General features: G+C 61.9%; 107 protein-coding genes, 1 tRNA gene, 1 other RNA gene and 2 pseudogenes (2 of these 111 cut by a window edge). 52 read left to right on the top strand and 59 right to left on the bottom strand.

Annotated elements, in window-relative coordinates; all coding sequences use genetic code 11:
* From ATY76_RS28580 to ATY76_RS28560, 5 genes are all read left to right on the top strand, one after another.
* Window positions 1-633: the 3' portion of a branched-chain amino acid ABC transporter permease gene (locus ATY76_RS28580; RefSeq protein WP_088678010.1), read on the top strand. It extends 231 nt beyond the left edge of the window; only the last 633 of its 864 coding nucleotides appear in the window; its start codon lies beyond the left edge, outside the window; its stop codon occupies window positions 631-633.
* 1 nt (window position 634) lies between these two features.
* Window positions 635-1636 carry a branched-chain amino acid ABC transporter permease gene (locus ATY76_RS28575; protein WP_088678009.1) on the top strand — a complete coding sequence of 334 codons (1002 nt, stop codon included), beginning with the start codon at window positions 635-637 and terminating at the stop codon, window positions 1634-1636.
* Window positions 1633-2397 (top strand): ABC transporter ATP-binding protein, encoded by a 765-nt coding sequence (locus ATY76_RS28570; RefSeq protein ID WP_088678008.1) that lies wholly within the window; start codon window positions 1633-1635, stop codon window positions 2395-2397. Before ATY76_RS28575 ends, ATY76_RS28570 begins: the two co-directional genes overlap by 4 nt.
* On the top strand, window positions 2378-3094 hold the full coding sequence (locus ATY76_RS28565) for an ABC transporter ATP-binding protein (protein ID WP_088678007.1): 717 nt from the start codon (window positions 2378-2380) through the stop codon (window positions 3092-3094). The genes ATY76_RS28570 and ATY76_RS28565 overlap by 20 nt, the downstream gene beginning before the upstream one ends.
* A gap of 389 nt (window positions 3095-3483) precedes the next feature.
* Window positions 3484-4311: a VCBS domain-containing protein gene (locus ATY76_RS28560; protein ID WP_088678006.1), complete on the top strand. Its 828-nt coding sequence runs from the start codon at window positions 3484-3486 to the stop codon at window positions 4309-4311.
* A gap of 74 nt (window positions 4312-4385) precedes the next feature.
* Here ATY76_RS28560 and ATY76_RS28555 read toward each other — a convergent pair whose 3' ends face one another.
* The 8 genes from ATY76_RS28555 to ATY76_RS28520 form a co-directional block, all read right to left on the bottom strand.
* Window positions 4386-4700: a potassium channel family protein gene (locus tag ATY76_RS28555; RefSeq protein ID WP_088678057.1), complete on the bottom strand. Its 315-nt coding sequence runs from the start codon at window positions 4698-4700 to the stop codon at window positions 4386-4388.
* A gap of 53 nt (window positions 4701-4753) precedes the next feature.
* Entirely contained in the window at window positions 4754-5848 is a 1095-nt protein-coding gene (gene cax, locus ATY76_RS28550) for a calcium/proton exchanger (RefSeq protein WP_088678005.1), read from the bottom strand.
* Window positions 5849-5915: 67 nt separating this feature from the next.
* Window positions 5916-6839 carry an amino acid ABC transporter substrate-binding protein gene (locus ATY76_RS28545; RefSeq protein WP_088678004.1) on the bottom strand — a complete coding sequence of 308 codons (924 nt, stop codon included), beginning with the start codon at window positions 6837-6839 and terminating at the stop codon, window positions 5916-5918.
* A gap of 17 nt (window positions 6840-6856) precedes the next feature.
* The gene (potE, locus tag ATY76_RS28540; RefSeq protein ID WP_088678003.1) at window positions 6857-8212 is read right to left on the bottom strand and encodes a putrescine-ornithine antiporter; all 1356 of its coding nucleotides are present in this window, start codon (window positions 8210-8212) and stop codon (window positions 6857-6859) included.
* Between the two features lie 19 nt (window positions 8213-8231).
* The gene (speC, locus tag ATY76_RS28535) at window positions 8232-10595 is read right to left on the bottom strand and encodes an ornithine decarboxylase (protein WP_088678002.1); all 2364 of its coding nucleotides are present in this window, start codon (window positions 10593-10595) and stop codon (window positions 8232-8234) included.
* The gene (locus tag ATY76_RS28530) at window positions 10592-12853 is read right to left on the bottom strand and encodes an arginine/lysine/ornithine decarboxylase (RefSeq protein WP_088678001.1); all 2262 of its coding nucleotides are present in this window, start codon (window positions 12851-12853) and stop codon (window positions 10592-10594) included. Before ATY76_RS28530 ends, speC begins: the two co-directional genes overlap by 4 nt.
* A gap of 145 nt (window positions 12854-12998) precedes the next feature.
* The gene (locus ATY76_RS28525) at window positions 12999-13925 is read right to left on the bottom strand and encodes a cation transporter (RefSeq protein WP_088678000.1); all 927 of its coding nucleotides are present in this window, start codon (window positions 13923-13925) and stop codon (window positions 12999-13001) included.
* 200 nt (window positions 13926-14125) lie between these two features.
* Complete coding sequence (locus ATY76_RS28520; RefSeq protein WP_245310101.1) at window positions 14126-14485, bottom strand: hypothetical protein; 360 nt, start codon at window positions 14483-14485, stop codon at window positions 14126-14128.
* 220 nt (window positions 14486-14705) lie between these two features.
* On the opposite strand from ATY76_RS28520, the gene ATY76_RS28515 reads away from it, so the two are divergent.
* Window positions 14706-16064 (top strand): amino acid permease, encoded by a 1359-nt coding sequence (locus ATY76_RS28515; protein ID WP_088678055.1) that lies wholly within the window; start codon window positions 14706-14708, stop codon window positions 16062-16064.
* 25 nt (window positions 16065-16089) lie between these two features.
* Here ATY76_RS28515 and arcC read toward each other — a convergent pair whose 3' ends face one another.
* From arcC to ATY76_RS28495, 4 genes are all read right to left on the bottom strand, one after another.
* On the bottom strand, window positions 16090-17028 hold the full coding sequence (arcC, locus tag ATY76_RS28510; RefSeq protein ID WP_088677999.1) for a carbamate kinase: 939 nt from the start codon (window positions 17026-17028) through the stop codon (window positions 16090-16092).
* Window position 17029: 1 nt separating this feature from the next.
* Complete coding sequence (locus ATY76_RS28505; protein WP_088677998.1) at window positions 17030-18034, bottom strand: ornithine carbamoyltransferase; 1005 nt, start codon at window positions 18032-18034, stop codon at window positions 17030-17032.
* A gap of 38 nt (window positions 18035-18072) precedes the next feature.
* On the bottom strand, window positions 18073-19302 hold the full coding sequence (gene arcA / locus ATY76_RS28500) for an arginine deiminase (protein ID WP_088677997.1): 1230 nt from the start codon (window positions 19300-19302) through the stop codon (window positions 18073-18075).
* 139 nt (window positions 19303-19441) lie between these two features.
* Window positions 19442-19648, bottom strand: a complete 207-nt coding sequence (locus tag ATY76_RS28495; RefSeq protein ID WP_088677996.1) for a hypothetical protein — start codon at window positions 19646-19648, stop codon at window positions 19442-19444.
* Between the two features lie 438 nt (window positions 19649-20086).
* On the opposite strand from ATY76_RS28495, the gene ATY76_RS28490 reads away from it, so the two are divergent.
* Complete coding sequence (locus tag ATY76_RS28490) at window positions 20087-21334, top strand: ATP-binding protein (protein ID WP_088677995.1); 1248 nt, start codon at window positions 20087-20089, stop codon at window positions 21332-21334.
* Window positions 21300-21932 carry a response regulator FixJ gene (gene fixJ / locus ATY76_RS28485; protein WP_088677994.1) on the top strand — a complete coding sequence of 211 codons (633 nt, stop codon included), beginning with the start codon at window positions 21300-21302 and terminating at the stop codon, window positions 21930-21932. Before ATY76_RS28490 ends, fixJ begins: the two co-directional genes overlap by 35 nt.
* Window positions 21933-21938: 6 nt before the next feature.
* Here fixJ and ATY76_RS28480 read toward each other — a convergent pair whose 3' ends face one another.
* Window positions 21939-22898, bottom strand: coding sequence for a hypothetical protein (locus ATY76_RS28480; RefSeq protein WP_088677993.1), 960 nt, complete (start codon window positions 22896-22898; stop codon window positions 21939-21941).
* Between the two features lie 145 nt (window positions 22899-23043).
* Between ATY76_RS28480 and ATY76_RS28475 the strand changes: the two genes are divergently transcribed.
* On the top strand, window positions 23044-23700 hold the full coding sequence (locus ATY76_RS28475; RefSeq protein ID WP_088677992.1) for a helix-turn-helix domain-containing protein: 657 nt from the start codon (window positions 23044-23046) through the stop codon (window positions 23698-23700).
* Between the two features lie 64 nt (window positions 23701-23764).
* Window positions 23765-24112, top strand: a complete 348-nt coding sequence (locus ATY76_RS28470; RefSeq protein WP_088677991.1) for a hypothetical protein — start codon at window positions 23765-23767, stop codon at window positions 24110-24112.
* Window positions 24113-24187: 75 nt separating this feature from the next.
* On the opposite strand, the gene ATY76_RS28465 is transcribed toward ATY76_RS28470, so the two are convergent.
* Complete coding sequence (locus ATY76_RS28465) at window positions 24188-25132, bottom strand: EamA family transporter (RefSeq protein WP_088677990.1); 945 nt, start codon at window positions 25130-25132, stop codon at window positions 24188-24190.
* 76 nt (window positions 25133-25208) lie between these two features.
* Between ATY76_RS28465 and ATY76_RS28460 the strand changes: the two genes are divergently transcribed.
* On the top strand, window positions 25209-25820 hold the full coding sequence (locus ATY76_RS28460; RefSeq protein WP_088677989.1) for a CGNR zinc finger domain-containing protein: 612 nt from the start codon (window positions 25209-25211) through the stop codon (window positions 25818-25820).
* Window positions 25821-25952: 132 nt separating this feature from the next.
* On the opposite strand, the gene ATY76_RS28455 is transcribed toward ATY76_RS28460, so the two are convergent.
* The 3 genes from ATY76_RS28455 to mnmA all read right to left on the bottom strand — a co-directional run bounded on the left by ATY76_RS28455 (window position 25953) and on the right by mnmA (window position 29730).
* Window positions 25953-27788 (bottom strand): HAMP domain-containing methyl-accepting chemotaxis protein, encoded by a 1836-nt coding sequence (locus tag ATY76_RS28455; protein ID WP_088677988.1) that lies wholly within the window; start codon window positions 27786-27788, stop codon window positions 25953-25955.
* Window positions 27789-28317: 529 nt separating this feature from the next.
* A tRNA-Met gene (locus ATY76_RS28450) sits at window positions 28318-28394 on the bottom strand.
* 136 nt (window positions 28395-28530) lie between these two features.
* Entirely contained in the window at window positions 28531-29730 is a 1200-nt protein-coding gene (mnmA, locus tag ATY76_RS28445; protein ID WP_088677987.1) for a tRNA 2-thiouridine(34) synthase MnmA, read from the bottom strand.
* Between the two features lie 262 nt (window positions 29731-29992).
* Here mnmA and ATY76_RS28440 point away from each other — a divergent pair, with 262 nt between their 5' ends.
* Complete coding sequence (locus ATY76_RS28440) at window positions 29993-30949, top strand: DMT family transporter (RefSeq protein WP_088677986.1); 957 nt, start codon at window positions 29993-29995, stop codon at window positions 30947-30949.
* Window positions 30950-31089: 140 nt separating this feature from the next.
* Window positions 31090-31356: a hypothetical protein gene (locus tag ATY76_RS28435; RefSeq protein ID WP_088677985.1), complete on the top strand. Its 267-nt coding sequence runs from the start codon at window positions 31090-31092 to the stop codon at window positions 31354-31356.
* Window positions 31357-31433: 77 nt separating this feature from the next.
* Here ATY76_RS28435 and serA read toward each other — a convergent pair whose 3' ends face one another.
* From serA to ybgC, 14 genes are all read right to left on the bottom strand, one after another.
* On the bottom strand, window positions 31434-33029 hold the full coding sequence (gene serA, locus ATY76_RS28430; RefSeq protein ID WP_088677984.1) for a phosphoglycerate dehydrogenase: 1596 nt from the start codon (window positions 33027-33029) through the stop codon (window positions 31434-31436).
* A 77-nt stretch (window positions 33030-33106) separates the two neighbouring features.
* Window positions 33107-34285: a phosphoserine transaminase gene (locus ATY76_RS28425; RefSeq protein WP_088677983.1), complete on the bottom strand. Its 1179-nt coding sequence runs from the start codon at window positions 34283-34285 to the stop codon at window positions 33107-33109.
* Between the two features lie 188 nt (window positions 34286-34473).
* Entirely contained in the window at window positions 34474-35310 is an 837-nt protein-coding gene (locus ATY76_RS28420) for an outer membrane protein (RefSeq protein ID WP_088677982.1), read from the bottom strand.
* Window positions 35311-35576: 266 nt separating this feature from the next.
* Window positions 35577-36929 (bottom strand): phosphoglucosamine mutase, encoded by a 1353-nt coding sequence (glmM, locus tag ATY76_RS28415; protein ID WP_088678054.1) that lies wholly within the window; start codon window positions 36927-36929, stop codon window positions 35577-35579.
* 243 nt (window positions 36930-37172) lie between these two features.
* Entirely contained in the window at window positions 37173-39104 is a 1932-nt protein-coding gene (gene ftsH / locus ATY76_RS28410; RefSeq protein ID WP_088677981.1) for an ATP-dependent zinc metalloprotease FtsH, read from the bottom strand.
* A 97-nt stretch (window positions 39105-39201) separates the two neighbouring features.
* A complete protein-coding gene (tilS, locus tag ATY76_RS28405) occupies window positions 39202-40668 on the bottom strand; it encodes a tRNA lysidine(34) synthetase TilS (protein ID WP_088677980.1) in 1467 nt (488 codons plus the stop codon).
* A gap of 11 nt (window positions 40669-40679) precedes the next feature.
* Complete coding sequence (gene ybgF / locus ATY76_RS28400; protein ID WP_088677979.1) at window positions 40680-41669, bottom strand: tol-pal system protein YbgF; 990 nt, start codon at window positions 41667-41669, stop codon at window positions 40680-40682.
* A gap of 159 nt (window positions 41670-41828) precedes the next feature.
* Window positions 41829-42365, bottom strand: a complete 537-nt coding sequence (pal, locus tag ATY76_RS28395) for a peptidoglycan-associated lipoprotein Pal (protein ID WP_088677978.1) — start codon at window positions 42363-42365, stop codon at window positions 41829-41831.
* A gap of 151 nt (window positions 42366-42516) precedes the next feature.
* Entirely contained in the window at window positions 42517-43827 is a 1311-nt protein-coding gene (gene tolB, locus ATY76_RS28390) for a Tol-Pal system beta propeller repeat protein TolB (RefSeq protein ID WP_088677977.1), read from the bottom strand.
* A 22-nt stretch (window positions 43828-43849) separates the two neighbouring features.
* The gene (locus tag ATY76_RS28385) at window positions 43850-44287 is read right to left on the bottom strand and encodes a hypothetical protein (protein WP_088677976.1); all 438 of its coding nucleotides are present in this window, start codon (window positions 44285-44287) and stop codon (window positions 43850-43852) included.
* The gene (locus ATY76_RS28380; RefSeq protein WP_088677975.1) at window positions 44288-45430 is read right to left on the bottom strand and encodes a hypothetical protein; all 1143 of its coding nucleotides are present in this window, start codon (window positions 45428-45430) and stop codon (window positions 44288-44290) included.
* Window positions 45431-45438: 8 nt separating this feature from the next.
* Window positions 45439-45894 (bottom strand): protein TolR, encoded by a 456-nt coding sequence (gene tolR / locus ATY76_RS28375; protein WP_003566333.1) that lies wholly within the window; start codon window positions 45892-45894, stop codon window positions 45439-45441.
* Between the two features lie 18 nt (window positions 45895-45912).
* Complete coding sequence (gene tolQ / locus ATY76_RS28370) at window positions 45913-46632, bottom strand: protein TolQ (protein ID WP_088677974.1); 720 nt, start codon at window positions 46630-46632, stop codon at window positions 45913-45915.
* 374 nt (window positions 46633-47006) lie between these two features.
* The gene (gene ybgC, locus ATY76_RS28365; protein ID WP_088677973.1) at window positions 47007-47462 is read right to left on the bottom strand and encodes a tol-pal system-associated acyl-CoA thioesterase; all 456 of its coding nucleotides are present in this window, start codon (window positions 47460-47462) and stop codon (window positions 47007-47009) included.
* Between the two features lie 163 nt (window positions 47463-47625).
* On the opposite strand from ybgC, the gene ATY76_RS28360 reads away from it, so the two are divergent.
* The 7 genes from ATY76_RS28360 to ATY76_RS28330 all read left to right on the top strand — a co-directional run bounded on the left by ATY76_RS28360 (window position 47626) and on the right by ATY76_RS28330 (window position 54010).
* Window positions 47626-48846: an NAD-dependent epimerase/dehydratase family protein gene (locus ATY76_RS28360; RefSeq protein WP_088677972.1), complete on the top strand. Its 1221-nt coding sequence runs from the start codon at window positions 47626-47628 to the stop codon at window positions 48844-48846.
* Window positions 48847-49036: 190 nt separating this feature from the next.
* Entirely contained in the window at window positions 49037-49876 is an 840-nt protein-coding gene (locus tag ATY76_RS28355) for a glycosyltransferase (protein ID WP_088677971.1), read from the top strand.
* Window positions 49873-50766, top strand: coding sequence for an NAD(P)-dependent oxidoreductase (locus tag ATY76_RS28350; RefSeq protein WP_088677970.1), 894 nt, complete (start codon window positions 49873-49875; stop codon window positions 50764-50766). Before ATY76_RS28355 ends, ATY76_RS28350 begins: the two co-directional genes overlap by 4 nt.
* An 81-nt stretch (window positions 50767-50847) precedes the next feature.
* On the top strand, window positions 50848-51540 hold the full coding sequence (locus ATY76_RS28345) for a hypothetical protein (RefSeq protein WP_088677969.1): 693 nt from the start codon (window positions 50848-50850) through the stop codon (window positions 51538-51540).
* A 106-nt stretch (window positions 51541-51646) separates the two neighbouring features.
* Window positions 51647-52234 (top strand): 5-formyltetrahydrofolate cyclo-ligase, encoded by a 588-nt coding sequence (locus ATY76_RS28340; RefSeq protein WP_088677968.1) that lies wholly within the window; start codon window positions 51647-51649, stop codon window positions 52232-52234.
* Window positions 52235-52237: 3 nt separating this feature from the next.
* A complete protein-coding gene (locus ATY76_RS28335; protein WP_088677967.1) occupies window positions 52238-53062 on the top strand; it encodes a TIGR00282 family metallophosphoesterase in 825 nt (274 codons plus the stop codon).
* Window positions 53063-53164: 102 nt separating this feature from the next.
* On the top strand, window positions 53165-54010 hold the full coding sequence (locus tag ATY76_RS28330; protein WP_088677966.1) for an MBL fold metallo-hydrolase: 846 nt from the start codon (window positions 53165-53167) through the stop codon (window positions 54008-54010).
* A gap of 32 nt (window positions 54011-54042) precedes the next feature.
* On the opposite strand, the gene ATY76_RS28325 is transcribed toward ATY76_RS28330, so the two are convergent.
* The gene (locus ATY76_RS28325; protein ID WP_088677965.1) at window positions 54043-54546 is read right to left on the bottom strand and encodes a pyridoxamine 5'-phosphate oxidase family protein; all 504 of its coding nucleotides are present in this window, start codon (window positions 54544-54546) and stop codon (window positions 54043-54045) included.
* A gap of 141 nt (window positions 54547-54687) precedes the next feature.
* Here ATY76_RS28325 and ATY76_RS28320 point away from each other — a divergent pair, with 141 nt between their 5' ends.
* Window positions 54688-55434 carry a YebC/PmpR family DNA-binding transcriptional regulator gene (locus ATY76_RS28320; protein WP_088677964.1) on the top strand — a complete coding sequence of 249 codons (747 nt, stop codon included), beginning with the start codon at window positions 54688-54690 and terminating at the stop codon, window positions 55432-55434.
* Between the two features lie 67 nt (window positions 55435-55501).
* Here the strand turns inward: ATY76_RS28320 and ATY76_RS28315 are convergent, their stop codons facing one another.
* Complete coding sequence (locus tag ATY76_RS28315) at window positions 55502-56503, bottom strand: LLM class flavin-dependent oxidoreductase (RefSeq protein WP_088677963.1); 1002 nt, start codon at window positions 56501-56503, stop codon at window positions 55502-55504.
* Window positions 56504-56628: 125 nt separating this feature from the next.
* Entirely contained in the window at window positions 56629-58944 is a 2316-nt protein-coding gene (locus ATY76_RS28310) for a methyl-accepting chemotaxis protein (protein WP_088677962.1), read from the bottom strand.
* A gap of 221 nt (window positions 58945-59165) precedes the next feature.
* Between ATY76_RS28310 and ruvC the strand changes: the two genes are divergently transcribed.
* From ruvC to ATY76_RS28270, 8 genes are all read left to right on the top strand, one after another.
* A complete protein-coding gene (ruvC, locus tag ATY76_RS28305) occupies window positions 59166-59675 on the top strand; it encodes a crossover junction endodeoxyribonuclease RuvC (RefSeq protein ID WP_088677961.1) in 510 nt (169 codons plus the stop codon).
* A 54-nt stretch (window positions 59676-59729) separates the two neighbouring features.
* Window positions 59730-59993 carry an AbrB/MazE/SpoVT family DNA-binding domain-containing protein gene (locus ATY76_RS28300; protein WP_088677960.1) on the top strand — a complete coding sequence of 88 codons (264 nt, stop codon included), beginning with the start codon at window positions 59730-59732 and terminating at the stop codon, window positions 59991-59993.
* Window positions 59974-60390 carry a type II toxin-antitoxin system VapC family toxin gene (locus ATY76_RS28295; RefSeq protein WP_088677959.1) on the top strand — a complete coding sequence of 139 codons (417 nt, stop codon included), beginning with the start codon at window positions 59974-59976 and terminating at the stop codon, window positions 60388-60390. The genes ATY76_RS28300 and ATY76_RS28295 overlap by 20 nt, the downstream gene beginning before the upstream one ends.
* 12 nt (window positions 60391-60402) lie before the next feature.
* A complete protein-coding gene (gene ruvA, locus ATY76_RS28290) occupies window positions 60403-61017 on the top strand; it encodes a Holliday junction branch migration protein RuvA (protein WP_088677958.1) in 615 nt (204 codons plus the stop codon).
* 82 nt (window positions 61018-61099) lie between these two features.
* Window positions 61100-62140: a Holliday junction branch migration DNA helicase RuvB gene (ruvB, locus tag ATY76_RS28285; RefSeq protein ID WP_088677957.1), complete on the top strand. Its 1041-nt coding sequence runs from the start codon at window positions 61100-61102 to the stop codon at window positions 62138-62140.
* A complete protein-coding gene (locus tag ATY76_RS28280) occupies window positions 62141-63043 on the top strand; it encodes a metallophosphoesterase (protein ID WP_088677956.1) in 903 nt (300 codons plus the stop codon).
* Window positions 63044-63049: 6 nt separating this feature from the next.
* On the top strand, window positions 63050-63556 hold the full coding sequence (locus tag ATY76_RS28275; RefSeq protein WP_088677955.1) for an NUDIX hydrolase: 507 nt from the start codon (window positions 63050-63052) through the stop codon (window positions 63554-63556).
* A 39-nt stretch (window positions 63557-63595) separates the two neighbouring features.
* Window positions 63596-64159, top strand: coding sequence for a DinB family protein (locus ATY76_RS28270; RefSeq protein ID WP_088677954.1), 564 nt, complete (start codon window positions 63596-63598; stop codon window positions 64157-64159).
* On the opposite strand, the gene ATY76_RS28265 is transcribed toward ATY76_RS28270, so the two are convergent.
* Both ATY76_RS28265 and mprF read right to left on the bottom strand, forming a co-directional pair.
* Window positions 64156-65538 (bottom strand): AcvB/VirJ family lysyl-phosphatidylglycerol hydrolase, encoded by a 1383-nt coding sequence (locus ATY76_RS28265; RefSeq protein ID WP_088677953.1) that lies wholly within the window; start codon window positions 65536-65538, stop codon window positions 64156-64158. The genes ATY76_RS28270 and ATY76_RS28265 overlap by 4 nt on opposite strands.
* The gene (gene mprF / locus ATY76_RS28260) at window positions 65535-68138 is read right to left on the bottom strand and encodes a bifunctional lysylphosphatidylglycerol flippase/synthetase MprF (protein WP_088677952.1); all 2604 of its coding nucleotides are present in this window, start codon (window positions 68136-68138) and stop codon (window positions 65535-65537) included. Before mprF ends, ATY76_RS28265 begins: the two co-directional genes overlap by 4 nt.
* A gap of 238 nt (window positions 68139-68376) precedes the next feature.
* On the opposite strand from mprF, the pseudogene ATY76_RS28255 reads away from it, so the two are divergent.
* Window positions 68377-68753: pseudogene (locus tag ATY76_RS28255) on the top strand (DoxX family membrane protein).
* Between the two features lie 6 nt (window positions 68754-68759).
* Here the strand turns inward: ATY76_RS28255 and ATY76_RS28250 are convergent.
* The 3 genes from ATY76_RS28250 to ATY76_RS28240 all read right to left on the bottom strand — a co-directional run bounded on the left by ATY76_RS28250 (window position 68760) and on the right by ATY76_RS28240 (window position 72702).
* Complete coding sequence (locus ATY76_RS28250; RefSeq protein WP_088677951.1) at window positions 68760-70874, bottom strand: mechanosensitive ion channel family protein; 2115 nt, start codon at window positions 70872-70874, stop codon at window positions 68760-68762.
* Window positions 70875-71083: 209 nt separating this feature from the next.
* Window positions 71084-72115, bottom strand: coding sequence for a phosphogluconate dehydrogenase (NAD(+)-dependent, decarboxylating) (gnd, locus tag ATY76_RS28245; RefSeq protein ID WP_088677950.1), 1032 nt, complete (start codon window positions 72113-72115; stop codon window positions 71084-71086).
* A 104-nt stretch (window positions 72116-72219) separates the two neighbouring features.
* Complete coding sequence (locus tag ATY76_RS28240) at window positions 72220-72702, bottom strand: SRPBCC domain-containing protein (RefSeq protein ID WP_088677949.1); 483 nt, start codon at window positions 72700-72702, stop codon at window positions 72220-72222.
* A gap of 55 nt (window positions 72703-72757) precedes the next feature.
* Between ATY76_RS28240 and ATY76_RS28235 the strand changes: the two genes are divergently transcribed.
* The 3 genes from ATY76_RS28235 (at window position 72758) to ATY76_RS28225 (ending at window position 74769) form a co-directional block, all read left to right on the top strand.
* On the top strand, window positions 72758-73090 hold the full coding sequence (locus ATY76_RS28235) for a metalloregulator ArsR/SmtB family transcription factor (protein WP_088677948.1): 333 nt from the start codon (window positions 72758-72760) through the stop codon (window positions 73088-73090).
* Window positions 73091-73150: 60 nt separating this feature from the next.
* Complete coding sequence (locus ATY76_RS28230; RefSeq protein ID WP_088677947.1) at window positions 73151-73687, top strand: helix-turn-helix transcriptional regulator; 537 nt, start codon at window positions 73151-73153, stop codon at window positions 73685-73687.
* Between the two features lie 98 nt (window positions 73688-73785).
* On the top strand, window positions 73786-74769 hold the full coding sequence (locus tag ATY76_RS28225) for an NAD(P)-dependent oxidoreductase (RefSeq protein WP_088677946.1): 984 nt from the start codon (window positions 73786-73788) through the stop codon (window positions 74767-74769).
* 80 nt (window positions 74770-74849) lie between these two features.
* Here ATY76_RS28225 and ssrS read toward each other — a convergent pair.
* The 3 genes from ssrS to ATY76_RS28210 all read right to left on the bottom strand — a co-directional run bounded on the left by ssrS (window position 74850) and on the right by ATY76_RS28210 (window position 75851).
* Window positions 74850-75008: non-coding RNA, 6S RNA (gene ssrS / locus ATY76_RS28220), on the bottom strand.
* Between the two features lie 64 nt (window positions 75009-75072).
* The gene (locus tag ATY76_RS28215) at window positions 75073-75450 is read right to left on the bottom strand and encodes a cell division protein ZapA (protein ID WP_088677945.1); all 378 of its coding nucleotides are present in this window, start codon (window positions 75448-75450) and stop codon (window positions 75073-75075) included.
* A 125-nt stretch (window positions 75451-75575) separates the two neighbouring features.
* Window positions 75576-75851, bottom strand: coding sequence for a DUF4164 domain-containing protein (locus tag ATY76_RS28210; protein WP_088677944.1), 276 nt, complete (start codon window positions 75849-75851; stop codon window positions 75576-75578).
* Between the two features lie 331 nt (window positions 75852-76182).
* Here ATY76_RS28210 and tkt point away from each other — a divergent pair, with 331 nt between their 5' ends.
* From tkt to ATY76_RS28180, 7 genes are all read left to right on the top strand, one after another.
* On the top strand, window positions 76183-78156 hold the full coding sequence (tkt, locus tag ATY76_RS28205) for a transketolase (protein WP_088677943.1): 1974 nt from the start codon (window positions 76183-76185) through the stop codon (window positions 78154-78156).
* Between the two features lie 80 nt (window positions 78157-78236).
* Window positions 78237-79247: a type I glyceraldehyde-3-phosphate dehydrogenase gene (gap, locus tag ATY76_RS28200; RefSeq protein WP_088678053.1), complete on the top strand. Its 1011-nt coding sequence runs from the start codon at window positions 78237-78239 to the stop codon at window positions 79245-79247.
* Window positions 79248-79388: 141 nt separating this feature from the next.
* Window positions 79389-79703, top strand: coding sequence for a hypothetical protein (locus ATY76_RS28195; RefSeq protein ID WP_088677942.1), 315 nt, complete (start codon window positions 79389-79391; stop codon window positions 79701-79703).
* Between the two features lie 131 nt (window positions 79704-79834).
* Window positions 79835-80011, top strand: a complete 177-nt coding sequence (locus ATY76_RS33865; protein WP_190233747.1) for a hypothetical protein — start codon at window positions 79835-79837, stop codon at window positions 80009-80011.
* A 378-nt stretch (window positions 80012-80389) separates the two neighbouring features.
* A complete protein-coding gene (locus tag ATY76_RS28190; protein ID WP_088677941.1) occupies window positions 80390-82264 on the top strand; it encodes a potassium/proton antiporter in 1875 nt (624 codons plus the stop codon).
* A 70-nt stretch (window positions 82265-82334) separates the two neighbouring features.
* The gene (locus ATY76_RS28185; protein WP_190233746.1) at window positions 82335-83537 is read left to right on the top strand and encodes a phosphoglycerate kinase; all 1203 of its coding nucleotides are present in this window, start codon (window positions 82335-82337) and stop codon (window positions 83535-83537) included.
* Between the two features lie 222 nt (window positions 83538-83759).
* Complete coding sequence (locus ATY76_RS28180) at window positions 83760-84782, top strand: class I fructose-bisphosphate aldolase (protein WP_088677939.1); 1023 nt, start codon at window positions 83760-83762, stop codon at window positions 84780-84782.
* A 56-nt stretch (window positions 84783-84838) separates the two neighbouring features.
* On the opposite strand, the pseudogene ATY76_RS34325 reads toward ATY76_RS28180, so the two are convergent.
* Window positions 84839-84990, bottom strand: a pseudogene (locus ATY76_RS34325) (tRNA lysidine(34) synthetase TilS); the annotation flags it as partial.
* A 165-nt stretch (window positions 84991-85155) separates the two neighbouring features.
* On the opposite strand from ATY76_RS34325, the gene ATY76_RS28170 reads away from it, so the two are divergent.
* Window positions 85156-86079, top strand: coding sequence for a PhzF family phenazine biosynthesis protein (locus ATY76_RS28170; RefSeq protein ID WP_088677938.1), 924 nt, complete (start codon window positions 85156-85158; stop codon window positions 86077-86079).
* A 22-nt stretch (window positions 86080-86101) separates the two neighbouring features.
* Here ATY76_RS28170 and ATY76_RS33860 read toward each other — a convergent pair whose 3' ends face one another.
* Window positions 86102-86266: a hypothetical protein gene (locus ATY76_RS33860; RefSeq protein WP_088677937.1), complete on the bottom strand. Its 165-nt coding sequence runs from the start codon at window positions 86264-86266 to the stop codon at window positions 86102-86104.
* Between the two features lie 173 nt (window positions 86267-86439).
* Here ATY76_RS33860 and ATY76_RS28160 point away from each other — a divergent pair, with 173 nt between their 5' ends.
* From ATY76_RS28160 to ATY76_RS28150, 3 genes are all read left to right on the top strand, one after another.
* Window positions 86440-87723, top strand: coding sequence for an MFS transporter (locus tag ATY76_RS28160; RefSeq protein WP_088677936.1), 1284 nt, complete (start codon window positions 86440-86442; stop codon window positions 87721-87723).
* Between the two features lie 82 nt (window positions 87724-87805).
* Window positions 87806-87997 carry a DUF1192 domain-containing protein gene (locus ATY76_RS28155; RefSeq protein WP_088677935.1) on the top strand — a complete coding sequence of 64 codons (192 nt, stop codon included), beginning with the start codon at window positions 87806-87808 and terminating at the stop codon, window positions 87995-87997.
* Window positions 87998-88495: 498 nt separating this feature from the next.
* Window positions 88496-89011 carry a DUF1465 family protein gene (locus ATY76_RS28150; RefSeq protein ID WP_088677934.1) on the top strand — a complete coding sequence of 172 codons (516 nt, stop codon included), beginning with the start codon at window positions 88496-88498 and terminating at the stop codon, window positions 89009-89011.
* 142 nt (window positions 89012-89153) lie between these two features.
* On the opposite strand, the gene rpmE is transcribed toward ATY76_RS28150, so the two are convergent.
* On the bottom strand, window positions 89154-89375 hold the full coding sequence (gene rpmE, locus ATY76_RS28145) for a 50S ribosomal protein L31 (RefSeq protein ID WP_008533100.1): 222 nt from the start codon (window positions 89373-89375) through the stop codon (window positions 89154-89156).
* 192 nt (window positions 89376-89567) lie between these two features.
* On the opposite strand from rpmE, the gene ATY76_RS28140 reads away from it, so the two are divergent.
* The 5 genes from ATY76_RS28140 (at window position 89568) to ATY76_RS28120 (ending at window position 94684) form a co-directional block, all read left to right on the top strand.
* Entirely contained in the window at window positions 89568-91370 is a 1803-nt protein-coding gene (locus ATY76_RS28140; protein ID WP_088677933.1) for an ABC transporter transmembrane domain-containing protein, read from the top strand.
* 140 nt (window positions 91371-91510) lie between these two features.
* Entirely contained in the window at window positions 91511-92503 is a 993-nt protein-coding gene (locus ATY76_RS28135; RefSeq protein ID WP_088677932.1) for a tripartite tricarboxylate transporter substrate binding protein, read from the top strand.
* 154 nt (window positions 92504-92657) lie between these two features.
* Window positions 92658-92846 carry a YegP family protein gene (locus ATY76_RS28130; protein WP_088677931.1) on the top strand — a complete coding sequence of 63 codons (189 nt, stop codon included), beginning with the start codon at window positions 92658-92660 and terminating at the stop codon, window positions 92844-92846.
* A 241-nt stretch (window positions 92847-93087) separates the two neighbouring features.
* Window positions 93088-93426 carry a YciI family protein gene (locus ATY76_RS28125; RefSeq protein ID WP_088677930.1) on the top strand — a complete coding sequence of 113 codons (339 nt, stop codon included), beginning with the start codon at window positions 93088-93090 and terminating at the stop codon, window positions 93424-93426.
* A gap of 7 nt (window positions 93427-93433) precedes the next feature.
* Complete coding sequence (locus ATY76_RS28120) at window positions 93434-94684, top strand: DUF6596 domain-containing protein (protein ID WP_088677929.1); 1251 nt, start codon at window positions 93434-93436, stop codon at window positions 94682-94684.
* Here the strand turns inward: ATY76_RS28120 and ATY76_RS28115 are convergent, their stop codons facing one another.
* The 3 genes from ATY76_RS28115 to ATY76_RS28105 form a co-directional block, all read right to left on the bottom strand.
* Window positions 94685-95716 (bottom strand): peptidoglycan -binding protein, encoded by a 1032-nt coding sequence (locus ATY76_RS28115; protein WP_088677928.1) that lies wholly within the window; start codon window positions 95714-95716, stop codon window positions 94685-94687.
* Between the two features lie 3 nt (window positions 95717-95719).
* Window positions 95720-96823 carry a MotA/TolQ/ExbB proton channel family protein gene (locus ATY76_RS28110; protein ID WP_088677927.1) on the bottom strand — a complete coding sequence of 368 codons (1104 nt, stop codon included), beginning with the start codon at window positions 96821-96823 and terminating at the stop codon, window positions 95720-95722.
* Window positions 96824-96934: 111 nt separating this feature from the next.
* Complete coding sequence (locus tag ATY76_RS28105; protein ID WP_088677926.1) at window positions 96935-97735, bottom strand: inositol monophosphatase family protein; 801 nt, start codon at window positions 97733-97735, stop codon at window positions 96935-96937.
* A 214-nt stretch (window positions 97736-97949) separates the two neighbouring features.
* On the opposite strand from ATY76_RS28105, the gene ATY76_RS28100 reads away from it, so the two are divergent.
* A complete protein-coding gene (locus ATY76_RS28100; RefSeq protein ID WP_088677925.1) occupies window positions 97950-98528 on the top strand; it encodes a TetR/AcrR family transcriptional regulator in 579 nt (192 codons plus the stop codon).
* Between the two features lie 73 nt (window positions 98529-98601).
* The gene (locus ATY76_RS28095) at window positions 98602-99342 is read left to right on the top strand and encodes a 3-oxoacyl-ACP reductase family protein (protein ID WP_088677924.1); all 741 of its coding nucleotides are present in this window, start codon (window positions 98602-98604) and stop codon (window positions 99340-99342) included.
* 76 nt (window positions 99343-99418) lie between these two features.
* Here ATY76_RS28095 and ATY76_RS28090 read toward each other — a convergent pair whose 3' ends face one another.
* From ATY76_RS28090 to ATY76_RS28045, 10 genes are all read right to left on the bottom strand, one after another.
* On the bottom strand, window positions 99419-100516 hold the full coding sequence (locus tag ATY76_RS28090) for a chemotaxis response regulator protein-glutamate methylesterase (RefSeq protein ID WP_088677923.1): 1098 nt from the start codon (window positions 100514-100516) through the stop codon (window positions 99419-99421).
* A gap of 8 nt (window positions 100517-100524) precedes the next feature.
* A complete protein-coding gene (locus tag ATY76_RS28085; protein WP_088677922.1) occupies window positions 100525-101382 on the bottom strand; it encodes a CheR family methyltransferase in 858 nt (285 codons plus the stop codon).
* A gap of 27 nt (window positions 101383-101409) precedes the next feature.
* The gene (locus ATY76_RS28080; RefSeq protein ID WP_088677921.1) at window positions 101410-101886 is read right to left on the bottom strand and encodes a chemotaxis protein CheW; all 477 of its coding nucleotides are present in this window, start codon (window positions 101884-101886) and stop codon (window positions 101410-101412) included.
* A gap of 2 nt (window positions 101887-101888) precedes the next feature.
* Entirely contained in the window at window positions 101889-103697 is a 1809-nt protein-coding gene (locus ATY76_RS28075) for a methyl-accepting chemotaxis protein (protein ID WP_088677920.1), read from the bottom strand.
* Window positions 103698-103913: 216 nt separating this feature from the next.
* The gene (locus ATY76_RS28070) at window positions 103914-105836 is read right to left on the bottom strand and encodes a methyl-accepting chemotaxis protein (protein ID WP_088677919.1); all 1923 of its coding nucleotides are present in this window, start codon (window positions 105834-105836) and stop codon (window positions 103914-103916) included.
* Window positions 105837-106084: 248 nt separating this feature from the next.
* Window positions 106085-107791: a methyl-accepting chemotaxis protein gene (locus ATY76_RS28065; protein WP_088677918.1), complete on the bottom strand. Its 1707-nt coding sequence runs from the start codon at window positions 107789-107791 to the stop codon at window positions 106085-106087.
* Window positions 107792-107822: 31 nt separating this feature from the next.
* Window positions 107823-108332, bottom strand: coding sequence for a chemotaxis protein CheW (locus ATY76_RS28060; protein ID WP_088677917.1), 510 nt, complete (start codon window positions 108330-108332; stop codon window positions 107823-107825).
* On the bottom strand, window positions 108329-110365 hold the full coding sequence (locus ATY76_RS28055) for a chemotaxis protein CheA (protein ID WP_088677916.1): 2037 nt from the start codon (window positions 110363-110365) through the stop codon (window positions 108329-108331). The genes ATY76_RS28060 and ATY76_RS28055 overlap by 4 nt, the downstream gene beginning before the upstream one ends.
* Complete coding sequence (locus ATY76_RS28050; protein WP_008533128.1) at window positions 110362-110730, bottom strand: response regulator; 369 nt, start codon at window positions 110728-110730, stop codon at window positions 110362-110364. Before ATY76_RS28050 ends, ATY76_RS28055 begins: the two co-directional genes overlap by 4 nt.
* Window positions 110727-111056: an STAS domain-containing protein gene (locus tag ATY76_RS28045; RefSeq protein ID WP_088677915.1), complete on the bottom strand. Its 330-nt coding sequence runs from the start codon at window positions 111054-111056 to the stop codon at window positions 110727-110729. The genes ATY76_RS28050 and ATY76_RS28045 overlap by 4 nt, the downstream gene beginning before the upstream one ends.
* Before the next feature lie 341 nt (window positions 111057-111397).
* Between ATY76_RS28045 and ATY76_RS28040 the strand changes: the two genes are divergently transcribed.
* A complete protein-coding gene (locus ATY76_RS28040; protein ID WP_088677914.1) occupies window positions 111398-113140 on the top strand; it encodes a chemotaxis protein in 1743 nt (580 codons plus the stop codon).
* Window positions 113141-113203: 63 nt separating this feature from the next.
* Here the strand turns inward: ATY76_RS28040 and ATY76_RS28035 are convergent, their stop codons facing one another.
* A protein-coding gene (locus tag ATY76_RS28035; RefSeq protein WP_088677913.1) for a tetratricopeptide repeat protein crosses the window boundary here: on the bottom strand, window positions 113204-113319 show its 3' end. Its footprint extends 967 nt past the window's final position; only the last 116 of its 1083 coding nucleotides appear in the window; its start codon lies beyond the right edge, outside the window — the gene reads right to left on this strand; it ends in the stop codon at window positions 113204-113206.

Below are 113319 nucleotides of genomic sequence, written 5' to 3'. Positions count from 1 at the left end.
CCGCTCGAACGCTTTCTCTACCGCCGGATCTATGGTGCGCCTGAACTGACCCAGGTGCTGATGACCATCGGCATCACCTTCTGCGTCATCGGCATTGCAAACTATGCAATGGGGCCGACACTGAAGACCATACCGCTTGCCGGCGCCCTGCAGGGCTCGGCCGATCTCGGCTTCCGCACCATTCCCGTGCACCGGCTTTTCGTCATCCTTTGCGGCCTGGTGGTCGCAGTCGCGCTCTGGTTCGCGATCGACCGGACCAGTTTCGGCGTCAAGCTGCGCGCCTCCGTCGACGATGCGGCGATGGCGGCGGCACTCGGCGTGCGCACCGAGATCATCTATGCGGTGAGCTTTGCCGTCGCCGTCGGGCTTGCTGCCTTTGGCGGGGTGGTCGGCGCCGAGCTCCTGCCGGTCGAACCCTATTACGCGCTGCGATACATGGTCACCTTCCTGGTCGTCGTCTCGGTCGGCGGCGCGGGCTCCATTCCGGGCGCGCTGATCGCCTGCCTGCTGCTCGGAGCAATCGACACGACGGGACGCTATCTGATGCCGGAATTCGGCGAATTCTTCTTCTATCTCGCCGTGATCGCCATCATCTGCGTCTTCCCGCGCGGCCTTGCCGGAAGGGTGAAATGACATGGCGCTTGTCATGAACAGTGAAAACGAACGTTCCCAGCATCGGCGCGGCTTCAGCGGCGATCTCGCCGGATTGGCGGTCATTATCGCCCTCGGCACGATCGGCTATTTCGCCTTCCCGGATAATCTCGCGCTGCTGACGCGGATGATCACCATCGCCCTGCTCGTCCTATCGCTCGATCTGGTGACCGGTTATTGCGGCGTCGCGACACTCGGCCATGCCGCGCTTTTCGGCTCCGGCGCCTATGCCGCCGGCATCCTGTCGGCGCATTACGGCATCAACGATCCGCTGCTGATGATGCTTGCCGGCATTGCCGCCGGCGCGATCGCCGGGCTGCTGTCGGGCGCGATCATCCTGCGTGCGCATGGATTGCCGCAGCTCGTGCTGTCGATTGCCCTCATCCACCTCTTCCATGAATTCGCCAACAAGGCCTCGTCCTGGACGGGAGGCAGCGATGGGCTGTCCGGTATTGCGCCGGACCCGATCTTCGGCCTTTTCGAATTCGATCTCTATGGCCAAACCGCCTTCTTTTTCGGAATGGCGCTGCTGCTTGTCGTCTTCGTGCTGCTGCGCTTTCTGGTCCGCTCGCCCTTCGGCATGCTCTGCCGCGGCGTGAGGCAGGATCCGCTGCGCATCCGCGCCATGGGCGGCTCGCCAAAGGCGGCGCTCATCAGGATGTACGTCATATCAGGCGCCGTTGCCGGTGTCGGCGGCGCGCTGAATGCGATCTCGACCCAGGTCGTCGGCCTCGACAGCCTGTCCTTCACCCAATCGGCCGAAGCGCTTGTCATGCTCGTGCTCGGCGGCACCGGTTCCCTCTTCGGGGCGCTCTCCGGCACCGTCATCTTCATGCTCTTCGAGGATTACGTCTCCGCCGCCAATCCCTTCCATTGGCTGACCATCGTCGGCGCACTGTTGATCGCCGTCGTGCTCTTTGCGCCGAAAGGCCTCTTCGGCACGGCCGCCGCCTTCGTCAGCCGCCGGAAAGAGGCGCGCGCATGAGCCCGGTCTTCGAAGTCTCCAATCTCCGGAAAGCCTTCGGGGGCCTGGCGGTCACCAATGATGTCTCGCTGGCGATGGCGCCGGGCGATCGCATCGCGCTGATCGGTCCGAACGGCGCCGGCAAGACCACCTTCGTCAACCTCGTCACCGGCAATCTCTCACCCGATTCCGGCGAGGTTCACCTCGGCGGCGAGGCGGTGACGAGGGTCGATGCGATCGGCAGGGTCAAGCGCGGCCTGGTGCGATCCTTTCAGGTGACGCGGCTTTTCCAGGACATGACGCCCGCCGAACATGTGGCGCTTGCCGTCCTTCAGCGCGACGGAAAGACGAAGCGGATGTTCGGAAACTTCCTGTCGATGCCCGACGTCATGGCGGAGGTCGACGAACTCCTGGGGAAACTCGGGCTGGCGTCACTGATGCACCGGAGGGTGAGCGAGATCGCCTATGGCCAGCAGCGGCTGCTCGAAATCGCTGTGGCGCTGGCGCTGAAGCCGAAGGTGCTGCTGCTGGACGAGCCGGCCGCCGGCGTGCCGCAGAGCGATACCGGCCGCATCGAGCAAGCGCTTGCCGATCTGCCCGGCGATCTCGCCGTGCTGATGATCGAACACGACATGGACCTCGTCTTCCGCTTCGCCAAGCGCGTCATCGTGCTTGCGGCCGGCGCGATCATCTTCGATGGCCTGCCGGCCGATGTCACCAAGGATGCCCGCGTGCGCGAGGCCTATCTCGGGAGCTATGCCAATGCCAGCCATATCGCTTGAGGTCGACAATCTCTCGGCCGGATATGGGCCGACGCGGGTGCTGGAAGGCATTTCCTTCTCGGTGCCGGCAGGCGCACGGCTTGCCGTGCTCGGCCGCAACGGCATGGGCAAGACGACGCTGCTCGCAACGCTTGCCGGACAGACCAGGCGCTATGACGGCCACATCCGCCTCGGCGATCTGGATGTCACCGCAGCACCGAGCGCGGCGCGGGCGCATAAGGGCCTGGGTTATGTGCCGCAGACGCGCTGCGTCTTCCCGACGCTGACTGTCGAAGAGAACCTCTTCATCGGCCTGAAGGCGCGGCCGAAAACGGCGCTGGAGGAAGCCTATGCCATGTTCCCGCGCCTGAAGGAGCGCCGCCGCAACCTCGGCAGCCAGCTCTCCGGCGGCGAGCAGCAGATGCTTTCCACCGCCCGCACCATTCTCGGCCGTCCGTCCGTGCTGCTGCTCGACGAACCGCTCGAAGGCCTGGCGCCCGTCATTTGCGAGGAGCTCATGGCCGCCTTCGCCGAACTCGCCAAGTCGGGCGACATGACGATCCTCCTCGTCGAACAGCGCATCCAAAGCGCGCTCGATTTCGCCGATCAGGTCATCATTCTCGAACGCGGCAGACTGGCCTGGGCGGGAACGCCGGCAGACCTGTCCAGCGATCACGAAGCCGTCGAAAGCCTGCTCGGAGTGGGCGGCTTGCACTGAGGCGGCGGGGTTGCGCCGCCCCCGGACTGGCAAGGCTTGCATCCTCGAAGTTGACTTGGCGCCGGCACAGACGCGTGCAGTATATCGTCATAACCATGTCATGCTTGGCCGGCCATTATTATCCTGCCTGAGGGATTATCGCGACAAATCAGTAAATCGCCTCAGCAGCATGATCGATGAAGCGATATTATCGTAAAACAAGCTGTAAAATCTTCAGCATAGGCTGGGTCGATATCAATGGCGATTTGTCTGGGCCAGAGATCTGAGCTGCGGACAATCCGAATCTATTGGATTTGACAGGTAGATTACTCTGCTGCTCCGTCAATTTTCATTGTCAAACACCCGATAGGGTTGCATAGTCAAAACGACAGATCAAACGGGAGGTAGAAATGGCAAATCACAAGCCGCATGCGGGCAACGTATACATGCCTGTTTTTGACATCGATGATCCGATCAGCGGCGAAATCCTCGAAAGTTCCTACGATACCGACGGAGATGCGGTGCGCCTGAATTTCGTCAATGGACAGCGCATCAAGCAGCCGGCCAACCCGGAGGGCGATCCGGTCAAGACGATCATCGAGGGAGAATACGGTACGCTCACCGTTTACTCCAACGGCACCTACACTTACGAGCTCGATCATTCCAAGCCGGAAGTCGCCGCACTCGGCCCGGGAGATGAACTCGTCGAAAAATTCACCTTCAAGATATCCGACGGCAAAGGCGCCACCGATTTCGGATCGTTCAGCATCGCAATAGACTTGCCCGAACGCGGCGACGTCTTCGTCAATTTCGAGGATGTCGGCCAAAGCGACTTTCCGACCGGCTACAAAGGCTTCGATTGGGGTGCATGGCGAGACGGCGACGACGCTAGCGTGCGCGAGAACAGCGACGGCAACCACTATCTGGGTGGCGGCGTGTTCTGGACCCCCATCTATTCAGCCGATGGCGGACCTTTTGAGATCAAACAATTCGAAGTCGCGAACGGAACGTCGAACTATGACAACGTCCTGACGATCGAAGGCCAGTTGAACGGCAACATCGTCTTCTCCACCACCGTGACCATCACCGCCGACAGCATCGAAGATCCCCAACTGATCGATCTCAGCGCCTACGGCCCGATCGACTATCTCCTGCTCGACAGCGAACCGATCATCACGGAAGACAGCGGCCCTGATTATTTCGGCGCGCAATACGACAATTTTCATTTCCTCGTTTGACCGATGCACGGGCGGCGCGGGGTTTCCCCGCGCCGGAAAGCCGGGACCGAGACGATGGCGCACGTGCCGAAAGCTCACAGCCAGGGACGTTCCTCGTCCGAGGCGTTCAAGGCCTTTACGGTGATGGCGGCGATGACGCCGGTCAGCACGATTCCGGCAAAACCGATGACCAAAGCCAGTATTCGCGCAGAAACATGTTTGGGCGTGAAGTCGCCATAGCCGATGGTAAGCCCGGTCACGAAGGTGAAATAAAGCGCTTCGTCAATCCGCCAATCCTCGATGCGCCAAATAGCAAGGCCGGATGCCAGCATGATCGACACGATGCCGGAGAGGATCGGCCAGATGACGCGAAGCTGCTTTGCGAGTGCGATGAAGAACAGCCGTCTCATCTGCCGGGTGTGCGGCGCACCGTCTGGTCGCTGCTGTTTGCGGACGCGGAGCCTCATCGCACTGCCGGCGGCAAGACGTAGAGCGTTATGGCGAAAATCGCATAGACCATCAGCACCAACACGCCGACGAACCATGCCGATCGACCGCTGTTGGTCACGAACATAGCAGTGACGGCGGCAAGGAACATCATCGTCACGGCGCCCGGCCAGAATTGCAGATCCATCGGTGACGGGCCGATCACATAGCTCATCAGGACCAGAACCGGCGCGACGAACAAGGCGATCTGCGACGCGCTTCCGAGTGCGATGCCGACGCTCAGATCGAGCCGGTTCTTGCGTGCGCCGGAAAACGCCGAAGCCATTTCGGCGGCGGCGCCGACCAATGCGACGACGATGAAGCCGACGAAGGCCGGGGTCATTCCGAAGGCGACGGCCGCCTCCTGCACGGATTCGACGAAAATCTCGCTCACCAACGCCACGAGGACGGTGACGCCCGCAAGCGTGCCGAGGGCGAGCCCGATCGGCCAAGGCGCCTCACCGGCCTCGCCATGATCCGCGGACGAGAAAAACTCCCGGTGCGTCCCAAGCGTGAACAACAGCCCCAGCCCGTATCCGATGATCAGCAGAACGGCCAAGCTGAGGCTGAGCTCTTGGGTGACCGGCACCGCCGATGCCGCCTCCAATCCGCCAAGCGTCGACGGCATCAGAAGCGCGATTGTGGCTAGGAAAAGCAGGCCGGCTTGAATGCGCGCACTCGCCCGGTTGAATTCCTGAATGTGGTATTTGAGCCCGCCAAGCAGAAACGAAGCGCCGAGCATGAACAGTGTGTTGGTGACGATCGCGCCGGCGACGGATGCCTTGACCAGCGTATATTCGCCGGCGCGCAGGGCAGTCAGCGCGATGACCAGTTCGGTCAGATTTCCAAGCGTCGCGTTCAGCAGTCCGCCGGCCGCGTCACCCGTCTTGGCGGCAACGGATTCGGTCGCATGGCTGAGCAGCGCGGCCAGCGGCACAATGGCCAGTACCGAGAGGACGAAAAGTGCCGTATGGGCTTCGGGGACAAGGGCTGCAGCTGAGAACACCACCGGCACGGCGACGAGCAGCCACAATATCGGACTATGGCGAATCTCTTTGAAAAGGAGGCTCAATCTTCACTCCCCGTAACCACTCGGAGGGACGAACCTCCGTCCGCCATTGCAATGTCGGCGCGCAGCATCACTCCGGAAGAGCCGTCTGCCGGAAGAAGGTCACGACGGCATCGTCAGGCGGGCCGAACCATGTTGTAAAGAACGCCCGGAACGCAGGCGCCGCATAGGCTTGGCTCAGGGCGCGATCGACTGCCAGGCGAAAATCCTCGTCCCCGCGCGCCAGCTCGAGACCGAGCGGCTCGTAGGTGAAATGGCGATCGAGGACGATGAGATTGCCGGAGCTGTCGCTGCGGGCGGCAGCATCCATCAGCAGCGGCATGTCGCCGAAGAGCACCGCCGAACTGCCGTCCAGAACACGCTCGATCCCCTGCTGATAGTCGCTGACGGGCGTCGCCGTCGCCGCGAGCTGGAAGGTCTTGATCCTGTCGGACAGCCAGCCTTCGCTCGTCGTGCCCGCGATCGAGGAGAATGTCTTGTGTTCGAGGATCGTGCGGGCCGGCGCCCCGCGCCAGATGGGCCGGCTCGATGGCTCGCCATATTGCAGAACTTCGCGCAATGCCAGCGGCGCGCTCGTGCTGAGCAGCGCCCCGGTGCCGCTCGGGAAGATCGGAAGCGAGAATGAAACTTGCTGCCGGCGATTGAGCGTCACCGGCTCGGCGGCGCAGACAAGGTCCGCCGTGCCATCCTGAATGGCACGCACCTTCGCCTCACCCGACAGGGAGATCCATTCGACATCGAGTTTCGGCAGGTCCAGCTGCGCCCTCAGGCTGTCGGCGATCCCATTGCAAAGGGCAACCGCATAGCCGTCGGGCTTTCCCTGGGCATCGAACGAAAAGGGCCTTGCGTCCGGATCGTAGCCGAGTTTCAGCACGCTGGTCGTCCTGACGCGATCCAGCGTCTGCGCCCGTGCGGGCGGCGCGATGACGCAGACAGCCGCTGCGGCGAGGACAGAGGCGGCGATAGCCGCCCAGCGACCATTTCTCTCTGACATATCTGGTCCTCCCTGTGTTACTCGGCCGGCGCCCGATTCACGCTGGCGAACCGCGGGGCGATGAGCCCGTAAATGATGAAACCGATCCCTGTGACGATCATGCCGCCAAGCACCGCATCCTTGCCGGAGGCGTAGATGGCGAAAACGCTGTAGGCCATGCCGACCATGGCAATGGTAGCGTTCAGCCGGTATTTCGCCCGGGGCACACGGGCAACCCTCATCATCACGAACAAAGAAGAGAGCGCGATGATATAGGGCAGCACGTTCGTCACCACGGCGAGATTGACGAGAGCGGAAAACTGCTCGCTCAAGGTCGGCGAGATCGTCATCAGGGCAAGCCCCGTCTGAACGATGCCGAGGATGATCATGCCGCTGACCGGCGCTCCCATCTCATTCACCCGGGAAAATATCGACGGAAACATCTTCTCTTCCGCTGCAGTCTTCGCCGTTTGGGCGATCGTGAACTGCCAGCCGAGCAAGGAGCCGAGGCAGGCAAGCACCGCCAGCGCCATGACGATCGAACCGATAGTCGGATTGAACATCGTGGCATAGGCCAGCGCGAACGGCCCCGTCGAGGTGGCAAGATCCGCATTCGGGACGATACCCTGAATGACCGTCGTCGACAGGATGTAAATGACGGCGGCACCCAGCGTGCCGAACATGCAGGCAAGCGGCACATCGCGTTTGGGATTTTCGACGGCATCCGAATTCTGGGCCGCCGACTCCATGCCGAGGAAAGCCCAAAGCGTCAGCGAAATGCTCGATCCCATGCCCTGCGCCAGCGACAGCCCCTTCGGATTCCAGGCAGCCCCGAACGTGCTGGAACTGAACCAGAGCCAGCCGATGATGGATAGCAGCCCGACAGGAAGGATGACGCCCCAGACCGTGACTGAACCGATGCGCCCGGTGATGCGCGGGCCGCCGAAATTGGCACCCGTGGTCAACCACAGGAGCACGATCAGCGCCAGGCAGGTCATGATAGGCGTGGAGGTCAGCACTGGAAAAAATCCCGCGAGATAGCCGACGGCCGAAATGCCGATCGCGACATTGCCGACGGCAAGCGATAGGAAATACAGAAAAAACACCATGAAGTAGCCGTCTTTCCCATAGGCGTCTTCCGCATAGGCCGACATGCCCCCGGGGCGCTGATTGAACAGCCCGGCCTGGGCAAAGCCATAAGCGATGGCCATCGAGCCGATGGCGGTCACGAGCCAGGACAGCAGCGAAATCGCGCCGACCTGGGCCATATTGGCCGGCAGCATAATAATACCCGACCCCATCATGTTGACGGCGACGATGAAGGTGAGCTGCACCAGGTTCATCTTTTTCTTGGTCGTGGCCTCTGCCGCAAGATGCATCGCGTTGTCGGTCATGACGAAACCCTCCCTGCGTCTACTCGCGCACGACATATGTGTGGAATGTGATCCGCCCTTCGATCCGTTCCTGGAACACGCCCTGGACCTCGTAGTTGAAGCCGGGGAACCGGTTGAAGGATTCCTCGAAGGCCAGGAAGTAATCCCGCATCGGCCTCGCCCGCTCGTCCCAGCGCTCTCCCGGCACGATGACGCCGATACCAGGCGGATAGATCAGTGCCAGCGTCGCCGAGATGCGGCCGGCGGCCTCCGTCAGCGGTACGTAATCGACATTGTTGGCGACCAGCGCCTCATAGGCTTGCTTCGGCGCCATTGCCGGCTCCGGAAAACTCTCGGAACGGAAGCACAGGCGCTGCAACTCCTTGACGCCCGCCTCGCGATAGAAGGAATGCATCTCCCGGCAGACCTGGCGGACGGTATAGCCGGCATAGCGCTCGCGATTGGCCGCATAGACGGTGGGCAGCACTTCCTGCAGGGGCGCATCGCGGTCCCAGAGGTTCTTGAACTTGACCAGCTTGGCGACGAGCGTGTTGAGCTTGCTCTCATCCTCGGCCGGCGTCAGCAGGAAGAGCAGGCTGTTCAAGTCGCATTTCTCCGCGACCACGCGCTGCTCACGCAGATAGTTGGCAACCACGGTCGCCGGAATGCCGAATTCGCGATATTCGCCGGTCTTCCTGTCGATGCCGGGTGTCAGGATTGCAAGTTTGTTCGGATCGACCATGGTGTAGCCGGACGCATAGCCTGAATAACCATGCCATTTCGCCTCAGGATCGAAGCGCCAGCATTGCTGCTCGCGCTTCAGCACATCGGTCGGTACGTCCTCCCATCTGGTATCGGCAAGATCGCCGCTATGCTTCGAACCGGAAACCGAAACCTTGTCGGGTACGAAGGGATCGAAGAACCATTGCTCTTCCGGGCTCGCGGCTTTCGACTCGTAATGCGCAACGAAACCGCGCAGCTTCTTGCGCACCTCGATCCCGAGCTCGATGCAGCGGTCCCAAAGCATTTCGCCTGCCTTGCCCTCATGCACCTTGGCGTTGACATCGAGCGAAGCGAAAAGCGGATAGAAAGGCGAAGTCGAGACATGCATCAGCAGCGATTCATTGAAGCGCTTGTGTTCGACGAACCGGCGCTGGCCGCTGATATGTTCGTCCCGCTTGTGGATCTGCGACGCCTGGGAGAATCCGGCCCCCTGCTTGTGAACCGACTGGGTAGAGAACAGCCCCGGCATGTCGGCCCGCAGGTCTTTCAGCCGCATCGGGCTGTGGCCCTCGAAGAGCGGGTGGAAGGCATTGTAGCCGATCCAGGCCTCGTCCCAGAGCACGTAGTCGCAGAGATGACCGAGCTTCTCCATGACCTGGCCGACATTGTAGATCGTGCCGTCATAGGTCGCGAGCTGGATGCAGGCGAGGCGGAAGGGCCTGTCTGCTCTCGCACGACTTTTGTCGGCGACGAGCGGATGCTCCTCGATCTTGCGCCGCAGCCAGCTCTCGTCCCAGGCCTCCCAATCGACCGCCCCGATCATGCCGAAGGAGTTGCGGGCCGTCGGCAGATAGATCGGAATAGCGCCGGCCTGGACGAGAGCACCCTGATGCAGGGATTTATGGTTGTTGCGGTCGAAGAGCACGAGATCGCCGCTGCGCAGCACCGCGTTGGCGACGACCTTGTTGGAGGTGCTCGTTCCGTTCAGGATGAAATAGGTGCGGTCGGCGCCGAAAATGCGCGCCGCCTGTTTCTGGGCCTCGACGGCAGGGCCTTCATGGATCAGCAGATCGCCGAGATCGACATCCGCATTGCAGAGGTCGTTGCGGAAGATGCTCTCGCCGAAATATTTGAAGAAAAGCTGCCCGGCCGGCGACTTTCGATAGAACTGGCCGCCCTGGTGCCCCGGGCAATCGAAGGCGATATTGGCCTCGCCGTCATAGGCCATCATGCCGCCGAAGAAGGGCGGCAGCAAAGATTTGCCGTAATTGACCGCACTGGAGACGATCTGCTTGGCGTAGAAGGTCGGCGTCTGCTGGCCGAGGTAAACGAAACCGTCGACCTCGCCGGCCATTTCGACGACATCCATATCCGCAATCGTCAGCGTGTCGGCCATTGCCCAGATCGGCGTGGGGAAGCCAATATCCCTGACGGAACGCAGGAAGCCGCGAGCCGCCTGCAGCTTGCCACCCTCGACCGAGCCGACATAGGCGCCGACATCCGCATCCTCAGACACATCGGCCGAATAGTCGTCGCGCAGTTCCACCGCGAAGCCTTGCGCATTGATCTGTGCGATCAATTCCTGCGCCTGAGAATTGTCGCGATCGACGACGGCCACGATCTTCAGCATCTTATGGAACGGTATGGCGACCGTCGGAGACTTCACATCGCGCGGGATCATTCCTGTCCCTCCTCTGCAATGCAATCGACGAGATAGCGGCGGCCGCCGTCGCCGGGAGCGAAGCGAAGGCCATGGATATCGGTTTCGAAACCGGGAAACTTGCGGTCGAAATCGCGGGCGTAGAGCAGATAATCCTGAATGGACTTCGTCGACTGCGTGATCCGTTCGCCCGGCATGATCAGCGGAATTCCCGGCGGATAGGGAACGATCATCACGGCAAGGATGCGGTTCATGAGATCGTCGATTTCAACACTCTCGATCTGGCTCTTGACCAGCCGGTCATAGGCATCGGCGGGACGCAGCGCCATTTCGGGCAACACCGTGTACATTTCGCGCTGCGCCTTCGGCACATCGTCCTTACGGTAGACCGCGTGGATCTCTCCGCAGAGGTCCTTCAATCCCATGCCGGCATAGGCCTCGGGATGGGCCGCGGCCAGCGCCGGCAGAGCCCGCGTCAATGGCGCATTGGCATCGTAGAGATCCTTGAAATTGATGAGTTCGGTGACGAGCGTGCTCCACTTGCCGCGGGTAATGCCCATCGAGAAGAGAACCAGGAAGGAATAGAGCCCGGTCTTTTCGATCTCGATCCGTCGCGACGAGAGGAACTTGGTGATGACGGCGGCCGGTATCCCGTGCTCGTCCATAACGCCGCTTGCCGACAGGCCCGGCGAAAGGATGGTGACTTTTATCGGATCGACCATCACATGATTTTCGGCAAGGCCTGCAAAACCATGCCAGGCATCGCCCGGCTTCAGCACCCAGTCCGCATGGCTATCGCTCGGCGTCTGTTCGGCGACCGTCGGCTCCCACACATCGAACCACCAGCTGCCTTCGGTCTGTTTCCTGACGCCATTCATCGCCCGGCGGAAGCTGATCGCCTCATCGATCGTCTCCTGCACCAATGCGCGACCGGCCGGCTGCTCCATCATCGCGGCGGCGACATCGCAGGAGGCGATGATGCCGTATTGCGGCGACGTCGAGGTGTGCATCATGAAGGCTTCGTTGAAGCGCGTGACGTCGAGACGCTTGTTCTCGGCGTGCTGGATATGGATCATCGATGCTTGGGAAAGTGCGGCCAGCAGCTTGTGGGTCGAGTGCGTCGCAAAGGTGATGGCGTTTTTCGATCGCGCCGGCTGGTTCGACGAGATGCCGTGGAAGCCATCGTAAAATTCGTGGAAATTGGCATAGGCATACCAGGCTTCGTCGAAGTGCAGCACCTCGACCGCATCGCCAAGCGAAGCCTTGATCGCATCGACATTGTAGCAGAGGCCGTCATAGGTCGAGTTGGTGATGACCATCAGCCGCACCTTGCCGCTCGTCTGCCCGGCAAAAGGACTTGCCGCAATCTTGCCGGCGATCGATTCTGGTGTGAACTGGTCCTTCGAGATCGGCCCGATGATGCCGAGCCCGTTGCGCGAAGGGATCAGATAGATCGGCGTTGCACCGGTCATGATCAGCGAATGCAGGATGGATTTGTGGCAGTTGCGGTCGCACAGCACGAGATCGCCGCGCCCGACCATGCCATGCCAGACGATCTTGTTGGCGGTCGATGTGCCGCCGACGACGAACAGGGTCTCGTCCGTGCCGAAAATGCGCGCGGCATTGCGCTCGCCCTCGGCGATTGGCCCGACATGATCCAGCAGCGAACCGACGCTGCCGACCGAGACGGAGATGTCGGAGCGCAGTGTGTTTTCACCGAAGAACGTATAGAAGAGCTGGCCGACGGGGCTCTTGCGGAACGCGACGCCGCCCCCGTGGCCGGGCGTGTGCCAGGAATAGGCGCCCTCGAGCGTATAATCCATCAGCGCCTTGAACATCGGCGGCGGCAACCGGTCGAGATAGTTGCGGGCCGCCTGCGCTATGGCGCGCGCCATGAATTCCGCGGTATCCTCGAACAGCCGGAAGAAAGCGTTGGCGTGGCGCAGCACCGTGGCCGGGACATCTTCCGCGGTCGTATCGTCGCCGAAGAGAAAGATCGGCAGGCGGTCGTTCCTCTGCCGCTTCGCGGCCAGAACCTCTCCGAGCACCTGCCAGCGCGTGGCCTTGTCCTCAGCCCCATCGACGGAAACCAGCCAGCAGGATTCGGTGTTGAAGATATGCACGAGGCGCCGCGCATCCTCATAGGAAACGCCGGACACGATCCGGAAGCCTTCCTTCTCGATTGCCGCAGCCAGATCGCGCATGCCGCGGCCGGCAGCGCTCCTGCCATCAAAATCCTCGTCGATAACGGCTATGGGAAATGCCTTCTGGAATTCCATGCCTTCCTCCAGAAACCGAGCGTCAAAGGCCGTGGCCGCTCTGCAGCGATGCGCATCTCAGTTGGACGGATGGTACATGACGGGTGGTGCACCGTCGTTGATTGCAATCAGCGTGAGGCAAAGCATTTCAATATCAATAGGGGGCCTATTCCGCCCATTCCGCATCGGCCGTGAAGGCGATCGTCAGCCAGCGATTGGCGCTCTCATCTCCAATTGCTTCGCCGATCTCGTCCCTGAGCGCGTCCCATTCCTCCACGCTCTTCGGAGGAAGCCCTTCGGGGACGATGAAGTAGAGCTCGATCTGCATTGCCCGGCCGACCCGGGCAACATAGGCGCGATGCGAGAGGAAGCCGAGACGGCGAACGGTTTCCATGGCAACGCGGTCGACATGCTCCTGGAGGTCGACGGGAGCAATCAGCAGAATTTCGGTCAGTGCCTTCCAGACGGTGCCGATCGGAAGCGGGATCATGACCAGGCAGACCAGCGCCAGAACCGCGGGGTCCATATAGCTGGCGACCCACGCGACCGGCGTCGCCTGCACGGCCATGCCGATCAGAAATGCAATCAGCAGGGCCAGTGCGATGGCGCCTGACATGATCCAGGCCTTGATGTCGAGCGAGACGAAATCGGATTTGATGCGGGCGTTCAGCCTGATGCCGAGAAAAGCCATGATGGCGCAGACAAGCAGGGTCGCCGCGGAATAGGCGACCGCCATGCCGAACTGCAGCTCATGACCGCCGTTCAGGATGCTGATGATGGCGCTGATCAGCGCATAGACGGCGACCGTCATCAGCAGACAGCCATTGAGCATCAGTACGATAGGCTCCAGATGCCAGAAGCCCATGGTAAAACGGTTTCGGATTCTGCCGGATTTCGCGTCGCTCTGCGTCGATTTGACGATGAGGCTGGAAACCCCGAGCGCAAGACCGGTCATGGCCGCATCGGCCAGCGAGTAAACGCCGTCGAAGGCGATCGAAAACGAGCCGGAAAGGATGCCGAACACAACGCCGAGCGTTGCGACCACGACCGTCGCTGCGATCGAGATCCTGAGAAACCCCTGCTCGCCCAACATCCTCGCCCCGCCTCCGACATCAGACACTCTCATCGTTTTATGCTGATCGTGAAGGTGAAACGAGATCTGAATGGGGTGAGCCCGCTTTTATTTCTTGCCCACCGCAGTCGTCCTGCGGCAGCAGGGCGACCATCCTGTCGGTTATCGGGAGCAGCCGCCCGGCCTGCCTCAGCCTGAAATCTGCCTGGCGCAGATCCTGGTCATTTCGTGTAGAAGGTCATATTGCCGTTGCGTGCCCGCGAAACCCATTCGATGTCGTTCGCGGTAAGCTTCTTGGTCTTGAGCTGAGCCGTAAGCCATTTGTTCGCCCGAACCGCATCTCTGATGGCTTTGACATGCTCTTCGCTTCCCGGTTGGGGGTGTGAGCCGGTCTCCGAAAAACCTGCCATACGATAGCTGACGATCGTGAATCGTCTGTCGTGATAAGTCCGCACCGCCTCAGGCAGATTCTCGCTCCAGTTCATTCTGCGATATTCGCGTCTGCTCTGCTGGGCCTCGACTGGCGCAGTTCCGGTGACGGCAGTCAACACGGCAAGTCCAATGATCATGGCCATCTTCATCGCTCTAACTCCCGAGAACAAAATGATATTCGGCCGTGGAGGATAGCTCATGCGTCGGCGTCAGGCATTGAGCACGATCAATGCCGTTCAAACAATAGCGGCGTCCCCACTACGCATTGAACCGGATTGCGGCGTCTATTCTTTGGGAGGAAGATTGCGTCCGGCAGCCGATCGCCGAGGCGATATCAGCATCGGAAAAGGCGCCTTTCGGGAGGGGGCCATGACAACGTCGCCAAATGGCAAGAGTTTGGGACTTGCCGCCTGCACCGCCATCGTGGTCGGAAACATGGTTGGGTCGGGCTTTTATCTGTCGCCGGCCGCGGTCGCGCCCTACGGCAACCTCGCGATCATCGTCTGGATCCTCATGGGCGCGGGCGCGATCTGCCTCGGCCTCACCTTTGCGCGCCTGGCAAGCCTCGTGCCTGCCGTCGGTGGTCCCTACGCCTATACGAGGCTCGCCTACGGCGATTTCGCCGGCTTTCTGATTGCCTGGGGCTACTGGATTTCCATCTGGACCTCGCTGCCGGTCATCGCCATTGCCTTTGCCGGCGTGATGGTCGATCTCTTCCCCGCGCTCGGCAATCGCTTCGCCGCGACCATGCTGACGCTTGGGGTGATCTGGGCGATTGTGCTCGTCAATCTCCGCGGCGTTCATGCGGCGGGTCTCTTTGCGCAGGTTACCACCTACGCCAAGCTTCTCCCCTTCGGCGCCGTCGCCATCATCGGCCTCTTCTTCATCGACACGTCCCATTTCTCCGAATTCAATCCAAGCGGCCAGCCGCTGCTGCAGTCGATCGCGACGCTGGCGCCGCTGACGATGTTTGCCTATCTCGGGCTGGAATCGGCAACCGTGCCTGCAGGCGATGTCGAAAACGCGGAGCGGACCATCCCGCGCTCGACCGTCCTTGGAATCTCGATCGCCGCAGCGCTTTACGTGCTCGGCACGATCGTGGTGATGGGCCTCGTGCCGCGCGAGCAGCTTATTCGCTCGGTCGCGCCCTTCTCCGAAGCAGCCGGCATGATGTGGGGGCGCGGCGGCGAGCTGGCGATCTCGATCGCCGTCCTGGTCTCCTCGATCGGCGCCTTGAACGGCTGGACCCTGCTGATGGGGCAAGTGCCGATGGCCGCTGCCCGGGATGGGCTGTTTCCTCCGCTTTTCGCGCGGCTCTCTTCCCGTGGGGTACCGGCTCTGGGCATGATCGTCTCGGCTTTGTTCGCGACCCTGCTGGTTCTCGCTCAGGCTGTCGGGGCCGAAGGATTCGCTGCAGCCTATCGGCTGATGGTCGGGCTGAGCACGATGGCCGCCGTCGTTCCCTACGCCTTCTGCTCACTGGCCGGCACTCTTGTGGCCGGCGTGACGCTCGGGCGGATGCCGCGCGTCAGCGCCATCGAACTGATCGCCTTCGTTTTTGCGATCTTCACGCTCTATGGCTCAGGCGCGGAGCCGGTGCTCTACGGGCTGGTGCTGCTGATGCTCGGGATCCCCGTCTACGTCTGGCAAAGGCGTAACGCAGCGCCCGCAATCGAACGTCAGAAGACGTCAGGGGCCGCGACAACGCACCCGGCCGTGTCGGGATAGGTCGGCTCGAAGGGCCGGACGGGGTTCAGGCGTGCCAGCTCAGGCCGGAAAAGCTCTCGCTGATGATTGTTCCGCGTTCGCCGCGCACCATTCCCGCAATGTCGGCAAGGCCTCCGATCGCAGCGGTCCTGCCGCCCATGCGCGCAAAATGGCAAGCGGCATCGACCTTTGGGCCCATTGATCCGGCCGGGAAGGAAAACTGCTTGAAATCGTCGGGACGGGCCCGATGGATCGCCTTCTGGGACGGCTTGCCCCAGTCGGTGCAGACGGCCTCGGCATCCGTCGCCATGATCAGGAGATCGGCGTAAAGCTCGCGCGCCAGAAGCTCCGAGCAGAGATCCTTGTCGATCACGGCTTCGACGCCGATCAGCTTCCGGTCGGCACCCTTTTCGTACCTCGTGGGAATGCCGCCGCCGCCCGCACAGATGACGATCGTACGCTGCTCCAGCAGCCAGCGGACCGGACGGATCTCGAAGATGCGCTTCGGCGCCGGCGATGCGACGACGCGCCGCCATTTTTCACCGTCCTGCTTGAAGACCCAGCCCTTTTCCGTGCGGATCCGATCCGCCTCCGCCTGGTCGTAGACCGGACCGACGAACTTGGTGGGGTTCTGGAAGCCGGGATCGGCGGCATCGACTTCCACCATGGTCAGCAGCGTCGCCAAAGGCTGCTCGAACGGCAGGAGATTGCCGAGCTCCTGCTCCAGCATGTAGCCGATCATGCCTTCGGTCTCGGCGCCGAGAACGTCGAGCGGGTAGGCTTCCTCGGGTTTGTAGGCTGCCCCCTGGAGCGCGAGCAGTCCGACCTGCGGGCCGTTGCCGTGGGTGACGACGATCTCATGTTCGGCAGCCAAGGGCGCGATCGCCTGAGCCGCGATGCGCGCATTCCGTCTCTGGGTATCGGCCGTCATGGCTTCCCCGCGCCGGAGAAGCGCATTGCCGCCGAGCGCTATGACCACACGCATGTTAATCTCCCAAGGTAGCGACGAGCAGGGCCTTGATCGTATGCAAGCGATTTTCCGCCTGCTCGAAAGCGACATTGGCCTCGGATTCGAAGACGTCGTTGGTCACTTCGAGACCGTTCTCCATGCCGTAATCTTCGGCGATCTGCTTGCCGAGCGTGGTTTCGGTATCGTGGAACGCCGGCAGGCAATGCATGAACTTGGTCTGCCGGTTGCCGGTCGCCCTCATCAGGTCCTGGTTGACTTGATAGGGAGTGAGCAATTTGATGCGTTCGCGCCAGACATCCTTCGGCTCGCCCATCGAAACCCAGACGTCGGTGTGGATGAAATCGACGTCCTTGACCGCCTCTCTGGGATCTTCGGTCACCAGCAGCCGCGCGCCGGAAGCCTGCTGCAAATCCTTGGCGATCTTCATGTATTCTTCCGAAGGCCACAGCGATCTCGGCCCGCAGATACGCACATCCATTCCGAGCAGGCAGCCGACGATCAGCAGCGAATGGCCCATGTTGGAGCGGGTGTCGCCGACATAGGCATATTTGATTTCAGCGATCGGCTTGTCGCTATGTTCGCGCATCGTCATGACGTCGGCGATCATCTGCGTCGGATGATATTCATCCGTCAGGCCGTTATAGACGGGCACCCCGGCGTATTTTGCCAGCGTCTCCACGCCTTTCTGCGCGGAGCCGCGATACTCGATCGCATCATACATGCGCCCCAGCACCCGCGCCGTATCCTTGAAGGATTCCTTGTGCCCGATCTGCGAGCCGGACGGATCGAGATAGGTCACGTTGGCGCCCTGGTCCGAGCAGGCGACTTCGAAAGCGCATCTCGTCCGCGTCGAGGTTTTCTCGAAGATCAGGCAGATTTCCTTGCCTTTCAGGTGCTCCTGCTCGGTGCGAGCATATTTCGCCCGCTTTAAGTCGCGGGCGAGGTCGAGGAGATAGCGGAATTCCCGCGGGGTATAATCCTGCACGGTCAGAAGCGAGCGATTGCGCAGATTGAAGCTCATGGTCTTGCTCCGTCGGTCCGGTTCGTGAGTGTGAAACGTCAGTAAGCGGGCTCGCGCCAGATGGGGCATGTCATGCAATGCCCGCCACCACGGCCGCGGCCGAGTTCGGAGCCGCGAATGGTGATGACCTCAATCCCCGCCTTGCGCAGAAGCGTATTCGTGTAGGTGTTGCGGTCGTAGGCGACGACGACGCCGGGCTCGAGTGCCACGACATTGTTGCCGTCGTCCCATTGTTCGCGCTCGGCCTGGTAGGAATTGCCGCCGGTTTCGACGGTGCGCAATTGCGCCAGGTCGAGCGCCTCGGCGACGACATCGAGCATCGGCCGATTTTCGGGGTGAATCTCGAAGGTGCCGTCGTCGTCCTTCGGATACATGCTGTAGCAGCGGACCTGATCGACGACCTCGGCAAACAGCGTGACGACATCGCGATCGCAGAAGCTGAAAACCGTGTCGAGGTGCATGGCCGCACGGCTCTTCGGGATGAGGCAACCGATCACCCTCTTTGCGGCCTTGCCTCTGAACAGGGCCTGCGCCACCTGGCCGACCGCCTGATAGGTGGTGCGCTCGCCCATGCCGATCAGGACGGTGCCATTGCCGATCGGCATGACGTCGCCTCCCTCCATCGAGGCATTGGCGAACGGATGGTCCGAATCTCCCCACCAGATCTGGAAATCGCCGCCGAGGAAGGTCGGATGAAACTTGTAGATCGCACGCTGGATCAGCGTCTCCGCGCGTCTTGCCGGCCAGAACATCGGGTTGCAGGTCACGCCGCCGTAAATCCAGCAGGAGGGGTCGCGCTGGAACAGCGTGTTCGGGATCGGCGGGATGACGAAATCGGTCTCCGGCAAAGCGCTGAGCATCAGCGATTTTGCCTTGACTTCGGGCAGGTCGGAGATCGCGATGCCGCCGATCATGAAAGCGGCGAGCTGTGCCGGCGGCATTTCGTCAAGCCAAGGCCGTATCGCCTCGGCGATCTGCGAGCCGAGCACATTCGGCGTGATGCGCCGATCCAATACGAAATCGCGCGCCTGCTTGTTGGAGAGGGTTTGCCCCAGCAGGTCGTGGAGCTCGAGAACCTCGATCCCTCTTTCCTGCATCTTCAGCACAAAATCATAGTGATCCTTCTGGGCCTCATGCACCCAGAGGACGTCGTCGAAAAGCAAATCGTGGCAATTGGCAGGCGTCAGGCGCTGATGAGCCAGAGATGGACGGCAAACCATAACGGTTCTCAGCTTTCCAACCTCAGAATGAACACCGAAACCACGCATGCCGTCCTCCCTCCGAGCCTTCGGCGGCGGCCGCGCCGCCGGCTCTTTGAACACGCTCGCCTGCCTGGCAGACTATTTGCGCCGACCGTCACATGTCATTGATTGCAGACAAGGTGCGCTGCAGCATTTGCAGTTCTGCTCAACGAAGATCGGGCGCATCGCCTCGAACCCTCTGCCAAGCGCGCCAATGGGTCGGGTGGACGTCCAGGATCTCGCCGGTCAGGGCGTTGACCCATCCGCCAGGCATACGCCGGCAGGGAAAGACGAGGGCATGGACGCCTTCGTCGTCGATGACGGCGATCTCTATGTCCTCCTCGAACGGAGCTTCGACGACCAACAGCCACATCACCGAACCTTCCCGACGATGCACGAGCGTCGACCGGCGGGAGGCCACTATTTCCTCGGCCGGCGTAGTTTTCCTGCCAGCGCTTCCACGGACGTCGCAGTGACTTCCGTAGTGCCCTGCCTTCGTTTCAAACGACGGCGCCACGCTCCCCAACAGCGGTCGCGCCATTTTATAGGCCGTGGAGAACCTGTGGATCTCCATTGCGTCCCAGATTAGCTGAACAACGGACGAACGGCATTGAGCCGGATCAATGGCGACGGGGCGGAGCAAATCGCTGTCTTGTCTGGCCTTCGGCAGCTCGGGCCGGGCTGAAAGACCGATAGAGTCTACGCGATACTACTCCGATCACCCATCCAAAGATGGTAAAATCGCGCCACTGTTGAGACGGAAAGGCAGTCGAGACACTGAACGATATCTCAAGGGGCGGAGGAGACCATCATGTCCATCAAGATGGAGGCGCCGCATGTTGCTGGTTATAGTTCCATTGTTTCAAGCCTAGCGGGTCGAGCCTCGTTCACCGGGCAGCGGACGGCGAGCCGGAAACGCCTGTGCGTTTTGCCCGAGGGAGAGAACGTGCCTGGAATGGACAGTATCCGGCAACTTTATGAGCACCTGCCGGACGCGGTGTTCTTCATGGCCGCCGACAATAGGGTTTCGGCCTGCAACAGAGCTGCGGTGGCCTTGTTCGGTTATGAAGAAGGCGAATTGCTCGGCCGCAAGATCGACCTCGTCTGGTCTCCGACGCCGGATGTTCAGCTTAAGGGACGCTGGGCAGACCAGGGCGTACTGTGTGCCGGTATCGCGATGACCAAGAGCGGCGCCCGCTTTCCGGTTGCCCTGACCGTCATCCGGGAACCAGGCGAGAAAGAAACCTTCACTGCAGCGGTCTTCGAGGACTTCCGGACCGAGCGCGAAACATTGCAGCAGGTGCAGGAGCTTCGCAGCGAGCTGGCCCGGCTCGCACGAATAGCCGCGCTTGGAGAAATGACTTCGACCTTGGCGCACGAACTTTCCCAGCCGCTGACTTCGATCGGCGCATATGCGGAGGGCTGCGGGCGTCTTATGGAGAACGATCGCAAAGGGTGCCACGCGGAGCTTCGCGAAGCCCTGTCGAAAATTACCCAGCACGTTTTGTGGGCAGGAGCGATCGTCCAGAACATCCGCGAATTCGCAAAGCGCGGCGCCGACGAGAAAAGACCGGAAGCGATGCATGCGCTGATCCATGAGGCGACGCCCCTCGCCCTGGCGGGCTCCCGAGGCCAGGGGCTTCATACCGATTTCCAGTTCGACGCGGAGCGGGACATCGTGTCGGTCGACCGTATCCAGATCCTCCAGGTGCTGACAAATCTTCTTCGCAATGCAGTTGAGGCAACCGACGGCACGAAATTCCCCCATATTTCGATCCGCACCAGAATCGACGATTTCTCCCATCTTGTCGTCGACGTGTCCGACAATGGCTGCGGGATCGCCGCGGAGATCGAAGAGGCGCTGTTTCGTCCTTTCGTGACCACGAAACCTCACGGCCTCGGCATGGGTCTGGCATTGTCCAAGCGCATCGTCGAAGCGCATGGAGGCCGGATAAGCGCCCGCAGGGGACCGCAGCACGGTGCAACCCTCACATTTTCTCTTCCGCTGGTGGAGACCACAGCCAATGGCGAACGATCTTACGATCCATCTCGTCGATGACGAGGAACCACTCAGGCGCGCATTGACGTTCCTGCTGGTGTCGGCAGGCTTTGCCGTTCGTGCACACAGCTGCGCAAGAGCGTTTCTGGACCTTCTGCCTCTTTCGGGACGCAACTGCCTCGTGACGGACCTGCGGATGCCCGATATCGACGGCATCGAATTGCTCCGGCAGATGCACCGCTTCAACATGGAGATCCCGGCAATCGTCATCACCGGCCAGGGCGATGTCGCCGCGGCCGTTCAGGCAATGAAGGCCGGGGCCTTCGACTTCCTGGAAAAGCCGCTGAGGGATGACGCGCTGATTGCCGCCATCAACGGGGCGGTGGGGCAGAGGCGGGCCGGCGGAGCCATTGCCGGCTCCGAGAAGGTTGCAGCGCGACTTCAGCAGCTCACCGAGCGCGAACATCAGGTTCTGGCGGGCGTGCTCGATGGTTTACAGAACAAGATGATCGCCTATCATCTCGGCATCAGCGTGCGCACGGTGGAAGTCCATCGCGCCAATGTGATGGCCAAGATGGACGCGCGCAATCTGGCGGAACTCATGCGAATGGCCATTACTCTCGACGCCGCAGTACAATCCTTGGAAATACAGCTATGACGGCGACTATGGGACGGTAGCTGCGCCGCTCGGCTTGCGGCCATTCCCGATCTCCTTGACGATTTGTTCGGCAATTTCGTTTTCAACGTCGAGAATAGCCTGATTGCGCAGCTCGCGCTCGTAGCGGTTTGCCCAGACGACGGTTCCGTCGGCGCCGTTTATCAGGCGCACGTGCAGATGGAGGACCGTACCCTCGACAAGCGCGCTCCCCTGCAGGCTCAACAGCGAGCCGCTCGTCTCTGGGCCGGACCGGCCAGGCGCAAACACGACGAAATCGTCTACCTTCATGAGCTTTGCAATGAGCTGATCGGCAAGACCGCTGGCGAATTTCATTCCCTGGGCGTTGTCGCCGAGGACCGTAAAAGGTTCCACCATAATCCCGGTCTTGCTTCTCAGCGTCGACGGAACAGCAGCCGGTGAGGTTTCGGGCGGCGAAAGATAGGCCTCGAGAGGACGGATGAGCGCCAGTATCGCCATCGTGCCGAAGAGCGCGGGCACGCCGATCGGCAGCAGAAGATCGCGATAGCCCACCAATTGATCGGAATTGCTCCGCTTATTTCCGCCACTTGGCGGAGCGGCCGTTTCGTCGGCATCCGAAACGCCTTCGGCGCTCGAAAAATGCGGTGAATACCCACCTTTGGGAACGGTGATCCGGATCGGGTCGCGGCTACCGCAGACGAGATAGTAGCGTTCGAGGGCGCGGCGGATACGCCCCGCCTCGATGCGCACGACGGGATCGTTCTGCGCGTCGAAAGAAGCATCCCGCCCAAAAACCGCTTGCGCTATCGTATAGGCCTTGAGCTGCTCGCTGCGTCCTTCCAATGTCTCTTCAACGATATATTCCAGAAAATGCCGCCCGCGCTCGGGAACATGGAATTCCGCACTGGCGAGGATGCGATCAAGTTGCGCGCGCACGCCCGCACGGTCTTGAGATGCCAGGCTATGCCCCTTTTCTTCCAATGTCATCGGGAACCTCCCGCGATACCTCCGTATCGTTCTCAACAAGGGGTGTAGCTTTATACACCCGCTGGCGGCCCTGGGCTTCCGTAGCAATACTTAAGGGATATCTCGAATAACGGGACGGAGTGAAATTGCTTATGCTGCAATGCGGATGGGGGCGACGCATATGCTTTACGACCACACAATCCAACAGCACCCGGCAGCTGCGGGCCACCGCTATGGGGCGGCAGCGACGGCCAGGGATCACTCGATCAGGCTCAAGGCGGATGAGACAATCTATAGCGAAGGCGAAAACGCGCTTGCGATCTACCAGGTCGAAGCAGGCGCGGTGCGGATCTACCGCCTGACCGCCAGCGGGCAGCGGTATATCCTGTCCTTTTGCGGCAAGGGCGAATGGTTCGGGCTGGAAACGGGCAATGTGCGAACCGACTTTGCGGAAGCCGTCTGCGAGACTTGCATAAGGCCCTTTCGCGCCAATCGGGACGCGATCGTCCCCATCGATCTGCTTCACATCGCCCTGACGAACCTTGCGAAGGCGCAGCATAAACAGCTCGTCATCACCGAGCAAAGCGCCCTGAAGCGGGTGGCGGCCTTCGTATTCGAGATGGCCGATCGCCACCCGGAGGATCGCGAATTCGACATGATGATGTCGCGCACCGATATCGCCGACTATCTCGGCCTGACGGTGGAGACCGTCGCCCGCTGCTTCACCAAGCTCCGCGAAAAACGCATTCTTTGCCTGAACGGCAAGCTGCAACGCATCGTCCGCCTGCTCGATCGTGATGCGCTCATTGCACTGACGAGCTAATGCTTGCCGCGCAAACTGTGCGGCAGTTTCGGAAGACCGCTCTTGCCGCAGAAGGGGACTGAACATGACGCACGCATCCCGCACAGGATCGAAAGCATTGGCCAGGGCGCTCCTTGCAGGTCTGCTGCCGCTGACCGCCTTTCCGCTCGCCGGCGCTCAGGCGCAGGACAATCCGTTCGACCAGTTTCCCGTGATCATCCAGTGCAAATACAACGAAACCTACCACGCCTTTTACATATCGCGCGTCTCGCAGGACGGCATCGCGACCTATGTGGCGTCAGAGCGGATCGCCGGCACGATCACGCTCGACGGCAAGGCGAAGGCAATCGGCGGCGAAGGCGGCGGCAGCTGCGTCGGCAAAACGCTGACGGAGCTCCGCGCTTCCGGGCAAGCTTACGATATCAAGCGTTAGGTGTTTGAACAATGCGCGGATGCCAGCTCGGCGTGAGCGAACTGTCAACCAATGTCCGAGCAAACCCGGCCGCAATCATCTATGACGGCCAAGGCCGGTTGCACCTCCTTTTGATAAACGCGGCAAGCGGTCGGCGGATAAACAGATTGCGGCGGCAATAATCATCAGTGCCATGCCGATAAATCTCTGCGGTTCAGCGGGTTCGTTGGCGAAGACCACGCCGACGGAAACCGCAATGGCAGGAGACACAAAGGCGAAGCTGCCTGCCCTTGCGGGGCCGATGTCCCGCAAGAGCTGCATATAGATGCTATAGCCGAGCAGCGAACCGAAGATGACGAGAAAGAGCCAGCCCGCAACCGCTTGCCATTCCCATGGGGTGATCAGGCTTTCGGCCGAGCGAGGCTCAATTGCCAGCGAGGCAATCAGCAACACGCTCCCGCCAATCAGCGTGGTCAAGCCGGAAAGGCGCGCGCTGCCATAATTCGATATCAGCGGTTTTGCCAGCACGGATCCCCAGGCCGAGGAAATTGCCGCCCAGGCGATGGCGATGAGCCCGATCATTGGCAACCCCTTCTCCAGCCCAGTCAAATCTATGGACGGCGCGAACAGAAGGCCAAGGCCACCGACCCCAAGCAGCATCGCGAAAGCGCGAAGGCCATTCCACTGCTCCTCCCCCAGAACAATGCCGAAGGCGAGCAGCGCAAGTGGCGTCAAGGACATCTCCAGAACCGCCGCGGTTCCTGAAGGAACGAACTGCATGCCCCAGAACAGCGGGCCGTAAGAGAGCGCAATCATCAGCAGGCTGACGATGAGGAGACGTGTCTTATCCTCCTGACTGAAGGCTTTTCTTTGCCCTCTCGCCCAAGCCAAAGCGATGAAGACGGCACCTGCCACCATGAATCGCGTTGCGGCAAACATCATCGGGGGCACTGTTTCAACGCCGATCTTGACGGCGATCCAGGTCAGCCCCCACACGAAGCACAAAACGACGAATTTCAGGAGATTGCGGGTAGACGACATTGGCCCGGCCTTGCATTGTAACGGTTAAAGACCATTTATACCGTTACAACTTTATTCCTCTGGAGTTGTTCCAGACATGGCCACCTCGACAGCTGACATGCGCCTCAGCGGCGGTCATCCGGCCCTCGACCTCGCCAATACGGTCGACAGCCGGCGTGACCGTTGGGGGCCGGACCTCCTGCGGTCATTTGAAGACCTGCTGATCCTAACCGAACGGCTCGACCTCATCGATCAGCAAGCGGCGTCGCGACTTCGCGGGCAGGCGGAAAATGATCCGCGGAAGGCCGCTGCAGTGCTGGCAGACGGTTTAGCACTGCGTGAATCGATATACCGGCTCTTTCTTTCCGAGGACGCCGGAGAGTCCTACCCGGTCGCAGATTTGTCCCTGGTGGAAGATCGTGCACGACGCGGCCGGGCTCATCAGATCCTCGCAGCAGCCGGAGCCGGCTACTCGTGGACATTGCCTTTCGACGACCTTTCCCAACTGACTCAGTTCTTTGCGATCGAAGCGGTCGAACTGTTGATCGAGCGCGATCGGCGGCGGTCAGTGCGCGAGTGCAAGGGTGACAACTGCGGATGGCTGTTTATCGATCATTCCAAGAGCGGACGACGAATGTGGTGTTCAGACGCGAGCTGCGGCAGCCACGCTCGAATCAAACGCTTCCGATCCCGGATGAAAGGAGCTTAGGTGCTGGGGCCGAGGCGCTTCTCGCGAAGAAATTCCATGGAGTCGGCTCGCAATCACCGGTCTCAAAAAACTGGTCGGCACTGCAGGGGCCGCTCTCTCCGCCGCGTCGGGGCATCCGCCTCTAGGCCTCTCTCATGCCGCTATGGTGCGGACGTCACGGCCAAGCTCAACGACTTGAGCAGCCTCGCCACCGAGAGTGAACTGATTGACCAGATCACGCAGCTTGCTCGCCTCACCCGACAATGACGCTGCCGCGGCCGTGGATTGCTCGACCATCGCTGCATTCTGCTGAGTGGACTGATCCATTTGATTGACGGCTGTGTTGATTTCAGCAAGTCCGGTGGACTGCTCGCGCGCAGACGTCGCAATTGCTTCCATCAATTGATTAATTTGAGAAACTTGCTCGCTGATCTTGTTGAGCGACTGGCCGGTCTCAAGAACCAATTTCACGCCGGTGCCGACTTCGGTGGAGGACTTTTCGATCAACCCCTTGATTTCTTTCGCCGCCGTCGCTGCCCGCTGCGCAAGCTCGCGAACCTCTTGAGCGACAACCGCAAAACCCTTGCCGGCTTCTCCGGCCCGCGCCGCCTCGACACCGGCATTCAGCGCGAGGAGGTTGGTTTGAAAAGCAATATCGTCGATGACACCGATAATGCTCGATATCCGCTCGGAACTTTCCTCGATCCGCCTTATCGCCTGTTCGGCATGAGACACGACGGAAGCGGAACGTCCCGCGCTTATATTGGCCTCGTGTGCGACATTGCGAGCCTCATCTGTTCGCTTGGAGGCGGTCGCCACGTTCGCAGTGATTTGGTCAAGAGCTGCAGCCGTCTCCTCCAGCGAGGCGGCCTGCTGCTCGGTACGCTTGGAAAGATCTTGTGCACCAGAGGCGATTTCGCCTGTTCCATTGTCGATGCTGTGAACCGTCTGCAATACAGCGCCGATGGTCGTTGCGAGCTGTTTGAGGGAAGCATTGAAATCGCCGCGCAGTCGCTCGTACTCCGGAGCGAACGGCTCCGCCAGCCGGAAAGACACGTCACCCCCGGCCAGGCGTCTCAATCCATCACCCAGCGTCGTTGTTGCAAAACGCAACTGCTGTGCCTCCCGCTCCGCGCGCTCCTGTGCTGCAGCGCGAGCCGTCTCGGACTGGTTCCGCGATATCTCTGCTTCCTGCTCTAAGCGGAGTACGTTCATGGCGTTCTGTCGAAACACTTCCACTGCTGCCGCCATCGCGCCGATCTCGTCGGCCCGCCCAGCGTAAGGGACCTCGCTTTGTAGATCGCCATCGGAGAGAATCTTCATGGCGGCGGCAATCCGGCGGATGGGATTGGCGATTCCGAAAACGGCAAACATTGCTCCGGCCAAGGTGACCATGATCGAGAGAGCGGCGATCAATGCGGTAATGGTGAAAGCGAAATTCGCCGTGGCGTCACTGGTGGTGACATATGTTTCCGTCTGCCCGAGAATAAAGGCCACAAGGTCCGCAACCTCCTGGCTCACCAGATCAGATTGCGGCTCCATGTTTTCCCGAAAGAAACTGATCGCCTCGGCGCTCTTCCCGTCATCCTGCAGTCGAACCATTTGCTCGGTAAGCTCAGCGTATTTTGCTAGCTCCGACTTGACCTGATTGATCAACTCGCGGCCTTTCTCCGTGCGCACACCTTTCACATATTCTTCGATCGCTTTGTCGACTGCGTCTCTCGTGTCGCCGATCAGCTTCGCTCCCATGGCTCGCTTTTCCGGCGACGCCTCCAGAAGGTACCGCGCAGAGGCCAACTTTAAATCGGAGAAGCCGCCCTTGATATCTCGGGCGGTTACCATCCGCTTCATCCAGAAGCCACCGATCTGCTGGGCATTGTCGTTCAGCGTCGAAATCGTGCTGAGAGAGTTGTAGGACAAGGCAATCAGAAAGGCACAAATGACAGCTAAGATGGCGATGAGGGTTTGCTTTACGGTCGGACGCTTCATTTGATTCTCCGATCTTCTGGCGCAAGTGCGGCTGAGATATCTGCGAGAATTCGCCTCGTTTGCTAAATTAGATTTAACTTTAATTGCCAAAGCCGTCGCTATCCGAAATATTTATGTCGCTTACAAACCACTCCTAGAAGTACTCCATTGTCCTGCTATCAGGGGTATCGCATCTGGAGAACTCATCGCGATCGAGATGGCGCCACGAAAGCAAGCCGCCACATATGCGAGTCAGAGTCGATGCGCGATTCGCCCTTGCTTTCTTCCAACGCGCGGGCTCGGCCGGATCTGGAGCGGGCCCGTGGCCCGAACCACCGAGAAGTGGGAAGCGGCTCGAAGGTCCGAACCAGTCTCGGGAAATGCCAGCCCCCAATGGGACCCACCGGTTGCCGGGAAAGACCGCCTAGACGCGCGGATAGCAGACGGAAAATGGAACGCATGAATCTGGGAAAAGGCAGATAGACGGACGCCCGTCGAAATAGCGTCACTATCCCGAGACCGCATTCGTGAGACTAATTTAGGAAAAAAATGGTAGCGGAGGAGGGATTTGAACCCCCGACACAAGGATTATGATTCCTCTGCTCTGACCTACTGAGCTACTCCGCCACTGGTCAAACGATACCTGCTCGCGAAGCGCTGCGGGCTCGTGGGATGAGCGGCTTATAAGGTGCGCTTCGGCTTTGTGTCAAGCGCATGATGGAGAAAAACGGCAGGCTTTGCTGCCCGCCCTCTCCTATCGGTTTCAAGCGGCGACGGGGCCGGCGAGCAGCGCCTTGAGCGACGCCTCGGCTGAGGGTTCGCGCTCGGAGCGTTCGATGAAACCACCGCCGAAAACGCGGGCATCGTCGCCAGGTGCGGAATAGAGCGCGCAGGCCTGGCCGGGTGCGATGCCGGCCTCGCCGACCGTCAGATCGACATAGGTGCCGGTGGCATCGACATGCAGCACGGCCGGCGCCGGCGCCCTGGTCGAGCGGACCTTGGCGTAGCAGGTGAAGCCTTCGCCGGACGCTGCTTCGCCAAGCGTTTCGTCACCCAGCCAGTTGACGTCGCGCAGATAGACGCGGTGCGTCTCCAGCGCCTCCTTCGGTCCGACGATGACGCGGCGCGAGCGGGCGTCGAGGTAGACCACGTAGAGCGGCTCGCCGGTGGCGATGCCGATGCCGCGGCGCTGGCCGATGGTGAAGTGCAGGATGCCTTCATGCGTTCCCAGCACGCGGCCGTCGAGATGGACGATCTCGCCTGCAAGCGCCGCGTTCGGCTTCAGCTTGGTGATGATGTCTGAATATTTGCCCTGCGGCACGAAGCAGATGTCCTGGCTGTCGGCCTTCTTGGCGACGACGAGGCCCATCTCTTCGGCGAGCCGGCGGGTCTCGGCCTTCGGCAGGCCGCCCAAGGGAAAGCGCAGATAGTCGATCTGCTCCTGCGTCGTGGCGAAGAGAAAATAGCTCTGGTCGCGGTCGGCATCAGCCGGCCGGAACAGCGCGCGGCGGCCGGGATTATCGGGCGAAGGGTTCGGCCTCGAGCGGATATAGTGGCCGGTCGCCAGCGCATCGGCGCCGAGTTCCTTGGCGGTCGCCAAGAGATCGGCGAACTTGACCGTCTGGTTGCAGGAAACGCAGGGGATCGGCGTTTCGCCGGCCACATAGCTTTCGGCGAAGGGATTGATCACCGTCTCGCGAAAACGCTTTTCGTAATCGAGCACATAGTGCGGGATGCCCAGCGTTTCGCAGACGCGGCGCGCATCGTCGATATCCTGGCCGGCGCAGCAGGATCCGGCGCGGTGAACGGCCGCCCCATGGTCGTAAAGCTGCAGCGTGATGCCGAGCACATCGTAACCCTGCTGTTTGAGAAGGCCGGCGACAACGGAGGAATCGACGCCGCCCGACATGGCGACGACGACACGGGTCTCTTCCGGCTTCTTGTCAAAATCCAGTGTGTTCAACGACGGTGCCAATTCTGCGCTGTTTCGATCCGCCGTTCTGACTTCGGAATGTGGCGGATTTCCTGCATTTCCGGCGGGATCGGCCGCCAGCTGTCATGGGCGACGGATATAGAAACTATTGCGCCCGCGCGCAAGTACCGGCTTTTCAGCCGGCTTGCGGCACCCATATGCGCATGCGCATTGCAGCTATTCGCAATCGGCCTTTGCCCGCCCGCCTTTCATCGCGTAGATGAAAATGACCCACCTTAGAAGATTCGGATATATGACAGCCGCCTCAACCACGCTTCGCGGCGTCCTTGTCGCATTCGCCGGCTATGCCGTCTTTGCTTTCAGCGATGCATCGATCAAAGCCTTGCACGGCACTATTCCCGCCTTTCAGGTCGCCTTCATCGGCGCGGTGCTCAGCATGTCCGCCCTTCCCTTCATCAAGGGGCGGGGCGATTCATGGCTCGACATCTTCACAACGACCAACCGGCCGCTCTGGATGGCGCGCTTTGCCGCCGGCGCGGCCGGCTCGATCGCCTCCATCATCGCCTTCACAAAGCTGCCGATGGCCGAGGCCTTCTGTCTGTTGTTCCTGCTGCCGTCCGTCGTCACCATCCTCTCGGTGATTTTTCTCAAGGAGGATGTGCGCTGGCAGCGCTGGGCGGCCGTCATCGTCGGCTTCCTCGGTGTGCTGGTCGTCCTGCGGCCCGGCTTCCGCGAACTGTCCGCCGGACATCTGGCCGCAACCATCGGCGCCGTCGCCGCCGGTGTCGCCATCGTCATCCTGCGCGCGCTCGGCCCGGCCGAGAAACGGCTGTCGCTCTATGGCGCCTCCCTGCTCGGCACGCTCATCGTCAGCGGCGTTCTGATGCTCTCGAAGATCATCGTACCCTCTCCGCAGCAATGGGTCTTTCTCGCAGGTTACGGATTGCTGGGTGCAGCGGGAAACGTGATGCTGATGACGGCCGCACGCCTCGCCCCGGCAACACTCGTTGCGACACCGCAATACAGCCAGATGATCTGGGCCATCGCCTTCGGCTATCTCTTCTTCAACGATCGGGTCGACCTGCCGATGGCCTTCGGCATCGTGCTCATCGTCTGCTCCGGCCTGCTGACGCTGATCCGCGAGCGCAAGCGCCACGTGCCTCTGCCCGCAGCCGTTGCCTCCGGCGACGCGCAATCGCCACTGGCCACGACACCGGCCGAAGGCGATGCGCAGGCGCCTGGGCGATAGAGCCTCGCAATCTCGCGATCAGCAAGTGTCCCAATTTGGGATTAATCCGAACCTACTAAAATAATACTCCTTCCGTGGAACGATTCCCCATGTCGCGCGTTGCACGGGCATGTCGCAATCGAATTGCTGAGGAGGGTTTCATGGGCAGGTTCGGCACGACGACGGATTACGACAGGATCAGACACTGGATCGAAGAACGTGGCGGCCATCCCGCCCGCATCAAGAACGCGACCGACAGCGAAACCGTCCGTGTCGATTTTTCCTCGGAAACGCAGGAAGATATTTCCTGGGACGAATTCTTCCGGGGACTCGATGGCAGCAGGCGCGCTTTCCTTCATCGCACCAAGGCTGAGGACGACAGAGCCCGTTTCGGCAAGATGGTCCGCCGCAAGCGTTTGCCTCACTGAAATTGCGCATTCCTGACGCAGAAAACCCGGCGCCGTTTCCTGCGCCGGGTTTTCCATATTCCTTGGGAGGAGGAAAATCAGTCGATGTTGAACGTCAGCAGCTTTGCCTGGCGGATCGCCTGGTGGGCCGTCAGCTGCGCGAGCACGCCGTCGTCCACCTCGCCATCGACATAGAGCAGCGCGATGGCGTCACCGCCCTGCTTGTCGCGGCCGAGCTGGAAGTTGGCGATGTTGACGTTGGCGCCGCCGAGCGTGGTGCCGATGAAGCCGATCATGCCGGGGACGTCGGTGTTGGTGATGTAGATCATGTGCGAACCGACATCGGCATCGAGGTTGATGCCCTTGATCTGGATGAAGCGCGGCTTGCCGTCCGAGAACACCGTCCCGGCGACCGAGCGCGTCATGCTTTCGGTCGTCACCGTCAGCTTGATATAACCGTCGAACACGCCCGTCTTGTCGCGCTTGACCTCGGAAAGCACCACACCCTTTTCCTTGACCATGATCGGCGCCGAAACCATGTTGACGTCGGCGACCTGTGGGCGGATGAGGCCGGCAAGCACCGCACTGGTCAGCGCCCGTGTGTTCATGTTGGCGGTGATGCCGTCGTAGAGGATCTCGATCTCCTTGATCGGCTCTTCGGTGACCTGGCCGACGAAGGCGCCGAGAACGTCGGCAAGACGGATGAAGGGCTTCAGGATCGGCGCTTCTTCCGCGGTGATCGACGGCATGTTGATGGCGTTGGAGACCGCACCCTTGACGAGGTAGTCCGCCATCTGTTCGGCCACCTGCAGGGCGACGTTTTCCTGCGCTTCGGTCGTCGAAGCGCCGAGATGCGGCGTGCAAACGACGTTCGGCAGGCCGAAGAGCGGGCTTTCCTTGGCGGGCTCGACCTCGAACACGTCGAAGGCGGCACCGGCAACATGGCCCGACTTGATGGCTTCGGCAAGAGCCGCTTCATCGACCAGGCCGCCGCGGGCGCAGTTGATGATGCGCACGCAGGGCTTGGTCTTCGCCAGCGCTTCCTTGTTGAGAATGCCGCGCGTCTTGTCGGTCATCGGCACGTGCAGGGTGATGAAATCGGCGCGGGCGAAAAGCTCGTCCAGCTCGACCTTCGTGACGCCCATCTCCTCGGCGCGCTCCTTGGAGAGGAACGGGTCATAGGCGACGACATGCATTTTGAGGCCGATGGCGCGGGCGCAGACGATCGAGCCGATATTGCCGGCGCCGATGACGCCGAGCGTCTTGCCGGTGATCTCGACACCCATGAACTTCGACTTTTCCCACTTGCCGGCCTGCGTCGAGGTATCGGCTGCCGGAAGCTGGCGGGCGACGGCGAACATCAGCGCGATTGCATGTTCGGCCGTCGTGATCGAGTTGCCGAACGGCGTGTTCATCACGATGATGCCGCGCCGCGAGGCGGCCGGAATATCGACATTGTCGACGCCGATGCCGGCGCGGCCGACGACCTTGAGGTTCGTCGCCCCCTGAATGATCTTTTCGGTCACCTTGGTGGCGGAGCGGATGGCGAGACCATCATACTTGCCGATGACTTCGAGCAGACGATCCTTGTCCTTGCCGAGCTGCGGTTCGAAATCGACTTCGACGCCGCGGTCGCGGAAGATCTGGACGGCGGTTTCCGACAATTCGTCGGATACGAGAACGCGAGGTGCCATGAGGGACTCCTTCAAAAATGTTCAGCGATGGATGAAATCAAGGGCTCCGCCCTGTGGCGGAGCCGGATGCTGTCACGTCAGGCAGCCGCCTGGGAGAGCTGCGCCTTCTGCGTTTCGAAGGCCCAGGAAAGCCAGGGCATCAGCTTCTGCATGTCGGACGCCTCGATCGTGGCCCCAGCCCAGATGCGCAAACCCGACGGCGCGTCGCGGTAATGGCCGATGTCATAGGCGACGCCTTCCTTCTCCAGGAGGCCGACCAGACCCTTGGCGAAGTTCGCCTGGCCGTCATCGTCGAGCGCCGCGATGTCCTTGTCGACGATCTTCAGGCAGACGGAGGTGTTGGAGGCTGTTTCCACCTTGACGGCGAGATTGGCGATCCAGTCGTTTGCCGCGACGAAATCGTGGATGACCTTGGCATTGGCATCGGCGCGGGCGATCAGCGCCTTCAGGCCGCCGAGCTCCTTGGCCCAGAGCAGCGCATCGATATAATCCTCGACGCAGAGCATCGACGGCGTGTTGATCGTCTCGCCCTGGAAAATGCCTTCCGTCAGCTTGCCGCCCGAGGTCATGCGGAAGATCTTCGGCAGCGGCCAAGCCGGCGTATAGGTCACGAGGCGCTCGACGGCGCGCGGCGAAAGGATGATGACGCCATGCGCGCCCTCGCCGCCCAAAACCTTCTGCCAGGAGAAGGTGACGACATCGAGCTTGGCGAAATCGAGTTCCTGGGCGAAGGCCGCCGACGTGGCGTCGCAGATCGTAAGGCCCTTGCGGTCGGCAGGGATGAAATCGCCGTTCGGCACGCGCACGCCAGACGTGGTGCCGTTCCAGGTGAAGACAACGTCGCGGTCAAAATCGACGGCCGAGAGATCGGGAAGCTCGCCGTAACCGGCTTCGAGCTTGCGCACATCCTTGAGCTTCAGCTGCTTGACGACATCGGTGACCCAGCCGGCGCCGAAGCTTTCCCAGGCGAGCATGTCGACACCGCGTTCGCCGAGCAGCGACCAGAGCGCCATTTCGACGGCGCCGGTGTCGGAGGCCGGAACGATGCCGATGCGGTAATCCGCCGGCACTTCGAGAATTTCACGGGTAAGGTCGATGGCCTGCTTCAGCTTGGCCTTGCCGACCTTCGCGCGGTGCGAACGGCCGAGAGCCGCGTCGGAAAGGGCTTCGAGCGACCAACCGGGGCGCTTCGAGCAGGGGCCAGAAGAAAAATGGGTATTGTGCGGACGGATGTCCGGCTTTGCGGTCTTCGCCATGATGCTATCCTCTCAGATAGAAAGCCCTTCGTTGGGGAAGGGTGTCCCGCCGCCGTGTCTATGGATCGGCGGCCTCATAGTCAAGACCGAAGTGTCGCAGAGGGAAGATATTTTGACGCAGGCGGGGTGGCGGCCATGAAAAAAGCCGCCCGGTTGAGGGGCGGCTTTTTCATGCGAAGGGTTCGGATTTACTTGTAGACCGCCGGCTGCAGCGGAATTTCCGGCGGCGGTTCATAGCTCGCCTGGGCGCATCCGCCGAAGAGATAGCGGCCACCGACGCGGACTTCATGGGCGCTGAGGCCCTTGTCGCGGCCCGGACCGCCATTTTCGGCATAGCCGAACATGTTGCCGCCATCGATATGCAGGTAGCGGTAGCCGACATCGGCCTTAAAGTTGCAGGTCACGTCGACCGAGGCGCCGGCCATGAGGGCGTAAGTAAAGCGCCAGTTGCCCTTGCCGCCATGGGTGACCTGATCGTCGCAGAAGCTGCCGTCATCGGCGCAGGCGACGTTGCGCAGGTTCTTCCACTTGACGTAGGAGCCACCGATACCGGCGCCGACATAAGGCGTAACGTAGCCATAGGTGCCGAGATCGACATAGGCGTTGGCAAGCAGCGTATAAGCCGTCAGCGAAGAGCGGTCGCTCGACGTGCAATCCACCAGCGGGAAGCCGCATTGCCCGACCGTCGAGCCCTTGAAATCCGCCTGTGTCAGATAATCGAACGTCAGATCGGTGCGCAGATAGCTGTTGATCTGATAACCGACACCGCCGCCGATCGTCCATGCGTCATCAAGGTCGGCGTCGTCGAAATCGACTTCGGTGGCGTTGCTGCCCTGGAAATAGCGCGCGCCGCGCAGATCGGTGAAGGCATAGCCGACATCGCCGCGCAGGTACCAGCCGGTGGCTTCGGTAACCGTCACTTCGGGCGGCTGCTCCGGGATCGGCTCGGCAGGAGCCAAGTCCGCGGAATAGGCGTTTGTCGCGATCAATAATGCGGCGAGGACGCCGGACAAGCTTCTCTTCATGGATCTCACTCCAAAATCCCGTTGCGCCGGCAGGCTCAGTCGCTGCCAATCTGGTACGCTTCGCATGGATAATGAATTGGAAACGTTAAAAGCTGCTTAACCACGATTATTTACTGAAGATCTTGAAGCTTCCGGTAGTGGAAACTTGGATTGACGTGGCAAGTCTTTGAAGCTGCCATCTGACGACGCGATTTCGCTGGCATATGGCGTCAACAAAAAAGCCGGCGCATGCGCACCGGCTCTTCGCGTAATCTATATTCGAAGAATTAAGCAGCCGTCCGGACGTTCGAGATCGTTCCGATCAATTCGTTGACGATGCGCTCGATCTGGGCGCGGTCGTCGCCCTCAGCCATGACTCGGATCAGCGGCTCGGTGCCGGAGGGGCGGATGACGAGGCGGCCGTTCTTGGCGAGTTCGGCTTCGGCATCGGCGATCGCCTTCTGCACCTGGATATCTTCCAGCGGCTTGCCGCCGCTGATGCGAACATTGCGCAGCAGTTGCGGCACAGGCTCGAAGCGGCGGCAGACCTCGCTGACCGTCCGGCCGGTGCGCTTGACGGCGGCAAGGATCTGCAGCGCGGCAACCAGGCCGTCGCCCGTTGTGCCGTAATCCGAGAGCACGATATGGCCGGACTGCTCGCCGCCGACATTGTAATTGTGCTGGCGCATATGCTCGACGACGTAGCGGTCGCCGACCTTCGTGCGGGCGAGCGCCATGCCGCGTTCGTCGAGGAAGCGCTCGAGGCCGAGGTTGGACATCACAGTGGCGACGATGCCGTTGCCGCGCAACTGCTGGTTCTCGGCCCAGCTTTCGGCGATGACGGCCATCAGCTGGTCGCCGTCGACGATCGAACCATTCTCGTCGATGATGATGACGCGGTCCGCATCGCCGTCGAGAGCGATGCCGATATCGGCGCGTACTTCATCAACCTTCTTCTGCAATGCAACCGGGCTGGTGGAGCCGCAATTGAGATTGATGTTGGTGCCGTTCGGCTCGTTGCCGATGGTCACGACGTCGGCGCCGAGCTCCCAGAGCACGGCAGGCGCCACCTTGTAGGCGGCGCCATTGGCGCAGTCGATAGCGATCCGCAGGCCCTGCAGCGTCACGTCACGCGGCAAGGTGCGCTTGGCATGTTCGATATAGCGGTCATGCACGCCGTCAACGCGCTTGGCACGGCCGATATCGTCGGATTTGGCGAGCTGCGCGTTCAGGTCCTTTTCGAGCAGATCCTCGATCTCGGCCTCGATATCGTCGGAGAGCTTGTAGCCATCGGGGCCGAAAAGCTTGATGCCGTTATCCTCGTAAGGATTGTGCGAGGCGGAGATCATCACGCCGATATCGCAGCGCAGGGAGCGCGTCAGCATGGCGACGGCAGGCGTCGGGATCGGGCCGAGAATGAAGGCATCGAGGCCGGCGGCCGTGAAACCCGCGACCATGGCATTTTCGAGCATATAGCCGGAAAGACGCGTATCCTTGCCGATGACGACGCGATGGCGATGGTTGCCGCGGCGGAAGATCGTGCCGGCGGCGATACCGACCCGCATCGCGAGATCCGGCGTCATCGGGAAGACATTGGATTGGCCGCGAATGCCGTCGGTCCCGAAATAGCGTCTTTTCATCTGCACTCCTGCGCTTTCCGCGCGCCATTCAAGGCTGCGCAACATTTCAAGCGAATATGGCTTTCTTGGATCCGTCGTCAGTCCGGGACCCATGAATCAGATCTGCCTCGATTCATCGGGATGCCACAAAACATGGGCATCGGCACGTAAATTACCGAGAAAAATGATTATATCCCGTTACCAATGAAAAAGGCCGGCTTTCCCATGTGGGAAAACCGGCCTTGTCTTGTGGGGTGCCGCCGTTCAATGCGGCTGCGGTTCGAGGCCGCCTTCGGGCTCGTCGCCCTTGGTGGCAGGCCGCGCACCCGCCTTCGGAACGGCTGAGCCGCGGCTCGGCGGAGAGTCGTCACCGAGATCGCGCGAAGGCTTCTCGCCGCGGATCAGCGCCTTGATCTCCTCACCGGTCAGCGTCTCATATTCGAGCAGGCCTTCGGCCAGGGCGACGAATTCATCGTGCTTTTCCGTCAGGATCGTCCGGGCCTGCGTATAGGCTTCGTCGATCAGGCGGCGCACTTCGTTGTCGATCTTCTGCGCGGTGGCTTCCGAAACGTTCTTCGACTGAGAAACCGAGTGACCGAGGAAGACTTCCTGCTGGTTCTCGCCGTAAGCGACCTGACCGAGCTGATCGGAGAAGCCCCATTGCGTGACCATGGCGCGGGCAAGCTTGGTGGCCTGCTCGATGTCCGAGGATGCGCCCGAGGTGATGTTCTCCTTGCCGAAGGTGAGTTCTTCGGCAACGCGGCCGCCCATCATGATGCAGAGGCGCGACACCATCCACTTGTAGCTCATCGAGTAGCGGTCGCCCTCGGGAAGTTGCATGACCATACCGAGCGCACGGCCGCGCGGAATGATCGTTGCCTTGTGCAGAGGATCGGCAACGGCGACGTTGAGCGCGGTGATGGCGTGACCGGCTTCGTGATAGGCGGTGAGCTTCTTTTCCGCCTCGGTCATCGCCGAGGAACGGCGCTCGGCGCCCATCATGATCTTGTCCTTGGCGTCTTCGAACTCCTGCATGGTGACGACGCGCTTGTTGCGGCGGGCGGCCATCAGGGCGGCTTCGTTGACGAGGTTCATCAAATCGGCGCCGGAGAAACCGGGCGTGCCGCGGGCGAGAACCTTGAGATCGACATTCGGCGCCAGCGGAACGTTGCGGGCATGCACCTTCAGGATGCGCTCGCGGCCGACAATGTCCGGGTTCGGCACCACGACCTGCCGGTCGAAACGGCCGGGACGCAGCAGCGCCGGATCGAGAACGTCGGGGCGGTTGGTGGCGGCGATCAGGATCACGCCTTCATTCGCCTCGAAGCCGTCCATTTCGACCAGCAACTGGTTCAGCGTCTGCTCTCGTTCATCATTACCGCCGCCGAGACCGGCGCCGCGATGGCGGCCGACGGCATCGATTTCGTCGATGAAGATGATGCAGGGCGCATTCTTCTTCGCTTGCTCGAACATATCGCGCACGCGGCTTGCGCCGACGCCGACGAACATTTCGACGAAGTCGGAACCCGAGATCGTAAAGAAGGGCACGTTGGCTTCGCCGGCGACCGAGCGGGCGAGAAGCGTCTTGCCGGTGCCCGGAGGGCCGACCAGCAGCACGCCGCGCGGGATCTTGCCGCCGAGACGCTGGAACTTCTGCGGGTCACGCAGGAATTCCACGATTTCCTCGAGATCCTGCTTGGCCTCGTCGACGCCGGCGACGTCTTCAAAGGTCACGCGGCCATGCGCTTCGGTCAGAAGCTTGGCCTTGGACTTGCCGAAGCCCATCGCTCCGCGCGAGCCGCCTTGCATCTGCCGCATGAAGAACAGCCAGACGCCAAGGATAAGCAGCATCGGCAGCAGCGTTCCGAGATAGCTCAGAAAGCCGGAGGACCCATCGGTCTCCGGACGTGCAGTGACAGCAACGTTTTTGGTCTGCAGGCGGTCGAGCAAGCTGTCGTCGATGACGGGCGAATAGGTCTGGAAGTTGTTGTTGTTCTCCAGATAAGTACCGCTCAGCCGGTTGCCCGTGACCACGACTTCCTTCACGCGGCCCGCATCGACCTCACGCAGAAACTGCGAATAAGGGATTTCGCGGGAGCCCGTCTGTGCCGGCGCCGTTTGAAACATACTGAAAAGAGCGATCAGCAGAAGCGCTATGATCGCCCACAAGGCAAAATTACGTAAGTTAGGGTTCATCGAACTCCCCAGCACTGGAACAGCCGCCTCATGGCGACCGTCTTATTCGTTTCTAACATAGGGTTGCGCCAGGCTGTTGCCAAGGCAATCCCCCAAGTCAGATGGTTTTTCCGTCAATACTTCTTAAAGGCAGCCCTGCATAGGGAACCATCGCGAAATCCGCCGAAAGCCTATCTGCAAAGATGAAGTCAAATCGTGTCAAAAAGCGGTCGAAGGGTGCGAAATAGGGCGTTAGGTGGATCGCTGCCGCGGATTCCGGAGATACAGGGACCCCTTGCGCCGATATGGCCGGCGCTGAGGCGATGGCGCGCTTGCATGCGGCTTTGGGCAGGCGCCCGAAATGATGCTCCCTCATTCCTGTGCTTGTCACAGGAATCCAGCCACCGCGCGTCCGCGCGGTGAATGAATCCATACGCAGCGGAAGAGCGCCTTCCGCGCCCAAGGACTTGGGCGCGCTGGATTCCTGTGACAAGCACAGGAATGAGGGGGAGTGTGTAGCTGCGGCTTCGATTGCGATCGGGGCCGCCGACCCATTGCACACATAAAACCTTCCATCCCAGACCCCCGCCTCTCCCGGCCGCAAAGTCATCGGCAATATCCCCCGGCTCTCGCGCGTGAGATAAAGTCCGTCCCGCCTGAGATCGAACACCACTCGGCCGACAGTCATCCGCCCTGGCTCCCCGCCGGTGACGAATGAGAGAAGTCGCTCCATGTGCGCCCTCCCCGGCGCAAACGGCTGCCCACCGAAAACAGCCGTCAGACGGCCGAGCACGTAGTCGAGAACCGCGCGATCCTGCCGCAACCCGTCAGGCATCACCCGCCCGAGCAGGCCGCCGTGAAGCTTGAAATGATGATCCAGCCATTCCGCTCCCTTGGCCGAAAGAGCCAGTCTCTCTTCCCAGACAGCGCTAATATTCCTCTCCGCATCCGCATCTGCCGACAGCTGCCGGCGGATTCGCACACGCTCGTACTTCACATCTTCATTGCTCGGATCGTCGATCCACCCCACGCCCCGCTCTTTGAGGAAAGCACGGATATCGGCCCGGCTGGAAAAGAGAAGCGGACGCAAGATCCAGAAACGCCGGTCGAAGAGCACCCCATCGCCAATACCTGATGAAACCTGTTCCGTTCGCACGCCGCGCATGGCAAGTGTTTCGCGCTGGTCGTCGTATGTGTGTCCGGTGACGATGAGATCGGCGCCAAACGCTTCCGCCGCTTCGGCGAGCAAGCCGTAACGCGCCTCGCGGGCCGCGGCCATGATGCCGGTTTTCGGCTTTTCGCCCTGCCAGGTCATGATGGTGTGGGCAATGCCAAGCGACGTGCAGAGGGCTGCGACTTCTCGCGCCTCGTCTGCGGAGCCGGCGCGCAACGCATGGTCGACGGTCGCAGCGCATAGGGAGATGTTGAGATGCGGTTCGGCCTTCACGGCTTCATCGAGGAGGAGAAACAGACCGGTGGAATCGCTGCCGCCCGAAATCGCGACGAGAATACGCGCGGGGCTTTGGAGCGAGTGGAGAAACTGGCGGATCGCCAGCCGAGGCGATGAGGTGCCCTCCGCGGACATGGCCGAAGGCCTTAACAGGCGAGGCGCTTCTGTTCGCTCGCAACCTTGCTTATGACGGCGCGGGAGGCTTTCGGATAACGCTTGGAGACCTCGCGCAGCGTCGCGCAGGCCGTTTCCTTATTATCGAGGGCGGCAAGCGACATGCCGAGCTTCAGCAGCATCTCCGGCGCCTTCTCCGAGCTGCCGTATTTCTGATGTGCGTTGAGGAAGGTCTTGGCCGCCTCATTATATTTGCCCTGCGAGTAGAGCGCTTCGCCGAGCCAGAAATTGGCGTCCGCTGCGCGCGCGCTGCTCGGGTAACGGGCGATATATTGGTTGAATTCCTGCTCGGCGGTGCCGTAATCGCCCGACAGCACATGGCCATAGGCCGCCTTGTACTGGTCGGCCTCGCTGCCGAGCGAGGCGGTCTGCTGCGGCGTTCCGCCATTGGCATCGGGAATTGGGCCGGAGCCGATGGTGGCATTCTCGTCGACGCTTCCGCCGACCGGATTGCCGTTCTGATCGAACTCGATCGAGCCGAGCTGCTTCGGCGGCTGACCGAGTCCGGTATTCTCAGGCACGCCGTTGGAGGGAGCCGTTTCGGCTCCCTGCGGTGCTTGGATGACCCTGGCAACATCGTCCCCGCCGGACGCTGCCGGAGCCGCATCGGTCTCGCTCTTCTTGACGGGAGCCTTGGCGCCACCGCCGCCGGAACCCGTCTTTTCGAGCTGCTGGAAGCGGAATTCATTGTCTTCCTGCTGCTTGCGGATCGTCTCCTGCATCTGCAGCAGTTGGAAGCTCATCTCCTCGATCCGGCCGTTCAGCTGCCGCAACTGCTCTTCGAGCTGTTGCACGCGAACCTCGGCATCGCCGCTCTGCACCTTGACGACAGGCGGCGCCGCCTGGTTTTCCGCGGACCGGCCGCCGAGATGCAGCCCGAAGAACGAGGCCGAATAGGCCGCCCGCTCGCTCCCGGTCATAGCCGCGAGGCACAGCATGCCTGCCACGACAAGTTTCTTCATATGTATCGTCCTGTCCCAGTGATTCTTCGCGCTTTAGGCGCGAACAGGAGATTTTTCCAATTGCTGTCAAAAAGCAACGGAGTCTGGCCAAAGTGTGGTCAAAAAGAAAAGGCGGCCCCTGACGGGACCGCCTTTCCGAAAACGAATTATAACCGGTGATTACATACCGGCGCCGCCGAGCACGGTAACCGCGCGGCGGTTCTGCGACCAGCAGGAAATATCGTCGCAGACGGCGACCGGACGTTCCTTGCCGTAGGAGATCGTCTTCATGCGCTGCGCCGGAACGCCGCGCGAAGCGAGGTAATCCTTGGCAGCTGCGGCACGGCGGGCGCCGAGAGCAAGGTTGTATTCGCGCGTGCCGCGTTCGTCGGCATGGCCTTCGACGGTGATCTGGTAGTTCGGGTAACGGCCGAGCCACTGAGCCTGACGATCGAGCGTCTGCGAAGCATCGGCGCGGATCGACGAGGAGTCGGTATCGAAGAAGATGCGGTCGCCGACATTGACCGTGAAGTCCTGGGCCGAGCCCGGCGTTGCTGCACCGGCGCCGAGACCCATGTCGCCGGCACTGTTCGGCATGCCGCCATTCTTCTTGTTGGCGCAGCTTGCAAGCGCGAGACCGGCGAGAAGCGCGATCATGACGGGGTTGCGGGCGAAATTCTGCATGCGGCTCATTGCCGGGGTGTGAATTCGGCTCATGGCCGGGTCTCCTTGCGATTTCAGGGTTTCCGGACAGTAACCGCACTCGGTTAACCGCCCCTCAAAGATTATGGTTAACAATTTACTGATTTGTCCCGTAGTCGCCCGGTTTCCATGATTCTAGGGCGACAAAAAGGCATTGCCGCGCCTCTTACTCCAGGAGCGGCGACCAGGCCGGGTCGGAACCGTAGGTCGGCGTCTTCACGAGTTGTTCATTATAGCCGGTCAGGTCGATCGAATAGAGCTGCGGACCGCCCGAGCCCGCCGCCTGGCGGAAGAACATCAGCACGCGGCCGTTCGGCGCCCAGGTCGGGCCCTCATTGTGGAAGCCCGTCGTCAGGATACGTTCGCCCGAACCGTCCGGCTTCATCACACCGATCGAGAACTTGCCGCCGGCCTGCTTGGTGAAGGCGATGAGATCGCCGCGCGGCGACCAGACCGGCGTCGAATAGGAGCCGTCGCCGAAGGAAATGCGGGTCTGGCCGGAACCGTCGGCGTTCATCACATAGATTTGCGGCTTGCCGCCACGGTCGCTCTCGAAGCTGACGCGCGCGCCATCAGGCGAATAGGAGGGCGAGGTATCGATCGCAGCCGTCGAGGTCAGTCGAGTCGTCGTGCGCGAGCGCAGATCCATCGTATAGATGTTGGAATTGCCTTCCTGCTGCAGGCTCATGATCACCTTCTGGCCATCAGGCGAAAAGCGCGGCGAGAACGTCATGCCCGGGAAGTTGCCGACGACTTCGCGCTGCCCGGTTTCGAGCTGCAGCAGATAGACGCGCGGCTGCTGGTTGGCGAAGGACATGTAGGTGACCTCCTGCCGGCTCGGCGAGAAGCGCGGCGTCAGCACAAGGTCGCTGCCATCGGTCAGCATGCGCACATTGAAGCCGTCCTGGTCCATAATCGCAAGCTGGCGCTTGCGCTGCTGCTTGGTGCCGGATTCGGAGACGAAGACGACGCGGGTATCGAAATAACCTTCCTCGCCCGTGATCTGCTTATAGATCGCATCAGCGATGATGTGAGCGACACGCCGCCAGTTCTCCGGCTGCGTATAGAACTGCTGACCGGTCATCTGCTGGCCGGCAAATGTATCCCAGAGGCGGAACTCGGCGCGCAGGCGGCCGTCCGCCTCCTGTGTGACACGACCGGTTACCAGCGCCTGGGCATTGATGACCTTCCAGTCCTCGAAGCGCGGCGAAGCGTCCGGATTGGAGATCTTCTCGATGAAGGCTGTCTTGTTGATCGGCGCAAACAGACCGGACCGTTGCAGGTCGGCAGCGATCACCTGGGACACCTGCGCGCCCATGTTGCCCTGAAGGAAATCCGTCACCGCGATCGGCAGCGGCTGGATATTGCCCTTGTTGATATTGAGCTCGACAAGAGCGTTCGCCGGAGTCGTAAAGGCTGCGGCACCGAGCAGGCCGGCGACGACCATCAGGGCGCGGATGAGGGAACACTTGACCATGTCAAACAAGCCTTTCAGCACTTTATAGGTTCAGTTGGCTGGCGTCGAAGTTCAAAATGACTTCCTTCCAGGCATCGTATTTGTCTTTTGGAAACATCGTGTAAGGAGCTGCGCGGGTGATTGCGCGACGAGCGGCGTCGGTAATGATTTTCCGTGTGCGCTCGCTACCGCCACTGACCTCCGCTTCAGGAGAGCCTATAACGCGACCGTCCTTATCAAGACGCACATGGAAGCTTAGATGAACGCTGCCCGCATCCTTTAAGTCGCCGGGCAGGAAAAAGCGATTTTGAATGGCATTTCGCATCGCATCGATAGCTGCCTCGGTCAAAATCGGTGCTTTTTGATCGCTTTCTTCACGGCTTTTCCTCTCCGCATAGACGCTGAGCGGAAACGCAAAAGTGGCCATGAATATCGTCAGGATTCCGACGGCCTTCGGCAGATGGCATAAGCTTCTCAGCATCTAGATTCCAAAATCGCTTGCGTCGAAGGTAAGACGCATTTCGTTCCAGCCGTTCTCGCCTTCATACTTATCTGCTGGCAAATTCTTGAGAGGAGATGATTTCATGACAGCGCGATAAACGCTGCTCTTAAGAGCTTGACGTGTCGCATCCGGCCCACCTGTCGCAATGACCTCTGGATCGCCAACGACATTCCCAGCTTGATCGAGTTGAAAACGAACCTGAAGCTGCACTTCGCTAGCACCTGCTAGCCCTGAAACAACACTCCAGTTGCTGGAAATCTGGCTGCGTACAGCATCCTCCTCGCTCTGGCTGAGTTTGGCTCCGCTGTTGCTCTTCTTGTTCCCCAGCGAGGCTTCCTGCGTCGAGCGCTTGGCGCCGCCGGCGGAAGGATCGGTCTTGTTCAGCAGAGCCGAAATCTCGTCGGCGTTGAAATCGCTCTTCATCGTCGAAGCCGATTTCGCCACTTCCTGCTTCTTGTCGGCCTTCTTCTTGTCCGTCGGTTTTTCGGCGGCCTTTGGCTCATCCGCCGGCTTTTCAGGCGGCTTCTCGGCAGCTTTTTGGGGTTCCGGGGGCTTTACCTGCGGCTTAACGACGGGCGTCGGCACCTTGTCCGGCAATGCTTCCGCATCGGGCTTCGGCGGCTCCTCAGGCTTTGCCTGTTCTTCCGGCGGCTTTTCCTCCGGCTTCGGCGGCGTCACTTCGACGGGTTTTGGCGGCGGAATGGAGGCGACCTCCTTCGGCTGCTCGACCTCGGTCTCTTCCTTGTTGACTTCCTTGACGTCGTTCGGCTTCGGATCGGTTGTCGGCAGCGGTTTTTCGCTCGAATTCGCTGCCGCAGCCTCGGTATTGCTCGGCTTTGCGTTCGGAACCGGCGGCGTCTTCAGGTCGATATTGTTGTCGCCGGCGTTCTCCGCCGGCTGCGGGATCGGCGGGCGTGTCGTCGGCACGGGCGCGGACGTTTCCTTCTTCGGAGCCGTCTTTTCGCCCTGCTGCATCTGGGTAATGGATTCCACCGGCACCAGATCGACCGGCATCGCCTCGAAATCCTCCACCTTGAAGGATTCCGGGGCGCCGAGCGATACCATCGCCCAGGTCAGCACCAGGCAATGCAGAACAGCAGATGTGACGACGCTGGCCTTCATTTTGAGCGTTACTGGTCCTTCTTCTGCTGCGTCACGAGGCCGATATTCTTGAAACCGGCCCCCTGGATGCGCGCCATAACGTCGGCGATGACGCCGTAGGGCGCCGTTGCATCGCCGCGCACGAAGATGCGTTCGTTATAGCCGGTGGTCGCGATCGCCTCGAGCTTGGCGGCGATCTCGGCCGCCGGGATCGGCGTTTCCTGCAGGAACACCTCGCCGTCGTTCTTGACGGAGATGGTGATCGGCTGCGTCTCGGAATTCAGCGCCTTGGCCTGCGTTTCCGGCAGGTCGATCGGCACGCCGACGGTCATCATCGGTGCTGCGACCATGAAGATGATCAGAAGCACGAGCATGACGTCGACGAGCGGCGTCACGTTGATTTCGGAGATGACGGCCTTGTTCCGACCGCCGCGACGGCGGCGTCCGCCGCCCCCGCCGCCATTGCCTCCAACAGCCATACCCATGTCAGAATACTCCGTTGGTTACTGCGCAGCAGCACGCGGCTGCAGCTTCTCGTCGATCTGGCGCGAAAGTATGGCGGAGAATTCATCCGCGAAACCTTCCATGCGCGCCGAGAGCTTGCCGGCGTCGGCGGAGAACTTGTTGTAGGCGATAACCGCCGGGATAGCGGCGACGAGGCCGATCGCGGTGGCGAGCAGCGCTTCGGCGATACCGGGCGCGACGACCGCAAGATTGGTCGACTTCGAGCCGGCGATCGCCTGGAACGAGGTCATGATACCGACGACCGTGCCGAAGAGGCCGATGAACGGACCGGCAGAGCCGATGGTCGCAAGCGATCCGAGACGGGCGCCGAGATATTCGGTTTCGCGGGCGAGCGTCACGTCCATCGCGCGGTCGATACGCATCTGCAGGCCGATCGGCGAGCGGGCGCCGCGTTCGAAGGATTTCTTCCATTCGCGCATGGCCGCAACGAAGATCGCCGCCAGGCCGGTATTGTTGCGCTCCGACAGCGAGCGGTAGAGTTCTTCCAGCGACTGGCCCGACCAGAAAACCTGCTCGAACTTATCGAACTGCCGCCGGGCGCGGCCATAGGCCAGGTATTTGTCGATGACGATCGCCCAGGTCCACACAGAGGCTGCGATGAGCCCGAGCATGACGAGCTTGACGACGACGCCGGCCTGCATGAAAAGCGACCAGAGGCTGACGTCCGTCGTGGCTGCTGCCAATCCTACTTGTTCCATTGATCCAAAATCCTCGAATCCAAACGCCCGGCACAGGACCGGGCGGCACAAAGTGATCTCGCAAGAAGTGTCTGGCGGCCGCTGCCCAAAGCCCTGGTCAAGCTTCCAAGCTCATCTTCCGCCTTCTTGCCGTCAAATTTGGTCAAAGGAAGGCGTCTACCGCCCAAACTCCGACTTTCCGAGTAAGACACTATTATGGTTAATAGATCGTTAGTGCGGGACTGTGACAGTAAGCCTATTTTCGGGAGATTTTGTTCCATGGATTACTTGACCGGAACCAAGTCCGGCTGCCGAAAGAGCGCTCATCCTGCGGCGCGGGAATTCCTTCACATAAAGTTCAAGTTTTGACAAGCCCGCATTTCCAGCGATTCGGGCTATAGCGGCTGGCTGCCTTCCAGGAATTTTGCCGCCAGCGTTTCCGGCAGCCGCCTCGGCCGCCCCTTGGCGTTGATGACGGCGATGATCACCTTGGCTGATATCAGCAGCGTCTCGCCCGAGCGGATCTGCTGATTGAGGACCATCTTGGCGCCGCCGGCCTTTTCCGTGTGCGTCAGGATCGTCAGCACGTCGTCCATGCGCGCCGGGCTCTTGAAGTCGATTTCCATCCGGTGCACGACGAAGACGAGGCCCTCCTCGTCGGCGCTGACGAGCTCGCGCTGCTCAACGCCGAGGCAGCGCAGATAGTCCGTGCGGCCGCGCTCGAGGAAATGCAGATAGCGGGCGTGATAAACCAGGCCGGAGAAATCCGTATCTTCATAATAGACCCGCTGGAGGAGGCGGTGTCCGGCCTCCGTCAGCTCTCCCGAAATGGAAAAAGGGCGTTCCGTCATAATTTTCTCCAAACTCCGGTGCCCTCTTTGGCGCAACGCTTTCCGACAGGCAAGCATTGAATGCCCGGCATGCAGGCATTGAATGCGCCGCCGGCAGGCATTGAATGATTGTCACAATTCCTAACTATTCCCGATAACGAGCGACCGATCAGGAGACGATGCGATGAAGATTGCGGTGATGGGCGGAGACGGTTTCATTGGTTGGCCCACCTCTCTCCACCTTTCGGATGCCGGTCACGACATCCATATCCTCGACAATCTCTCGCGCCGCTGGATCGACACCGAACTCGGTGTTCAATCGCTGACGCCGATGGATTCGATCCAGGAGCGTACCCGCATCTGGCATGCGGAAACGGGACGTCGCATCCATTTCAACCTGATCGATCTCGCCAAGGATTACGAGCTGCTGAAAAAGTGGCTTTCGGAGCATCGGCCCGATGCCATCATCCATTTCGCCGAACAACGCGCCGCGCCCTATTCGATGAAGAGCGACCGCCACAAGAACTACACTGTCAACAACAACGTCAGCGCCACGCACAACCTGCTGAACGCGCTGACGGAGCTGAACCTCGACGCTCACCTGATCCATCTCGGCACCATGGGCGTCTACGGCTATTCGACGGTCGGCGCCGCGATCCCCGAGGGTTACCTGCCCGTCGGCATCGAAACGGCGGCCGGCGAGACCGTCAGCCAGGAAATCCTCTATCCCTCCAATCCGGGCTCGATCTACCACATGACCAAGTGCCTGGATCAGCTTCTCTTCCAGTTCTACGCCAAGAACGACGGCCTGAGGATCACCGACCTGCACCAGGGCATCGTCTGGGGCACGCATACCGAGCAGACGCGCCGCCACGCGCAGCTGATCAACCGTTTTGATTATGACGGCGATTACGGCACCGTGCTGAACCGCTTCCTCATCCAGGCTGCGATCGGCTATCCCCTGACGGTCCACGGCACCGGCGGCCAGACCCGCGCCTTCATTCATATCCAGGATTCCGTGCGCTGCATCGAGCTGGCGCTCAAGAATCCTCCGGCTCGCGGCGCCCGCGTCGAAATCTTCAACCAGATGACGGAAACCCATCGGGTGCGCGACCTTGCCCAGATAATCGCGGGGATCAGCGGCGCCAAGGTCGCCTGGCTGCCCAATCCGCGCAAGGAAGCCCCGGAAAACGAGCTGATCGTCAGGAACGAGAAGTTCCTCGACCTCGGTCTCGATCCGATCACCCTGGAAACCGGCCTGCTCGGAGAGATCGTCGACGTGGCGAAAAAATTCGCCTATCGCGTCGACCGCGCGCGTGTGCCTGCTGTCTCCGCCTGGACCAGAGATATCGCCGCGACGATCGACCACGATCCGGAAGGCAAGCGGCTGAAGTCCGTCTCGTGAGCACGAAAGCACTTGTATTGGGAGGTGGAGCAACCAGAAACTCCCTCATTCCTGTGCTCGTCACAGGAATCCAGCCACGGCGCGTCCGCGCCGTGAATGAATCATTACATCAAGGAAAAAAGTCTTTCGCGCCCAAAGACTTGGGCGCACTGGATTCCTGTGACGAGCACAGGAATGAGGGAGGGCGGTGATGGCCCACGTTACCACACAGCCACGCCAGCGTTTCGCCTACGTCACCCTCGTCACCAATGCCGACTACGCCATGGGCGCGACCGCGCTCGCCCGTTCCTTGCGCCGAACCTGCACCAGCGCCGACATTGTCATCCTCCATACCGGCGGGGTCGATCAGACCGCCCTTGCCCCGCTTGAGACACTCGGCTGCCAACTGATCGAAGTCGAGCACCTGCCACTCTCTGATGCCTTCAACGAACGCCACGCCCGCGGCCGGCTCCATTCCGCGGCCCCCTTCACCAAGGGCTGCAAGCCGGTTTTCCATTCGCCGCTCGACAATTTCTGCAAGCTCAGGCTCTGGCAGCTCGTCGAATATGAGCGCTGCGTCTTCATCGATGCGGACGCTCTCGCGCTGAAGAACGTCGACAAGCTCTTTCTCTATCCGGAATTCTCAGCCGCTCCCAATGTCTACGAAAGCCTCGCCGACTTCCACCGGATGAACTCGGGCGTCTTCGTCGCCAAGCCCTCGCATGACACATTCCGGCACATGCTCGAGCGGCTCGACAGGCCGGACGCCTTCTGGAGGCGGACGGACCAGACGTTTCTGGAGACTTTCTTCCCGGATTGGCACGGCCTGCCGGTCTATTTCAACATGCTGCAATATGTATGGTTCACCATGCCCGGCCTTTGGGACTGGAAGAGCATTTCGATCTTGCATTACCAGTATGAAAAACCGTGGGAAAAGGATCATCCCAAGGCGGCGCGGCTACAACCTTTGATCGATTTGTGGCACCGTTTCCATGAGAATGGCGACGTACCTGAGATTGCGGCGCTGGCCAATCCGGAAGGGACGGCATGAAGGTACTGGTATCGGGCGGAACGGGCCTCGTCGGCCGTTATGTCGTCGAGGAACTGCTGGCCGCCGGATATCAGGTGATCGTCGGCGGGCGCCGTGCGCCCCATCCCCGCCTCTTCTCCCGCCCGGTCGAATTCGCAGCGCTGTCCCTCGATCCCGACAAGGATCAGATCGACGTCTTCGATGATGCCTATTTCTTCGTCCACGCCGCCTTCAGCCATGTTCCCGGCAAATATCGCGGCGGCGAGGGCGACGATCCGAAAAGCTTTCAGAAACTGAACCTCGACGGCACCGTCCGGCTTTTCGAAGCCGCCAAACGCGCCGGTACGCGCCGCTGCGTCTTCCTCTCCAGCCGCGCCGCCTATGGCGACCATCCCCCGGGAACCGAGCTTGCCGAAGCGATGCTGACGGAGCCCGAGACGCTCTACGGCCGGGTGAAGCTCGATGCCGAACGGGCGCTCGCTCATCTCGCAGCCCCCGGTTTTGCCGGCGTCAGCCTGAGGGCGACCGGCGTCTATGGCGATCTCCTTCCAAACAAATGGGACGGTCTCATCGCCGATTACCTCGCCGGCCGGCCGGTCGCCGTCCGTGCAGGAACCGAAGTTCACGGCCGCGACCTCGGGCGTGCGGTGCGGCTGATGCTGGAAATGGAAAGCAACCGCATCTCCGGCGAGGTCTTCAACGTCTCGGATATATCGGTCGATACCAACGATATCCTCTCGCCCATCCGCCGCGAGACGGACTGTCGGCACGCCCTGCCTGCCCCTGGCGACAGGGCGATGCTGAACCCCATGAGCACGGCAAAAATCCGCGCGCTCGGCTGGGCGCCCGGCGGAACCGCTCTGTTCGAAGAGACGATGCAGCGGCTTGCCGCCGGTCTGCCGGAATCCTAAAGGCAGGTCCACGCAAGTCTGACATTGCAGGATGCGCCCGAATCGTCATCGGGGCCCGAACTGCCATTCGGGGGATTGTCCATGCAGGTCGCAACCACATCAGCTTCCGTCATCTTGGGCGGCACGGCTTCGGCAGCGGCAACATCCGCCACTGAAACCGAAGCCGATCAGGGCGTGTTGAAGTTGCAGCGCGCCGCTGTGGCACTGCAGCAGATGCGCCAGACCCTGGCGAACTCGGAGGACGAAGCCAAGGCGAAGGCACAGCGCAAGCTCGACGAGGCAAAACAGCAGCTGGAAATGCTGAAGAGCTCCAACATGCCTCCCGAGATCGTCGCTCGCCTCGCCGCCGAACTGGCGCGCAAGGTTGGCACCGCTGCCTCCGAATTCGCGGCGGCGGTCGCAACCGGCAGCCCGGCCACGGCTGTTCCGGCGGATGCAGCCACAGATCCCGCGGCTGCGGCAACGAGCGGCGCCGAAGCTGCCTTGACGGACACCACGGCGGAAACCGCCGCGCCGGAACCGACCGACGCCGCCGAGGCTCGCAAAGCCTATGAGAGCACCGTGGAGGAAAGCCCGAAATTTTCAGGCATTTCGGCCGACGATCGCGAGTCGATGGAAGAATTCAAGGAAATTGTCCACGAACTCAAGCAGCTCCTCGATAAGGCCATGCGCGAACTGCGCCAGCAGGACCGGCAGGCAGGCGCCTATACCTCTGCCGACATAGCAGCCTTCTCCACCGGCGCTGCGGCGATACCGACGAGCATCGTCGTCTGACCGCAGCAGACGAGACGGAAAACCGGCGCGCTCCCGTCGCAGCCGGCATTGCATCACTCACCCAGCCGTTTATGCTCGGCGAACTTTCCCATATTCGGCAGATCCGATGACCGCTAGAGAATTGAAAGCGCAATTGCGTAACGAACGGCTGGCCGCGCGCGACGCCATCCCCGCCGAGGAACGCACCTCCAAAAGCTTTGCCATGGCCGATCACGCCGGCGAGTCAGTCGCCTTCGCAGCGGGCACGATCATCTCCGGCTTCCTGCCGATCCGGTCGGAGGCCGATCTCAGGCCGCTGATGGCCCGCTTTGCGGCGCGCGGTGCGCGGCTCTGCGTACCGGCGATCCTCGACAAGCAGACCATCGCCTTTCGCGAACTGGCGGAAGATGTGCCGCTTATCTCCACGGGCTTCGGCACGGTCGGCCCCGCCGCCGACGCCGCCGTTCTCGACCCGGAGATCATGCTGGTGCCGCTTTCGGCCTTCGATACACGCGGCCATCGTATCGGCTATGGCGCGGGCTATTACGACCGCGCCATCAGCCGGCTGAGAGAGAAAGGCCTGCATCCGAAGCTGATCGGCATTGCATTTGACTGCCAGGAAGTGGCACATGTGCCCGACGAGCCGCATGACATAAGCCTGGATGCCATCCTGACAGAAAGCGGCCTTCGCTTTTTTGCCTCTTGGATTGGATAGGGAATGCGGCTGCTTTTTCTGGGTGACATGGTCGGCAAGACGGGACGCACCGCGGTCTGGGACCGCCTCCCCGGCCTGATCTCCGACCTCAGGCTCGATTTCGTCGTCGTCAACGGCGAGAATGCCGCCGGCGGCTTCGGCATCACCGAGGACATCTTTCTGGAAACGATCAATGCCGGCGCCGACGTGGTGACGACGGGCAATCACGTCTGGGACCAGAAGGAAGCCGTCGCCTTTGCCGGGCGGCACGATCAGTTTCTGCGCCCGGCCAATTATCCGCAAGGCACGCCGGGGCGCGGCTCCGGGCTTTTCTATGCCAGGAACGGCGCACGCGTGCTCGTCGCCAATGTCATGGGCCGGGTCTTCATGCATCCGGAACTCGACGATCCCTTCAAGTCGGCAGAGGTGATCCTCGATGCCTGCCCGTTGAAGGAGCAGGCCGATGCGATCATCTTCGATTTCCATGCGGAAGCGACCAGCGAAAAGCAGTGCTTCGGCCATTTCGTCGACGGCCGAGCCAGCTTCGTCGTCGGCACCCACACACATGTGCCGACGGCCGATGCGCAGATCCTCAACGGCGGCACCGCCTATATGTCGGATGCCGGCATGTGCGGCGATTACGACTCCTCCCTCGGCATGGACAAGGAGGAGCCGCTGAACCGCTTCATCTCCAAGATGCCGAAGGGCCGCATGGAAGCGGCGAGCGGCCCGGCGACGATCTGCGGCGTCGGCGTGGAGATTTCCGATGCCACGGGATTGGCCGAAAAGATCGCGCCGCTCCGGCTCGGCCCGCGGCTGGCCGAAACGGTGCCGGAATTCTGGCGGTAGGCACCTGCGCCAACACGCAATTGTGAGCATTCCCAGTCTGGACCGCTGCGACCTCATGCCGCATCCTCCGGCCGCTAAATGAAAGCGCCGGAGGGGGGTGGCATGAAGCCGCAATATCTTATCCTCGCTATCGCATGCCTTGCGGCCCTCGCCGCCGCAAGCCCTTCAAGTGCGCAGGAGCAGCGCAAACCTGTCAGCCACTGCCAGGCGATCGCGCAGAACATTCCCAAGGTGACCTTCGCAAGCTTCTCCGCCGCCCCACCCGCAACGCCGGCCGTCTCCGAGGGCGAGGACGTCAAACTCGCCTTTCTCGGCCACTCCACCTTCGAGATCGAGACGCCAGCAGGCATCATCATCGCCACGGATTACAATGGCTGGTACAGGCCGGTGACGACGCCTGATGTCGTGACCATGAACAAGGCCCACACGACCCACTTCACGCTGACGCCTGATCCTGGGATCAAACATGTGCTGCATGGCTGGAGCGACGTTCCGGATGGGAAGGCCGATATCAGCCTCGTCGTCGGCGACGCCTATATCCGCAATGTCACGACCGATATCCGCTTCAGCTACGGCCTCGGCGGTTCGCAGCAGGACGGCAATTCCATTTTCATTTTCGAGGTTGCCGGCCTCTGCATCGGCCATCTCGGCCATTTGCATTACGAACTGACGGACACGCATTATACGGAAATCGGGCGTCTCGATGTCGTCATGGTGCCGGTGGACGGCGGCCTCACCATGGGGGCTGACAGCATGAGCCGCGTCATCAAGCGGTTGCGTTCCTCGCTGATCCTGCCGATGCATCGCCGCGGTCCGCCGGTCAATGCCTTCGTCTCCATGTTCGGCAAGGATTTTGATATCGCCTATGCCCCGGACGACAGCATCACCGTTTCCATGCGCACGCTGCCGAAAAAGCCGCTGATTTATGTGATGAAGGGCGTGCAATAAAAAGCCCGGCAGCTTGCGTGCCGGGCATTGTGTCAGGCAAATTGCAGGTGGCGCTTGACGCCAACGTCGGGCATCTTGTCGTCATCGAGATTGGCCTTGGCGATTTCCCAGCCGAATTTGAGCGTGCTGCCGGTGGAAACCCAGATCTCGGCATCGTCGACATGCAGGGAAAGCATGGTGAGCTTCGGGTCCTTCTTGCCGCCATCATACCAGGCGGCCACGACAGAACTCCAGTATTCCTCGATTTTCGCAGGGTCGGGGCGCACTTCGATCATGCCGGCCAGGCAGGCGTGATAATCGTGATCCTTGCCGATGAGGCAGAAATGCGCGCGGCTGCCGGGCTTGATGGCGCGGACGATATCGGCGTCGGTCTTGGTGAAGAACCAGATCGTATTGGTGGTCGGATCGGCATGCGGCGCCATCGGCTGCATGTGCATATCAAGCCCTGATATGCCGAGCATGCCGGCATGGACACCGTTGACCTGATCCCAAAGCTGACGTGCCGGTTGTTCCCGCGCCTCGCTGAGACTTGCCATGACCGTTCCTTTCCATCGAATGAAGTTCGGTTGAAACGTCATCCCATGGCCTTTGTTCCGAACTGCTTTTTCCTTGAACGCCTGCCGTTTCGCTCTTATAAGGCGGCCCATTCCGAACAATGAGACGTGAACAGGGGTGCCATGGCTGGCCATTCACAGTTTAAAAACATCATGCACCGCAAAGGCCGTCAGGATGCCGTGCGGTCGAAAATGTTCTCCAAGCTTGCGCGCGAAATCACCGTTGCCGCCAAGGCCGGCCTGCCCGACCCGACGATGAATGCCCGTCTCCGCCTGGCGATCCAGAACGCCAAGGCCCAGTCGATGCCGAAGGACAATATCGACCGCGCCATCAAGAAGGCAGCCGGCGCCGATGGCGAAAACTACGATGAAGTCCGTTACGAGGGTTACGGCCCCGGCGGCACGGCGATCATCGTCGAAGCCCTGACCGACAACCGCAACCGCACCGCCTCCAACGTCCGCTCGATCTTCACCAAGGCCGGCGGCGCCCTCGGCGAAACCGGTTCCGTGTCCTTCTCCTTCGACCATGTCGGCGAAATCACCTACAAGCTTTCCGCCGGCGACGCCGACAAGATGATGGAAGCCGCGATCGAAGCCGGCGCGGACGACGTCGAAACCGACGAGGACGGCCACTACATCACCTGCGCCTTCGAAGCTCTCGGCGAAGTGTCGAAAGCCCTGGAAGCAAGCCTCGGCGAAGCCGAAACCGTCAAGGCCGTCTGGCGCGCCCAAAACAACGTGCCGGTGGACGAGGAAAAGGCCCAGTCGCTGATGAAGCTGATCGACAGCCTGGAAGACGATGACGACGTGCAGAACGTCTATTCCAACTTCGAGGTTTCGGAAGAGGTTCTGGCCAAGCTTTCGGCCTGAGTTTCTCGGACCACCGTCAATGGAAAAACCCGGCGCTGACGCCGGGTTTTCTGTTTCCGGGAAGATGTTAAGCGGCAGCCCGCAGGAAGTTTCCCAGCCCCGCGAACAGCTCCACCGATCTCAGCCGCGCCTCGATGTCATGGATCGGCATCGAGATGATCACCTCGTCGGCCTGGGTTTCGCGTAGAAACTCCGTCAGCTTCGCCTCCGCCGTCTTCGGCGCGCCCACCACGGCATAGCGCAGCGTGTGCTCGACATTCATCTTCTCCATCGGCGACCAGAAGCCCTCCATATCGGCGACGGGGCGCGGGAACGGACCGCGGACATTGCGGCGCAGATTGACGAACTGCTGCTCGGCGGAGGTGAAATGATACCGCGCCTCCTCGTCCGTTTCCGCCACCGCCCCCATGACTCCGACCATCACATAGGGCTTGTCGAGCGTCGCCGAAGGCTGGAAACGGTCGCGGTAGATCGCGATGGCGTCGAGCAGCATATCGGGCGCGAAATGCGAGGCGAAGGCATAGGGAAGCCCGAGCATGGCGGCAAGCTGGGCGCTGTAGAGGCTGGAGCCGAGCAGCCAGATCGGGATATGCGAGCCGTTGCCGGGAACCGCCAGGATCGCCTGGTTCTCGACCGGCGTGCCGAGCAGCTGCTGCAGTTCGACCACGTCGTTCGGGAAACTGTTGGCGCCTGCCTCGAGATTGCGCCGCAGCGCCTGGGCCGTGCGCATATCCGTCCCCGGCGCGCGGCCAAGGCCGAGATCGATGCGGCCAGGGAAGAGCGCTTCCAGCGTGCCGAACTGCTCGGCAATGACGAGCGGTGAATGATTGGGCAGCATGATGCCGCCGGAACCGATGCGGATGTGCTTTGTCGCCGCCCCGACATGGCCGATGACGACAGCGGTGGCGGCACTGGCAATCCCCGGCATGCCGTGATGTTCGGCGAGCCAGAAGCGTTTGTAACCGAATTCCTCGGCCTTGCGCGCCATCCGCGCCGAGCTCTCGAGCGACTGGCTGACGGTGCTGCCTTCGGCAACGGGGGAAAGGTCGAGTATGGAGAAGGGAACCATGGGAAACCTGCCGGGCAGTTGAACGGTGCCGTCTATGTAGGTTGGCGCCGCCGCCATTCCAAACCGTGCAGGCAAACAAAAAGGGCCGCGCGAAGGCGGCCCTTGTCGAATATCGGAACGGCAACTTACCGGTGGCGCCGCAGCACATGCACCTCGGCGCTCGGCTTGTGGTGGCCGGGCGGCAGCGTGAAGTTGCCGAGCTGGCGGTCCATTTCGAGAGCCTCCGACGCCAGCCGGTGGATCGCCGCTGTCGTCTCCTCGACCATCGAGGCGTTCTGCTGCGTCATTGCGTCGAGCTCGGCAACGGCACTGTTGATCTCGCGGAGCGTATTCGCTTCTTCACGGGTCGATTCCATGATCTCGTTGATCTTGCCGTTGATCGCCTCGACATGGCCGCCAATGCCCGTCAGCGCAGCGCCCGCTTTTTCCACAAGCGACACGCCGCTTTCCACTTCATGCGTCGATTTCTGCAGCAGGCTGGAGATTTCCTTGGCCGCGCTCGACGAACGCTGGGCGAGCTCGCGCACTTCCATGGCGACGACGGCGAAGCCTTTGCCGGATTCACCGGCGCGCGCCGCCTCGACGCCTGCGTTCAGCGCCAGAAGATTGGTCTGGAAGGCGATATCGTCGATGACGGAGATGATTGTGTTGATCTGGCGCGACGAGGCCTGGATCGCCTCCATCGCCGCGATCGTCTCGCGCATGATCTGGCCGGAGCCTGTCGTCTCCTTCTTGGCGTCGCGGGCGATGCGTTCGGCCTGTTCGGCCCGCTCGATCTGCCGGCGGACGGACTGGGTGATGGCGCTGATCGCATTCGCCGTCTCGGTGATCGAGCCGGCCTGGCGCTCGGTGCGCCCGGCAAGCTCGTCGGCGCCGGTGCGCATCTCCTCGGAGCCGGCGCGTACCGCCATCGAGTTGCCGCCGATCGCCGTCATGGTTTCGCTGAGCGTCGCGAGCGCCTCGTTGAAATTGACGCGCAGGCTTTCGAGCTCGTTCGGGAAGCGGGTATCGATCTGGTAGGCGAGATCGCCATTCGCCAGATGATGCAGGCCCTCGTCGAGCGCCTCGACCACCTGCTGCAGCGACTTCGCCTCGGCCTCGCGCTCGGCAAGGTTCTGCTGGCGGTCCTGCTCGGCCTGCAGGCGCGTCTCTTCGCTCGCCGCCTCGAGTTCGCGGCCTTCGATCAGCGACTGGCGGAAGCGGGCGAGCGCTTTCGCCATCGTGCCGATCTCGTCCTTGCGGTTCAGGCTGCCGATCTCGCTGTCGAGCTTGCCGCCGGCAACATCGCGGGTGATGCCGGCCAGCCGGGCGAGCGGCGAAAACAGGAAGTTGGTGACGAGCCCCGTCGCAACCGCCATGACGACGAGCACGCCGACGCCGATCATCGTCAGCAAGGCGGCGATCTCGATCGAGCCGGCATTGAGCTCGCTCAATAGCACGCTCTCGACCACGAGGAAGCGGTCGCCGCGATAGTCGATGCCGCGGACATAGGCGCGGGCCGCGCCATCCGCCCGGTCGAAATCAGCCACCGTCATCGCCGAACTGGCAAGTGCGTCCTTGATGAAGGTGAAAGGTGCCGCATCGAGCGTCGCAAGCCTGCCGCTCGCATCGAGGCCGACAGCGGATCCATCGGCGGAGACGATCGCCGCCCGCGCCGTGCTGCCCTGGATGATGCCCTTGGCAAGAATGCTGGTGACGATGTCCTCGCGCACCTTGAACAGGATGATGCCTTTGGCCGCTCCGAGCTTGACGATCGGCACGGCATAGAAGATCGCCGATGTGCCGCTGGCGGCATCGACGCGCAGGCCCGAAAACCCTGTCGGCGCAGCATCATCGGTCGCCTTGGCGGTATTTTCGATCGCCTTGGCGAAGGCGATGCCGGCGCCGGTCGTCTTCCAGGCGTCCGATTTCAGGTTTTCCGCGAAGTCGTCTTCCTTCTTGTAGGAATAGAGGACGGAACCGTCGAGATCGGCGATCAGGAGATCGCTGAAGGCAGTATCCTCGAGGTCGCGGGCGACTTCGCTCTGCGTCTTCTCATGGTTCGAATAATAGAAGCCGCTCGGCCCTTCCGGCTTCATCAGCTTCTCGCGCTGGTCGGCCGGGTTGGGATTGTCGGTGATGAAAACCTTCTTCAGCTCGGCGCGGGCATTGCCCGAGGTCTTCTCGATCGTCTTCCAGCCGCTCTTCAGGCTGGTGATCGACATCTGCAGCGCCTCGATGCGCGCGATGGAATTGGCCTGGTTCTCAAGCTGCGCCAACTGGTCCTGCAACATGTCGCCGCGGAAGATCAGCACGCTTTCCTTGGCCTTCAGCGCCTGCTCGTCGGAGATGCGGCTGCTGGCGAAATAGGCGAGCACATCGATCACCGCGATCGACAGCACGGTCATCAGGATGAATGTGGCAATGACCTTGAAGGACAGGGATTGAAATCTCTGAGCCATATACAACGAACCCTTCCGAACGGCGCCGCCCCTGCCGGCTGGCCTATCAACAGAACATCGGGAGCTTAATCTTTGCGGGATGAAGCTCCTCTCACATTCGATGAACTAGAATTCAGGCATCTCTTTTAATTCGCGGTAAATGGCGCGCCCTAAAACCATGGGTGTTTTTGTTTTGTTCACTTATCGATGGCACTTATTTCGCAATCGCTATAGGTTGAACCATGCAAAATACGATTCGCATCATCGGCATCGATCCCGGCCTTCGCCGCACCGGCTGGGGAATCATAGATACATTGGGTAATTCACTGAAGTTCGTGGCGTCAGGCACGGTGACCTCAGATGGCGAGATGGACCTTGCCTCCCGCCTCTGCCAGTTGCATGACGGGCTTGCCGAGATCGTCCACGCTTACAAGCCGGATGAAGCTGCCGTCGAACAGACCTTCGTCAACAAGGACGCGGTGGCGACCCTTAAGCTCGGCCAGGCCCGCGGCATCGCCATGCTGGTGCCGGCGCGCGCCGGATTGCCGGTCTCCGAATATGCCCCGAACGCGGTGAAGAAGGCGGTCATCGGCGTCGGCCATGGCGAAAAACAGCAGATTCACATGATGCTGAAGATCCTGATGCCGAAGGTCGAATTCAAGGGCGATGACGCCGCCGACGCCTTGGCGATCGCCATTTGCCATGCCCACAATCGCGGCGGCACCAGAATGCGCCAGGCACTGGCCAGCTAATTTGTTCTTGACTTGTTCCAATTCAATGATAAGTAATACCTAAGAGGTATTACCATGCGTGTGACCGAAAAAGGTCAAGTGACCATTCCCAAGGACATCAGGGACCGTTTGAAGATCGGGCCAGGATCCGAAGTGGATTTCATTGCCGACGAAAGAGGTGCCCGTCTCGTCGTTCTATCCAGCCGCACGAAACCGTCGCAGGACGATTTTGAATCCTGGCTCGGCAGCATGAGCGGGACCCTCGACACCAGCGGCATGACCTCCGATGAATTCATGGAATGGTTGAGGGGACCACGCGATGACCTCGGTCCTCGTTGATACGAATGTCTTCATCGATATCTTCGGTCCGGATAATCCCTTCAGGGAATGGTCCACACGCGCCTTGAGCGCGTTGCGGCCGGATTCGCAATTCATCATGACGCCGGTCGTGTGGGCGGAACTGGCAAGCGTGAGCCCGCGCGAGGAAACTCTGGTCTTTCTCCTGTCGCGGTTAAATCTGGTCCGTGAGGCCCTGCCGTTCTCCGCAGCTTATCGAGCAGGCATGGCGCATGCGCAATACCGAAGAAGCGGCGGCCTGCGCGAGCGCACCCTACCGGATTTCTTCATCGGAGCGCATGCCCTCGTTCGATCGCACCGGCTCCTGACGCGCGATAGCGCGCGATACCGTTCCTACTTCCCTGATTTGGACATCATTTCCCCCGAAACGCACCCCTGAGAGACCGCGACCATGATCGGCAAGCTGAAAGGCACCATAGACGAGATCGGCGAAGACTATGTGCTCGTCGATGTGCACGGCGTCTGCTACGTCGCTTATTGCTCGGCCCGCACCCTGTCCAAGCTTGGCTCGGCCGGCGAAGCCTGTGTGCTCTTCATCGAGACCTATGTGCGCGAGGATCAGTTGAAGCTCTTCGGCTTTATGAGCGCCTTGGAGCGGGAATGGTTCAACTTGCTGCAGAGCGTCCAGGGCGTCGGCGCCAAGGTGGCGCTCGCCGTGCTCTCGACGCTGACGCCGGGCGAACTCGCCAATGCGATCGCCCTGCAGGACCGCGCCGCCGTCTCTCGCGCACCGGGCGTCGGCCCGAAAGTGGCGATGCGCCTCGTCACCGAACTGAAGAACCGAGCGCCGGCCTATGCCGGGGAAGCGATCAATATCGCCCTCAAGCAGGAACTCGGCGAAGGTGTCGCCGCCGCACCGGTTGCCGATGCGGTGTCCGCATTGACCAACCTCGGCTACAGCAGGGACCAGGCGGCAAATGCCGTTGCCGCGGCCATGAAGACGGCCGGCGAAGGAGCCGACAGTGCCAAGCTGATCCGGCTGGGATTGAAGGAATTGGCGCGGTGAAGACCGGAAACCCGATGATTGGATGTCGAGGCAGACGATTTTTGGTGTATTGCTGTGACAGGTTTCAAAACGGAATGAAAGCATGAGCGAACCCGCCCGCCTGATATCGCCGGAAAAGCGGGGCGAAGATCTCGACATCACCCTGCGCCCGCAATCGCTGAACGAGTTCACCGGCCAGGCGGAAGCCCGCGCCAATCTCAAGATCTTCATCGAAGCGGCGAAGAACCGCGGCGAGGCGCTCGACCACGTGCTCTTCGTCGGCCCGCCCGGCCTCGGCAAGACGACGCTCGCACAGATCATGGCGAAGGAACTCGGCGTCAATTTCCGCTCGACGTCGGGTCCCGTCATTGCCAAGGCCGGCGATCTCGCCGCGCTGCTGACCAATCTCGAGGAGCGCGACGTGCTCTTCATCGACGAGATCCATCGCCTCAACCCGGCCGTTGAGGAAATCCTCTATCCAGCCATGGAGGATTTCCAGCTCGACCTCATCATCGGCGAAGGCCCTGCCGCCCGTTCGGTGAAGATCGACTTGTCGAGATTCACCCTGGTGGCCGCAACCACCCGTCTCGGCCTGTTGACGACGCCGTTGCGCGACCGCTTCGGCATTCCGGTGCGGCTCAGCTTCTATACCGTCGAGGAGCTGGAACTGATCGTGCGCCGCGGCGCGCGGCTGATGAACCTGCCGATGACCGAAGAGGGCGCCCGCGAGATCGCCAGACGCGCCCGCGGCACGCCGCGCATTGCCGGCCGGCTGCTGCGGCGCGTGCGCGACTTCGCCGAGGTGGCAAGAGCCGAGGCCGTCACCCGCGAGATCGCCGACGAGGCGCTGACGCGGCTGCTCGTCGACAATGTCGGCTTCGACCAGCTCGACAAGCGTTACCTTAACATGATCGCCGTCAATTTCGGCGGCGGCCCGGTCGGTATCGAAACCATCGCCGCCGGTCTTTCCGAGCCGCGCGACGCAATCGAGGATATTATCGAGCCTTATATGATCCAGCAGGGTTTCATTCAGCGCACGCCGCGCGGCCGTGTTCTGACCGCAATCGCGTGGAAACATCTCGGAATGCAACCGCCCAAGGAAATGGAGGCTGCGCAGTTCCGGCTGTTTCAGGAGGACGACTGAGTGATTACCCGCCGCGGATTCTTCAAGGTTCTTGGCGGCGGTATCGCAGGCGTCATGTCGCTCGGCGGTTACGCCTTCGCCTATGAACCGCTGGCAAGGCTCGGCATAGCCCGCTACCGGCTGACGCCGCCCGGATGGACACCGGGGCTGAAGCTCCGCGTCGTCGCGCTCGCCGATATCCATGCCTGCGAACCCTGGATGTCGGCAAACCGCATCACCGCGATCTGCCGCAGGGCCAATGAACTCGAAGGTGACGTCACCGTCCTGCTTGGCGATTACGCCGCCGGCATGAATATGGTGACCCAATATGTGCATTCGAGCCAATGGTCCAAGGCGCTCGCCACCTTGCAGGCCCCACTTGGCGTCCACGCGATCATGGGCAATCACGATTGGTGGGAAGACAGGACCGCCCAGAAGAACGGCGGGATGGAAACCTTCGGACACCGGGCGCTCGCCGGCGTCGGAATTCCGGTCTATGGCAATCGCGCAGTCCGGCTCGAGAAGGATGGCCATGGCTTCTGGCTTGCGGGGCTGGAAGATCAGCTGGCGCTGCTGCCCGGCCGGAAGTGGGGCCGCACGCGCATGCTCGGCCTGGACGATCTCGACGGAACCATGGCCCAGGTCACCGACAACGCACCCGTCATCCTGCTTGCCCATGAGCCCGATATCTTTCCGCGCGTGCCAGAGCGCGTCTCGCTGACGCTGTCGGGCCACACGCATGGCGGACAGATCCGCTTTCTCGGCCGTTCGCCGATCGTGCCCTCGCGCTACGGCAATCGCTACGCCTATGGCCACATCGTCGAAGAGGGGCGTAATATCATCATCTCCGGCGGCCTCGGCTGCTCCATTGCACCGGTCCGCTTCGGCGTGCCGCCGGAAATCGTCGTGATCGATCTCGGATAGAATGACATGATCAAGCGCACTCCCATCCGCCTGACTGCGGGCGCGGCGCGTTTCAACCACCGCATTGCCGGCCTCGGCTTTCGCGATGGGCACGTGCTCGTCCATCGCGCCGTGCACGAGCCCTTCTGGACCTTTCCGGGCGGCAGGGCGGAAATCGGCGAAACGTCGGATGAAACGCTGAAGCGGGAGATGATGGAGGAACTCGGCGTCGCCGTCACCATCTCCCGCCTGCTCTGGGTCGTCGAGAACTTTTTCCACTACGAACAGCGTGACTGGCATGAGCTCGGCTTCTACTATCTGATGGAAATCCCACCGGAATTTCCCTTTCGGCCGCACGAAATCATCCATCGCGTCGAAGACGGTGACAACCATCTCGAATTCAAATGGGTGTCGGCAACGCGCACAGCCCTGACCGCGCTCGACATTCCGCCCTATTTTATCGCCGAGGAAATCGAGAACCTGCCCGTAGCCCCCCGTCATCTCGTCTGGCACGACGGCAATCTCGATGATTGACGCAGACATTCCGGAAGCGCTTGAAGAGGAGATGCGCCGATGCCGACCTTCGATCCTGTCAGGTCATTTCGCAAGCTTGCCTACAACAACGCCCTTGCCAACCGCCGTCTGCTCCAGGCCTGCGCGGCCTTGAAGCCCGGCGAATTCGAAGCGCCTCGCACGAGCTTCTTTCCCTCGATCAAGGAAACCCTGAACCACATCATTACGGTCGACTGGTTCTATGTCGATGGCATGGAAGGCGGCACGCTCGGGTTTCAGGCCTTCGAGGTCGACGAACCCTTCGACGACGTCGAGACACTGGCGCAAGCGCAGGCAAAGGTCGACCAGCGCCTGATCGATCTTTGCGAAACCCTGACGCCGGAAAGGTTGATCTCGATCGTCAGTCTCCATCGGGGCGACCGCATCCAGGAAGAGCGGATGGACGATGTGCTCGCCCACCTGTTCCAGCATCAGACCCATCATCGCGGCCAGGTCCATGCGATGCTTGCCGGCACCAGCGTCGCCCCGCCGCAGCTTGACGAATTCATCGTCGCCGACGATGCACGATTTCGCGGCGAGGAACTTGCCGGGCTCGGCTGGAGAGAGGAAACGCTGATGCGTTAATTCTGCAGCCGTTTTTTCAGCCCGTCGATGATCGTCCTGGTGAGAAGATCGTAATTCTCGTCGAAGTGATGGTCGCCGGGCAATTCGACGACTTCTGCGCCGCTCTCCTTAACTGCCGGACAAGCGACATCATCATCGTCATCCTTGCCGTAGATGCATTGCACCAGCTTCGGGTCGATGTTCTTCAGATCGGCGACGGGATCGCCTCCCGCCCCTTCCGTCTTCTGGCCCAGCCAGCCGAGAACGGAGATGACGTAATCGACCTGGTGCGAGAGCGACAGCAGCGACAGCTGCACCACCGAGGACTTCTCGGCCGGCTTGAGGAGCTGATAGGTCGCGGGCACGACATCGGCGCCGAAAGAGTAGCCGACGAGCAGCACGTGCTTCACCTTCCACTGCTTGCGGTAGAAATCGATGATCTTCGAAAGATCGCTGGCGGTTTCTTCCGGCTTGCGCTCCGACCAGAAATAATGAAGTGAATCGACGCCGACGACGGGAATGCCTTCCTTCTGCAGCGTGCCGCCGACCTCCTTGTCGATGTCGCGCCAGCCGCCGTCGCCTGAATAGATTATCGCCATCGTGTCGAAGGCGGGCGTCGCTTCGAGCACCGCCAGCGGCAGGCCGAGTGGGTTGCCGAAGGCGCCGGAGGCGGTGACCAGATCGTCGAGCGTATCGGCAAACACCGTCTGCGAATCGTCGGCGGTGTCGCGGATCTCCATCGCCGAATGGATCTTCTTCAGCGCTTCGGCATGCACTCTGCCATCCTTGTCGGCATTGGGCGTGAAGACGGTGACGATCGGATCCGGCAGGGCGCCGTCGCTGAGGCCATACATGATGCGCTGGCCGACGACCTGCTTGGAAGCTGGCGTGCAAAGCTCCTTGGCAAGCGGGATGCCGGCCTTCGGATCGACGGCAAGCGTCTGGCCGATCGTCGCATCCGGCGTCTGCGCCGCGATCGCCAGCGCCAAGGCCCCGCCCTCGCCGATGCCGGCGACGATCGGCAGATGATAGGCGTTGTTGCCGGTCGCGCGCTGCACCTGCTGGCTCAGCGATTCGATGTCAGAGACCATGTAGATGCAGCCGTCATTGAGGCTGACGTCGTAGCGGCTGAGTGCCTGGATATAGGAGGGAAAGTCGACGCCGATGACGACGGCGCCTTCGGAGACCAGCCTGTCGGCCTCGCCCTTCTCATAGTCGCCCCAGCCGGCGGCATCCGAGATCAGCATGACCGTGCCCTTCACCTCGCCTTCCGGCAGGAAGATGTGCGGCGACGGGATGAGGCCGGTTTCGAAGCTCTGCGTGGTCTCTTCGGCGGCGCTCGCCGGTGCGGCCGCGAGCATGCAGGCGCATGCCGTGACAAGAAGGATTGTCCTGATCATTTTCTCACTACCCCCTTCAATCCGCCCCCGATCAGAAAAGTCGCGTCCATCAACGCGATCATCGGATTGCCTCCTCCGGAAACTGCAAGATAGCGCGGTTGCCAGTGCGGATGAAACTTGGATTTGAATGCCCGAAGGCCTTTGAAGTTATAGAAACGCTCGCCGTGCTCGAAGACGGTGCTGCCGATGCGGTCCCAGACGGGCGCCGCCTCGCGTTTCGACATGCCGGAGAGAGGCGCCATGCCGAGATTGAAATGGGAAAAACCCTGATTGCGCAGATATTCCATGATCTGCACGAAGAGAAAGTCCATCGACCCCTTCGGCGCGTCCGGCGAGAAGCGCATGAGATCGATGGTGCCCTCCTCCCTGGAATCGGTAACCAGGACATTGGCGAAGGCGACGATCTTGCCGTCCTTCTTCAGGATGCCGACCGGCTGGGAGGCAACATAATCGGGATCGAAGGAACCGAGCGAGAAACCCTTTTCCTTGGCGTTATGATGTTCGAGCCAGGCCGTGGAAACGGCGGCGAGATCATCGATGATGCCGGGCACATCCTGCGGTTCGACGACCGCGAATTCCAACCCGTCGCGCTGGGCGCGGCTCGCCGTCTGGCGAAGGTTCGCCCATTTGCCGCCCTTCATTTCGAAAGCCCGGAGATCGGCCACCGCCAGTTCGCCGAGCTTGAAGGCGCGCAGGCCGGCATCGGCGCAATGGGAAAGCAGCCCCGGCGAGATCTGGTAGAAGACGGCGCGGCAGCCGGCGGCGCGCGCCGCTTCGACGAAACGCCAGACCAGCTCCTGCACGGCGCGATGATCGCCGATCGGATCGAACAGCGCGATCCATGAGCGGCCCTGCCGGCCGTACATGATGAAGGCGTCGCCCTTTTCCGAGAACATGATGCTCTTGTCGCCCATGCGCACCAGATTGGCGTCGGCATTGCCCTGCTTGCCGACGATCTCGACGGCACGCGCCAGCGCCTCTTCCGTCGCCGGTTCCGGCCGGAAGGCCGCCGGCCGCAGCAGGCTGAAAATGGCAATCGCCGAGGAGATGATGGTGATGCCGAGCAAGGCGCGCAAACCGCGCGGCGCTTCAGCGGTGAATTCGAACTGCCACCACAGCTGGTTGCTGTATTCGACGTCGCGATAGACGAAAAGCAGGATGACGACGGCGCCGACGATGATGACAGCGATCGCCATCAGCCAGGACGCCGTCATCGCCTGGTTGAGCAGCGATGCGTGCCGGGTGAAGAGCCGGCGGCTGACGAAGAGCCCGAAGATGAGGAAAGCGAGGAAGGCCGCTTCAACAAGCGCGATTGCCTTCAGGAGCGACAAGGTCAGCGCGGCGACGGCCGAGAACACGGCCACCCACCAGGCGCCGTCGAGCCGCTGGCCGAGGCCGCGCGCGGCGACGATAAGCGCGAGCCCGAGCAGGCTGGAGAGGAAGTGCGCGCCTTCGACCATCGGCAGCGGCAAGTAGTTGGAGAGGAATTCGAGGTTCTGATCCGGCGTCGGCGTAACGCTCGAAAACACCAGCATGACGCCGAGCAGCAGAGCCAGAGCAGAAAGCAGCTGCGGCATCAGCCGCCCGCCGATGCGCCGCATGCTGGAGGCGGCCGGGTGATCGACGAAACGGCGCAGTTCCGCCGCCGAGACGGCGAGCACGGCGATCAAGAGCGGCAGCACGTGGTAGATCAGCCGGTAAAGCACCAGCGACCCGAGCACGGCATCGATGTTCACCGCGCTGCCGAGCGAAGCGATGATCACCGTCTCGAACACGCCGAGCCCGGCCGGAACGTGGCTGAGCACGCCGAGACCGACGGCAATCGCGTAGACGGCAAGGAAGACCGGCCAGCCGATCGCGGTCTGCGGCAGAAGCACGTAGAGAACCGAGGCCGAGGCGGCGATATCGAAGGCGGTGACGAGGAACTGTCGCGACCATGTCCGCGAATCCGGCAGGCGGATCGTGACCGCGCCGAGATCGAGCACGCGGCCGTCACGGCCGATGATCATCACCACTCCGAGAACGGCGACGATCGAGCCGGCGATCAGCCGGAGAAGGAAGGCACTGACGCCGACCAGCGGCCCGATCTGATCGGCGATGATGATGAGGGCGATGGCCGCGACCCCGGCCAGCCCCAGGCCGAAGGAGAGGGTGACGAAGGCGATGATCCGGCCGATATCCTCGGGCGAAAGCCCAAGGCGCGTATAGGCGCGATAGCGGATCGCGCCGCCCGACAGCGCGCCGAAGCCGGCGGTGTTGCCGACCGCATAGGCGCTGAACGCCGTCAGCGCCACATGCGGAAAGGGCAGCCTCTTGCCGATGTAGTCGATGGCATTGAGGTCGTAGAAGATCAGTGCAAGGAAACTGAGCGCCGTGAAGAACAGCGCCAGCAGGATCGCGCTCGGCCTGGTCGCCGCCAGCGCGGCGACGACGTCGTCATAGCGTACCTCGTTGGTGAGCTGCATGATTGCGTAACCGACGAGGCAGAAGACCACCAGTGTCGCAGCTGCCGTCAGCGGCGTCCTGTAACGCCTGAAAAGTCCGCGAAAGGAAAACCCCTCCGCCTCTTCCATCTCTTCCAAATTGCCGTGCCCCGACATCTCTTACCTGCGCAATTTCCAGCCCTGCGGGAATCATTTTCAAAGACGTAGCATGGGAGGCATATAAGCTGCATGAAGCAAATGCCGTCGCACCCCCAGCCCGCCGCCTGCGCCTCCATCATCCTCAATTGGGGCGAATTTGCGCAGGCGAGCCCGGTGGATACATTGCATTTTCGTAAGCTTGCGCAGAGCCTTGCGAGCGATGATGCGGGTTTGAGAAGCGAGAGAAGGATTAGACATGCAGAATGACCTGGCCTTCCTGATCCTCATCCTCGGCAGATTGCTGCTCGGCGGCTTTTTCGTTGCCGCCGGCATCCATCATTTTTCGTTATAGTGCCGGTAAGCGACGCCATCGAAGCCCGAGGCGTCCCTTTTGCGAAATGGGTGCTGCTGGCAGGCAGCCTCTTCCAAATCGCCGCCGGTCTCCTGCTGATGCTCGGTCTCTATGTCGCCCCGGCAGCGTTCGGCCTCATCATCTTCACGCTTGCCGCTTCCGTGATGCTGCTGAATTTCTGGGACATGCGGGAAACGGCGCGTGACAGCGCCATCAACAGCTGGAAGAGCAACATGGCGATCATCGGCGGCCTGCTGATCGCAGCCGCGGGAGCAATGTAAGGCGATTTATGCGGCCGGCTCGCCGCCTGCTCGCGCCTGCGCGGCATAACGCGCCACGGCGGCTTCCACTTCCGCGTCCCGGTCGCCCGCCACCTGCACCGTCGGCACCGCGAATTCGATGCCGTTTTCCCTGAAGGCATTGCGGATCATCGCCAGCGCGTTGCGGCGGATGACGAATTGCTCGCCGGGTTTCGTCATCATCGACAGCCGGATCTCGATCGCGAACTCGCCGAATTGCTCGACGCCCTTCATCTTCAGCGTCTCGATGATATGCGGGCCATATTCCGGATTTTCGAGCAGCGTCTGGCCGATCTGCTTGATCACCTTCTTCGCCTTGACGAGATCGGTGTCGTATTTGACGTTGAGGCTGATCTTGTCGATCGTCCAGTCGCGGTTGAGGTTCTTCACCGCGCCGAGTTCACCGAAGGGCACGGTCGTCAGCGGTCCGCGATGATGCCTGAGCTTCACCGAGCGGAGGCTGAAGGCCTCGACCACGCCCTTGTGGCTGCCGCTTTCGATATATTCGCCGACGCGGAAGGCATCGTCCCAGAGATAGAACATGCCGCTGATGACGTCCTTGACGATCGTCTGCGCGCCGAAACCGACCGCGACGCCGACGACGCCGGCGCCGGCAATCAGCGGCCCGATCTCGATGCCGAGGCCCGAAAGCACCATCAGCACGGCGATGACGGCAATCACCACGGCGAGGATATTGCGGAAGATCGGCAGGAGCGTCTGTATCCGCGCCCGCTTGGCCTTCTCCTCGTCCGTCTCGGTGCCGTCCAGCGGTGAGTCGAGCAGCTTGCCGTCGATATAGGCCTTGACGACGTGCCAGAGCAGATCGGCCGCCAGCAGGATGACGATGCCGCCGATGAGACCGCGCGCGATCTTGTCGAGCATCCTGTCGCCGGCGGCCATCGTGTCGGCGCCGACGCCGAGCATACGCCCGAGCCAGATGGCGGCCAGCGCGATGATCAGCGCCCGCACGCCGCGATCGAGCAGCACGGCCGCAATGCGGCGCGTGGCCAGGAAGCTCGCTTCGGTCTGCTGCAGCGATTTCACCGCGAGCGTCGAGACGGCGAGCACGCGCGGCAGCAGCAGTACATATATACCGAGCCAGAGCAGCCCGTTGAAACCTGCGACCCACAACCCCCAGAGCAGCAGGAAATAGACGGTGAGTGCCCAGGAGATTCCGTGACCGCGCTTCTCGTCCTTGTGCGGGCGCGACCAGACCGCCTCGATCGCGATCAGCAGCAGCCCGATGCCGAGGATGTAGCCGACGACGAGCCGGGCGCTCGGCGTATAGCCGAGCGGCATCATCGACTGGATCACGGCCCAGCCGAATGCGAAATAAATGACGAAGGTCGCGCAGCGGCGGTACCAGAAGAGTGCCACGGCCCGCCCCGGCATGGTCGGTGCGGTGACGCCCTGCCGCTCTTCATCGGCCCGCGCCAGCCCGATGAGATCGACCAGAACGCCGCCGAGGCAGATAGTGAAACGCTGGACGATGAGCGCGACGACGCAGACGATCGCGATACTCTGGCTGAGCGGCGGCCAGTTGAGGCTGAGAAGCGTGAGCACCGTTGCACCCGCAAAGATCAGCGCCGGGATGACGCGCGGCGCCAGATGCATGCCCGCCATCGCGGCCAGCCGGTGACGGCGGCGCCGGAACACATAACGGGCGATGCTTTCGACGATCGCACCGAGCAGAAAGATCGCCAGGAATTGGGCCGTCATGCGCGCCCGGCCGGCGGCGGCGATCTCACCGAAAAGCAGTGAGGACGCATTGCCGATCTGCGAGGGCAGCGTCATTGCGGCATCGGAGACCATCGAGACATGCCGGCGGGAATGCTGCAGCAGACCCGATAGAACCGACATCTGGTTCTCTGCCGCCGTGTCGGCCGCAGGCGCCGCCGCCATCTGCGTCGACATCCACTGCTTGACCTCGGGCGTTTGCATGAGCTGCATCATCTCACGCACTTGCGCCGGCGGGACGGACGCGGCCGGCGCCTGTGCCTGTGCTGCCTGGGCGAAGCCAGGCGAAACCAGGCCCAAAAACATAATGAATGCCAGCACGCCCGATATGGCGCCCCTCAAGACCCCTGCCCTGTCACGTTCCATATCTGCCCTCAATGGAGTGCCGTCCGCCCCGATGAAGCAGCTTCGACATTTCTCCTTGCAGCAATGGATACCCGCGAGCGTGGCCGCCAGCAAGCGGTAGGGAAACCATACCGATGGCTAGGAAAGGCCGATGTCGCCGCCGCCCCGAAACCAGGCATACGTCCACTGTTTCAGGATGACGGCTTCGTCGGGCGGTGAAAACCGAGCAATCAGGATTTCGGAGCCGGCTTCTCCACGTGGCCGCCGAAGCCCGCGCGCATCGCCGACAGAACCTTGTTGGCGAATTCGTCGTTGTCGCGCGAGGAGAAGCGGCCGTAGAGCGCCGCACTCAGCACCGGCGTCGGCACGCTTTCGTCGATCGCCGCCATGATCGTCCAGCGGCCTTCGCCGCTGTCGGAGACCCGGCCCGCATATTTCGCCAGCGCCGGATCGGCATGCAGCGCATCGGCGGTGAGATCGAGCAGCCAGGAGGTGATGACGCTGCCGCGCCGCCAGACTTCGGCAACGTCCTGCAGATTGAAGTCGTATTGGAAATGTTCGGGATGCGCGAGCGGCGCGGTCTCCGCATCGGCCTCATGCGAGGCAGCGCCGATATTGGCATGTTTCAGGATATTGAGGCCTTCCGCATAGGCCGCCATCAGGCCGTATTCGATGCCGTTATGCACCATCTTGACGAAGTGGCCGGCGCCATGCGGGCCGCAATGCAGGTAGCCCTGCTCGGCGGTGCTCGCCGCAGCCGCTTCGGCGCTGCGGTTCGGCGAGGCTTCCGTCTTGCCGGCGCCGGGCGCGAGCGTCGCGAAGATCGGCGAAAGGTGCTGGACGATGCCCTTCTCCCCGCCGATCATCAGGCAATAGCCGCGTTCGAGGCCGAAGACGCCGCCGCTGGTGCCGACGTCGACATAATGGATCCCCTTGGTGATGAGTTCGGCGCCGCGGCGGATATCGTCGTGATAATAGGAATTGCCGCCGTCGATGACGATATCGCCGTTCTGCAGCAGCGGCACCAGGCTCGCCAGCACCTTGTCGACAATCGCCGCCGGCAGCATCAGCCATATGGCGCGCGGATGGCTCAGCTTCGAGACGAATTCCTCCAGAGAGGCGCTGCCGGTCGCGCCCATGCCCGCCAGCTCGGCAACGCTTTCGGGCCTGGCGTCATAAACGACGCATTCGTGACCGCCCCGCATCAGCCGCTGGACCATGTAATTGCCCATGCGGCCCAAACCAACCATACCAAGCTGCATAATGAATCTCCTGGAAACCGAGATGAAGTATCGACTCCGGAAATTAGCACCCGCAGTGTGACAGGCAAGCGAAGTCTGGCGCCGCCTTCAAGCCTAACGGTTCGTCAGACATCCGGCGCACTGGCCGGTTCGCCTTTCATCTCGCTGAGGTACATGCCCTCGCGCAGATTGATGCCGTATTCGACGAAGGCCTTCATCGAGCAGAGCATCTGCGTCCAGCCTTCGCAGTTGAGATAGGTGCCGCGCCGGCCGGCCTCGTCCTCGCGCCAGCCGTTCTCGGCGATCGTTACCAGCGTTCCGCCATCCTCCAGCGGCTTGAAGTTCATCTCCACCTGCGTCTTGTACTTCGCCTTATCCTCACCGGTGCCGCCGTCCCAGCGCAGCACGATGCGACTGTCGGGCACGAGCTCGACGACCTCAACCGGCGCATCCTTCCACCAGGTCACCGTGGTGCCCTGAACGAGCGGCGCGCTCGCCCCGCCGATGGTGGTGAAATAGCTGCTGAGCTTCTGCGGATTGACGACGGCGTCGAACACGTCTGCGACGGGGCGGCCGATGCGGCCGGAAACGCGGATTCCGAGAGACATGGTACTTCTCCTCTTCTCCATTGCTCCTCACGCCATTATGTTATAAAAATATAACATGTCAAGCGAATCGAAAGACGACCCGGTTTTCAAGGCGCTGGCGCATCATCGCCGCCGCGAAATCCTCGACCTGCTCAAGGATGGCCCGCGCACTACAGGAACGCTTTGCGAAATGTTTCCCGGAATGGACCGCTGCACGGTGATGCAACACCTGAAGGTCCTGGAGGAGGCCGATCTGGTTATTGCCAAAAAAGAGGGCCGCGAACGCTGGAACCACCTGAACAGCCTGCCGATCAAGCACATCTACGACCGCTGGATCAGCGCCTATGCCGGCCATGCCCTCTCGATCCTCGACCGGCTGAGAGGTGACCTCGAAGGCCAGCCGGAATAACGGGCCGGCTTGCCGCGCGGTTCACTGTAATCTTATGCTGGCAAAAAGCTGGAGTGCGGGATGACGATATCAGGAGCAGGCATACGCCGCATGCGGCTGCTGCGCAGTATGAAGCAGCAGCATCTCGCCGAACTCCTCGGCGTAAACCAGGCGACCGTTTCACGCTGGGAGCGCGATCAGCTCGCCCTCTCGCCCGAACAGGCCGTCAGGCTGGAGCGAATTTTCGCCTCGCCGCGACATGCCGCGGCCGATGCGGCGCTGAAGCGGCTGGTCGAGGATTCCGTCCGGCCGGTGCATCTGATCTGCGACGTCACCCACCGGCTGCTGTCGGCCTCCCGCCCGCGGCAGGCGGAATGGCGCGCACCGCTCGCCGCCTTTCTCGGCCGTTCGCTTTTCTCCTACGCCTCTGCCGAAATCGCCGCAGCCGAACAGTCGCTGGAGGAGCGCGGCTGGCATGAGGGCACCCTCCTGTCGCTGACGCTCGAAACCGGCGCCAACGACAATGAACTGCTGCCGATCGCCGCCGGTCGCGTGACCTGGGAGCGGATCATGCTTTCCGACGGCAGCGCCGGCCGGCTTGTGACAACCATCGGCTGAGCCTGCAGCTTTCCTGCATCCCCATGCATAATTTATGCGTTGTTCGAAAACGCTGGCCTTTATAGCGTCCGCCGCGAAACCGCTCTGGAGGCGAGGCGATGACGATATTGGTAACGGGAAGTGCCGGCCATCTGGGCGAGGCGCTGATGCGCACCCTGAGGGCTGAAAGCCGGTGGGCGCGCGGCATCGACATCAAGCCCTCGGCTTTCACCGATATGGTCGGCTCGATCGGCGACCGCGCTTTCGTCAGGCAGGCCATGTCTGGCGTCAGCCACGTCATCCACGCCGCGACGCTGCACAAGCCGCATGTGGCGACGCACGAGAACCACGATTTCCTCGACACCAATGTCGCCGGCACGCTGAACCTGCTCGAAGGGGCGGCCGCGGCGGGTGTTGCAAGCTTCGTCTTCACCAGCACCACCAGCGCTTTCGGCGCGGCATTGACGCCGGCAGCCGGCGAACCCGCGGCATGGGTGACCGAGGATGTGCTTCCCATTGCAAGGAACATCTACGGCGTGACCAAGCTCGCCGCCGAAGGTCTCTCGGAGCTCTTTGCCCGCAAGTCCGGCCTGCCTGTCGTCATCCTCAGGACCTCGCGCTTCTTCCCCGAAAACGACGACGATCCCGACATTCGCAATCGATACTCGGCGGAAAATGCCCAGGCCAATGAACTGCTTCATCGCCGCGTCGATATCAGCGACGTGGTCGCCGCCCATCTGCTGGCGCTCGAGAAGGCGCCGGCAATCGGCTTCGGCCGCTACATCATCTCCGCCACGACGCCGTTTTCATACGAGGACCTCACTGAGCTCAGGCGAGACGCGCCTGCCGTCGTCGAGCGGCTCTTTCCTGGTGCAGGCGCCCTTTATGCCGAACGCGGCTGGAAAATGTTCCCGGCGCTCGACCGCGTCTATGTCAACGAGCGCGCCAGGCGAGAACTCGGCTGGCAACCGCGATATGATTTCCCCTTCCTGCTCGATTGCCTGCGCGACGGCAGGGAATGGCGCAGCCCCCTGGCGGGCGATGTCGGCTCCAAGGGTTACCACGACGAGGTCTTCGCCGAAGCGCCTTACCCGGTGAATTAGGATTGGATTGCGGCTTCAACGCATCGTGACGATCCTGCCGAAAGCGGATCGCCGCGTCTCTTCGCCGATAGGAAGGGAAAGCGCGATCCACGGCAACCGATGGATGTTTACGATCCTGGGTGCCTACAAACGTAGGTGGGCACCGTGTGTCCAGGCCCACGGGCCTGGCCAGGGACAGCTCCCTTTGGATCGAGTATGGCCCCAGGGATTGTGGTTCCTGTCGAGAGGCGCAGACCGCATCGCGATATATAAGGTCGTTTGCGCCGGCGCGCCAGTGGCGACGGCGGGCCGTTTTTATTTAATTCAATTGAGTTCCGGTGCTGGGCGGCCGTTCAGCTTGTCGGTGATGCCGCGGATGCGGCTCGAAACTTCGCTCAGCGCCGCCGCGAGGTTTTCCTCGGTGCGAGCGGTCGCGGCAAGCACGGTGTCGCGGTTGCTACGCAGCGACTCCAGCTCGGATTCCAGCCCGGCGATGCGCCGCGTCAGCTCGGAGATCTCGTCCATGATCATGATGCCGGCCATGACGGTGATCCTGAGATCGCCGATTTCGCCGAACTGGCTCTTGAGATGGCCGACATAGCTGTCGAAGCGGGTGGCGAGATCGGTCAGGTGGTCCTCCTGCCCTTCCTCGCAGGCCATGCGATAGGCCTTGCCGTCGATCGTTACCGTCACCTGCGCCATGCTAAATTCTCTTCTTTCAGAGCATGATGCCGAAAAGTGTGAGCGGTTTTCGGCATCATGCTCTAACTCGTCAATTTGGAACAGGATTCAGATTTTAGGCCAACTTGGCCTAAGATCATCCTGTTCTAGCGATCCAGAACCGCGCGGATCGTTTCCATGGCCGTCACCAGCCGCCGCGACACCTCGCGATTGACCTCTTCCAGCCGGTTGGCGCGGAATTCGGCCTGGTCGAGCTCCTGCGCCAGCCGCGAGCGGTCGGCATGTACGCGGCGAACCTCGCCTTCGATCTCGCCCTGATCCCGCTCCCGCTCGACGCGCATGTCGACGGCGTTTTCGAGGCTGGAAATCGCCTGCTTCAGCTCGTTGAGCGCTGCTTCCATGGTTTTGCCTGTGGGCGTCATGCCTTCCGCTTCCGTGCAGGACCCGCGAATCGACCCTCGGCGCCGACCCTATAATTTCAAAGAGGATATGCAGCTAGCCGACGGCCCGTCAATCAATCCCGTCATACGCCGGCCGGCCTACTTGTGGATGAGCGATTTCGCGATAGCCGCCACAGGCGTTTTGTCATTTGTTCAATCGCGCGATCAAATGTCAAAAAATGCCGCAGCCTGCCTGGATTTGGCCTGCCATTTATTGACTCGCCCGTCTTAACTGGTATGTCTCACCCGCTTTCACTCGATGGTCTTGGAGGCTCGAGACCATCCCCCGACACCCGGAGCTTGCGGAAAAGCCATGACCTCTCCCGAACAACACGACCGGATGGCGAATGCGATCCGTTTTCTCGCCATGGACGCCGTCGAAAAGGCGAATTCCGGCCACCCGGGCATGCCGATGGGCATGGCTGACGTGGCAACGGTCCTGTTCACCAAATATCTGAAGTTCGATCCGAAGAAGCCGCACTGGCCGAACCGTGACCGCTTCGTGCTCTCCGCCGGCCACGGCTCGATGCTGCTCTATTCGCTGCTCTACTTGACCGGCTATCCCGATATGACGGTCGAGGATCTGAAGCAGTTCCGCCAGATCGGCTCCAAGACCGCCGGCCACCCGGAATACGGCCATGCGACCGGCATCGAAACCACGACTGGCCCGCTCGGCCAGGGCATCGCCAACGCCGTCGGCATGGCGATTGCCGAGCGCAAGCTGCGCGAGGAGTTCGGTGCGGACCTGCAGGACCACTATACCTATGTCATCAATGGCGACGGCTGCCTGATGGAAGGCATCAGCCATGAGGCGATCGCGCTTGCCGGCCACCTGAAGCTGAACAAGCTGATCCTCTTCTGGGACAATAACTCGATCACCATCGACGGCGCGGTTTCGCTGTCGGATTCGACCGACCAGATCGCCCGCTTCAAGGCCGTCCACTGGAACACGATCGAGATCGACGGTCACGACCAGGCCGCCATCGCCGATGCGATCGAAGCCGCCCACAAGTCCGACCGCCCGACCTTCATCGCCTGCAAGACCGTCATCGGCTTCGGCGCTCCGAACAAGGCCGGCAGCCACAAGGTTCACGGCAGCCCGCTCGGCGCCGAGGAAATCGCCGCCACCCGCAAGGCGCTGAACTGGGATTACGAGCCCTTCGTCATCCCCTCCGACGTTCTCGATGCATGGCGCGTCGCCGGCACCCGCTGCGACAATGTCGTCAAGGCATGGGAAGAAACTCTTTCCAAGTCGCCTGCCAAGGCGGAATTCTCCCGCCGCATGGCAGGCGAACTGCCGGAAGGCTTCGATGCCGCGATCAGCGCATATAAGAAGAAGCTCGCCGAGACCAAGCCGACTGTTGCCACCCGCAAGGCTTCGGAAGACGCGCTCGAGGTCATCAACGGCTTCCTGCCGGAAACGCTCGGCGGTTCCGCCGACCTGACGCCGTCGAACAACACCAAGACCAGCCAGATGCACTCGATCACGCCGACGGATTTCGCCGGCCGTTACGTGCATTGGGGCATTCGCGAGCACGGCATGGCCTCGGCCATGAACGGTATCGCGCTGCATGGCGGCCTCATTCCCTATAGCGGCGGCTTCCTGATCTTCTCGGATTATTGCCGCCCGCCGATCCGCCTCGCAGCACTGATGGGCATTCGGGTCATCCACGTCCTGACGCATGACTCGATCGGCGTCGGCGAAGACGGCCCGACGCACCAGCCGGTCGAACAGCTCGCCGGCCTGCGCGCCATCCCGAACCTGCTGGTCTTCCGTCCGGCCGACGCCACGGAAACGGCCGAATGCTGGCAGATCGCCGTCAAGACGCAGAACCGTCCGTCTGGCCTTGCCCTGACGCGCCAGAACCTCAGCCCGGCCCGCACCGAATACAGCGAAAAGAACCTGTGCGAACAGGGCGCTTACACGCTCGCCGGCAATGCCGACGCCAAGGTGACGATCTTCGCTTCCGGCTCGGAAGTCGAAATCGCCGTTGCCGCCCGCGCAGCCCTGGAAGCCAAGGGCGTGACGGTACGCGTCGTATCGGTTCCCTGCACGGAACTGTTCTTCGAGCAGCCGGACGCTTATCGCAAGCAAGTGCTCGGCAACTCGCCGGTCAAGATCGCCGTCGAAGCCGCCGTCCGCGAAGGCTGGGATGCCTTCATCGGTCCGGAAGGCACTTTCATCGGCATGAAGGGCTTCGGCGCTTCCGGTCCGGTCAAGGACGTCTACAAGCATTTCGGCATCACCGCCGACGCCGTCGTTGCGGCCGCGGAAGCAAAGCTTTAAGGAGAGCGCCTTGAGGCGCTCTCCATCTCCTCAATTCCAGGCCCTCTCTATCGGGCCCTATTCATCGGGAGTGAATGAACATGACAGTCAAGGTTGCCATCAATGGTTTCGGCCGCATCGGCCGTAACGTCCTCCGCGCTATCGTCGAATCCGGCCGCACCGACATCGAAGTCGTCGCCATCAACGACCTCGGCCCGGTCGAGACCAACGCCCATCTGCTGCGCTACGACTCGATCCACGGCAAGTTCCCGGCAACCGTGAAGGTCGAAGGTGACACGATCACCGTCGGCAACGGCAAGCCGATCAAGGTCACGGCGATCAAGGATCCGGCGACGCTTCCGCACCGCGAACTCGGCGTCGACATCGCGATGGAATGCACCGGCATCTTCACCGCCCGCGACAAGGCCGCCGCCCATCTGACTGCCGGCGCCAAGCGCGTCATCGTCTCGGCCCCCGCCGACGGCGCCGACCTGACCGTCGTCTTCGGCGTCAACCACGACCAGCTCACCAAGGAGCACATGGTCATCTCCAATGCCTCCTGCACCACCAACTGCCTGGTGCCGGTGGTGAAGGTTCTCGACGACGCCGTCGGCATCGACCACGGCTTCATGACGACCATCCACTCCTACACCGGCGACCAGCCGACGCTCGACACGATGCACAAGGACCTGTATCGCGCCCGCGCCGCCGCCCTTTCCATGATCCCGACCTCGACGGGCGCCGCCAAGGCCGTCGGCCTCGTGCTGCCGCACCTCAAGGGCAAGCTCGATGGCACCTCGATCCGCGTTCCGACCCCGAACGTTTCGGTCGTCGACTTCAAGTTCGTCTCCAAGAAGGCGACCACGGTCGGCGAAATCAACGAAGCCATCAAGGCCGCCTCCAACGGCAAGCTGAAGGGCATCCTCGGCTACACCGACGAGCCGCTCGTCTCCCGCGACTTCAACCACGACAGCCATTCCTCGATCTTCGCGACCGATCAGACGAAGGTCATGGAAGGCAACTTCGTGCGCATTCTGTCCTGGTACGATAACGAGTGGGGCTTCTCCAGCCGCATGTCGGACACGGCCGTTGCCTTTGCCAAGCTCATCTGAGCCTGACGAACGACAGATTGCATGCGGCCCGGGAAACCGGGCCGTTTTGTTATAGGCACCACGCCGGATCGATTGCGAAACCTGCTATGGTGAACGAAGCCCTGAACCGCATCGCCGGCCGGGGAAGATATGGAGAGATGGATGGACTACTTTACCGTTGAGATCGCCGGCCGCGCCATTGCCAGCTTTCGCTCGAAAAACCATGAAGAAGCGACGCATTTCTTCGAGGCGGAAGACTTTCGCGACGACCTGACCATCCTGGAATCGGAAGGCAAGCCTCTGTGGGACCGCAAGGCGGCGCTGAGCCTGCGCAAGGCGACCGCCGAGGAAGCCAGCGAAGTCGAGCACGCCTACGAATTCGACGATGATCCGCAAAGGACCATCGACGACGAATTCGTCGTTTTCCTGGTTCCGGTCGAGGACCTGACCGACGATGGCGAGGATACCGAAGTCTGACTACCGATCCGCAGCGTCCTCCGGTTTTGAAAAGTTGCTCCGAAGGGCCGGCCGCAAGGATGGAATCACGGTTGGCAATCCGCTGGCCAAGCGTGATAGATTGACGCTGCAATGATCCAGTGGAGGCGATAATGGCAGAGGCGCAAAAACGCTCCTCCCACACCACTCTCAAGCGGCGGCAGCGGTTTCACCCGAAGCGCGACGTCAGACCTGCCGTGCTGGCAAAGGCTGATCGTCTGGTCATCCGGGTTGCCGCGTTCATCGGTCTTGCGTTTCTCGCCGTCATCATACTCCAGGCAGTGTTGTGATAGCACTCGTCCAATCCGCGGTCGCACTCCCTTCCCCCGTCATCGGACAAGGCGAATAACACAGGAGCGTGCCTTATCCTGTCGCCGCATCGAGATACCGGCAGGAAAAATCGCTCTTCCCGTCTTTCGCCCTGCTCTTGCCTGATTTTCTTATACATTCTTTGTAGAGAGTTTCTCCCGTAGCATTTCCGTGTCGGTGGCCGTCCGGCAGCCGTTCAGCAGCATGATGCAGCACGAGACGAGGTTAAGCCGCAAGGCCTACCCTTCTGTGCCGTTTTGCCGTTTACTGACGCATCGACGCGCGTGGTGGAGGGTTGGAATAGACAGATCGGCCGGGGGTGGCCGTATCCGCGAAGCAGTCGATGGAAAGGGGTGGGCATGGAAGCGTTCTATATCGTGGTGCTGGTCGCGACGGCGCTCGTGCTTCTTGCTGCTTTTTCGAGCCTGCTCGCTTTCCGCTTCGGCGCCCCGCTGCTGCTGCTCTTCCTGATGATCGGCCTTGCCGCCGGCGTCGACGGCCTCGGCATCGAATTCAGCAACAATTATCTGGCCTATATCCTCGGCTCCATCGCGCTGGCCGTCATCCTGTTCGATTCCGGCTTCGGCACGCCGATGCAGGCCTTCCGGCTGGCGGCCGTGCCCTCCCTCACGCTCGCCTCGGTCGGCGTGCTGATCACCGCTTCGCTCTTTGCCGTCGCCGCCATGTGGCTGCTGAACTTCACCTGGCTCGAAGGCCTGCTGCTCGGCTCGATCGTCGCCTCGACGGATGCCGCCGCCGTCTTCTTCCTGCTGCGCATCGGCGGCATCAACATCCGTGATAAGGTGCGCTCGACGCTCGAAGTCGAATCCGGCACCAACGACCCGATGGCGATCTTCCTCACCATCGCCCTCGTCGAAGTGCTGGCGAGCGGCGAGCGTTACCACGGCATCAATATCGGCATGCTCGCCATGTTCGTGCAGCAAATGGGGCTCGGCGTCATTCTCGGCCTGCTCGGCGGCATGATGATCGTGCTGATCGTCAGCAAGCTCGATACCGATCGCGGCCTGACGCCGATCTTCGTGCTGGCGCTCGCCCTGCTCGTCTTCTCCTTTGCCGGCACGGTCGGGGGCAGCGGCTTCCTCGCCGTCTATGTCGCCGGCATCTATGCCGGAAATCGCAAGATGCAGGCGATCGGCACCATCAAACGCTTCCAGGACGGCATGACCTGGCTGGCGCAGATCATCATGTTCCTGGTGCTCGGCCTGCTCGCCACGCCGTCGCAATTCCCCGTCATCATCGTGCCGGCGATCCTGCTTGCCCTCTTCCTGATCTTCGTCGCCCGGCCGCTGGCGATCTGGCTGTCGCTGCTTCCATTCGATTACACGCAGCAGGAAATCGGTTTCGTCGCCTGGGTCGGTCTGCGCGGCGCCGTCTCCATCCTGCTTGCCATCATGCCGATCCTCGGCGGGCTGGAAAATGGTCAGATCTATTTCAACACCGCCTTCATCATCGTGCTGGTTTCCCTGCTCGTCCAGGGCTGGACGATCAAACCGGTCGCCAAGAAACTCGGCCTGATCATTCCCCCGCGCATCGGCGCCGTCGACAAGGTCGAGGTCGATCTGCCGGGTGCTGCCAACCACGAACTGCTTTCCTACCGCGTCATCAAGGACAGCCCGGTGCTGCGCGGCGAGCGCATTCCGCGCTGGGCCACACCCTCGCTCGTCATCCGCGACGGCAAGTCGATGCGCTACCAATATGCCGGGCGGCTGCGCGAGAACGATCTCGTCTATCTCTTCATCGTGCCGAGCTATTCCCGCCTGCTCGACCGGCTCTTCGCCAGCCGCGCGCCGGTCGATGAGGACGATGCCGAATTCTTCGGCGCCTTCGCGCTCTCGCCCGCCCGCCCCGCCGCCGATCTCGATGCGGCTTACGGTCCCGGCCTGCTCAACGAATCCGAAAGGGGCCTGACGATCGCCGAACTGATGCGCCAGCGCCTCGGCGGCAAGGCCGATTATGCCGATCGCGTCCGTCTCGGCTCGATCATCCTCATCGTCCGCGATCTCGACGAACACGATCACATTACCTCGGTCGGCATGTCGCTCGAGGCGGTCGAACCGGCGATCACCCTGCCGATCTTCATCAATCTCAAGGACATCATCCAGCGCATCCGCGACCGGCTGAAGGGACGCCGGAACCGCGAAGCCGCGGCCTCCGAAAACGCGCCGAAAGCATCGGCCGGACGCGAGGAAGCCACACGCGAAAACGGCCGTTGAACGCCTTGCGTCTCGAATGATCCTTGCTATGGTCTGCGCGACTTCCGCCAACCAAGACTGGATCTTCCCCATGCCTTCATTCAAGACCCTCGACGATCTTTCCGATATCAGCGGCAAGCGCGTTCTCGTCCGCGTCGACCTCAACGTTCCCGTCAAGGACGGCAAGGTCACCGATACGACACGCATCGAGCGCGTGGCGCCGACGATCCTCGAACTATCGGATAAGGGCGCCAAGGTGATCCTGCTTGCCCATTTCGGCCGGCCGAAGGATGGCCCGTCGGCTGATCTGTCGCTGTCGCTGATCGCCCCTTCGGTCGAGGAAGTGCTCGATCATGCCGTGCTGACCGCCTCCGACTGCATCGGCGAGGCCGCCGCCGCCGCCGTCGCCGCGATGAATGACGGCGATATCCTGCTGATGGAAAACACCCGCTTCCACAAGGGCGAGGAAAAGAACGATCCCGATTTCATCAAGGCGCTTGCCGCCAACGGCGATATCTACGTCAACGACGCCTTCTCCGCCGCCCACCGCGCCCATGCTTCCACCGAAGGCCTCGCCCATCATCTGCCGGCCCATGCCGGCCGCACCATGCAGGCCGAGCTGGAAGCGCTGGAAAGCGGCCTCGGCAATCCCGCCCGCCCCGTCGTCGCCATCGTCGGCGGCGCCAAGGTTTCGACGAAGATCGACCTCCTGATGAACCTCGTGAAGAAGGTCGATGCCCTCGTCATCGGCGGCGGCATGGCCAACACCTTCATCGCCGCTCGCGGCACCAATGTCGGCAAGTCGCTCTGCGAACATGATCTCGCCGAGACCGCCAAGCAGATCATGATCGAGGCCGCGACTGCAGGCTGCGCCATCATCCTGCCGGAAGACGGTGTGGTCGCCCGCGAATTCAAGGCGGGTGCGGCCAACGAGACGGTCGATATCAACGCCATTCCCGCCGATGCCATGGTGCTCGACGTCGGCCCGAAATCCGTCCAGGCGATCAATGCCTGGATCGAACGCGCCGCGACGCTCGTCTGGAACGGTCCGCTCGGCGCCTTCGAAATCGAGCCCTTCGATGCTGCGACGGTCGCGGCTGCGAAATACGCCGCCGAGCGCACCGTCGCCGGCAAGCTCACCTCCGTTGCAGGCGGCGGCGACACCGTCTCGGCGCTGAACCATGCCGGCGTCGCCGACGAGTTCAGCTATGTCTCGACCGCCGGCGGCGCTTTCCTGGAATGGATGGAAGGCAAGGAGCTTCCCGGCGTCGCCGTCCTTAACGCCGCAAGGTAACAGAAATCAGATTTGACAGGGTTTACATGTGGATAGACCGCGGTGGCCAACCGGCTTCCGCGGTCTTTTGCTCAAGGGTTGAAAAAAATCCCATTTTTCAAACGATTGAATTGATTTCAATCGTTTCAATGACTTAGCCTTCCATTTTCCTCACTATAAACTTCTGTTATCGCCGTCCTATATTCTTAAACCGCCGATGTTTAACGCTGTGGAGAGAACGAGATGAGCGAACGACTGGAAGACATTGCAGTGCAGATGGTTGCGGGCGGCCGGGGACTGCTTGCGGCCGATGAATCGACCTCCACCATCAAAAAGCGTTTCGACACGATCAACCTCGAATCGACCGAAACGAGCCGCCGCGACTACCGCGAGATGCTCTTCCGCTCCGATGAGGCGATGAAGAAATATATCTCCGGCGTTATCCTTTTCGAAGAGACGCTTTTCCAGAAGGCCGCCGATGGCACGCCCTTCGTCGACATCATCCGCGCTGCAGGCAGCATTCCGGGCATCAAGGTCGATACCGGCGCCAAGCCGATGGCCAAATTCCCCGGCGAAACCATCACCGAAGGCCTCGACGGCCTCGGCGAACGCCTTGCCAAATATTATGAAGCCGGCGCCCGCTTCGCCAAGTGGCGCGGCGTCATCGCCATCTCCTCGTCGCTGCCGACCCGCGGTTCGGTCCGCGCCAACGCTCAGGCGCTCGCCCGCTATGCGGCTCTCTGCCAGGAAGCCAAAATCGTTCCGATCGTCGAGCCGGAATGCCTGATGGACGGCAAGCCGGGCGATCATAATATCGACCGCTGCGCCGAAGTCACCGAATCCACGCTGCGCATCGTTTTCGAAGAACTGGCCGAAGCCCGCGTCAGCCTCGAAGGCATGATCCTGAAGCCGAACATGGTCATCGACGGCAAGAACGCCCGCAAGGCCTCCGTCGCCGAGGTAGCCGAGCGCACCGTCCAGGTGCTGAAGCGCACGGTTCCGTCCGCCGTTCCCGGGATCGCTTTCCTCTCCGGCGGCCAGACCACGGAAGAAGCGACCGCCCACCTCTCCGCGATCAACGGCCATGACCTGCCCTGGCTCGTCACCTTCTCCTACGGCCGCGCCCTGCAGGACAGCGCGCTCAAGGCCTGGAACGGCAAGCAGGAGAACGTCGCCGCCGGCCAGCGCGAATTCACCCACCGTGCCGAGATGAACAGCCTCGCCGCCACCGGCAACTGGAAAAAGGACCTGGAACAGGCGGCTTGATTTTTGGACTTGGGATTCGGGCGGGGGCGGCAACCACAAGCTGCGGCTCCTGCTGACCCCTCGCCTCCCTCATTCCTGTGCTCGTCACAGGAATCCAGTGCGCCAAGTCCTTGGGCGCGATAGACTCCTTCCCCTTATGTATTGATTCATTCACGGCGCCGACGCGCCGTGGCTGGATTCCTGTGACAGGCACAGGAATGAGGGAGGTAGGAGAGAGGCTCTCCTCTCCATCCGAACTCACCGCCGGGGAATGGCCTAGGAAATCGGTCTAGCGTGTAAGACGCTCACCCTCTCATTGTCACGGCGACAAGAAACCGCTTCATTCCCTAAAAAACCGTGCTTACTCATAACGGCCCCAGCAAGAGGAGCCGCAATGGATACCATCTCTTACGTCACCGTGGATGCCTTCACCTCGCAGCGCTTCGAGGGCAATCCGCTTGCCGTCATATCAGATGCGCGCGGTCTGACCGACGCGGCGATGCAGAAGATCGCCACGGAATTCAACTATTCCGAAGTCACCTTCGTCCTGCCGCCTGATGACCCTGAGAATTCCGCCCGCGTGCGCATCTTCACCCCGACGATGGAAATACCCTTCGCCGGCCATCCAAATGTCGGTACCGCCTACGTGCTCGGCCAGCGGGCTGAGCTCTTCGGCAAAGCGGTCGGCGATACACTGCGCTTCGAAGAAAAGGCCGGCATCGTCGAGATCAGCCTGGAGCGCAGCGGCGGAAGGGTTACGGCCACTGCCATCCGCGCGCCGCAGCCGCTGACGATCGGCGACGCCATCGCAAGGGAGACCATCGCAGGCTGCATCTCGCTCGACCCCGTCGCCGTCGTCACGACCACGCACGCCCCGGTCTTTGCCTCCGTTGGGCTCAACTTCGCCGTCGCCGAGCTGAATGGACTGGAGACGCTCGCCGCAGCCCGCCCGAACCTCGCCGGCTTCCAGGCGGCGGCCGGCCGCCAGACGACCAGCGGCCACGACTTCTCGCTTTTCGTCTATGTCAGGACGCCCGAGGATCCCTGGACCATTCGTGCCCGCATGTTCGCGCCGCTCGACAACGTGCCCGAGGACCCGGCGACAGGCAGCGCGTCTGCAGCCCTTGGCGCCTACCTCGTCTCGGTTGCGCCGCAGACTGACATGCAGGTCCGCATCACCATCGAACAGGGCGTCGAGATGGGCCGCCGCAGCATCATCGCGCTGGATGTCACCAAGTCCGGCGGCATCGTCACCGATGTCGTCATTTCGGGAGGCTGCGTTTCCGTGATGCGCGGAGAAATCACCCTGCGAGACTGACACGGCCGAGCTCAGCTCGGGCCTACATCAGGAAATCGCGCGACAGCAGTGCTACCGACCATATGCCGAAGGCGATCAGCGCGATCTTCCAGAAATCCATCCGGCGCCTGAAGCCCGGAAGCCCGATCGGCTTAATCACCTGTATCGCCATGGCAAGGATGAGCAGCAAGGCTATCAGCTTTGTCATGCTTTATTTTTTCCGTTTTTCGGAATGCCACAGGACAGACATTTTTCCGCGCGAACAAGAGGACCGCTACACGCCGTAACGGCATTCCGGGGCACAATCAATCATCTTGAGGCTAGGCTGACGCTGCTCTTGCCTTATGTCTTGTCAAATCGCTTAAGACCTGAGTCGGGGAAATGAAGAGAAACCTGCTGTCCGTCGCCGCGCTGCTCTTTGGCACGCTCTTCCTTTTCATGGGCAACGGTCTGCAGGGCATCCTGCTTCCGGTGCGCGGCAATATCGAGGGCTACGCGACGACGACGCTCGGCCTGCTCGGCACGTCATGGGCAGGGGGCTTCGTCATCGGCTGCCTGGTGGCGCCGAAACTGGTGCGCCGCGTCGGCCATGTCAGAGCCTTCTCCGGCTTCATCTCGATCATCGCCATCATCGCGCTGGTCAGCGGCATCATCATCGATCCGTTCTGGTGGGTGGTTCTGCGTGCCGTGACCGGCTTCTCCACCGCCGGCACCTCGATGATCATCGAAAGCTGGCTGAACGAGCGTGCCAGCAACGAGAGCCGCGGCGCGATCTTCTCGCTTTATATCGGCATCACGCTGATCGGCGTCGTCGGCGGCCAGATGATGATCCCACTCGAAGACGTGCGCACGCCAGTGCTCTTCATGATCTGCGGCATCTTCTATTGCATCGCCATGCTGCCGACGACGCTGTCGACCGCCGCTTCGCCGCAGCCGTTGAAGGCGGTGCGCCTCGACCTACCGGCGCTCTATCGCAACTCGCCGGTCTCCTGCCTCGGCATCCTGCTCGTCGGCATCGCCAATGGCGCCTACGGCACGCTCGGCGCCGTCTTCGGCGCAGGCGCCGGCCTTTCAGACACCAGCATCGCAGTGATGATGAGCGCCACCATCTTCGCCGGCGCCGTGATGCAGCTGCCGGCCGGCCGCCTTTCCGACCGGATCGACCGGCGCTACGTGCTCGCCGCCATGTCGGCGATCGCGGCGCTGGCCGGCCTGCTGATCTTCCTGCTCCATCCGACGTCCGCCGTCCTGCTGATCGGGCTCGTCGTTCTCTACGGCGCGGTGGCGAACACGCTCTATCCGATCGCCGTCGCCCATGCGAACGACTTCGCGGCGGCAGAGGACTTCGTCAAGGTCTCCGGCGGCCTGCTGCTGCTCTACGGCGTCGGCACGGTGATCGGCCCGACGATCGGCGGCCCGGTCATGTCGGTAATCAGCCCGCATGCGCTCTTCCTCGTCACCGCCATCGCCCACTTGCTGATCACCGTTTACGCCATCATCAGAAGCCGCATCCGCGCCGCTGTGCCGGCGAGCGACCGTGACGCCTACACGACGATTCCGACCGGCACCGCGCCGATGCTGACACCGCAAAGCATGTCGCTGGCCGACCGCGGCACCGGCAGCAAGTCTCCCGAAAGCGGCGATCCTGCTGTAAAGTTCGGATAAAACAACCGATACGGATGAATTCAGGCTGGACCGGCCTAAATTCGGAATCCATATCGCCGAACTTCACAACGGAGGAGGAACCATGAGCTTCATCGATGACGACCGGCCGCAAAAGAAAGCCGCCCATGAGATCGGCGCCGATCTCTCCCTGCTTTCGGTGGACGAACTGAAGGCGCGGGTGGAATTGTTGAAGACGGAGATCGCCCGGCTCGAAGCCGAGGCCGCCCGCAAGGCTTCCGGCCGGCAGGCGGCGGAAAGCTTCTTCCGCTCCTGAGCCTGCCGGCAAATGCGCGTGGCGATTTTGCCGGCTGCGGCATCCTGCAACGATCGACCTGAGGCGCGGGCCTGAGCGATTCTTAAGGATCGCGATCCGCCTGGCCCGCCGAAACCCATTGAAAAAACAATGGGCTGGATAACAAAAATGAGCGGGCCTCAAGTCTTACTTCGGCACAATGTTAATAAATTATTAAGCTTTCTAAGATATTACTGTACTCGTCCAGATTTTCTCTGGATTCTCAGACAGTTTTCCAAGCGGTGAATTGGTCTGATTTTTCTCCCTGTTTTACCTTGAGAGCCGCTTTTGCGGCTCTTCTTTTTGCTATGGCCGGCTGCTTTCCACGAAACTGTGGAGATTAACCCTTTCTTAAGAAACGGCTTGCGCAATTGCGCTAATGATACCATTCTTAAAGACATAAAGACCGGCCCGGAAACTTTTCCCATGGCGCCGGCGTTACCTGACCATAAGTAGCTGCGTGCAACAGGGACTATTGCGATGTCGGAAGTTGGAGTGAACACGATCAGTTTTGCAGGCCGCGCCGCTGCATCTTCGCAGTTCAAGGCACTCTATGCGGAAGGCATGTCGCTGGTTGAAGAAACCGCCGCCTATCTCGACGGCCAGGGCCGCGCAGCCTCCAAGGTTCTGCCGCGCATGGCCTCCGTCCTCTACGCCGCGGAATCGATGCGCCTTACCACCCGCCTGATGCAGATGGCCTCCTGGCTGCTGCTGCAGCGCGCCGTCAACAACGGCGAAATGTCTCGCGACCAGGTGCTGGCCGAGAAGAACAAGGTTCGCCTCGACGGCTTCAACGTCGATCGCGCCGCGCCCGGTTGGGGCGACCTGCCGGAATCCTTCCGCGATCTCGTCGAGCGCTCGCTGCGCCTGCAGAACCGCATCGCCCTGCTCGATCGCGAAATCTACCGCCCGTCCGAAGCCGTGATCGTTCCGGACAATCAGAACAGTGTCCAGGCCCAGCTTTCCCTGCTGCAGACGGCCTTCGGCAACAACTGATCCCGAGCTCATAGAATTCCAGACGAAACCGGCTGCGCCTTCGCGCAGCCGGTTTTTTATTTGCCGATGAGAGCCGGCATCCCCAAACGCAAAAAAGCCCGGCAGAACCGGGCTCTTTTCAAATTCCGTCGGGCAGAAGCGATTAGAGGCCGAGGCCGCCGAAGCGCTTGTTGAACTTGGAGACGCGGCCGCCGCGGTCCATGAGCTGCTGGTTGCCGCCGGTCCAGGCCGGATGCGACTTGGAATCGATTTCGAGGTTCATGACAGCGCCTTCCGAACCCCAGGTCGAGCGGGTTTCGTATTCGGTGCCATCGGTCATGACTACCTTGATCACGTGATAGTCGGGATGGATGCCTGCCTTCATAACAATCTTCCTGCGATACCGGAGTTCATTTTGCCGCATGCAGTTGCGGCCAACGAACCGTTTGAATAAATGAAGCCGCAGTCGGATGGCTACGGCTTCCCATTAGGATGCGGTGCCTATACATGAAGGACGCCGCGATAACAAGAGCCAACAGGCCGCATAACGCTGGTCCTGCGGGCGAACGGAGACGATTTGGCAGAACAGGCACGGGGTGAGGAAAACAAAAGGCGGTCGCTGCGGCCGCTCGGCAGGCTGACGCCTTATGTCATGCGTTATCGCGGCCTGGTGACGGGCGCGCTGATTTCGCTGGCGCTTGCCGCCATCACTTCGCTGGCACTGCCGCTTGCCGTGCGCCGCATGATCGATCACGGCTTCACCCACTCCGACGGTCGCTTCATCAACAGCTACTTCGGCATGCTGATGGTCATGGCCATCGTGCTCGCGGTCGCAAGCGCGCTGCGCTACTATTTCGTCATCACCATCGGCGAGCGCATCGTCGCCGATCTCCGCCGCGATGTCTTTGCCCATGTGACGCGGCTGTCGCCCTCCTTCTTCGACGTCAACCAGTCCGGCGAAATCGTCTCAAGGCTGACCGCCGATACGACGCAGATCAAATCCGCCGTCGGCGCCACCGCCTCGGTGGCGCTCAGGAACCTCATCCTCTGTCTCGGCGCCATGGGCATGATGATCGTCACCTCGCCGAAGCTTTCGAGCCTCGTCATCGGGGCGATCCCGCTGATCGTCTTTCCGCTCGTCGCCTTCGGCCGTTCGGTGCGCAAACGGTCCCGCGCCGCCCAAGATACGCTTGCCGAAGCGTCGGCCTTCGCCAATGAGACGGTCGCCGCGACCCGCACCGTCCAAGCCTTCAACGGCGAGCACGCCGCCGAGGTCCGCTACGGCACCGCCGTCGAATCCGCCTATGACGCCGCCCGCGCCGCCATCCGCTCCCGCGCGCTGCTGACCGGCATCGCCATCACGCTGATCTTCGGCAGCGTCGTCGCCGTGCTCTGGGTCGGCGCCCACAGCGTGCTTGCCGGCACGCTCTCGGCCGGCACGCTCGGCCAGTTCCTGCTTTATGCCGTCATATCGGCCGGTTCGCTCGGCGCGCTGTCGGAAGTCTGGGGCGAGCTCTCCCAGGCGGCAGGGGCGGCCGACCGGCTGACCGAGCTTCTCGATGAAGTCTCGCCGATCGCCGCACCCGCCAACCCGGAGGCCCTTCCTTCGCCCGGCCGCGGCCACGTCGAATTCGCAGGCGTGCATTTCGCCTATCCCTCCCGCCCCGACAGATCGGCGCTCCACGGCTTGAGCTTCGCAATTGCGCCGGGCGAGACGGTCGCCATCGTCGGCCCGTCCGGCGCCGGCAAGAGCACCGTCTTCTCGCTGCTGCTGCGCTTCTACGATCCGCAGCAGGGCAGCGTGAAGATCGACGGCGTCGACGCGCGGCTGACGACACCTGACGACCTGCGCCAGCGCATCGCCATCGTGCCGCAGGACGTCACCATCTTCGCCGCCTCGATCCACGACAACATCGCCTTCGGCCGCCCCGGCGCCTCCCGTGACGAGGTCCGCGCCGCAGCCATGGCCGCCCAGGCCGACGAATTCATCGCACGGCTGGACCGCGGTTACGAGACCGAAGTCGGCGAGCGCGGCGTGACGCTCTCCGGCGGCCAGCGCCAGCGCATCGCCATCGCCCGCGCCATCCTGAAGAATGCGCCCGTGCTGCTGCTCGACGAGGCGACTTCCGCGCTCGACGCCGAAAGCGAGACGCTGGTGCAGAAGGCACTCGACGGCCTGGTAGACGGCCGCACGACGCTCGTCATCGCTCACCGGCTGGCAACCGTGCTGAAGGCCGACCGCATCCTCGTCATGGACCAGGGCCGCATCGCCGAGGAAGGCACGCATCAGAGCCTGATCCGCCACGGCGGCATCTATGCGCGGCTGGCCCGGCTTCAATTCGATGCCGCCCACGAGGATGTGCTCGCCGCCGCGAAATAGCCGGCACAGGCTCCCGCCGTCAGCGACTAAAGTTTCATGCCGCCGCACCCTTGCCGCGGTTGCCTTTCGCGCCTCCTGCCCTACCCTCTTCATGCCCCGGGTGGGGATATTGCTGTTGAAATTCCTGGGAGGAGATAGGAATGGCGCTTTCCGATATCACGCGACGCATGGGCCTTGCGCTCGCTCTCGGCCTGACCGCTACACTCGGTCTCGGCACGGTTTCCGTCGCCGCTGATTTTCCCGATCATGCGATCACCATGGTCGTGCCCTTCGCGGCCGGCGGCTCGACCGACGTCGTCGCCCGCATCGTCGCGCAGAAGATGTCGGAGGATCTCGGCCAGCAGGTGATCGTGCAGAACGTTGCCGGCGCCGGCGGCAATCTCGGCGCCGGCAACGTCGCCCGCGCCGACCCGGACGGTTACACCATTCTGATGGGCACGGTCGCGACCCACGCCCTCAACCCGTTGATCCTGAAATCGACGCCCTACGACCCGGAAAAGGATTTCGCGCCAGTCTCGCTGCTCGTCGTCGTGCCGAACGTGCTGGTCGTCAATCCGGAACTGCCGGCAAAGACCGTGCAGGAGTTGGTGGCGCTGCTGAAGGCCGAACCCGACAAGTACAGCTATGCCTCCTCGGGCAACGGCACGCCGCTGCATCTGTCCGGCGAACTCTTCAAGAGCATGGCCGGCGTCAGCATGCAGCATATCCCCTATAAGGGAGCCGGCCCGGCGCTGAACGACGTCATCGGCAACCAGGTGCCGATCATGTTCGACAACCTGCCCTCCTCCTCCAGCCACATCAAGGCCGGCACGCTGCGGGCGCTGGCGGTAACCACCGCGGCGCGCGCGCCCTCCTTCCCTGATGTGCCCACGATCGCCGAATCCGGCATACCCGGCTATGAAACCTATACCTGGAACGCGCTTTTTGCCCCGGCCAACACACCGAGCGAGGTGGTGACGCGCCTCAATGCCTCGGCCAACAAGGCGCTCAAGGATCCTGCCGTTGCCGAACGCATGAAGGAATTCAGCGCCACCATCGTCGGCTCGACGCCGGAAGAGCTCGCCGCCCATGTGAAGGCCGAACTCGCCAAATGGGGACCGGTCGTCAAGGGCGCGAACATCCAGATGGAGTGATGCCGGCACCCCTCTCCTTCGCTTGCGTCCAATCGAAGCGGCGGCAATTGGACGCCATGCAATCCATTTCTAATTAAGGTAGTGGAAAAGCTCACCATTTTGGTCTAGCCTCCGCCAAGCTGATGGTTGGAATTCAGCGTTTTGGGAGACATCAATGTATAAATTCGAAGTCTACAAGGATAAATCAGGCGAATTCCGTTTCCGCTTCAAGGCATCGAACGGCGAGACCATGTTCAGTTCCGAAGGCTACAAGGCGAAGGCATCCGCCCTGAACGCCATCGAATCCATCAAGAAGAACTCGCCCGGCGCCGATATCGTCGATACGACCAAGGCCGAAGCCTGATCAAGGCGGCAGCAGCGGCGTGAGCGCCGCTCTGCCCTTCCGCGCCCATGAGCAGCGCCGGAGCTTTCCAGCCCGGCCTGTTTGCTTATGAATTGCGCGCCATTTCTCTTTTTGCAGATTTTTTTGAAAGCCATGTCGAAATGACCGTTGGCCGCGCCTCATTGTCTCGGAACGGCTGAGCCGCTCCGCCGGGCGTCACCGCTGCCTGGATCAACGCCACCAACGAGATCAGGAGTTTCCCATGCAATATGCTCTCATCATTCGCGAAGCCGCCGAGGATTTCGCGCGACGCAGCGACCCCGTCTATCGCGACGGCTGGGTTGCCTACAGCAAAGCACTGGCTCAAGCAGGGATCATGACCGGTGGCGCCGGACTGACAGCCCCTGAAACCGGCACGATCATACGCCGCAAAGGCGAAAACCACGACGTTCAGGACGGCCCCTATCCGGAAGGCAAGGAACAGCTCGGCGGCTTCTATCTGATCGAGGTCCCCGACATGGATACGGCGCTCGAATGGGCGATACGCGTTCCGATCTCCGACAAGGGTTCGGTCGAGATACGGCCGCGCCTGCAGATGTGAGGCGGCAATGCCGCCCGACGCCGGACGCGCCGCCGAGCAGGTGGCGCGTCAATCCTACGGCAAGCTGATCGCCTTTCTCGCCGCCCGCTCGCGCGATGTGCCGGCGGCCGAAGACGCATTGTCGGAAGCGCTGGCTTCCGCTTTGCGCGTCTGGCCCGAACGCGGCGTCCCCGACAAGCCCGAAGCCTGGCTGCTGGTGGCCGCACGCCGCAACCTGGCCCAGGCTGCCCGCCGCCGCAGCGTCGCGGCCAATGCGCAAGCGACGATATCGGTTGCCTTCGAAGACGCGGAGGAGCGTATGAACGCGGCCGAGAAAGCCGTCTTTCCCGATGAGCGCCTGAAGCTGCTTTTCGCCTGCACCCATCCCGCCATCGACAGCTCCGTGCATACGGCGCTGATGCTACAGACCGTGCTCGGCATCGAGGCGAAAACGATCGCACGCGCTTTTGTCGTTTCACCGGAAGCGATGGGCCAGCGACTGGTGCGGGCCAAGATGAAGATCCGGGATGCCGGCATTCCCTTTGCCGTTCCGCCTCGCTCCGCCTTGCCGGAGCGGCTTGCCGCCGTGCTTTCGGCGATCTACGCCGCCTATGGTCTCGGCTGGGACGGCGTCGATGGTGAAGAAGAGCGCCAAGCGCTTGCGGATGAGGCGATCTGGCTCGGACGGGCGCTTCTGGCGGTACTGCCCAACGAGCCGGAAGCGATCGGCCTCCTCTCGCTGATACTTCACTGCGAAGCCCGCCGCAACGGCCGGCGCGACACTGATGGCCGGTATGTGCCGCTGGACGAGCAGAACACGGTGACGTGGAACGCGATCATGATCGCGGAAGCGGATGCGCTGCTGCGCAAGGCCGGAGGCTTCGATCGTTTCGGCCCGTTTCAGTGCCAAGCGGCGATTCAGTCCGTGCACGCGGCGCGCCGGCTCTCCGGGGCGACCGACTGGCAAGCGCTGGCGACGCTTTATGCGGCGCTGGTGATGATGAAGCCGACGCTCGGCGCGCGTGTCGGTCAGGCTGCGGTGATCGGCAGGGCGGCGAGCGCCGCAGCCGGCCTGGAGCAACTCGACAGGCTCGATCCGCGCGATGTCTCAGCCTATCAGCCCTATTGGGCCGTGCGCGCCTTCCTTTTGGCGCGCGCTGGCGATAACCCCGCTGCAGCCGAGGCCTATATGACGGCGATCGGCCTCAGCGACAGTCCCGCCGTACGCGACTACCTCACCGGCCGGCTGAAGCAGTTGCCACAGGCCGCGCCGGGCTGATCATTTCTCGGTCAGCTTCAATTCGATGCGGCGGTTGGTGGCGCGGGCATCCGGCGTATCGCCCGGAGCGATCGGCTGGAACTCGCCGAAACCGGCGGCGACGAGCCGATCGGCCGGCACGCCCTGTCCGATCAGGAATTTGACCACCGAAATTGCACGCTCCGAGGAAAGTTCCCAGTTGTCGCGGAAGCGGCCGGTTCCGGCAAGCGGCACGTTGTCGGTATGGCCGTCGACGCGCAGCACCCAGTTGATCTCGGGCGGAATTTCCTTGGCGAGATCGAGCAGTGCTGCGGCGAGCTTCGCCATCTCCGTCTGGCCTTCCGGATTGAGATCCGCGCCCCCCGAGGGAAACAGCACTTCCGACTGGAAGACGAACCGGTCGCCGACGATGCGGATATTTTCGCGGTCGGACAGGATTTCACGCAGGCGGCCGAAGAAGTCGGAGCGGTAGCGGTTAAGCTCCTGCACGCGCGCGGCGAGCGCCACGTTGAGGCGGCTGCCGAGATCGGCGATCTTGGTCTGCGAGACCCGGTCCTTCTCCTCGGATGCCTGGAGCGCCGCTTCGACGGCGGCGATCTGACTGCGAAGGGCGGCGATCTGCTGGTTCAAAAGCTCGACCTGGCTCAGCGCCCGCTCGCTCACCTGCTTCTGCTCGTCGAGCTCCTGCGTCATCGCGCCGATCCGCTTCTGGGCCGCATCCTGACCGCCGGAGCCGGCGCTCAGGAGTGCCTGCAGCCGCGAGCGCTCGCCCTCGGCGGTGGCAAGCGAAGCCTGCAGGTTGGCGACTGAATCCTGAAGATCCTGATTGCTGCCCTTTTCGAGCGCCAGCAGCTGCGTCAGTTCGTTGATCTGGCTGTTGAGGCGGTTCAGCACCTCGTCGCGCCCTGTGATCTCGCGGCTGAGGATGAATTGGCCGACGACGAAGACCGTCAGCAGGAACATGATGGCGATGAGCAGCGTCGACAGCGCATCGACGAAGCCCGGCCAATAATCCACCGTGCGTTCGCGGCGGCGGTTGCGGGCAAGAGCCATGGCTTACTTGCCCTCGCTCTTCTCTGTCTGGCTTGCGCGGTCGCGCTGGCGCTCGGTCTTCTCGCCTCCGCGCTCCTGCAGGCCGATGCGTTCGGCCAGCCGGTCGAGCGTGCGGCGCATCGCCTTCGCCTCGTCCTGCTGCGCCTCGATCCAGTCGCGCAGCATCTGCTGCTCGTTGCGCATGTTCTTGACGAGCCCCTGAATACCTTCGGCAAGGCTCGCCATGGCCGCGACGGAACGCTGGCTGCCGACGCCGCCCTCTTCGGAGGCCTTGCGCAGGTACTCGGAGAGCGCGCGCATATCCTCCGAGGAGGAGCCGGAAACGGCCTCGAGGGCCGGCGCCAGATCGGAGCCGACATCGGTGACCGAGGAGAGCCAGTTTTCCAGCTCCATGTAGAAGCGGTTCTGCGCGCGGCCGGCCTGCAGGTCGAGAAAGCCGAGAATGAGCGAACCGGAAAGGCCGAGCAGCGACGAGGAGAAGGCCTGGCCCATGCCCGAAAGCGGCATGGAAAGCCCCTCCTTCAGCGCCGAGAGCACGTCTCCCGTTCCGTTCGAGCCCGCATCGAGCGACTGGATGACGGTGCTGATCGAACCGATCGTGCCGATGAGGCCCCAGAAGGTGCCGAGCAGGCCGAGGAAGACCAGGAGACCGATCAGATAGCGCGAGACGTCGCGCGATTCGTCGAGACGAGTGGCGATCGAATCGAGGATCGAACGCAGCGCGGTCGTCGACAGCGCCACCGAGCTTTTGCGGCTGCCGATCAGGGCGCGCATCGGCGCAAGCAGCCGCGGATTGCGGTTGACCTTGTCGGCGCTGCCGGCGGCGCGGAAGGAATTGAACCAGCGCACTTCGGGGCGAAGCGCCAGCACATGGTTGAAAACGAGGATGATGCCGACCGCGAGAACGCCGAGGATCAGGCCGTTAAGGCCCGGATTGTGCATGAAGGCGGTCTGCGTCTGCCGGAAGAGGATGGCGGCAATGAAACCGACGATGACGAGGAAGAGCAGCATCGTCCAGAGGAATGGCATAGGGCTGGAAAGCCTGTGGGCGTAGCCGCCCGTCGTCTTTTCGGTGGAGCCGATCTCCGCCACATTCACATTTTCCATAGGTTCAGCAGCCTCCGAACTCATTGCTGGCGGAGACTAGAGCAACATTGTGCCGAATTGAAGTATGCCGGGCTGAAAACCGTGAGTTTACAACAGACGGATTTCGTCAGCTCACTTGGCAGGGATCGGCCGCTTGATGACTTCGATCAACGCCTTGTGGATGGCTTCGTTGCCGGCGACGATCGCGCCGCTCTCCAAAATGGCCGTTCCGCCGTCCCAGTCGGTGGCGAAACCGCCGGCTTCGCGGATGAGCAGGATGCCCGCCGCCATGTCCCAGGGGGCAAGCTCCGCTTCCCAGAAACCATCGAAACGGCCGGCGGCGACATAGGCAAGATCGAGCGTCGGCGAGCCGAGCCGGCGGATGCCGGCCACCTCGCCCATCACGTGGCGGAGTTCGACCAGGAACTTGCCGTGATTGCGCTTGCCGAGCGCCGGCACGCCGCAGCCGATGACGCAGTCCGACAATGCCCGGCGCGCGGCGACGCGCAGACGCCGGTCGTTGAGGAAGGCGCCGCCGCCGCGCTCGGCAGTGAAAAGCTCGTCCGTCGCCGGATTGAAGACGACCGCCGCGACGATCTCGCCATTGCGCTCGAGCGCGATCGAAACTCCAAAGGCCGGAATGCCGTGCAGGAAATTGGTCGTGCCGTCGAGCGGATCGACGATCCAGCGATGCGCGCCGTCCGTGCCCTTGATCTCCTCACCTTCCTCACCGAGGAAGCCATAGGTCGGACGCGCCTTGAGCAGCTCTTCCCGAACGATCTTCTCGGCCTTGCGGTCGGCGGTGGAAACGAAATCGCCAGGTCCCTTCACGGAAACCTGCAGGTTCTGCACTTCGCCGAAATCACGCCCCAGCGATTTTCCTGCCTTGAGGGCAGCCTGAACCATGACATTGAGAAGAGCTGAACGGGCCATCTGCGCATTTTCCTTGGGACTGATATGAGGCGCGCGCTGCCAGGGGCGGGAAATGTCCCTGAACATGCATGACAGGCAGCGCTGCAAAGATTGGCGGCCTCAAGACCACAAAATCGCGGAAATTTCAAGGGGAGGCGCAAATGGCAGACATGCAGTGGTGCATGCAGTTAATTTATTCTGGACAGATCAGTCCGGAAATGCTAGCAACTCTCCTATGGCAAGACACAAGGAATTCGATCGCGACACCGCCCTTCATGCCGCCATCGGCATGTTTTCCGAACATGGTTATGAAGGCACTTCGACGGACCGACTGCTGACGGCGATGAAGATCAGCCGGCAGAGCATGTATGATACTTTCGGCGATAAGCGCGGCCTCTATCTCGAAGCGCTGAAGCGCTACAACGCCGATAGCATCGGCAAGATTCTGGCCGATCTGCGCCGCGAGGCCAAGCCGATCGAAGCGCTGGAAGGCGCACTCGTGGCCTTCGCCTGCCGTCCCGCTGCCGAGGCCCGCCGCGGCTGCCTCGGCGTCAGCGCCATCTGCGAGTTCGGCCGGACCGACAAAGAGGTCGCAGCCTTGACGGACAGCGCCGGCCATGCGCTTCGCGCGGCGATGGAGACCTTGCTTGGCGAGGCGCGCAACGCCGGAGACCTCGCAACGGATGTCGACATGGCCGATGCCGTCCACTTTCTCGGCGCCACCCTGTCGGGCATGAAGGTAAGCGCCCGTAACGGCGCTTCGCCCGAAACACTTCGCGGCATCGCACGAATGGCCATCAGAAGCCTCCGCTGACGAAGTAAGGGCGCCGGCTGGAATTCGCATGTCCAATTCTAGACTAAATGATCCAAAATAGAAAGGAAGTCTCATGTCTCAATCACTTTCCGGCAAGGTTGCTCTGGTCACCGGCGGCTCGCGCGGCATCGGCGCAGCCATCGTGCGAAGGCTCGCTGCCGACGGCGCCGCAGTCGCTTTCACTTATGCAAGTTCGCAAGACAAGGCGAAGAAGATCGTCGACGAACTGGCAATGGCGGGCAGCAAGACCCTGTCGATCCATGCCGACAGCGCCGATACGAAAGCAGTGCAGCACGCCGTTGAACTGACGGTCGAACATTTCGGCGGTCTCGATATTCTCGTCAGCAATGCCGGCATCCTCATCCTCAACCCGCTCGAGGAATATTCGCTGGAGGATTTCGACCGCATGTTCGCCATCAATGTCCGGGCGGCCTTCGTGGGCATCCAGGCAGCGGCAAGGCATATGAAGCACGGTGGCCGCATCATCACCATCGGCAGCGTCACCGCTGAGCGCAGCGGCTTTCCGACGTCCGCCGTCTACAGCATGACGAAAGGCGCGATCGCTTCCATGACGCGCGGTCTTGCCCGCGATCTCGGCCCGCGCGGCATCACCGTGAACAATATTCAGCCCGGCCCCACCCAGACCGACATGAACCCTCATGAGGATGACCACGAACGGCTCAAGCCGCTCATGGCACTCGGTCGCTTGGGCGAAGACCGGGAGATAGCCGGACTTGCCGCTTACCTCGCGAGCGCCGAAGCCGGCTTCGTCACCGGCGCCAGCCTGACGATCGACGGCGGTTACCTCGCCTGATCCGAGACAAAAAGATAATCCAACCGGCCGCATCCGTTGATGCCGCCGGTTCGGTCCGTTCCGCTCGAAACCGATCTCAGAACCTCTGCTGTGTCAGCATCACTTCACGAGCGATCTGATCGAGCGGAAGGATGCGATCGACGCCGCCTTTGGCGATCGCTTCCTTCGGCATGCCGAATACAATCGAACTCGCCTCGTCCTGTGCTACCGTGTAAGCGCCGGCCTGATGCATTTCCAGCATGCCGCGCGCGCCGTCGTCGCCCATACCGGTCATGATGATGCCCATGGCATTCGAACCGGCCGAGCGCGCCGCCGAGCGGAACAGCACGTCGACGGAAGGCCGGTGACGCGACACCAGCGGTCCGGTCTTCACGCTCACATAATAGCGTGCGCCCTGGCGTTCCAGCAGCGTATGCTTATCGCCGGGCGCAATCAGCACATGCCCGCGCAGCACCGGGTCGCCGTCTACAGCTTCCTTGACCTCGACTTCGCAGAGCCCGTTCAGCCGTTTGGCGAAAGCGTCGGTGAATCTCTCCGGCATATGCTGGACGATCACCATGCCGGGCGCATTGGCGGGCAACTCCTCCAGGAATTCGCGCAGCGCCTCCGTACCGCCGGTGGAGGCGCCGACGCAGACGACCATCTCGGTCGTCTTCGCCATCGCCTTTCCCGTCGGCGGCGGCAGCATCGCATCCGCCGTCAACTTCTTGGCCGGCCCCTCGGCCGAAGCGGAGCGGACGGTTCCAGCGGCACGGCGGACGGTGGTAAGCCGTGCATACGAGGCGCTCTTGACGATTTCGCGAATGCGTATCGCATCATCGGACAGACTGTCGGCGGCCCCGATCTTCGATTTCAGAATGACGTCGACGGCACCGGCCTCCAGCGCCTGGATCAGGGTTTGCGAGCCCGCTTCGGTCAGCGACGAGCACATGACGACCGGGATCGGCCGCTGCGCCATCAGCTTGCGCAGGAAAGTGATGCCGTCCATGCGCGGCATCTCGACATCGAGCGTGATGACATCGGGAACCTCCTCAAGCAGCTTGCGAGCCGCCACGAAAGGGTCGGAGGCCACTCCCATGATCTCGATATCGGGATCCTGCTCCAGCACATGCGTCAGCGTCTGACGGATGCTGGCGGAATCGTCGATGATCAGAACACGGATTTTCTTGCGCATAAATGCCTCTAGATACGCTGGAACACCGTGTTCGAGACCTGCTTCAGCGGCAGGTCGAAGCCGGTGATCGACTCGGAATGGCCGATGAACATATAGCCGCCCTTCGCCAGGCAATCGCAGAGGCGGTTGAGCACGCCGGCCTGGGTCTGCTTGTCGAAGTAGATCAGCACGTTGCGGCAGAAGATGATGTTCATCAAGTCGCCGACCGGATATTTCTCGTCCATCAGGTTCATCCGGGCAAAACCCACCCTGCCGCGCAGCTTCGGATTTATGCGCACCTCCCTGCGGCCCGGCTGCTTGGCGACCAGCACATATTTGCGCTGCAGATCGCGCGGCACGGGCGCGATCAGGTCTTCCGGATAGATGCCCCGGCGCGCCGTCTGCAGCACGTCGGTGGAAAGGTCGGTGGCAAGCACGCTGTAGGAAACGTCGTTGCGGGTTTCCGCAAATTCCGCCAGCACCATCGCCATCGTATAGGGTTCGGCCCCCGTCGAGCAGGCCGAGCTCCAGGTGCGGATGGTGCGCACGCCGCTATTTGCAATCGTCGGCAGCGCTACCGTCTGCATGTAGTCGAAATGCTTGGCTTCCCGGAAGAAGTCGGTCTTGTTGGTCGTCACCACATCGATCAGGTAGACGGTTTCCTGGGCAAGACCGTCCTGATTGAACAGAAAGTCGCAATAATCGTCGAAAGTCGCATGATTGGTTGCCCGAAGGCGGCGTCGCAGCCGCCCTTCGAGCATCGTCAGCTTGGTCGGCGGCATCTTGATGCCGCTATAGTCGTAGATGAACCGGGCAAGCTTATCGAAATTGCGCTCGCTGATCCGATCGCCCGGCAATTGGGTTTCCACCGCTGCTGCCATACTCATAAAACGCGGTACTCCGGGTTGACGCGGTCAGGCCGCCGATTGCAATGCCGAGGCGTCCTCGCGCGACAGCAGCCGCGCGAGATCGATGATGACGACAAAACCGTTTTCACGGCGGACGACGCCGGCAATATAGTCCGAACGCCAGCGCACGCCGATATCGGGCGCCGCCTCGATCTGGTCACGCCGGAACGGCGTGACCTCGAAGACGCGGTCGGCAACGAGGCCCAGCGTCAGCAGCCGGCTTTCCATCGGCACGTCGAGGACGAGCACCCGCGTGTGCGGCGTCGGCTCGGTCTTCGTCATGCCGAGCTTCAATCGAAGATCGATCGTCGGCACGCCCTGCCCGCGCACATCGCGCAGGCCGAGCAGATAGTCGGGACCGTTCGGAATTTTGAAAGCTTCCGCATAGTCGAGGATTTCCCTTACGACCTCAACCGGCACGGCGAAAATCTCTTCGCCGAGGCTGAAGGTCACGAATTGCGCTTCCAGAGTTGTTGGGGCCATGTTTAGGCGCTTTCCTTGAATTCGGCGTCCCCATCATCGGGACCACCCATGGAGAGATCGAGAGCGAAGCCCTTTGCCCGCGCTTGCTGGCCAGCGACGCTATTGGCCGCGGGCCTCCTGCCGCCGAGGCTGCGCCCAGTGGCGGGTACCGGATTGCGGGCCTTCATCCTGGCAGCCGGCACGCGGGATTGACGATCGCCAGCCGTATCGACCTTGAAGAAGGCGATCGACGTCTGCAGCTCTTCTGCCTGGCTTGCGAGTTCTTCAGAGGTCGCAGACATCTGCTCGGAGGCGCCGGCATTCTGCTGCGTCACCCGATCGAGCTGCTGGATCGCTTCGTTGATCTGGCCGGCGCCGATATCCTGTTCACGGCAGGCGGCGCTGATCTCGGCAACCAGTTCCGCGGTCTTGCGGATATCGGGCACCAGCCGACCGAGCATGTCGCCGGCGTCCTGGGCAGCCTTGACCGTGTCGCCGGACATCGAGCTGATTTCGGCGGCGGCCGATTGGCTGCGTTCGGCAAGCTTGCGCACTTCCGAAGCGACGACCGCAAACCCCTTGCCATGTTCGCCCGCACGCGCCGCTTCGACGGCGGCGTTCAGCGCCAGCAGGTCGGTCTGGCGGGCGATTTCCTGGACGATGCTGATCTTTTCGGCGATGGTCCGCATTGCCTGCACGGCGCGCGACACCGCTTCGCCGCTCATCTCGGCATCCTTGGCGGACTGACGGGCGATCTTTTCCGTCTGAGCGGCGTTGTCGGCGTTCTGCTTGATGTTGGCGGCCATCTCCTCCATCGAGGCCGAGGCCTCTTCGGCCGAAGCCGCCTGTTCGCTGGCGCCCTGCGATACCTGTTCCGAGCTTGCCGAAAGCTCCTGGCTGCCGGCCGAAACATTCTCGGCGGCCGCGATCGCATCGGCGACGACACCACGCAGGCGCTCGACCATCTGCTCGAGCGCAATGCCGAGCGTATCCTTCTCCGAAAGCGGCTTCGGCGCCACCATCAGGTCGCCGCCGGCAATCTGCGTAGCGATGTCGGCTGTGGCACGAAGGTTGTCCGTCATGACATTGATCGTGTTGACCAGGTCCTTGATCTCGTCGTTGGTCCTGATCTCGACCTTCTGGTTCAGGTCGCCGATCGCGACGGCGCTGGCAACGTTCATGATCTTGCGCAGGCCGCTGTTGATCCCGAGCGCGATCCAAAGTGCAGCGGCGAAAGCAATGACGGAAGCCCCGATCGCTACACCGATCAGCGTATTCTTCGTCGAACTGTAGAGGATGTCGGTGTCGTTATCGGCTTGGGCCATCGCTTTCTGCTGAAGCGTGACGAGCGTCTCGAAAACGTCTTCAAGCTCCAGGACGAGGCCGCGAACCTCTCCCGAGGAAAGCGCCACGGCTCCTGCCCTGTCGCCGCCTTCCTGGATAGAGGCAACTCTGTTGGAGCCTTCGTCGAACCGTTTGGCGAGATCGAGCAGCCTGTCCCAACTCGGCTTGCCCTCGGGAGTTGCGAGCTGTTGGCCGCTTGTCACGAACGCGATCATTTCGTCCACGCTCTTCGCGGCATTCTGATAGTCCTTCCTGACGGCTTCGGGATCCATTTCGAGAAGGGCGTTTTTCTGCCAGCGAACAGCATCGAGCTCGGCGGTCTTTGCTTCCAGAGCCAGTTCCAGCCTTTTGGCAGGACCGGAAACAAGGTTGCCGACAGCGTCGTTCAGTGAACTGAGACTCAATATTCCATAGGCCGCGCTGCCCACCAGCAACAATATGACAAAGCCGAATGCAGCCGCGAGTTTGAGTTTGATCGTAATACGCATCTCAATATTCCTCTCAGAGAGCGAAGCAATAAATATGGTCCAAGTGGTGCGGCATCATGCAGCAAAGAAATTCCATCCGGCGCAACCGACGGACGACATGAATAAACTTCCGTGTCGCTTCCCCAAGCGCCGAAAGCCTGCGTCACGGGCCATGCTGGCTGGCCCATGACAATTGCGAAGGGAGATAGCGCTGATGAGCTTCCCCCGAGAGCGCCCTTAAGCGCTCTCCCTGAACTCCTCGTCGACCGAGTCGGGGCCGCCCATCGACATGTCGAGGGCAAAGCCCTTCACACGGGCCTGCTGACCGGCAACCGTATTGATCGGCGCCTTGCCGGCCGGCTTGCGCGGTGCTGCCTGCGCCCGGCCACGGGCAGCGACCTTTGCAGCCGGCGCACGCTCGCGGCGCGCCCCTGCCATGTCGACCTTGAAGAAGGCGATCGACGTCTGCAGTTCTTCCGCCTGCGAGGCGAGCTCTTCCGAGGTTGCCGACATCTGCTCGGAGGCGCCGGCATTCTGCTGCGTCACCTTGTCGAGCTGCTGGATCGCCTCGTTGATCTGCGCCGCGCCGATATCCTGCTCGCGGCAGGCCGCACTGATCTCCGAAACCAGCTCGGCCGTCTTGCGGATGTCGGGCACCAGGCGCCCGAGCATTTCGCCGGCTTCCTGGGCGGCCGTCACGGTATCGCTCGACATCGAGCTGATTTCAGCCGCCGCCGACTGGCTGCGCTCCGCAAGCTTGCGCACTTCCGACGCGACCACCGCAAAGCCCTTGCCGTGCTCGCCGGCGCGGGCCGCTTCGACGGCGGCGTTCAGCGCCAGCAGATCGGTCTGGCGGGCGATTTCCTGCACGATGCCGATCTTCTGGGCGATCGTGCGCATGGCATCGACCGCGCGGGAGACGGCCTCGCCGCTGGCTTCCGCATCCTTGGCGGATTGGCGGGCGATCTTTTCCGTCTGCGCCGCATTGTCGGCGTTCTGCTTGATGTTCGAGGCCATCTCCTCCATCGACGCGGAAGCTTCTTCGGCGGAAGCGGCCTGCTCCGTGGCGCCCTGGGACACCTGCTCCGAGCTTGCCGAAAGCTCCTGGCTGCCGGCCGAAACATTTTCGGCGGCCGAGATCGCGTCGGCGACGACTCCGCGCAGCCGCTCGACCATCTGCTCCAGCGCAAGGCCCAAAGCATCCTTGTCGGAGAGCGGCTTCGGGGACACCGTCAGGTCGCCATTGGCGATCTGATCCGCGATCCCCGCGGTGGTTCTGAGGTTGGCGATCATGCTCTGCATCGCGATGCCGAGCGTATCCTTGTCCGAGAGCGGCTTCGCATCGGTCGTCAGGTCGCCCATGGCGATCTGGTCGGCAAGGGCCGCCGTCGCGCGGAGGTTTGCGGTCATGGTGTTGACGGTGTCTATGAGATCCTTGATCTCGTCATTGGTCCTGACGTCGACCTTCTGATTGAGATCGCCGATCGCCACGGCGTTTGCGACGCTCGTGATCTTCCGCAGGCCGTTGTTGATGCCGAGCGTGATCCACAAGGCGGCGCCGAGCGCCACGAGCACGGCGATACCGGATGCCGTGGTGAGGATGAGCTTGGTCGAGTCGTAAAGCTCGGTGTTGGCATGGTCGGTCGCCTGCATGCTCTTGCGCTGGATCTCGATCAGGGAAGTGATCGCGCCAGCCATATCGTCGGTCATCACCCTGAGATCGCCGAGCGAAAGCGCCAGCGCGCCTGCTTTGTCGCCCCTTGCGTCGAGCTGCTGCAGCTCGGCGGATTTTTCGCGGAATTTCCCGCCTATCGCCAGCAGCTTCTCCCAATGGACCTTGCCTTCTGCCGTGGCGATGGCAAGGCCGGCGTCAATGGTGTCGAAGAGGGCCTGCAAATTCTGGTCGGCTTCCTTGTAGAAGCCAGCGGCGGTCTCGTGATCGGTGGAAAGCAGCGCGTTCTTCTGAGCGCGGATCGCGTTGACTTCGGCAATGTTGGCATTGAGCGCCAGTTCCAGGCGGCGCACCGGTCCATCGATCATGTTGCCGCTCGCCTCGTTCAAGGTGCCGAGGCTCAGACTTCCATAAACCGCGATGCCGATCAAAAGCAGCGTCATGACTGCGAAGGCAAGGCCTAGTTTGAGCTTAATGGTGAAACGCATGTGATACCCCATTCTATGCGCTAAAACGATTGGATAGAGAGACGTTCCGGTCCAGGGAACGCCGAACTTTCAGAGTGATGTGTCTGAGAGGGGGAAAGCGACTGCATTCACTTCCCGGCAGCCGAACATCCATCGGTCGCTGCGCCAACGCCTACACGCGTTGGGGATATTTCCGTCTCGGGCCACCGGAGCAGCCCGAGGGATCGCATGAGGGGGAAGCGTTCACGCGCTTTCCCTCAGGGGGGTGCTCAAGCACTCTCCCTGAAATCGTCGTCGCCGTCGTCAGGACCGCCCATCGACATGTCGAGAGCAAAACCCTTGAGGCGCTGCTGCTGAGCCGAAACCGTCTGGCCTCGGCCCTGGCTTTGCGCCTGCGGAGCCAGCTTGCGGGCACCGGCCGGACCCTTGAGCACCTTGGCCGGGCCTTTCGATGTCTTCTGGGCGCCGGGCCGTGCGCCGCCTGTCGTATCGACCTTGAAGAAGGCGATCGACGTCTGCAGCTCTTCGGCCTGCGAGGCGAGTTCTTCCGAGGTCGCCGACATCTGCTCGGAGGCGCCGGCATTCTGCTGCGTCACCTTGTCGAGCTGCTGGATCGCTTCGTTGATCTGCGAAGCGCCGATATCCTGTTCGCGGCAGGCGGCGCTGATCTCGGAGACGAGTTCCGCCGTCTTGCGGATGTCGGGCACCAGGCGGCCGAGCATCTCCCCGGCATCGGCCGCGGCCTTGACGGTATCGCCGGACATCGAGCTGATTTCGGCTGCGGCCGACTGGCTGCGCTCCGCAAGCTTGCGCACTTCCGACGCGACCACCGCAAAGCCCTTGCCGTGCTCGCCGGCGCGGGCCGCTTCGACGGCGGCGTTCAGCGCCAGCAGATCGGTCTGGCGGGCGATTTCCTGCACGATGCTGATCTTCTGGGCGATCGTGCGCATGGCGTCGACAGCGCGTGTCACCGCTTCGCCGCTGGCTTCCGCATCCTTGGCCGACTGGCGGGCGATCTTTTCCGTCTGGGCCGCATTGTCGGCGTTCTGCTTGATGTTGGCGGCCATCTCTTCCATCGAGGCCGAGGCTTCTTCAGCGGAAGCAGCCTGTTCCGTCGCGCCCTGCGACACCTGTTCGGAGCTTGCCGAAAGCTGCTGGCTGCCGGAGGAGACGTTTTCGGCGGCCGACAGCGCGTCGGCGACGACGCCCCGCAGGCGTTCGATCATGATGTTGACGTTGGAGAGAAGCTCGCCGATTTCGTCATGGCTGGTGATCTCGGCCATCTTCGTCAGGTCGCCTTCGGATACTTCGCGAACCACGGTGTTGGCGCGGCTGAGACCCTTGCTGATCGTGCTGGCGATCCAGAAGGCGGTAATGGCGGCAATCACCAATGCGACGGCGGCGACGGCGATCATCGTCGTGCGTGTCGTCGCATACTGCGCGTCGGCATCGGCGTCGGCGGCCTTCATGCGCTGTTTTTCCAGCGCCAGAATTTCGGCGAGCGTCGAGTCGATATCGTTGGCGGCAGCACGCGCCGCCGTGATGGAAACGGTGTTTGCGCCCTCCGCATTGCCGGCCTTCAGATAGTCGCGGATCTGGTCGTCGGCTGCGTTGAAGGCCTTGGAAAGCTCGGCGATCCGCGCCCAGCGGGCCTTGCCTTCTTCGGTGGCGAGCCCCAGCACATGGTTGAAGGCGTCGCTGAAATCCTTGCGGGCCTGGTTGCCCTTGTCGATCGCACCGGCACTTTCTTCGGGTGTGCGGGCGGTCAGCAGGTTCTTCTGCTGGCGGATGGCCTCGAGCTGCGCGATGTTGATCTGCTGCGCAAGGTCGAGGCGGGCTGCCGGGCCGGCAAGAAGATTGCCGATCGTATCGTTCAAGGATCCGAGGCTGAAAATGCCATAAGCGGCAGTGCCCAATAACATGAGAATAATGAAGGTGAACGCAGTCACCAGCTTCGTCTTGATTGTCAGTTTCATCGTTTTAACCCCCGTTTGGATTCATCCGGCGTCAGTTTGCGGCCCCCGCCGCATCGTGCCTCGATGAAAAAATCGCCTGCAGATTTGGAAGGATGATGAACTCGCCACCCCGCTTCACCAGGCAGTTGATGTAGTCGGCGCGCCAGCGCATGCCGACGCTCGGCGGCGCCTCGCTCGCGGTCTTCGCAAGTGTCGTCACCTCGTTGACCTTGTCGGTTCTGAGGCCGACCAGCGTCGGCTCGCCATGCAGATCGATCTCGATGACGATGAAGCGGCTGTCGATCGTGGCTTCGGCCGCTTCCATCCCGAAGGCGAGGCGCAGGTCGGCAAGCGGAATGACCTTGCCGCGAAAGTTGATGACGCTCGCGACGAAGGGCTGGCTGCCCGGCACTGCGGTCTCAGGAAGCAGGTCCAGGATTTCCTGGACGATGACCGCTTCCAGCGCGAAGGTCTCGCCATTGAGATCGAAGGTCAGCACCTCGACTTCCTCGGCATAGCTCCAGTGATTGTCGAAACGCTCGGCTGTTGCTGCTGCACTCATCCTGCTACCCGCAATTGCGCCTCCTGTTGCTGACCCGCGGCAACCAGGTGCCCGACGTCGAGAATGAGAGCGACGCTGCCGTCGCCGAGAATGGTCGCGCCCGAGAAGGTCGCGACATTGTTGTGCAGTTTCGACATCGACTTGATCACCGTCTGGTGGTCGCCGATGATCTGGTCGACGACGAGGCCGACGCGCTCGGTGCCGGTCGAGATCACCACCACCTTCTGATGCACGTCGGGTTTGGTGCCGGTACGGAAGAGATCGCGCAGGCGCAGGAACGGCACCAGACTGTCGCGCAGCGAGATGAAGCTGCGGCCGCGCGAGCGGAGATCTTCCTCGAGCGACAGTTCGAGGCATTCCTCGACCGCCGAAAGTGGGATGACGTAGCGGCCGGAGCCGACACGCACCAGCAGGCCGTCGATGATCGCCAGCGTCAGCGGGATGCGCAGCGATACTTCCGAACCCTGCCCCGGCACGCTGACGATATCGATCGCGCCGCGCAACGCCTCGACCGTCTTCTTGACCACGTCCATGCCGACGCCGCGGCCGGACAGATTGGTGATCGCCGCGGCCGTCGAGAAGCCGGGCGCGAAGATCAGCTGCAGGAGCTCGGAGTCCGAAAGCGGCTGGCCGGGATGGATCAGGCCGGAGGATTCCGCCTTGGCGCGAACCCGTTCGCGGTTGATGCCGCGGCCGTCGTCCTTGATCGAGATGATCACTTCGCCGCCGGCCTGGCGGGCCGAAAGCGTCACCGTGCCGGCCTCGGTCTTGCCGGCGGCCAGGCGATCGGCAGGCGTTTCCAGACCATGGTCGATCGAGTTGCGCACCAGATGCACCAGCGGATCGGCCAGGCGCTCGATGACCGTCTTGTCGACTTCGGTGGTTTCGCCCTCCGTCACCAGCTCGATCACCTTGCCGGTCTCGCGGGCGAGATCGTGGACAAGGCGGCGGAAGCGGGAGAAGAGGGTCGCGACCGGCACCATGCGCAGCACCATCATCGTGTCGCGCAACTCGCCGGAAAGGCGTTCGATTTCTTCCGAGACGGAACGCAGCGCGATATCGGCGCTGGCGCTGGCGAGCTGGCTGAGGCGCGATTGCGCGATGACGAGCTCACCGACACGGTCCATCAGCTCGTCGAGCCGTTCGGCCGGGACGCGCACGTTCTCGGCAGCCTTCGCCTGGCTGGCGGCGGCGGGCGCGTCACGCTTGACGGGAACCGCTTCGACGGGGCGGAATTCCGGCACGGCCGCCGGCGCAACCGGTGCCGGCGCTACCGAGGCGACAGGAGTGGGCGCCGGCTTTGCTTCGACAGGGGCAGCCACTGCCGGCGCTGCGCCGTCGATCTCCTCGACGCTGAGTTCCATATCGTCGAGCACGAAGATGAAGACGTCGTCGATCGCCGAACGGTCCTGCTCGCTGGTCAGCGTCACATCCCAGGAAACATAGAGTTCCGTCGGTGTGAGCTCATCGAGAGGCGGAATGGCCGAGGTGTTGGCGCGCACGGTGCATTCGCCGAGATCGCGCAGCTCGTCCAGCAGGCCGAGCGGATTGGTGCCGTTGGCCATCGAATTGACCGGCAGGCTGAAGCGAATGCGCCAGCTGTTCTTCTTTTTTACTGGTGCCACCTGGGGAATGGCGGCTGCCGCCGGCGCCGGCGCCTTGCCGCCGACGGCGGCCTGCAGCTGGGCCAGAAGCTTCTGCCCGGTATCGCCATGATCGGCATCCGGCTGATCGACGAGCGCACGCATATGATCCTGGGCGGCGAGAACGGCAGCGACGAGTTCGCTGGTCGCCGCCACCTCGCCCTTGCGGACGCGGTCGAAGGCCGTTTCGCAATGATGGGTGAAGGCGGCGAGCGCCTCGAAACCGAACATCGCGCCCGAGCCCTTGAGCGTGTGGAGCCCGCGGAACACGGCGTCGACCAGATCCTTGTTGTCGAGCTGGTGCGTCAGGTCGAGAAGCCCGGCCTCGATCGCCTCGAGGCATTCGGCAGCTTCCATGCGGAATACGGCGACGGGATCGAGCGTACTCATCTTCCTAAGACCTTTTTGACGATCTTCACCAGATTTTCAGGATCGAACGGCTTGGTCAGCCAGCCCGTGGCGCCCGCAGCCTTGGCGCGGGCCTTGAGGTCGGCGTCCGATTCCGTCGTCAGGAAGATGATCGGCACGCCTGCCTGCGCCGGCAGCTTGCGCAGTTCCTCGATCATCGTCAGCCCGTCCATCACAGGCATGTTGAGATCGGTCACGATTAGATCGAAGCTGCTGCCCTTGGCCGCCGCTAGGCCCTCTGCCCCGTTCACCGCCTCGGTGACGCTGTAGCCGGCATTGGTCAGCGTGACCTTGGTGGTCAGGCGAATGCTGGCGGAATCGTCTACGGTCAGGATATTTGCACTCATAACGTCACCTCTTTATGCAACCAGAAATTTGCGTCTTCTTGATCGAAGGATTCTATAAAACCCGCGCGCTCAAGTACCTTCAGGACTGAGCCGCTGGCCGGCGAAGATAGCTTGAACGTCTTTCCCTTGGCCTTTGCTTGACGGCGCGAGGATTCGACGAGTTGAACGAAACTCAGATCCGCTTCCGCACCTTCGGGAATGCTGATGACGATCGCATCATTACTATAAAACTCGTCAGAAATCCTGGAATATAATTCGGACGCATAGCGAATACTCAGCCCGTCCGGGAGATTTATAGATTCGTAATATTGCTTTGGAGTATCCAATGCAGCCTCCTGGGCCAGGGAAATACTTGATGACCCTAAAAGGACTCTCACGGCAGCGTTAATGGCGGGTAAACAGCGGTTGTATGAAACGGCTGTATAGCGGATCCCGCGACTCCCAATTCTCATCGGGGATAAGTTGTATTTTTGTCTCAGAATTTTCGAATAAACGAATAGAAATCAGCATGTTGACGAATGATCGCCGGCTATGCGGATCTGCGCGGCATCGGTTCCACATCTTTCGTTAATCACAACGCAGACGAGTCTGGCGTGTTTACCGGTCGTTTCCATCCTGCCCGTAAAAATAGAGTCAAATTGCCTGTGTTTTAAGAAAAGGTAAAAAGTTGGTACACGCTCAGGTATCACTGCACGCTGCGGCCTACACATCGGGGCGGGACATCAGCCAGACTCTGGAGGCCGCCCGCAGTCAAGTCGAGGAACGCTTCCTCGAAGGCGGGACGGTGCTGCTGTCGGTGATGGATGTCCTCAACCGTCTGTTGAACTCGCTCGAAAGCGTCACCAAGACCCTCGACAACAAGGAGTCGAGTGACACCAGCGCCGATCTCAGGGCAACGGTGGAAAGCCTGATGGCACTGCCGGCCACCGAGGAAAGCCGTCAGCAGGCGCTCGTCGCGCTGGCGCAGACCGGCAGGGAGCTGCGCAAGCATGTCACCGACATGCAGGAAACGATGCGCTATCTCAGGACCTTCGCCGTGACCGTGAAGATCACCGGCGCCGGCCTCCCCGAATTCGCCGGCTTCGCCCAGGAAATCCTGGAGCGCATCTATTCAGGCACCGACGAGGTCAACCGTTTCGCCGCCCATCTCGACAGCCTCGAGAAGGAGGTCAAGCTCGCCGCTTCGCTCGGAGCCAGCGTTTCCCGAGGCTATGCCGATACCGTTCCGGCCGTCGCGGCAGCGCTGCGCGACGATGCCGCCAAGATCGCCGGGCACCGCAAGGATCTGGGCGTCATTGCCCGTGAAGTCGGCGCGATCGCCCGCGGCGTCCAGACCAAGGTCGCCTCGACATTATCTGCCCTGCAGATCGGCGACATCACCCGGCAGCGCATCGAACACGTGCAGGCGACCTTCTCCCTGCTCGAGGATTTCTTTGCCGGCGAGGATGGTTCCAAGCTCGACGCCGGCGCGCGCCGGCGCCTCCAGAACGTCATTCATCATCTGACTGCGGCGCAGATGAGCGAGATGTGCGCCGATTTCCAGCGGGATTCGGAAAACGTCGTGAAGACGATCGCGAGTTTCGACCACGACATGAAGGAAATTCTCAAGCTGCGCGATCAGATGAGCGGCGAAAGCGGCGAGGCGGACGGCAACTTCATGCGCGCGCTGGAATCCAGCGTCTCGGCCGCCCATGAGATCGTGAAGCAGGTCGATGCGGCAAGCCGGCAGGCCGACCAGGTCAGCCAGTCGACGATCGGCACGGCCGCCAAGCTGTTCGAGGCGATCGGCAATATCCGCGCCGTCAAGACCGATATCCATTATATGGCCCTGAACACCAACCTGCGCTGCAGCCGCCTCGGCGAGGAAGGCAGGTCGATCAACGTCGTCACCGCCGAGCTGCGCATCTTCGCCGGCAAGCTCGACGATTCCGCCGATGCCATCGTCAACGGCCTGCCGGCGCTCGAAGCCGCGGCCGGCCGCGTCGCACCTGCGGCCGATGGCGAGGCCGGCGGCCTGGGAGAAAGCCTGACATCGGCCGTCGGCAACATCCGCTCGGCCGCCAACTCGATGGAAAGCGAGTTGAAGGTGCTTGCCGAGAATGGCCGCGAGGTCGCCACCAAGATCAGCCTGCTGATCGGCAAGCTCGATTTCCAGCATGATCTCGGCGACGTGCTCGCCCGCTGCGCCGATCTGCTCGAAAACACCGCCGGTACTGACGTCGCCGACATCTCCGACCTCACCGAGACGATCACGCCGCTCGACCGCAAGATCTTCAAGCTCTACACCATGGTCCAGGAGCGCAATGTCCATCGCGGCATCATCCCGGCGAGCGAGGAAGCTGCCGCCGCTCCGGCCGAGGCGCCGAAAGCCGAAGACGACGAGGATCTTTTCGCCGACGCGCTTTTCTGATGCTATCTCCGGGAGCGGGACGCCGTTAAGCCCGATCTCCCGGCCTAACGCATAATTCAGCCGCTATCGCCGCCGGAACTTGTTGGCCGCATCGATCGCCGCTTTCTGCTGACTGTCCTCGATGCCGAGATAGAAATCCTCGAGCGAAGGATCGGCGAGCCCGGCGCGGCGCGACAGCA

Origin of the sequence: Rhizobium sp. R339 (assembly GCF_002211395.1) — a bacterium.
In the GTDB taxonomy this organism is placed as follows: domain Bacteria; phylum Pseudomonadota; class Alphaproteobacteria; order Rhizobiales; family Rhizobiaceae; genus Rhizobium.
This window is presented reverse-complemented; position numbering and strand designations above follow the sequence as displayed.

What these genes read in the sequence shown, in the direction of transcription:
- ATY76_RS28575 (WP_088678009.1), top strand. Translation starts at nt 635, where the DNA reads ATGGCGCTTGTCATGAACAGTGAAAACGAACGTTCCCAGCATCGGCGC.
- ATY76_RS28570 (WP_088678008.1), top strand. Translation starts at nt 1,633, where the DNA reads ATGAGCCCGGTCTTCGAAGTCTCCAATCTCCGGAAAGCCTTCGGGGGC.
- ATY76_RS28565 (WP_088678007.1), top strand. Translation starts at nt 2,378, where the DNA reads ATGCCAGCCATATCGCTTGAGGTCGACAATCTCTCGGCCGGATATGGG.
- ATY76_RS28560 (WP_088678006.1), top strand. Translation starts at nt 3,484, where the DNA reads ATGGCAAATCACAAGCCGCATGCGGGCAACGTATACATGCCTGTTTTT.
- ATY76_RS28555 (WP_088678057.1), bottom strand. Translation starts at nt 4,700, where the DNA reads ATGAGACGGCTGTTCTTCATCGCACTCGCAAAGCAGCTTCGCGTCATC.
- ATY76_RS28545 (WP_088678004.1), bottom strand. Translation starts at nt 6,839, where the DNA reads ATGTCAGAGAGAAATGGTCGCTGGGCGGCTATCGCCGCCTCTGTCCTC.
- potE (WP_088678003.1), bottom strand. Translation starts at nt 8,212, where the DNA reads ATGACCGACAACGCGATGCATCTTGCGGCAGAGGCCACGACCAAGAAA.
- speC (WP_088678002.1), bottom strand. Translation starts at nt 10,595, where the DNA reads ATGATCCCGCGCGATGTGAAGTCTCCGACGGTCGCCATACCGTTCCAT.
- ATY76_RS28530 (WP_088678001.1), bottom strand. Translation starts at nt 12,853, where the DNA reads ATGGAATTCCAGAAGGCATTTCCCATAGCCGTTATCGACGAGGATTTT.
- ATY76_RS28525 (WP_088678000.1), bottom strand. Translation starts at nt 13,925, where the DNA reads ATGTTGGGCGAGCAGGGGTTTCTCAGGATCTCGATCGCAGCGACGGTC.
- ATY76_RS28520 (WP_245310101.1), bottom strand. Translation starts at nt 14,485, where the DNA reads ATGAAGATGGCCATGATCATTGGACTTGCCGTGTTGACTGCCGTCACC.
- ATY76_RS28515 (WP_088678055.1), top strand. Translation starts at nt 14,706, where the DNA reads ATGACAACGTCGCCAAATGGCAAGAGTTTGGGACTTGCCGCCTGCACC.
- arcC (WP_088677999.1), bottom strand. Translation starts at nt 17,028, where the DNA reads ATGCGTGTGGTCATAGCGCTCGGCGGCAATGCGCTTCTCCGGCGCGGG.
- ATY76_RS28505 (WP_088677998.1), bottom strand. Translation starts at nt 18,034, where the DNA reads ATGAGCTTCAATCTGCGCAATCGCTCGCTTCTGACCGTGCAGGATTAT.
- arcA (WP_088677997.1), bottom strand. Translation starts at nt 19,302, where the DNA reads ATGCGTGGTTTCGGTGTTCATTCTGAGGTTGGAAAGCTGAGAACCGTT.
- ATY76_RS28495 (WP_088677996.1), bottom strand. Translation starts at nt 19,648, where the DNA reads ATGTGGCTGTTGGTCGTCGAAGCTCCGTTCGAGGAGGACATAGAGATC.
- ATY76_RS28490 (WP_088677995.1), top strand. Translation starts at nt 20,087, where the DNA reads ATGTCCATCAAGATGGAGGCGCCGCATGTTGCTGGTTATAGTTCCATT.
- fixJ (WP_088677994.1), top strand. Translation starts at nt 21,300, where the DNA reads ATGGCGAACGATCTTACGATCCATCTCGTCGATGACGAGGAACCACTC.
- ATY76_RS28480 (WP_088677993.1), bottom strand. Translation starts at nt 22,898, where the DNA reads ATGACATTGGAAGAAAAGGGGCATAGCCTGGCATCTCAAGACCGTGCG.
- ATY76_RS28475 (WP_088677992.1), top strand. Translation starts at nt 23,044, where the DNA reads ATGGGGGCGACGCATATGCTTTACGACCACACAATCCAACAGCACCCG.
- ATY76_RS28470 (WP_088677991.1), top strand. Translation starts at nt 23,765, where the DNA reads ATGACGCACGCATCCCGCACAGGATCGAAAGCATTGGCCAGGGCGCTC.
- ATY76_RS28465 (WP_088677990.1), bottom strand. Translation starts at nt 25,132, where the DNA reads ATGTCGTCTACCCGCAATCTCCTGAAATTCGTCGTTTTGTGCTTCGTG.
- ATY76_RS28460 (WP_088677989.1), top strand. Translation starts at nt 25,209, where the DNA reads ATGGCCACCTCGACAGCTGACATGCGCCTCAGCGGCGGTCATCCGGCC.
- ATY76_RS28455 (WP_088677988.1), bottom strand. Translation starts at nt 27,788, where the DNA reads ATGAAGCGTCCGACCGTAAAGCAAACCCTCATCGCCATCTTAGCTGTC.
- ATY76_RS28440 (WP_088677986.1), top strand. Translation starts at nt 29,993, where the DNA reads ATGACAGCCGCCTCAACCACGCTTCGCGGCGTCCTTGTCGCATTCGCC.
- ATY76_RS28435 (WP_088677985.1), top strand. Translation starts at nt 31,090, where the DNA reads ATGGGCAGGTTCGGCACGACGACGGATTACGACAGGATCAGACACTGG.
- serA (WP_088677984.1), bottom strand. Translation starts at nt 33,029, where the DNA reads ATGGCACCTCGCGTTCTCGTATCCGACGAATTGTCGGAAACCGCCGTC.
- ATY76_RS28425 (WP_088677983.1), bottom strand. Translation starts at nt 34,285, where the DNA reads ATGGCGAAGACCGCAAAGCCGGACATCCGTCCGCACAATACCCATTTT.
- ATY76_RS28420 (WP_088677982.1), bottom strand. Translation starts at nt 35,310, where the DNA reads ATGAAGAGAAGCTTGTCCGGCGTCCTCGCCGCATTATTGATCGCGACA.
- glmM (WP_088678054.1), bottom strand. Translation starts at nt 36,929, where the DNA reads ATGAAAAGACGCTATTTCGGGACCGACGGCATTCGCGGCCAATCCAAT.
- ftsH (WP_088677981.1), bottom strand. Translation starts at nt 39,104, where the DNA reads ATGAACCCTAACTTACGTAATTTTGCCTTGTGGGCGATCATAGCGCTT.
- tilS (WP_088677980.1), bottom strand. Translation starts at nt 40,668, where the DNA reads ATGTCCGCGGAGGGCACCTCATCGCCTCGGCTGGCGATCCGCCAGTTT.
- ybgF (WP_088677979.1), bottom strand. Translation starts at nt 41,669, where the DNA reads ATGAAGAAACTTGTCGTGGCAGGCATGCTGTGCCTCGCGGCTATGACC.
- pal (WP_088677978.1), bottom strand. Translation starts at nt 42,365, where the DNA reads ATGAGCCGAATTCACACCCCGGCAATGAGCCGCATGCAGAATTTCGCC.
- tolB (WP_088677977.1), bottom strand. Translation starts at nt 43,827, where the DNA reads ATGGTCAAGTGTTCCCTCATCCGCGCCCTGATGGTCGTCGCCGGCCTG.
- ATY76_RS28385 (WP_088677976.1), bottom strand. Translation starts at nt 44,287, where the DNA reads ATGCTGAGAAGCTTATGCCATCTGCCGAAGGCCGTCGGAATCCTGACG.
- ATY76_RS28380 (WP_088677975.1), bottom strand. Translation starts at nt 45,430, where the DNA reads ATGAAGGCCAGCGTCGTCACATCTGCTGTTCTGCATTGCCTGGTGCTG.
- tolR (WP_003566333.1), bottom strand. Translation starts at nt 45,894, where the DNA reads ATGGGTATGGCTGTTGGAGGCAATGGCGGCGGGGGCGGCGGACGCCGC.
- tolQ (WP_088677974.1), bottom strand. Translation starts at nt 46,632, where the DNA reads ATGGAACAAGTAGGATTGGCAGCAGCCACGACGGACGTCAGCCTCTGG.
- ybgC (WP_088677973.1), bottom strand. Translation starts at nt 47,462, where the DNA reads ATGACGGAACGCCCTTTTTCCATTTCGGGAGAGCTGACGGAGGCCGGA.
- ATY76_RS28360 (WP_088677972.1), top strand. Translation starts at nt 47,626, where the DNA reads ATGAAGATTGCGGTGATGGGCGGAGACGGTTTCATTGGTTGGCCCACC.
- ATY76_RS28355 (WP_088677971.1), top strand. Translation starts at nt 49,037, where the DNA reads ATGGCCCACGTTACCACACAGCCACGCCAGCGTTTCGCCTACGTCACC.
- ATY76_RS28350 (WP_088677970.1), top strand. Translation starts at nt 49,873, where the DNA reads ATGAAGGTACTGGTATCGGGCGGAACGGGCCTCGTCGGCCGTTATGTC.
- ATY76_RS28345 (WP_088677969.1), top strand. Translation starts at nt 50,848, where the DNA reads ATGCAGGTCGCAACCACATCAGCTTCCGTCATCTTGGGCGGCACGGCT.
- ATY76_RS28340 (WP_088677968.1), top strand. Translation starts at nt 51,647, where the DNA reads ATGACCGCTAGAGAATTGAAAGCGCAATTGCGTAACGAACGGCTGGCC.
- ATY76_RS28335 (WP_088677967.1), top strand. Translation starts at nt 52,238, where the DNA reads ATGCGGCTGCTTTTTCTGGGTGACATGGTCGGCAAGACGGGACGCACC.
- ATY76_RS28330 (WP_088677966.1), top strand. Translation starts at nt 53,165, where the DNA reads ATGAAGCCGCAATATCTTATCCTCGCTATCGCATGCCTTGCGGCCCTC.
- ATY76_RS28325 (WP_088677965.1), bottom strand. Translation starts at nt 54,546, where the DNA reads ATGGCAAGTCTCAGCGAGGCGCGGGAACAACCGGCACGTCAGCTTTGG.
- ATY76_RS28320 (WP_088677964.1), top strand. Translation starts at nt 54,688, where the DNA reads ATGGCTGGCCATTCACAGTTTAAAAACATCATGCACCGCAAAGGCCGT.
- ATY76_RS28315 (WP_088677963.1), bottom strand. Translation starts at nt 56,503, where the DNA reads ATGGTTCCCTTCTCCATACTCGACCTTTCCCCCGTTGCCGAAGGCAGC.
- ATY76_RS28310 (WP_088677962.1), bottom strand. Translation starts at nt 58,944, where the DNA reads ATGGCTCAGAGATTTCAATCCCTGTCCTTCAAGGTCATTGCCACATTC.
- ruvC (WP_088677961.1), top strand. Translation starts at nt 59,166, where the DNA reads ATGCAAAATACGATTCGCATCATCGGCATCGATCCCGGCCTTCGCCGC.
- ATY76_RS28300 (WP_088677960.1), top strand. Translation starts at nt 59,730, where the DNA reads ATGCGTGTGACCGAAAAAGGTCAAGTGACCATTCCCAAGGACATCAGG.
- ATY76_RS28295 (WP_088677959.1), top strand. Translation starts at nt 59,974, where the DNA reads ATGACCTCGGTCCTCGTTGATACGAATGTCTTCATCGATATCTTCGGT.
- ruvA (WP_088677958.1), top strand. Translation starts at nt 60,403, where the DNA reads ATGATCGGCAAGCTGAAAGGCACCATAGACGAGATCGGCGAAGACTAT.
- ruvB (WP_088677957.1), top strand. Translation starts at nt 61,100, where the DNA reads ATGAGCGAACCCGCCCGCCTGATATCGCCGGAAAAGCGGGGCGAAGAT.
- ATY76_RS28275 (WP_088677955.1), top strand. Translation starts at nt 63,050, where the DNA reads ATGATCAAGCGCACTCCCATCCGCCTGACTGCGGGCGCGGCGCGTTTC.
- ATY76_RS28270 (WP_088677954.1), top strand. Translation starts at nt 63,596, where the DNA reads ATGCCGACCTTCGATCCTGTCAGGTCATTTCGCAAGCTTGCCTACAAC.
- ATY76_RS28265 (WP_088677953.1), bottom strand. Translation starts at nt 65,538, where the DNA reads ATGATCAGGACAATCCTTCTTGTCACGGCATGCGCCTGCATGCTCGCG.
- mprF (WP_088677952.1), bottom strand. Translation starts at nt 68,138, where the DNA reads ATGTCGGGGCACGGCAATTTGGAAGAGATGGAAGAGGCGGAGGGGTTT.
- ATY76_RS28250 (WP_088677951.1), bottom strand. Translation starts at nt 70,874, where the DNA reads ATGGAACGTGACAGGGCAGGGGTCTTGAGGGGCGCCATATCGGGCGTG.
- gnd (WP_088677950.1), bottom strand. Translation starts at nt 72,115, where the DNA reads ATGCAGCTTGGTATGGTTGGTTTGGGCCGCATGGGCAATTACATGGTC.
- ATY76_RS28240 (WP_088677949.1), bottom strand. Translation starts at nt 72,702, where the DNA reads ATGTCTCTCGGAATCCGCGTTTCCGGCCGCATCGGCCGCCCCGTCGCA.
- ATY76_RS28235 (WP_088677948.1), top strand. Translation starts at nt 72,758, where the DNA reads ATGTCAAGCGAATCGAAAGACGACCCGGTTTTCAAGGCGCTGGCGCAT.
- ATY76_RS28230 (WP_088677947.1), top strand. Translation starts at nt 73,151, where the DNA reads ATGACGATATCAGGAGCAGGCATACGCCGCATGCGGCTGCTGCGCAGT.
- ATY76_RS28225 (WP_088677946.1), top strand. Translation starts at nt 73,786, where the DNA reads ATGACGATATTGGTAACGGGAAGTGCCGGCCATCTGGGCGAGGCGCTG.
- ATY76_RS28215 (WP_088677945.1), bottom strand. Translation starts at nt 75,450, where the DNA reads ATGGCGCAGGTGACGGTAACGATCGACGGCAAGGCCTATCGCATGGCC.
- ATY76_RS28210 (WP_088677944.1), bottom strand. Translation starts at nt 75,851, where the DNA reads ATGACGCCCACAGGCAAAACCATGGAAGCAGCGCTCAACGAGCTGAAG.
- tkt (WP_088677943.1), top strand. Translation starts at nt 76,183, where the DNA reads ATGACCTCTCCCGAACAACACGACCGGATGGCGAATGCGATCCGTTTT.
- gap (WP_088678053.1), top strand. Translation starts at nt 78,237, where the DNA reads ATGACAGTCAAGGTTGCCATCAATGGTTTCGGCCGCATCGGCCGTAAC.
- ATY76_RS28195 (WP_088677942.1), top strand. Translation starts at nt 79,389, where the DNA reads ATGGACTACTTTACCGTTGAGATCGCCGGCCGCGCCATTGCCAGCTTT.
- ATY76_RS33865 (WP_190233747.1), top strand. Translation starts at nt 79,835, where the DNA reads ATGGCAGAGGCGCAAAAACGCTCCTCCCACACCACTCTCAAGCGGCGG.
- ATY76_RS28190 (WP_088677941.1), top strand. Translation starts at nt 80,390, where the DNA reads ATGGAAGCGTTCTATATCGTGGTGCTGGTCGCGACGGCGCTCGTGCTT.
- ATY76_RS28185 (WP_190233746.1), top strand. Translation starts at nt 82,335, where the DNA reads ATGCCTTCATTCAAGACCCTCGACGATCTTTCCGATATCAGCGGCAAG.
- ATY76_RS28180 (WP_088677939.1), top strand. Translation starts at nt 83,760, where the DNA reads ATGAGCGAACGACTGGAAGACATTGCAGTGCAGATGGTTGCGGGCGGC.
- ATY76_RS28170 (WP_088677938.1), top strand. Translation starts at nt 85,156, where the DNA reads ATGGATACCATCTCTTACGTCACCGTGGATGCCTTCACCTCGCAGCGC.
- ATY76_RS33860 (WP_088677937.1), bottom strand. Translation starts at nt 86,266, where the DNA reads ATGACAAAGCTGATAGCCTTGCTGCTCATCCTTGCCATGGCGATACAG.
- ATY76_RS28160 (WP_088677936.1), top strand. Translation starts at nt 86,440, where the DNA reads ATGAAGAGAAACCTGCTGTCCGTCGCCGCGCTGCTCTTTGGCACGCTC.
- ATY76_RS28155 (WP_088677935.1), top strand. Translation starts at nt 87,806, where the DNA reads ATGAGCTTCATCGATGACGACCGGCCGCAAAAGAAAGCCGCCCATGAG.
- ATY76_RS28150 (WP_088677934.1), top strand. Translation starts at nt 88,496, where the DNA reads ATGTCGGAAGTTGGAGTGAACACGATCAGTTTTGCAGGCCGCGCCGCT.
- rpmE (WP_008533100.1), bottom strand. Translation starts at nt 89,375, where the DNA reads ATGAAGGCAGGCATCCATCCCGACTATCACGTGATCAAGGTAGTCATG.
- ATY76_RS28135 (WP_088677932.1), top strand. Translation starts at nt 91,511, where the DNA reads ATGGCGCTTTCCGATATCACGCGACGCATGGGCCTTGCGCTCGCTCTC.
- ATY76_RS28130 (WP_088677931.1), top strand. Translation starts at nt 92,658, where the DNA reads ATGTATAAATTCGAAGTCTACAAGGATAAATCAGGCGAATTCCGTTTC.
- ATY76_RS28125 (WP_088677930.1), top strand. Translation starts at nt 93,088, where the DNA reads ATGCAATATGCTCTCATCATTCGCGAAGCCGCCGAGGATTTCGCGCGA.
- ATY76_RS28120 (WP_088677929.1), top strand. Translation starts at nt 93,434, where the DNA reads ATGCCGCCCGACGCCGGACGCGCCGCCGAGCAGGTGGCGCGTCAATCC.
- ATY76_RS28115 (WP_088677928.1), bottom strand. Translation starts at nt 95,716, where the DNA reads ATGGCTCTTGCCCGCAACCGCCGCCGCGAACGCACGGTGGATTATTGG.
- ATY76_RS28110 (WP_088677927.1), bottom strand. Translation starts at nt 96,823, where the DNA reads ATGGAAAATGTGAATGTGGCGGAGATCGGCTCCACCGAAAAGACGACG.
- ATY76_RS28105 (WP_088677926.1), bottom strand. Translation starts at nt 97,735, where the DNA reads ATGGCCCGTTCAGCTCTTCTCAATGTCATGGTTCAGGCTGCCCTCAAG.
- ATY76_RS28100 (WP_088677925.1), top strand. Translation starts at nt 97,950, where the DNA reads ATGGCAAGACACAAGGAATTCGATCGCGACACCGCCCTTCATGCCGCC.
- ATY76_RS28095 (WP_088677924.1), top strand. Translation starts at nt 98,602, where the DNA reads ATGTCTCAATCACTTTCCGGCAAGGTTGCTCTGGTCACCGGCGGCTCG.
- ATY76_RS28090 (WP_088677923.1), bottom strand. Translation starts at nt 100,516, where the DNA reads ATGCGCAAGAAAATCCGTGTTCTGATCATCGACGATTCCGCCAGCATC.
- ATY76_RS28085 (WP_088677922.1), bottom strand. Translation starts at nt 101,382, where the DNA reads ATGAGTATGGCAGCAGCGGTGGAAACCCAATTGCCGGGCGATCGGATC.
- ATY76_RS28080 (WP_088677921.1), bottom strand. Translation starts at nt 101,886, where the DNA reads ATGGCCCCAACAACTCTGGAAGCGCAATTCGTGACCTTCAGCCTCGGC.
- ATY76_RS28075 (WP_088677920.1), bottom strand. Translation starts at nt 103,697, where the DNA reads ATGCGTATTACGATCAAACTCAAACTCGCGGCTGCATTCGGCTTTGTC.
- ATY76_RS28070 (WP_088677919.1), bottom strand. Translation starts at nt 105,836, where the DNA reads ATGCGTTTCACCATTAAGCTCAAACTAGGCCTTGCCTTCGCAGTCATG.
- ATY76_RS28065 (WP_088677918.1), bottom strand. Translation starts at nt 107,791, where the DNA reads ATGAAACTGACAATCAAGACGAAGCTGGTGACTGCGTTCACCTTCATT.
- ATY76_RS28060 (WP_088677917.1), bottom strand. Translation starts at nt 108,332, where the DNA reads ATGAGTGCAGCAGCAACAGCCGAGCGTTTCGACAATCACTGGAGCTAT.
- ATY76_RS28055 (WP_088677916.1), bottom strand. Translation starts at nt 110,365, where the DNA reads ATGAGTACGCTCGATCCCGTCGCCGTATTCCGCATGGAAGCTGCCGAA.
- ATY76_RS28050 (WP_008533128.1), bottom strand. Translation starts at nt 110,730, where the DNA reads ATGAGTGCAAATATCCTGACCGTAGACGATTCCGCCAGCATTCGCCTG.